Genomic DNA, 115,343 nt, shown 5'->3' with positions numbered 1-115,343 from the left:
CTCATAAAGAACCTTTTACCCCCTGGTACCGGGAGCCCTGGGCCTGGTATATCGTGGGCATTCTAATGGTCACGTTTGCCTGGGGTAGCTTCCAGGTCTACACCGCGTTCACTCATCAGGACAGCGTGGTCATTGATGACTATTACAAGAATGGTAAAACCATCAATCAGGACATGACCCGGATTGAAAATGCCCGGACCATGGCCGTTGAAGGCACACTGACCATCGATGAGCTGATCGGTGAAGTCAGAGTGAAGATGCAGGGAAACCCGGATGTATGGCCTCAACAGCTTAAACTCAGCTTTCTTTCACCGGTCTTTAAAGACAAAGACAAAGCCATCATGCTGACCCGGTCATTCGGCATGGCTTCGAATGTAGCCTCTGACGCTACGCAACCAGAACAAAACCCGATCTATGTCGGCCAGCTGGAAGAGCTGGTTGCCGGTCGTTACTACCTGCAACTGGAAACTCTGGACGAATTGATTCCGGAAGTGGGCTATGAAACAGGCTGGAAGATCACTCTGGAGGCCATCGTCTCACCGGAAACCCCAATTACCCTGAAAAACCCGGATGCCTGATGACCGATACCCGTTGCTTTCATTGCACACTGCCGGTCAGTGAACCGGTCGTTTTTTTTGCAGAAGTTGAAGGAACACAGCAGCCCATGTGCTGTCCGGGCTGTAAGGCAGTAACCGAAGCCATCGTTGCCGGTGGACTTGAAAATTATTACCAGCACCGAACCGAAAGCGCCAATCAGGTCAATGACCTGAATCAGCGACTGCAGGAAGAGCTGCAGATCTATGACCGTGAACAGGTGCAAAAGGATTTTGTCAGAGCTGCTGATCTGGCATCCAACAACCAAGAAGAGCATCAAAGCAACCACCTGACTGCCAACCTGCTGATTGATGGCATCACCTGTGCTGCCTGTGTCTGGTTACTGGAAAACCATCTGGAAGCACTGAAGGGGGTTGAGCAGGTCAATGTAAACCTCAGCACCCATGAGGCACAGATCACCTGGTCTAACAGCGAGATCCCCTTAAGCTCGATTCTGCTGGAAGTTCACAGAATCGGTTATAAGGCATTCCCATGGCGTGCTGACCAGCAGGAAGCCCTGCTGAAAAAAGAAAACCGAACCTTTATACGTCGCCTTGCTGTTGCCGGTATTGGTGCCATGCAGGTGATGATGTATGCCATCGCCCTTTATTCAGGCGCGATCAGTGAAGATATGCCGGAAATTTACCGGGACCTGATCCGAATCTTCAGTGCCGTAATCGCGACCCCTGTCGTTTTGTACTCTGCAGCCCCTTTCTTCAAGGCGGCCTGGCGGGATATAAAAATACGACATCTTGGTATGGACGTTCCGGTATCAATTGCTATTGGCGGTGCCTACCTTGCCAGCCTGTGGGCAACCTTCTCCGTTTATTTCTTCGCTGAAGGCTCCAGTGGCGAAGTCTATTACGACTCTGTCTCCATGTTCACCTTCTTCCTGCTGACTGGCCGTTACCTTGAGCTTCGCGCCCGCCATGCAACCGCCAGGGCTGCTCGCGCGCTGACCAACCTGCTGCCCCCCAGCTGCCTGAAAGAAGTGGATGGCCAGTATGAACGAGTCCCGGTTGCAGATCTGCAACCAGACGACAGAGTAAGAATTCTTCCCGGTGACGCCATTCCTGCAGACGGCATCCTGACCAGTGGCTCCACCAGCGTTAATGAAGCCATGTTGACCGGAGAATACCTGCCCATCGAAAAACAGCCCGGCGATACGCTTCTGTGCAGCAGTATCAATGTGGATCACCCTATTGAGCTTAAGGTGACCAAAGTCGGCGAAGAGACCCGGGTAGCCGGCATTATCCAGCTGCTGCAAAGGGCGCAGCAGGATAAACCCACTATCGCCAAGATTGCCGACAAGGTGGCCGGCTGGTTTGTTGCCTGTGTTTTGCTGGTCGCCATTGGCGTCTACTGGGGCTGGTCTGGCATTGCTCCCGAAGATGCGTTCTGGATTACTCTGTCGGTTCTGGTAGTGACCTGTCCCTGTGCCCTGTCCCTGGCCACTCCAGCAGCACTGACCGCTGCCACTGGCTACCTGCACCGACTTGGCCTGCTGGTGACCCGTGGCCATGTTCTGGAAGGGCTGAAAACCATCGACCATGTGATCTTTGATAAAACAGGCACCTTAACCAAAGGTGAACTCTCACTGAGCCAGGTCGTTCCTCTCGATAACTGCAACCACTCAACAGAGGCATTGCTCCAGCGGGCTGCAGCACTGGAGGCACACTCTGAGCACCCTATTGCCAAAGCCTTCCTCTTCAAAGTGGATTCGCTTGATGAGCAGGCTCATGATGTTAAGAATCATCTTGGTCAGGGGATAGAAGGAACCATTCGCAGTCACCTTTATCGCATCGGGCGGCCAGATTTTGCCTTCACCTCCGGCAAGCTCGCAACACCAGAGCAGGATGGGCAGTGGCTGCTAATGTCTGAAAGTACTGATCAGAAATCCTGGCAACCGCTATGCTGGTTCAGAGTTACCGACAGCCTGCGTCCTGAGGCTGCTAATACAATCCAACGACTCCACCAGATGGGTAAAACTATCACACTATTAAGTGGCGATGCCGAGCCTGTTGTGGCTTCGACGGCTGAATCTCTGGGTATACGGCAGTGGAAGTCCGAAAGCAGCCCGGATGACAAATTGCACTATATCCAGAAACTGCAGAGCCAAGGCCATAAGGTCTTAATGGTAGGTGATGGCATCAATGATGTTCCCGTTCTGGCCGGTGCGGATATCTCCATGGCCATGGGCAACGCCTCTGACCTGGCTCGCACCAGCGCTGACGCAGTGTTGATTTCCGGAAACCTTGAACGGTTGGCCGATGCCTTTAACCTGACTGCAAGAACCCGGAAAATTATCCGTCAAAACCTGGCATGGTCCCTTGGCTACAATCTGGCCGCACTGCCTCTAGCCGCAGCAGGAATGATTGCTCCATGGATGGCGGCTACCGGCATGGCGCTCAGCTCACTGATTGTTGTGGCCAATGCCCTGCGACTAAACCGCCCAGGCAAACTGGTCAAGGAGCTGGACCCATCAGAAGAAGCTTATGCACACCTTGCACCCAGAGGAGCTGCCTGACCATGGAAAGCCTGATTATTCTTATACCTCTGGCCCTGATCCTGATCGCTGTAGCGATCAAAGTGTTCTTCTGGGCAGTTGACAACGGCCAGTTTGACGACCTTGAAGGGCCTGCGCACAGCATTCTTTTTGACGAGCCTCAACGCCCTCAACCATCAAAGAGTGATAAAACAGGCTCTTCAATAACAAAGTAATCCATTCACCCACGCTACTTAATATCATTGCGAGACGGAATATCCGGCTGCATTTCAATAACAAGGGAAATACAAGGCAGTAATGTATGACCATCAATGAAGTGCCCACTCTACTTTCCGCGTTGACTCTAGGGATACTTGGCAGTGCTCACTGCATTGGAATGTGCGGTGGCATCACCTCTGCGCTCAGTCTTTCCCTAGAAGGAAGGTCACGCTCACAGATCTTCTGGCTGATGCTGACCTATCATCTTGGGCGGGTTACCAGTTACAGCATTGCCGGCTTCCTTCTGGCCAGCATCGGCTGGTATCTGGGAGGCATCAGTCCGGAAGTAAAGATGGGGCTGCGCTACTTTGCGGCCATAATGCTGATCGCCATGGGGCTATACCTGACCGGTTGGTGGCGTGGTTTGACTCACCTGGAAAAGATCGGGCACAAGCTCTGGCAACATATCCAGCCCAAAGCCCAAGCTTTGCTTCCTATCAATAATTTCCCCAATGCCCTGGCTGTTGGCATGCTCTGGGGATGGTTACCCTGTGGGCTGGTATATAGCACACTGGCCTGGAGCGCTACTCAAGGACAACCTGTACAGGGTGCACTGTTAATGGCCTCATTCGGTATCGGCACCATACCCTCAGTTTTTCTGCTCGGGGCTTTCTCCAGACAGCTCAGCGGCATCATTCAAGCCAGTATCACCCGCAACCTCGCCGGTTTGTTGATCATCCTTTTTGGGTTGTGGTCTATGCCGGGGGCACACCAGAAGTGGTTGATGTCCGTGCTGCACCACTGATGGGGTAAAAGAAAAGCCCCTGATTTGAGACAGGGGCCTACGATATATATTGAGGTGGATTAATACGGCGCTGTACCACGGATTGGATAATTATTTTCCGGGTTACGAATCCAGGACAGCCCATTGACCAGGGCTTCGAGATCAGGACGAATAAAGGGGTTGTTGGCAATATCGACAACCTGAACGGTACCTTTCTCATTAATGACAAACAGGCCGGGCTCAGCAAAATTATGATCCGTTTCCTGCTCAGATCTGGGCACAGAGATATACAGCCCAAGCTCTTTCATTTGCCCTTCCGTCAACCCATAAGTCAATGGAAAGGAAACGTTCAGCTTTTCCGCATGCTCCTGCAGTTGCTCCCGACTATCACCGGAAGCAGCTACAATATCAACCCCAATATCCGCCAGCTGACTTTTGTATCCCTCAAGCTGATTCAGGTATTTGGTACACAGCGGGCAATGCTTACCACGGTAGATGATGACCAGTTGCCATGAAGCACCTTCCCTGGTCTTGCCTAAGACATGTTGCTGCCCCTGTAAATCCGGCAGACTTATCGCCGGAAACGGGCTATCCGCTGCAAGCTTGTTGGTATAGAGCATGAGACTGCCTCCTGATTATGCTGCCAGACATCATTCAATCGTTTCGTTCAATTTCAACGCTATCGTTCATAAGATGGCAGCAAACATAGTTTGTATAATGGCTCATCAAAAATACAAATCAGACCCCCTTCAGAATAAGAATCCTACCCAGGCATTATTTGCTCGATTTATAGCCAAAGAGCAGGTATCATTTCCGCTCTCTTAAATTTCACGCCATTTGCGACACTACTCCAATAACAACACGGAAAGACGAACCCATAAGGCATATTGAGTTCGGTTCTTACCTATTGACATCGATCAAAGAACAGCCTTGAAAATCTTTCTACACTATCCTGACGCATCATGACGTAATACAGACTGTTTTGCCTTAAGCTTTCCGGCACCGAAAGACAGATCTGAAGGCGAAAACACCGACTGACAAGACATGAAGATTACCGTTCGAGAGCAATGATGAATAGTGCACCAGTTTGGGATAAAGACCTGATTCACCGTTACAACCACTCAGGCCCGCGTTACACCTCCTATCCCACAGCAGTGCAGTTTGATAGCAGCTTTGATATTCAGAAATATCATCAAAATGCCCAGACCAGTGCTAGCAGCATCAAGCCGCTTTCACTCTACTTCCACATCCCGTTCTGCTCGCATGTCTGTTATTACTGCGCCTGCAATAAAATTGTGACCAAACACCGCGACCGTTCCAATATTTATCTGGAATACCTGTTCCGTGAAATAGAGATGCAATCGGCGCTATACAGCCATGAACAACGGGTTGAGCAACTGCACTTTGGGGGTGGTACACCCACCTTTTTGAGCAGGGAGCAGATTACAGACCTGATGGGACACATCAGCCAGCACTTCCAGCTGACCCACAGCGATACCGCAGACTACTCCATTGAGCTGGATCCAAGGGAAGTCGACTGGCCCATGATGAGTACGCTGAGAGATCTGGGCTTTAACCGAATCAGTATGGGCGTTCAAGACCTGAACCCAATAGTGCAGAAAGCCGTCAATCGGGTACAACCTGAAAGTATGATTCAATCGGTTCTTGATGCCTCCAGGGCAATGGCGTTCCGATCCGTACACATGGACCTGATTTATGGCCTGCCCTTCCAGACAACGAACAGCTTTATGGAAACCATTGAGCGGGTGATCGATATGACCCCGGATCGGTTATCACTGTTTAATTATGCGCACTTGCCACACCGCTTTAAGCCACAGCGCAGAATTAATGATCAGGATCTGCCGGCACCTGAAATGAAGCTGGAGATTCTTCAGCAGGCCACAGAAAAACTGCTGGATCAGGGATACATCTACATCGGCATGGATCACTTTGCCCTGCCAGATGATGAACTGGCCATTGCCCAGGAAGAAGGCACTCTGCACAGAAATTTTCAGGGTTATACCACCCACAGCCACTGCGACCTGATTGGCATGGGCGTTTCCTCCATCAGCCAGGTAGGCGACACTTACATTCAGAACAGTACTGATGAAGCCCAGTACTACTCCATGATCAATGAGAAACAGCTGCCGATGGTACGCGGACTGAAGATGACGAATGACGACAAGGTTCGTCAGGCAGTGATTACCCAGCTGATCTGCCACTTCAAACTAAGGTTCAGCGATATTGAAGAACAGTTTGGCATTCAATTCAGAGATTACTTCCGTGATGAGCTGGCCAGACTTGAGCCGATGATGGCAGACGGCCTTGTCAGCCTGAGTAGCGATGACATACTGGAAGTACTGCCCAAGGGAAAACTGCTGATCCGTAACATCTGCATGCAGTTTGACCATTACCTCAATCAACCCGAGATGAAAGAAAAGCCTCTGTACTCCAAGGTCATTTGATACATAAAGGGTTCCGTAGTTGTCACAAAACTTCGGAACCCTTTTCCAGCCACACAAAGCAACCACTGAAACAATTCTGCAAGAGTTGCCCCCCCCCCCACTCGCCTACCACTTATCAGAAAAAAACCGAAACTGACTACTATTTGTCACCACTCTCACATTGATTTACTTGAAACATAAGTGCAAAATCTGCCAGGTCAGTCAAATACCATGAACGAAAATTCAATCCTGTGACACAAGACAACGTCAGATTGATTTTCCAGGGATAAAGACATACAACCACCAGGAGCAATGACCGGTACTAAGTAGCTGACCATATGGAATCGAATATTTCTGGCTACTTGGGCAGGGACTATGCGAGGCACAACGGAGGGAGCATAGCTGTAGCTATGTGACCGGAGTTGTAACGACGCAGAGTGTCGGCACAAGGAGTCAGAAATAAATGGTTTCATATGGTTAGCTACTTATTATCAGGGTCAGCCCTGAGCTGGATAGACGACACAGCAGATGAAAGCTCATCGGAACATCCGCAGATTATGACGCCCTGCTGAAGCAGCACTAAACCCCTACTTTAGGTCTGCCCAGTTGCGTATATACCTGATTTACAGTCCGGTAACACTTTCCATAAAATGGTGTCGAATTTCGCAAATACGACTTTGAGGCCTCTCAATGACGTCAAAGCCCAACGTCCGACAGCCGAGCCATGTGGCCTGCAGAGACTGCAGCCTCAGCTCATTGTGCCTGCCACTGGCACTAAGCATTAAGGATATTGATCAGCTGGATCACATCATCAAGCGTGGGCGTCCTTTGAAAAAAGGCGAACACCTGTTTCTGGAAGGCGACCCCTTCACCAGTGTCTTTGCTGTTCGCTCAGGGGCTATCAAAACCTACACGGCTACCAATGAAGGTGAGGAACAAATCACCGGATTTTACCTGCCCAGCGAAATTCTTGGCCTGAGTGGCATGGACACCGATACCTATCCGGTTTCTGCCCAGGCAATGGAAACCACCATGATCTGCGAGATTCCTTTTGAACAACTGGAAACCCTTTCGGATCAGTTTCCGGAACTTCGTCGGCATCTGATGCGTCTGATGAGCAAGCGTATCCGTGAAGATCAGCAAATGATGATGCTGCTCTCCAAGAAAAACGCAGACGAGCGTATTGCCACGTTTCTGATCAACCTGGCCAGCCGTTTCCGCCGTCGTGGTTTTTCTTCCCAGTCGTTCCGACTCTCCATGTCGAGAAACGAAATGGGGAACTACCTGGGACTGGCTGTAGAAACGGTGAGCCGTGTATTCACCCGCTTCCAGAAGAATGGTCTGATCTCAGCCGTGGGTAAGGAGATCGAAATTCGCAACTCGGTTGAGCTCTGCGCACTGGCCGGCGGAAAAACGCTGGAGCCGAACCAGATTGCCACCAGCGCCTGACTTTATTCCCTAAAGAAGCTACCCTTTGAGGTGGCTTCTTCCTTTTATCCCATTGACTGATAGCGGCATGCTCTCTCCCATGCATACAAACGAAAGCTTATCCGTTCAGGAATATCTGCAATCCCAAATCAGAACCATACCGGACTGGCCTCATGAAGGTATCCTGTTCAGGGATATCACCACGCTGTTTGAAAACCCGGAAGCATGGCGCAAGACCGTCGATGTCATGGTTAAGCGTTATGAGAACCAGACTTTTGATCGTATTGGTGCTCTGGATGCCCGCGGCTTCCTGCTTGGCTCAACACTGGCCTATATTCTGAACAAGCCACTGGTGCTGTTCCGTAAGAAAGGCAAACTGCCTGGAAAAACCATCAGCGTAGAGTATGACCTTGAGTATGGAAAAGCAGTGCTGGAAATGCATGAAGACACCATGAATGCCGGTGAAAAAATCCTGTTGATGGATGACCTTATCGCTACAGGCGGCACATTGCTGGCAGCTGATCAGCTGGTCCGAAAAGCCGGAGCCAGCACTCTGGAAGCCGCTGCCATCATTAATCTGCCCGACCTCAAGGGTGCTGACAAGCTGAACGCAGCAGGCATTCCAACCTATACCCTGTGTGATTTTGAAGGCGAATAAGGCCATCATCAGTTCAGAATTTCAGGGATGATACGATATCTCTCATAGAGCCGACGCCTATCTTCCAGAGTCGGCTCCATGATCCTGTCCGGCAGGCAGGCAGAGAAGCCCTTAGCCGGAAGATACTTCCCCAGAAAAAAGGACTTTTCATATGGGAATCTGTGCCAAGGAACTGAGGCACTATGTTGTTCGCCCAGCACTCAAGCATCTGGGCATGTGGAGTCCAACTGCTGAAAACCTGCTCCTTGGTACCGCTGCAAGAGAGTCTGGACTCGGCTTTCACCTGAAACTTGCCAATCATCAAGCCCTTGGTATCTATCAGATATCACCACGCATGCACAGAAAGATCTGGGATCTGTTTCTTGCCCCAAACCCCGATCTCTCAAGCAAGGTTCGTGGACTGGCCAGCCAGCGAGAGTTTCTTTCCCACCCCCATCATGAACTTGCCACCAACCTGGTTTACGCCACGGCCATCGCATGGCTTATCTATCATCGATCCGGCATAAAGATAGAGAAAATTGATCAGAGCGATATCACCGCTATGGGCAAGTTATGGCAAAAGCAATTCCACAGTAGAAACCCGGGAACCATCCAGAGTTTCTGCGAAAGTTATCAAAAGATGATTATTGAATCAGGCAGCTCCACCGAGGAGTCAAAATACTTTAATCAGACTGCAGCCAAACCCGCCTGATACTATTTTACAGCCAGATGGTGGTAACCCAACTAACTGGATCGCGAAGCACACAAATAAAGACTAGCCGCCCCTTAGCATGCTTCGCGATCCCTTATACACACTATAACCCTCTGGCTTCTGCGCATTTAACACAAAGGTCAGCATAAGGCATAACCTCAAGGCGCTGAACAGGTATCTCTTTGCCACATGATAAGCAAAATCCATAATCCCCTTCAGTCATCCGATCAAGAGCCCGGTTAATTTTACCGAGTTCAATTACCGCTTCATTCCCAAGCGCATCAATAACTTCATCATTCTCCCGCTCCTGAGCCTGCTCAGACCAGTCTGCACTGTTTTTACGGGAAGCATCTTTTTTTATTTTACCCAGACGCGTATTGAGCTCATCCCTGCGAGCCAGCAACCATTTCTGCAATTTATCATGATCTGTCATTTTGCTACCCCTGCACAAAAATACTGGAGAACCCTGCTTTTATTCTATAAAGAATGGTTTTGTAAAAAGGTCACTCTTTACCATAACACAACGCTGAAAAACCTTATTCCAGTTCGTAAAAAACGGAAAAAGCGTTAATGACAACCTACGGGGAACTGATTATTTTCAGAAATCCTGAATTCAAATAGTAGATCATTGATACCGTCAGCGTAATATTCTCTATCAATAAAATACATCTTTTCTGCCCAATGGTCTTTTGCCACTACAGGCTTTCCGTTAAACACTGACTTGGTTGAATGGTAACCGGCAGATATAATCAGCCGATTTACACTGACAGCTAGCACAGGCCCTATGACAACCACCAACCTGACTGGTTCTGAAAAATACAGTTTCAATAAACTCCAGAAAAAACTCAGACGTCTGACCGGAAGAGCCATCGAAGACTTCAACATGATTGAAGAAGGTGACCGGGTTATAGTTTGCCTGTCGGGCGGTAAAGACAGCTACACCATGCTGCACATCCTCATGAGCCTTCAGAAAAGCGCTCCAATCCATTTTGAGCTTATTGCTGTTAACCTGGATCAGAAACAGCCTGGTTTTCCAGAGCATATCCTGCCTGACTATCTTAACGGGCTAGGCGTACCGTATCACATCATCAACCGGGACACTTATTCCGTCGTCAAAGAAAAAGTACCTGAGGGTAAAACAACCTGCGGTCTTTGCTCACGCCTGAGAAGGGGCACCCTGTATGCTTTTGCAGAAGATATTGGTGCAACAAAGATAGCCCTTGGACACCACAAGGATGACATCGTAGAAACCATGTTCCTGAATATGTTCTATGGTTCAAGATTGTCCGCCATGCCACCGAAGCTGCGCTCTGACGACGGTCGCAACATCGTGATTCGCCCTCTGGCATATTGCCGGGAAAAAGACATAACCCGCTTCTCAGAGCAACTGGAGTTCCCAATCATCCCCTGTAACCTATGCGGCTCCCAGGAAAACCTGCAACGACAGAACATCAAGGCCATGCTGTCTGAATGGGAAAGAAAGCACCCAAGCCGTATTGAGTCCATTTTTACGGCAATGCAAAATATTGCGCCTTCACAAATGGCGGATACCGAACTGTTTGATTTCAAAAATCTGGAACTTGACCGCAGTGGCGCGAGAAAGGACTATGAGCATGCCGACAATCAAACCATTTTCTCTGGAAATATGAATATTTCCGAAGAAGAAAATGGAGTCCAAATAATCAATTTCCAGCCCTGAAAATTTAAGGAGTTATTGGGAGCAGTAAAGCTCGATAACTCCCCTTGGTGATGTGTCAGAGCTGTTGATCTGATACATTCCTAACTTTTTGAGTCATCTATGGCTGTAGTTCAAGTTGCCTGTATCCATTGTCAACAAACGATCAATGTTGTTAAGAACGGGAAAGCTGAAACGGGTCACCAGCGGTATAGATGCAAGGACTGTAATAAGAGCTTCCAACTTGAGTATCGCTATAATGGCAATCTGCCTGGTACTCATGAGCAGATCATAAAGATGACCATGAATGGCTCCGGGGTCAGAGATATCGGACGTGTCCTTGAGATCAGTCCAACGACTGTATTGGCTCATTTAAAAAACTCGACCCGCCAACAGTAACACAACTCCCCTTCGAAAATGCCCAAGTCAAGATTATTTTCGAAATGGATGAGCAGTGGTCATTTGTTGGTAGCAAGAAGCAGCAACGCTGGCTGTTTTATGCATGGGAGCCACGTTTCAAGAAGATCATTGCCCATGCGTTCGGCTCCAGAAGCACAGAGACGCTCAAAAAGCTGTTGGGGCGTCTGGCCCGCTTCAAAGTTAGTTTTTACTGCACAGATGACTGGCAGCCATACACATCCTGTTTACCAGAAGATAAACATATCATTGGAAAGCACTTTACTCAGCGGATTGAGCGGCAGAATCTGACCTTGAGAACTTGCTTGAAACGGTTATCCAGAAGGACTATTTGCTTCTCAAGATCAATAGACATTCATGATAAGGTTATCGGGGAATTTATCTCGCGAAACCACTATCAACAGTTTTGATACATCACCCTCCCCTTCCCACAACTATAGAAAAACTCTGCAATAAGACCTATAAATTAAACAACCCTGAAAAATTACTTAAAAATTCTTTTAGAAATAAATAGTTATGCTTTTTATACATAGTGATAAGCTACTGCACCATAATAAAGTCAATCAACCTATTAATTGCATCAATGGACTCTTGCTTAATCACCTTATAATCCGTATCACCTCTGTATATTGGATGAGCTAAGTCGATCAACTTAACCACTGTATTTTCTGGATTCTCGGTATCAATTAAAAAAAGTGCACTATTCGCAACAAAAGTTACGGGAGCAATTACCAAGTTTGCCCTGATTGCTCTTAGCTGGCTTAAAATCATTTCCCGATTCTTAGTACCTGCATTATTCATGACTGACTTAATATATTTCTTAGACTCATGAGTTAATAAAAATCTATTAGCCTTCGGCTTATTACCTCGAACTTTCAATCCTTCAACTCTATACCCGCGGGACTTTGAACCGTAGAAAGTATCCATTAGCTTATGACGGGCAGCTTTTCGAGTTGGAGACCTATGATCATCTTTTTTAAGCTGAGCCTTGGAAGCCGTTCTAAAGCCTATTTTGATATCCATTTCAATTTTCTGACTTACTGGTATATCAGCCCCCAGCATTTCAGGAACAATAACCCCCATTTGATCAGATTGAGTAGATCGCGCCTCTAAAGGTGCTAACTTAGCTCGATGAGATGCGCTTAAGTCATCAGGATGTTTAGCCTGGGGAATTATAGAGTCCAAATTTAACTCTTTACGTCTATGATAAACATCCACCTCATTTTTACTGGTCAATTTACCAATATATCCATCGCCAACCATTATAAAAGTATCGGCATGACCTGCAGCACCAACCACCTCCTGACCCTGACCGTCATTTAATACTCCTGAGTCCAGGGAAAAAACACTGTCACTGTCACTGCCATCAACACTCTGAGTTTCATAGCCCTCATCTGAGACCAACAGAGACAACCTTGATGATCCAATTGATGAAGAATCACTTTCTGAACCGACAGGTAACATCTCAACAGGGTTTTCTGAGTGACTTTCAGAGCTAATAGACAAAGTCTCTTCAAAAGATAGATGCTCGTTACTTATAGGCTCTAAATACCCTTCTGTGGAGACTAAATGGCTAACAGGCTCTAAATAACCGTCCAAATCGCCCTGTTCTGATACATGGTGTTGAATTCCTACTGAATGAATCAGAGCCTCCTTTTCTCTGGCAGTTTGAACAAAACGGTGATTATTTGCGGCTCCAACAGTCAATCGCTTCCTAGGATCCATATCCATTAGCCCTCTGAACAGGTCTTCTGCATCAGCTCCTAACTCTTTTCCTATTTCAGCAGCTGCTCTATCCACCAGATGAACAATAACGTTATTTCGCCAATGTAAAAGACTTTTCTCCAGCTGCTCTGGCTCTATCTCACCATCAGCATCTAAACCAATAATCTCATCGAATGCTTCTTTCATATAATCAGCACTGTGGCCAGATTGCAGCTTAAGGGCTGACACTATTTGTGGGAGTTTTTCTTCTGGAGGGTAAGAGGCCCACTGAACAAATAAGGGTATCAAGTCCTGCCCAGTAACCAGCTTTGAGATACTGCAACCAATACTCCATGGGTCTACTTTTTCAAAGTAGCGACAACCATCCATATAGTCAGGTGGCATGTAAGTTATAGGGACAGCCATTATTTCATGTTCAGCAATAGGTTGAGAAACACCAAAATCACAAATTTTTAAATTACCATCTTCATCAATAAGCAAATTATCTGGTTTGAGATCACGATGAATATATCCATGATCAGCAATAACAGATGCTCCTTCAATCAACTGGCTGATTATTTTAGGCTTTACCCCTTCCACAAGCCCATCATTTCTTTCCAGCCTAGATTTGAGGGACTCTCCTCCAAGCTCCATTACCACAAAATCCTTACCATCCTTTTGTACAGTACCAACTAGCTGTATTAGTCTTGGACTACCCGATTGACTCAGGTGAGCCATAGTATTTATCTCTCTCACCATAGAGGCATCTTTATCAGACATAAACTTCGCGGCATAAAACTGGTTGGTTGCTTTATCTCGTACTTTTATTACTTGACCACTTTTACCTTTACCCTGCTTATCATCCATTCGGAATGAATAAGCCCTGACTCTGAAATCAGATTCATCAGTAAAGTTCTCAAGCCCCTCTGAATCAGAAGTCATCAGATCAGACATCACGCTTTCTGACTCCATTTTTGACTCGACTATCGTTTCAGGGGGCTCTGTCAAAAATGGCTGATTTAATTTTCTCCTGTCCGTCAATCGTTCATCACTTGTTTTTTTTACAAAGCTTCTTGTTTTTTTACTAACATTAACTACTTGCTTGCCCGTAGTCGATCCACCTATCTTTGTTGAGCCCTCGTGTGCTTGAAAATCAGATTGTCCCCCTGAAGGAAGTAATTTCTTAAAAGACTGACCAAGTTTTTTTAGTCGCCTGAAGCTCCAGGATTTATCTTCAGCCTGCTCACTATTTACCAACTTTTCATCTGAGTTATTACCTGATTCCTGGCTTGATCGCGCAGGGTCATTAATCGATCCAGAACTTCCATTATTGACTGAGCGAACCATACTCACTCCATAAGTATGAAAATATCCAGTACTTTATTTATACACCCTAATTCAATATGAATTTAAAGCCTTAAAATCAGGGCCTGTATTCATTCAGCTTCCAATTGTAGCGGTAGCTGATTCGCCCATTGTAATTTTCTAATTGACGCTTTAAATCACCAACAGCAAATGACTTTACCTCTTTCAATACACCGTCTTCATCAATAAAATCATCCTCATACCAATCAAAAATACTGGAAAGCACAAGACGGCCACTCACAAAAGCAACACCTTTTTTCTGATTAATAAACCGCCTGGCAGCCGCTTCCAGCTGATTGTCAATCTTTCTCCCTTGATACGCATCGGGTAATAAATCAGGGCACCCTATGCTGGCGCAGTTTAATGCATAGTGAATCCGGGGGTTATTCCAGATGGGTCGGATAATCCGGTGTTCAATATCATGCAGGGAAATATTCTGTCCTGCAATTTCTATAAGCTCATCTTTCCACGGCCCCATGCGGAACCATCCTTTTCCCAGCTTGGTAATGGACTTCACCGGGTAGTAATCAAGAATCAGGTCAACAGTTAACGCGTTATACAGATTAATCCAATAGGACAGCTGTTCTCTACGATTGAGCTTTCTGGGATCTTGTTTCGACAGGCTTTCGAGATAAGCATTAAGCTCTTCTTTATCCACTTTTTTGACTCGTCCATACTCAACCATATACATTCCAGTTGATTCAGAGAGCTTTACATAGCGGTCAAGAAATTTCTGCCATGTAGAATGGTCAACAACGGCCTTATTATTCTTGTCCACTTTATCCCAATATGACCAGCGATCTGGGGAGGGTACAGCATGTACAGCAAGACTGAACACAAATAGCAAAGCCGAAACAAGGTATCTAGCCATACATGGCAACCTCTTAATTAGTGTTACTGTACAGCCATCAATTGAAATTCATTTGGGAAACGTCACCACAAACCTTATAAAAAATATCAAATAAGAGAATCGGCAATAAAGATAACTACTTCAACTCGTTCAACCCCCAGTTGTACTGATACTGGATTACTCCTGTGTACTTTTTAAGCCTTCTGGCCGTAGCCGGAGAAGCAAATTGTCGCATATGCAACACCACCCCTTCCTGATCAACAAAATCCTTTTCATACCACTCATATATGCGGGAAAGGGTTAACTTTCCGTCAATCCAGCTCACACCTTTTTCCTGTTTAATAAAGCGCCTGGCAAGGTCATCCAGCTGTTGCTCAGTATTAGCAGCCGTGAATATTGTAGGAGAAAGATCCGGGCATCCAAGGCTTGCACAATTCACAGCATAATGAATTCGGTTATCCTCCCATAAAGGCCTTAAAATTCTATGCTCGATATCATTGAGTGTCAGCTTTTGTCCTGCTACCTGGGTTATATCATTATCCCAGGGGCCAAAACGATACCAGGGACCAATCTTGGTAATGGATTTTACCGGATAGTGCTCAAGTACCAGGTCCACGGTCAGGGCGTTATAAAAGTTGATCCAATATGCCTTTTGCTCCTCCTTAGAGTAGGACCTTGGATCAAGAGAGGACATTTCAACGAGGTATTCATCGAGTTTATTACGATCCTCATGGCCAACAGCACCGTATCGAAAGTGGCTTCCATTAGGGCGAACCACCAGATATTCATCCAGAAACTCTTGCCATGCCTCATGATTTATAACAGCTGTTGACTCAGGAACACTTCTATCCCAGTACCCCCAGTATTTGCTGGCAGGTGCAGCTAATATGACCTCAGAACAGAGAAGCAAGAGTGTATACAGAATAAATGCTATTGCATTGTCCATGATGCTGACAAAGCGATAACGAAATGAAATAGAATTGGTACTCAATACGGTCACGGGAATTCCTTCTCCCTGGCAATGGGTCAATCAAATAGGGCTACTATTTTAATCGCCTCTTATCCCTGATCACCTAAATCGTACTGCAATAACTTATTGCTATTGATCATGGAAAGCAGTTCTTTAACATACTCATCACCCCGGATAGAGTAGGCCTGAAGACCATGCGCAAGATCCGCTCCGGTAACAGGCGCCTGACTCTCCCTTTTCTGCTCTCTCAGCTCTCTCAGCACCCGATATTGATGATTAGTATTCAAATTATGCATGTAAGCACTGACTGAAGCAGCCACATCCTCAAACTTCTGGACCTCATAGATTTCACCCTCTGGACGAGACCCGGGTACAATTCCGCACCCTGAGCTGAAGCACCACTGCCCAAAGAAGTTATTACCTTGTCTGGCAAATCTTGAAGTCCCCCAGGCCGTTTCATTAGCCGACTGAGCCAGGGCGAGAGAAGCAGGAATTGTATCTACACGGGTCAAGAGCTTCTGGAAAAAGGCTTCATCAAAGGTTGCCACATCACGTATACGATACTTTCTGGCCATATCCGTCAGCCATGTCCGACTGCTTTCAGAAAACACTGATTGAGAAGAGAGCGCAACAATTCTTTCACGATTTTGCAAAATCGTATCGTTTTCTTCTTGAACCATCGGTAACAGGAAACCAAAGAACGCACTTTTTTTGGCTTTCACATCAAGTATGTCGCTGAAATCGGGTATCGCCACCACCGGCTTTTCTTCTACTGATTCAACCACTTCAGGAGCCACAATTTCAGGCTCAACCGGCAATTCAGTCTCTCCCCGCCAATGGACTCCACCGGACAGCACCAGTAAAGCCAGTAAAACACCCAGCATTATTTTATCAATCTTATTGAGCATGCATTCCTCAGCAAAACAGTGTGATTAACCATAGGATAAAGGCTTATAGCCAGAAAAGGCACAAAAATCATTAAAAAATGCCCAATTTCTTTACAATTGGGAGAAAGTGTGTCAACACTTGGGGTGCGGCTTAACGCGGTTCTGCGGTGGAAAATCCCTGCAGAAAGCCAATAATAATAACAAAGGTTAACCGCCGGTCAGTATCAGTATCCACTACTTCAGTGGAAGAAGCGGCCTGATATCCTGCCGAATACACGGAGGCACTGTTATGATCCTAAGCCATTTCTGGGGTTTACTCACTGAGCCCGATAACGAATGGATCAGCATTCGAAAGAACCCGCCGGGTCTGATCCAGCTTTACCTTGGCCAGATTATCTGGCTGGCCTCTTTACCCGCCGTCTGTACTTATATAGGTACTACGATGGTTGGCTGGAGCCTTCCTGGAAGCACCAATGTGGTTCGACTCACTCCTGAGAGTGCTTTGTGGATGTCCATCCTTGCCTGGATGGCCATGGTCTGTGGAGTCGCGGTTATTAGCTGGTTTATCCACTGGATGAGCGGTAACTTCAACAGCGATCCTTCATTAACAGACTGTACCGCATTTACCTGCTATACCGCATACCCTCTCTTTTTGATTGGTATTTGTGGTCTCTATCCATCGCTGTGGCTGGCCATCATTGCCGGCACTGTCGCCGTATCCGCAACTGCCTATCTTTTGTACAGCGGCCTCCATATTTTTATGAAAATACCCAAGGAACAGGGCTTTATCTATGCCAGCTCGGTTCTCTGTATTGGATTGGTGGTTCTGGTTTCCATTATGATCACTACCGTCATATTCTGGGGCATGGGAGTTGGACCTGAGTACGTACAAGTTTATTAATCAGGGTTGTTATTGATATGGCTGTATCTGCAACAGCCATATCTCTTTCCACGCTACTAATCACGCAATTCCCCACTAAACACAAGATCTCAGCAGTTGGTTTATATAAACCCACGTCAAATCTGTCAGCCTGATATTTTCCAGAAAAGCGTAATCCGCTATGCTTTGATTCTATTTTTGTCTTACAGTGACTAGTCTTTTGATTTCAGACCTTCATCAATTACAAGAAAGGATTGTTGAGCTATACAGGCAAGCGGAAAGTTTCTTTAATAAGTCATTCCAAAAGCCCTATATTCGCTTGGATCTGAAAGGCGAAACGGCCGGGCAGGCCTGGATCGAGAAACGGCAACTCCGCTTCAACCCAGTACTTTTGAAAGAGAACCGGGAACACTTCATCAAACAGACCGTAGCTCATGAAGTAGCACACTTACTCGCTAATGATATCCATGGGCCAAGAATCCGTGCTCATGGCCGGGAATGGCAGTCCATAATGACGCATGTATTTCAACTGCCTGCCGACCGCTGCCACAGCTATGATACAAAACGAAGTAGTCGCAGAAACTGGCTCTACCAATGCCTCTGTGAAGGAAAAACCATTGCCCTTGGAACAACCCGCCATAACCGATCACAAAAAGGGACCATTTACCTCTGCACTACCTGTAAGGCCCCTTTGAAATACCTGGGCAGGGCTCAAGCTGATTCAGAAGAAGCGTAATCAGCCAGAGCTTTTAATAACGCATCCCCGTACTTTTCCAACTTATACTGACCAATTCCTGAAATTTGTGATAATTCTAACTGTGTACGGGGGCGGTATTTCACCAGTTCCATTAACGTTTTATCATTCACGATGACATACGCGGGTACATTCTGCTCTTCGGCAAGATTTCGCCGCAATTGCCTGAGTCGCTCCCAGAGCATCTGATCATGCTCTTCAACGACAACACGCCCAACCTCCCGGTACTCCTTCTCATACTTACGCGAGGGCTCATAGCGGTCACGGCGTAACTGAATAGGCTCATCACCTTTTAGCAGTGGCCGGCAACATTCATTCAATTTCAGAGCCCCATGACTATCATGATCAACACTCACATAACCTCTGGCAACCAGTTGGCGATAGACAGAGCGCCAGTTACTCTGATCCAACTCAGTTCCAATACCAAAGGTACTGAGACGATCATGGCCAAAGCGGCGGGTTTTATCAGTACTCTTACCCAGTAAGATATCCACAAGGTGAGCCACTCCAAAACTCTGTCCGCTGCGATAAATACAAGAAAGTGCCTTTTGGGCAACTTCTGTCCCATCCCATATTTCTGCAGGCTCCAAGCAAAGGTCACAGTAGCCACAGGGCTTATCTAATGGTTCATCAAAGTAATTCAGCAGTACCTGACGTCGGCACCCGGTTACTTCACAAAGTGCCAGCATGGTTTCCAGTTTCTGGCGTTCTATCTGCTGAACCTGCTGACTGGCAATGGAGCGAGCCTGAAGCTGTTTAAGAAGTACCACATCCTGTAGCCCATAAACCATCCAGGCTGTAGCCGGCAGACCATCCCGCCCAGCACGCCCAGTCTCCTGGTAATAGGCTTCAATACTTCTTGGTAAGTCAAGGTGAGCTACAAACCGGACATCCGGTTTATCTATCCCCATACCAAAGGCAATAGTCGCTACAATAATGATACCTTCTTCTGCAATGAACCGATGCTGGTTTGCCCGCCGTTCTTCTGGCGACAGCCCTGCATGGTAAGGCAACGCTTTTCGACCTGCTTGAGTCAACCACTCTGCAGTCTGTTCAACCTTCTTACGGGAAAGACAATAAACGATGCCAGAATCTTCAGGATGTTCTTTATTTAGAAAGTTCAGTAACTGCTGCTTGCCCTGTTTTTTCTGACTGATGCGGTAAAAAATATTGGGCCGGTTAAAACTGTCAGTAAAGACCCGGGCTGACTCAAGCCCCAGTCGCTCTCGGATTTCCTGACGGGTTCTTAAATCAGCCGTAGCTGTCAGGGCTATTCTGGGAACGCCCGGGAAACGGGTCTGAAGGCAGGAGAGTTGAAGGTACTCTGGACGAAAATCATGCCCCCACTGGGAGACACAGTGCGCTTCATCAATAGCAAACAACGCCACTTGAATTTGATCCAGCAGCCGCTGCATTGACTCCGTCAATAGCCTTTCAGGAGCCACATACAATAGATCAAGGTCACCAATCAGAAGCTCTCGTTCAACCTGCTGCCGATCTTCTGGCATCATGGCTGAATGCAGACAGTCGGCTCGAATTCCCAGCTCCCGAAGACTGTTTATCTGGTCATCCATTAATGCTATCAGTGGAGAAACGACAACTGACGTACCGCCTCTGATCAAAGCAGGAATCTGGTAACAGAGTGATTTGCCTCCGCCCGTAGGCATCAGCACCAGCGCATCACGACCAGCCACAATTTCACTGATCACTTCTTGCTGGAACCCCCGAAAAGACTGGTAACCAAACGTATTTTTTAAAATATCCAGAGCAGGATCAGACATCGAAAAACATATACATAAAATGGGAAATATGTCTCAGCTTTGACATTGGAACGATGAGGCACTCCAACCGAAGTTGAGAAAAGCATCCAGTATAAGGAGTCATTCTCCAGATTTCATCCAATCACAAACCTATTATGTTTTTCAGATGATTTATTTACCGGGCACAGAACTGAAAAATTGTAGAATCGCAGATTGAAGCTGCTCCAGTGTCACAGGTTTCGTTAAATACCAATCCATGCCGGCAGCCAACCCCTTCTCCTCATGATTCGTCATCGCATGAGCGCTCAGCCCAATAATGATCGGCTGCAACTCATGACCATCCTGCTCCCGAATGAACCGGGTTGCTGTTAAGCCATCCATTTCAGGCATCTCACAATCCATCAGAATTAACTGTGGAGTATGCTTTTCACAATACTCTACTATCTGTTTGCCATTTTCCAGAATATGTCCGGTAATACCCAGTTTCTCCAGATACTTACGAATCACCATCTGGTTAACCCGGTTGTCTTCTGCCACCAGAACATCAATACAGACTGAACTCAGCCATCGGTCAGCCCCCCCCCACTCTCTGGAAAAAGCACTCTCTTCACCACGGTTGCCACCTTTATCTTTGGTACCCGTGTCCATTATCTGGTTATCTTGGGCGGCTCCAATGGGAATCGAAAGTTCAAAGAATGTCCCTTTACCAACTGCGCTAGTGACATTAATCGTCCCTCCCATCATTTCAACCAACTGCTGGGTTATAGATAGACCCAGTCCCGTACCCCCATACTGGCGTGCAGTGGAATTATCCGCCTGTTGAAAAGCCGTAAATACTCGATCACGCTGCTCTTCGGTCATACCAACCCCCGTATCCTCAACAGAGAGAATAAGTGAGTCAGTATTTCCATCATTATTAAGATCAGCCTTGAGGCAAACATGCCCTTTCTCAGTAAACTTAAGGGAATTACTCAGTAAATTAATGACAATTTGTCGTATTCGAGTAGGGTCTCCATACACCGATACATCAAGGTCTAAATGACACTGCAGAGACAGTTCAATATTTTTCTCTTCCGCCTGAACCCTGAAAATATCAAGGCATTCCTGAAGCAGCTGACGTATATCAAATTCGAGAACTTCAAGACTCAGTTCACCGGCCTCAATTTTTGAATAATCAAGGATATCATTGATGATGTGGATCAACCCTCTGGCCGATGAGTGGATGGTCTCAATGTAGTTTTGCTGTCTGGACGACATATCTTCTAATAACAAAAGCTCAGCCATACCAATAACACCGTTAATTGGCGTACGTATCTCGTGACTCATATTGGCAAGAAAAGCACTCTTATAATCACTGGCCTTCTCTGCTTCTTTACAGGCATCATTCAATGCCTGACGGGTACGTTCAAGGTTATCAATAGTTTCATAAAGCTCATCTTGAGCGGCATTAAAACTACGAGTGACCTGATTGTACTGAAAAGCAACCTGACCAATTTCTGTATGAGGTTCAATACGTACCCGGCCGGAAAAGTCACCACTGAGCTGTTGATGCTTCATATCCTGTAATAAATCATACAGTTCAGTTCTGGCACCATGCTCAGTAAAGTTCAATCCTGCTTTTTCACCGTCCTGACTGACTCTCAGCGGTATAAATCGATTAATAATAGATAGCAGAGTCCAGCCAACCACTCCTCCCCAGGCAACAATTGCAAGCACACCTTCAAATTGCACAAGTAACCACTGGATTCGACTTAATGAGGAAGGAATCGCATCAGTGTTTGCAAACAGTGCAACGGCCACTGTTCCCCAAATACCGCCAATAAGGTGTACCGGAATTCCCCGGACAGGATCATCAACTTTCAACCAGTCAAAAAAGCGCTTGGCTATAAAAAACAGAAGGCCTCCACACAGTCCCACAACAACGGATGCGGTTGCCGAAAAAATATTACAACCGGCCGTTACGCTGACTAGACCTGCAATAATGCCGTTAGCAAGCATTAAAATATCCAGCTTATCACTCTTAGCTAGCTCAAGAGCCAGTACACCAAAACCACCTGCGGCTCCAGCAATGGCGGTATTCATTAACACTTGAGGAAGTTGATGAAAATCAGTCAGAACAACGCTACCGCCATTAAACCCAAACCAGCCAAGCCATAGAAATAGATATCCCAGTATCGCCATCACCATACTATGGCCAGTAAAACCATCGGTCAGAGCCTTCTCAAAACCAGTTCTGGGTCCAATAATCTTTACAGACACCAATGCAATGACACCACCGGTTACGTGCACTACAGAGGAACCGGCAAAGTCATAAAATCCTGCTTTTTCCAACCACCCCTCTGAGGATTGGCTGTAAATTCCACCCCAGACCCAATGACCAACAACGGGGTAAATGGCCAGCGTCATGACCATCACAATGACTAAATATCCCTTAAGAGAACAGCGCTCAGCTATAGACCCTGAGACAATGGTAGCTGCAGTGGCTGCAAACATAGCTTGAAATAAGAAGAACAAAGGCCTGAAAAGATCATCTTTACTGGTAGAAAAAGGAGCAATCTGACCAAATAAACCAGAGCTGGACTCACCAAACATGATGGAGTAACCAAAGAACCAGAAAAGCAGCATCACCGTCAACAAGTCCAGCAGGTTCTTTGCCGCTACATTGATGCTGTTTTTAGACCTGACAACACCACTCTCCAGGCACAGGAAGCCAATCTGCATCAGCATGAGCAGCCCTAATGATACAAACAGGATCAGATAGCGAACTGTCTCCACAGACATTTAAGCGTCCTTGCATTAACTTTCTGACAGGCAGTGGAATACCCTTGGATTACCTATCTATAGGATTTTAGCTGACGGATCCCCCAGCCCTTCCCAAGAGGTAGAATTCAGCGATTTAATTTATAGGAGTGTTAAGTTTTTGTCTGATAGACTCGTTTGACCAGTTCTTAAATGGATAAAAGCCTGTTTCCTGTCAAAATCCAAATTTTACTGGTAGAAAAGCTGCCAGGGAGACACATATTTACTGTATCGTATGAAGCTTGAAAGCAAGAAAGGTGTTTAGCAGTGTCAGGTGCTGGCATAGTTGGTTCATGGTGGTTAGGCGCCTAGCTGCTTATACCATTTGCTCCTTCGCCAGACAAAAAAGTACAAGTTACTGTTGTTATGACTCCTTCATTAAGCAGCTCACGGATTACGACTGAACATCATCATGAAAATATAATTAACTCAAAGTGGGTATGCTGATGATAGGATTAAGTGCTTTCAACGCCCTATTATAGGGTCGTGCCAGAAGGAAAGCCCGGCGTTACTGAGCTTTTATACCTTTCAAAGCCGGAGTAGAATCCCCTTTCACATTTTCAGGATCCCCTCTATGTCCAATACCCGTGCTTCTGTGGAAGCGCTGCTGCAGCCTTTTACTGAACAGAATGAAGGAACCCTTGACTATCATGGCCTCCATGGCTTCCTGACTGCCCTGACGATCTGCCCTGTAGAGCTCACAGAACAGGACCGGAACGAGAGTATTTTTGATGGTGAAGTAGAACTTCCAAAAGCCACCGCTAACGAGCTGAATGAGCTTATTGCCAAAATGCAAACAGCCATCGACCGGGGGTTTAACGACGAAGATGAAGGCTTTTCCCTCTCCTGTGAGTCTGAAGATCTGGAGGATCATGACGATGAGGCCCTGGCCAACTGGTGCACTGGCTTTATGGTGGCCCACTTCCTGAATGAAGACGCCTGGTTCGGAGCAAATGAACAGGAAGTCTGTGAGCTCCTTCTGCCGATCATGCTGGCCTCAGGCCTGTTTGATGACGAGCAGGAGTTCAAAGATATTCGCAAGGACAGCAAGCTCACAGAGGATATGTGCAGCCAGATTCCTGAAGTTTTGATGGAGCTTTATCTGATCTTCAACGCACCTGAAGAGAAAAAGCCCCACCAACCCGGAAAACGACGTTCATAGTCGATTCTGGTGGGCAACCAGAGATGCTTCTGGTTGCCTATGGTTCACTTCAAACTGGATAGTCGGTTTTACCCAGACTTCTACACGCCGATCCCGAATCTGTCGGAGTCTACTGACCTCTAACTCCATGGCCACCTCAGGGACATACCCTTCTATCATAATGCTTTTTCTAGGAACACCAGCACGAATCAGCTGCCGTTTAACCACATCAGCCCTAAGTCTGGCAAGCGTTTGGGAGAATGCAGAGTTATCATTGGTTTCACCAAAACCTATCAGCTTAATAGTTACTGAATGATTTTTGAGATAATCTGCCAGCCGTTGAATATCTTTCCTTGCTTTGTTATCCAACCGAGCCTTTCCCTGTTCAAAGCGGAAGTTCACCGACAGGCGATCAAACGATTTGACCTTCTGCAGATACTCATCCGGCATTGTGCTTTGGTCAGAGTCTCTGGGAACAATTTTTTGCGCAACATACCCCACTTCGCTGACCACAGACTGCCCAGAGCTGCTGACAACAAAATCAAGAAAAGAACGAGCCATACTTTTTCCGGAACTTCCCGGCATATACATGTATAAGCGACGACTCAGGATATAGTCTTCTGTCGAAACATTCATGACGGTTGGAGCCAGACTTTTACCTGCCGTATCTTCGACCAAAAGAGCTTTGGCATCGCCAATCGTATTCAGGCTGACAAAGCCAACCGCTCCAGGTTGACTCTTTACCTGCGCAGAAAGGATTTCATTGGACTCAAAGCGTTCTACACCACCAGCCAGACGAAACTGTTTCGCAAATACAAGGCTATTAAAGGTATCCCATGTCCCTGAGTGATCATCTCGGGCAAAAGGAATGACGTCAAGATCCGGACCGCCCAACTGCTGCCAGTTGGTAATTTCTCCCGCAAACAGCCGAGCAACCTGACTGACTCCGAGGGAGTTAATGGGATTATCGGGGTGAACAATAATGGCAAGCCCATCGATACCAATGACATACTCTGACTGTTCACTGTGCAGATTGCCCCGCTCTCGAAGCAACGCTTTCTCATCGGGTTTGGCACGCCTTGAAGCCGCAGCAATATCCGCCTTATTCTGATGAAGACCTTTAAATCCAGTGGAAGAACCGTGGGCAGCCACGTAGATACTGACCGCTCTACCTTGATCTGGAAGAAAGCCGATCACCCTGCTCTCATTCGCATGATAACCAGGAAGCGTTGCGATACCTTCAGCCCCGAGACTATCAAGAAACTGGGCAGCCAGTGCAGGAGCCAACTCTGCTCCTACGGTATTAGAACCGTGAATGGTAAACAGGTACTCTTCTGCGGCACTTTTTGTACACCAGAGAACCGGATAAAGAATCAAAGCCGCAAGAACAGGCTTTAAAAACAGTTTTTTTATCATTATCACCCCCAACTGTTAGGGGAAAGACTAAATTATTGTTGTGACAGAAAAGTTACAAAACGCGATTGTGCTGAAATGCCTCTCCGTCAAACAGAGAAAGAAATCCGGCTTTCATCATTTGTAACTATTCAGCACCCTTCATATAAATCTGGAATTTTCTGATTTTTCGACCATCATCTTATACTCAATTTTTCTAACAAATCTCCAGTATGGAACCAGACTTCCCAGCTACTCCGTTTACCGAAGCTCTCCTTAAAGAGAATGAAGAGCTTCGGACCGAGAATGCGCTTTTACGGGAACGTTGCAGCGAACTGGAAGAAAGGGTTAATAAAAACAGTCAAAACAGTAGTAAGCCACCATCGTCAGATGGTTATCAAAAGCCCAGTAAAAAAGGGAGTGATAAAGGTGATACATCTTCCAAAGAAGCCCCCTGCTCCTCACAGGAAACACCGAACCCCAAAAGCCTTAGACCATCTTCAGGCAATAAACCAGGTGGCCAGAAAGGTCATCAAGGCTCTTGTTTGAGACGTGTCGCCTTACCCGATTATGTCAGGCATCTGAAGGTTGAAAAATGTTGCTGTTGCCAGTCTTCGCTTATCGATATTAAACCCACCAAATACATTGAGCGACAGGTTTTTGATCCAGGTAGACCCGGAGAATTTGAAGTTACCGCGTACTGGGCAGACGTTAAAGTATGTCCTTGTGGTAAACGGAACACCGCTGAGTTTCCCCAAGGAGTGAAAGCCGCTGCTCAATACGGAGAAGTGACTCAGGCAATGGCTGTTCATTTAAACCAGTATCACTTCATCCCATATCACCGGGTGTCTGAGTATTTCAATACTATTTATTGCATGAGTGTCAGCGCAGGCTCTGTTGCCAATTTTGTTGCCTATACCCATGAGAACCTGGCCTCTACTGAGCAGAGTATCCGCGATGCTTTACAAGAAAGTCCGGTTGCAGGAGCGGATGAAACTGGCATGCGGGTTGACGGTTCACTGTGGTGGTTACACATTATGCGAGATGACCAATGGACGCTTTACTACCTCTCAGAAAGGCGAGGTTGTGAAGCAATGGATGCAATGGGCATCCTGCTGACTTTTGCAGGCATTCTGGTTCACGATCATTGGAAGTCCTACTTTGCCTATGCGGCAGTGCATGTGCTTTGTAATGCCCATCATCTGAGAGAGCTTCAGGGAGTTGTCGATAGGGATGCGAATAAGCTGGCTCTGCGGCTGATGAAATTGCTTACGCTCTCCTGGCACTTCTGCAAGAAATACAAAGCAGCCGGTCTGACTCAAATGCCTGGTGCAATACAGCTTCGCATTGAGACGATATACGACCAAATCCTTCAAAGGGCTCTCACGAAGGAAACCGCTTATATGGAAAAACAACGACAGGTGCTTGGACGTAAGAAGGTCAGGAATACCAAGGCCTACAACCTGTTCAAAAGGCTTATTGAGTTTAAGGTTGAAACGTTGCGCTTCATGTCGGACTTTTCAATTCCCTTCGATAACAATGGCAGTGAACGTGATGCCAGGATGGCCAAACTTAAGCAGAAGATCTCAGGCTGCTTCAGAAGCGAAGACGGAGGTACCATGTTTACCCGAATCCGAAGCTATTTATCATCTGCTAAAAAGCAGGGGTTGAACATATTTCAGGCGCTTCTTAAAGCGGTTCGAAATTACAACAATACGCCTTTGCTGGGTGCTGAATAGTTACCATCATTTTATGATTTTAAAAGCAGATATGGTCTGATCGAGTGTTGGATTTCAAAATTAAAACACCAGAATCCAAAAGACTTGTGGAAAATTTACAGCCGTAATGCAACCTATTTACAGGCTTCAGGATAAAGTTTGAAGGGTATGGTCATTTGCCATATCAACTAACGGCAAAATCATTGATACTCTGTAAAAATACAACTATGGAGGCATAGAAAAATTAACTCAGGACAAAATATCAACAACCTCTTCTAATTCAGAGATTGTCTGCGCTATCTCAGTACGATAATCAAACGTCTGCCGCTTGACAGCATTACGCTTTAGCTGCGTCCGCGCGCCATCAATCGTAAAACGCTGGTCGTACAAAAGGCTGCGAATCTGTCGGACAAGATGTACGTCTTCATGTCGGTAATAGCGCCTGTTACCTCGACGAACGGGTGACAGTTGGGGAAATTCCTGCTCCCAATAGCGCAGCACATGAGACTTTACAAAACAGAGCTCACTGACTTCGCCAATGGTAAAGTAGCGTTTGCCAGGGATCGCTGGCAGATCACTCGTCCTGAGTTCCATGTCCTGCATAGGTTTCCACTCTCGCCTTGAGTTTCTGACCGGGTTTGAAGGTCACCACACGACGTGGGGTGATCGGGATTTCCTCTCCCGTTTTAGGGTTCCGGCCAGGTCTTTGACTTTTATCGCGCAAATCAAAGTTACCAAAACCGGACAGTTTCACCGATTGATTTTTTTCGAGAGACTGGCGAATTTCCTCAAAAAACAGCTCGACCATCTCTTTGGCTTCGCGTTTGTTAAGACCAAGCTCTTCATTCAGTCGCTCGGCCATGTCGGCTTTCGTCAGGGCTCCCATGAACCAATCCCCTTTTTTGTTTTTCCCATGGTAATAGCTGTATCGGGTTTCCTGAAAGAAAGATAACAGGCTATTACCATGATCTTATTATTCACTCTAAGGCCATTGACTGGCGTTTACTGACGCAGGCTGGCGTTGAATTCCTGTTTCAATCGAGTAACAACACGATCAACCAGCTCGTTAACCTCGTCATCCTTTAGAGTGCGGGAAGGATGCTGTAAGGTCAAGCCCATCGCAAGACTCTTGCAGCCTTCTTCAATACCCTGACCGGCATAAACATCAAAAGTATTGACCCGGCGCAGCAGTTCACCGGCTTCACTTTCAATGGCACGCTCAATATCACCTGCGGCAATGGAGGTGTTCACCACCAGTGCCAGATCACGGCGAACTTCAGGGTACTTCGACAGAGCAGCAAAACGGGTAACCTTACCTTCAGTCACCGCTTTCAGGCTGAGCTCAACCAGGTAAGCCGCAGCAGGCATATCCATGGTCTTTGCCAGAGATGGATGCAGTGCACCCATATGACCAATCACATTACCATCACGAACAATCTCGGCACACTGGCCTGGATGCATAGCAGCATGCTCACCCTTGCGGAAAACAAATTCATTACCAGCTTGACCCAGTTCAAAGACCGCTTCGAAATCGCCTTTCAGATCAAAAAAGTCAACCGCCTCGGCCTTACCCTGCCAGCTCTCCGGATGACGACTGCCAGTAATCAGTGCAGCCAGCATTGGCTCCTGCTTAAGCTCATCACCCTCTTTCACAAAGGTCAGGCCGGTTTCAAACAGACGAACACGGCTCTGCTGACGATTCAGGTTGTAGCCGGCAGTTTTAACCAGACCTGGCAGCAACGTTGTACGCATGACGGACAGGTCGCTGGCGATCGGGTTGGACAGAGCAACTGGCTCATGCTGGGGGTCAAACAGCTTGTGAAGCTCCGGAGCAATAAAGCTGAAGCATACCGCTTCCTGATAACCACGGGCCGTCAGTGCACGACGAATGTCTGACTCCTGAACCTGGGATTCGTCCACCTGCTTCATCTTTAACAAAGCCGTTGGTGTGCTTTCAGGCAGGTTGTTATAGCCATAAATTCGGCCAAGCTCTTCCACCAGGTCTTCTTCGATGGAAATATCAAAGCGCCAGCTGGGAACAGACACCTTCCAGCGACCATCACCATCAACGGCCAGACCCAGCCCCAGACGAGAGAGCAGAGCTTCAATATGGCTGTTTTCAATGGCCATACCCAGCAGTGAAGTCACTTTTTCAGAACGCAGTGTCACTTCACGCAGCGCAGGTAGATGCGCTTCGCTGGCCACTTCCGCGACCGGACCTGGCTCACCGCCACAAATGTCAACAATCAGGGCAGTTGCGCGCTCAACGGCCTTTTTCTGTAACTGGAAATCCACTCCACGCTCAAAGCGGTGAGAAGAGTCCGTATGCAATCCGTAAGAACGAGCCTTACCAGCAATGGTAATAGGATCGAAGAACGCGCTTTCCAGGAAGATGTTACGAGTCTTCTCGCTGACTCCGGAACCTTCTCCTCCCATAACACCCGCAATCGCCAGAGCCTTCTGCTCATCAGCAATCACGAGAGTGTTGTCGTTCAGCGTCACTTCTTGACCATCCAGTAGGGTCAGCTTCTCTTCAGCCTTAGCCATACGGACATGAATGCTGCCGGAGAGTGTATCCAGATCAAAGCCGTGCATAGGCTGACCCAGTTCCAGCATGACGTAGTTGGTCACATCCACGACAGGGTCAATGGAACGAATACCGGAACGACGCAGACGTTCGGTCAGCCACAATGGCGCAGAACGGGAAACGTCTACGTTGCGAATAACCCGTCCAACATAGCGAGGACAGCCCTGAGGAGCGTCGATGTTAACCATGAAGGTATCATCAATGGCAGGCGCCACTTCAGCGACCTGTTCCTCAGTCACATCCGCCAGAAAGTTTGCGCTGACTTCACGAGCCAGACCGGCAATGCTCAGACAGTCGCCACGGTTAGGCGTCAGATCCACATCAATAATTTTGTCGTCCAGAGACAGGTATTCGCGGATATCCTGACCAACGGTCGCATCCAGAGGCAGTTCCATCAAACCATCGGAAGACTCGGCCATACCAAGCTCTTCTTCGGCACATAGCATGCCGAATGACTCAACACCGCGCAGTTTTGCCTTTTTGATTTTGAAGTTGCCGGGTAATACGGCTCCAACAGTGGCAAAGGGAACTTTGATACCAACACGGGCATTCGGGGCACCACACACCACTTGGAAAGACTCACTGCCAGTACTGACCTGAGTCACACGCAGCTTGTCGGCGTCCGGATGCTGCTCACAGGCAACAATTTCACCAATGATGACCCCGGTAAACTCACCGGCAACCGCTTCAACATCATCAACTTCCAGCCCGGCCATGGTGATTTTGTCCACCAGTTCCTGGGTATCAACCTCAATATTGACCCACTGCCGCAACCACTTTTCACTGAATTTCATGTTATTTACTCAATCCTGCTTAAACCGTTCTTAAACGTTTGAAAATGACTTCTCTCCAGCTCTCAACGGAACTGATCCAGGAAGCGCAAATCGTTCTCAAAGAACTGGCGCAGGTCATTGACGCCATAACGCAGCATGGCAAAACGCTCAACCCCCATACCAAAGGCAAAACCGGTGTACTTCTCAGGATCAATACCGGAGTAGCGGAATACTTCAGGGTGCACCATGCCGCAACCAAGTACTTCCAGCCATTTGATTGAGCCATCCTCATTACGGCCCCACTCAATATCCACCTCGGCAGAAGGCTCTGTGAACGGGAAGTAGGATGGGCGGAAACGAACCTGCAGGTCATCCCGCTCAAAAAAGACTCTCAGGAAGTCAATCAGAACGCTCTTCAGATCCGCAAAGCTCACTTTCTCGGCAACGTACAGACCTTCCACCTGATGGAACATCGGGCTGTGAGTCTGATCAGAATCGCAGCGATAAACCTTACCCGGGCAGACAATGGCAATGGGCGGGTTTTCATTATTTTTGACGAAACGCTCCATGGTACGGACCTGAACCGGTGAAGTATGGGTTCTCAGTACGGTGGTATCGTCGAAATAGAAGGTGTCGTGCATGGCACGGGCCGGATGGTGACCAGGAATATTCAGGGCTTCGAAGTTGTGGTAGTCATCTTCGATTTCAGGTCCCTGCTCCACGGTAAAACCGATACGTCCGAAATAGTCGGTAATCCGTTCCATGGTGCGGGTGATCGGGTGAATGGTGCCAAGTTCCTGGCCACGTCCGGTCAGGGATACATCAATGGCCTCACTGGCCAGCTTGGCATCCAGGGTCTGCTGATCCAGCAACGCTTTCTTTTGGTTGATCGCGTCCTGAACCTGCTGCTTACCCTTGTTTATCAGCCCACCCGCTTTTGGTCGCTCTTCAGGGGAGAGCTGGCCAAGGGCCTTGAGCAAAGAGGTCAGCTCGCCTTTCTTACCAAGGAACTGGACGCGGATCTCGTCCAGACCTGAGGCGTCAGCAACGGCTTCAACGGCACTGAGTGCGCTGGCCACCAGCTTATCAAGCGTGTTATCCAGATTCTCCATGGGGTTTCCAAAACAGATGAGCTACAGAAAAGAAACGCTCAATTCTAACGGCTGAACCCTGCCTTGGATAGGGCTGTATCCGCCAATAATTAATAAGATGACAACTATTTGTTTTTTACACTTCAAACCTGCCCCAGATCATTTGTCAAACACCGCCCTGTTTCTTTAGAATCTTGCCAACTTAAAAAGGACTGGCGCCAAATTATACCAATCGTGCTTTTTAACTACCGTACTGAGCATGGTGATATGGACGTCAGAACAAGGCGGAATGACGAGTAATAGCAGGACTATTGCGAGGAGTTCCAACGCAAGGCTGGCATCCATTTCACCAGCGCAATAGCGTAGTTAGAAAGTTCGATTGGTATTAACCATGCAGATCAATGTAAATAATCAGCCGATGGTAGTGGAGCCCCCTCTCAGTATTGATGCACTGTTAAAGCAACTGAACCACCTTGAAAAAGGGGTAGCCCTTGCGGTCAACAGGAAAATCATCAGCCGATCCCAGTGGGGATCCTATCTGCTGAATGACGGGGACAACATTACGCTGATAAAAGCAACGGCAGGCGGCTAAACCTCTACTGTTGATTGGACCAGACATTAACCGAAGCTCTTTATAGAACGTAAGGCTGGCATGCTGAAAATTGCGGATAAAACCTTTTCTTCACGACTGTTTACCGGAACGGGAAAGTTCAGTAACAGCCAATTAATGACAGATGCCATCATTGCCTCTGGCAGTGAGCTGGTCACCATGGCGCTCAAGCGGGTTGACCTGAATGAGCAGCAGGATAACATCCTCGCTCCTCTTTTGGACCGGCAGCTGAAGCACGACCTGAACCTGTTGCCAAACACCTCGGGGGCCCGCAATGCGGATGAAGCGATATACGCAGCCCAACTTGCCAGAGAGGCGCTCGGCACCCATTTCGTCAAAATCGAAATTCATCCAGACCCCAAGTATCTTCTGCCAGACCCGATTGAAACTCTGAAAGCCTGTGAAACATTAAGCGCCATGGGTTTTGCCGTCATGCCTTATGTTCATGCAGACCCCGTTCTCTGCAAACGCCTTGAAGAAGTGGGTGTTGCTGCCGTCATGCCCCTTGGCTCACCCATTGGCAGTAACCTGGGCCTGAAGACCAAAGAGTTTATCCAGATTATTATTGAGCAAAGCTCGGTACCGGTGGTAATTGATGCGGGTATTGGCAGCCCTTCTGACGCAGCACTTGCCATGGAGATGGGGGCTGATGCCGTTCTGGTCAATTCCGCCATCGCCGTTGCCCGTGATCCGGTTGAGATGGCTATTGCCTTTAAAGGCGCAGTCATTGCCGGTCGCAGGGCTTACAAGGCTGGTCTTGGCGGACGCTCTCTGCAGGCTCAGGCCAGCAGCCCTTTAACGGCCTTTCTGGACGACTTTTAGGAATGACATTTCTTGACCGTTTTAATCAGATCCATTGGGATGAGCTGAAAATGTCCATCCACAGCAAAACTGCTGTGGATGTAGAAAATGCCCTGCAGAGTGCCAGACTGAACCATGAGCAGTTTCTGGCGCTGATATCCCCTGCTGCAGAGCCTTACCTGGAAGCCATGGCGCAGAAGAGCATGCATCTGACCCGGCAACGGTTTGGTAATACTCTGCAGCTCTATATTCCACTCTACCTCTCCAATAAGTGCACCAATATCTGCACGTATTGCGGTTTCAGCCTGGGTAATAAAATCCGCAGAAAAACCCTGAAAATGGAAGAGCTCGATCAGGAAGTCGCTGCCATCAAAAAGATGGGCTTTGATCACATCTTGCTGGTTACCGGAGAAGCCCCGGGAACGGTGGGTGTCAGCTACATCAAATCGGTGGTTGAACGCCTGCGGCCACACTTCTCCCACATCAGTATTGAGGTTCAACCTCTGGATCAGGAAGATTATGAATCCCTGATGGAAGTAGGCCTGGATGCGGTTCTGGTTTACCAGGAAACTTATCACCGGTCAGCCTACGAGAAATACCATCTCCGTGGCAGCAAAATGGATTTCAATTACCGCCTCGAAACTGCTGACAGACTGGGGCGGGCGGGCATCGACAAGATTGGTGTTGGCGCCTTGATTGGCCTGGAAGACTGGCGGACCGACTCTGCCATGGTGGCGGCTCATCTGGATTACCTGGAGAAGACCTACTGGCGAACTCGCTACTCAATTTCCTTCCCTCGTCTGCGCCCCTGTGAAGGTGAGTTTCAGCCGGTGTCCGTTATCTCTGACCGACAGCTGGTTCAGCTGATTTGTGCTTACCGTCTGTTCAAACCTGAAGCGGAGCTCTCCTTATCCACACGCGAATCGGAAAAGTTTCGGGATAATGTCCTCCCCCTTGGCATCACTACCATGAGTGCCTACTCAAGCACACATCCTGGTGGATATGCGGATGACAATATTCTGGGCAATGAAGATCTGGAGCAGTTCGCAATCGACGACAACCGTCGCCCGGAAGCAGTCGCGGAGGCTATTCGGGCCAAAGGGCTTGAGCCGGTCTGGAAAGACTGGTCGCACTGCTTTAGTCATTAACCTTCCAGCCAGCTTCTGATACTCAGCCACGGGTTATACAACAACAGCGGAGTATCAGAAGATACTAAAGGCCCTAAGCTTTTTGTTGTGTTTTGTGTGAATCATAATGGCAAAAAGTGCAGCGATACTCACCAGAGCAATACACAGCACGCCACCTGACCAGCCATAATAACCACTCAACCATTGAGCCACCATCGGGGAGGGGCTGGAAAACAGGCTCAGTCCAATAGCCCAGGGCAAGGCAATGCCTGTACAGCGAATCTGGGCAGGGAACAGATCAAAAAGGAGTTTGAACATGGGAGCCTCAAATGTTGCCACCCCCAAAGCAAACAGAACCATGGTCAACATGCTGATATGAGTGACACCCCGTTGTGCCATATAAAAATTCAGGTAAGCTCCCAGTAACGTGACAAACAGGCCCAGCAACATAATAGGTTTGGCACCCACTCTAAAGGCCAGAACCGCCATTACAGGCAACGCAATAAACTCAACCCCCATATCTACTGAGGCAATAACGTTTGCCTGGCTCTGAGAAAAAAAGCCATTACTGACAACGTAACTGCACCAGAACATATTCCCGGTATAAAGAGAAACCCCGGCAAATGCCCCCACCAGAGCAACGGCCAGACAGCTGCCTTTATACCGTAAAGCCAATTCTTTGAGCACACGATAAGGAGTAAGTTCTCTAGCAGCGGTCGGTTGAAATGCCGGAGACTCTTGAATGCGACAACGAATCCACAGTGCCAGCAGACTCGTGATACAACTCAGCAGAAAGGGTACTCGCCAGGCCCAGTCCGGCATACCGGGCAGGCTGACCAGTGCCGTTATCAGCGCCCCCAGAGCCACGCCCAGATTAGCCCCCCAGTTAGCCCAGGAACCGGCAAGGTATGGATTACCCTTACCCTGTTCAATCATAAAGATTGCAGCATTGGTAAACTCTCCGGCGATAGCTCCTCCCTGGAGTATTCTGCAGACCAATAGTAACAGTGGTGCCATCAAACCAATACTGTTCCAGGTTGGCAGAACCCCAATACCAGTGGTGGCCAACGCCATGATCAGGACAGACAACGTCAGTGCCAGCCGTCTGCCATAGCGATCACCGATATACCCAAAAATAAATCCACCTATTGGCCGGGTAAGGTACGCGATGGCAAACAGGCCAAAAACCGAGATCAATGCAGTGGAGGGATCCTGCTCAGGAAAAAATAGCTCTGCCAGTCTTGGCGCCAGATAGAGGTAGGCAGAAAACTCCAGCCACTCGGCAACAGCGCCAGAGCAGATAATAATGATCGTACGGTGTTGCAGGAAAAAACGCATACCAGTAACCAGACGGTTAGCTCAAAAACAAGCAGAAAAGTCTAGCTGGTTATTTTTTCCTCACCAAAATACCGCAACCGATCAACGGGACCGCTTCTCTTGACCGGATCCAGCTGCAAGTCGCCCATCAATAAAGCACCAGGACTGGCCACCCAAAAAACACATCTCATTGATTTTAATAAAATATTCAGAATTCTCGGGGTAGTTTAGTGCAAAAGATCAGATCCCGGTTTCCAGAAACCCTATTTATTAACACTGGAAAACATGACAAACCGTTAAGATGCATCCAATATGCATCTTATAAGATTCATAATAAATACGCGATGTGCGACTTTGTCTGAAACTATCTCAAATTACTAGCCCGGATATTTCATAAACTGCCCCGAATCTCGGGCAGGACTTTGTCGCCCTAAGGGATTTTGTGAGGGAGTGCCGTACCGGGGAGTACGGTCGACCGAGCAAAACTCCCTTAGGGCGGCAAAGGACAAGCGAGAACGGGAGCACGTTTATGAAATATCCGGGCTAGCATGATGGTAAGTCCAAGTTGTATCTTCAAAATCACGCAATTATTTGCTTTCCGTTTTTTAATCTTCGGAAATAAGGTTCTCAAACTGTATTGCAGGACGACCAGCAATTATATTCAGATAAGAACCAATATTATGTGCCAGTAACTTCCGAGCGATACGTGATGTCATATGCCATCTATCTCGACAATGGCACTTTTCTATTTCAAAGCGCTCTGTCAATTGACCTATCACTGTTTCTATTCTCCGTCGTACCCGTAATACCAGCTTTACAAACGACTTCGGACGTTCATCTTGCATGTTTTTTCTCAGTGGCGTCTGAAGATCAATACCTAATTCCTGACAATCAGCTTTAAACTCAGGCCTTATATAGCCCTTATCGCCAAGCAAGAGGCCAGAAATGGTCTCGAGCATGTCATAGGCTGCATCACGCTCATCTACGTTCGCTGCGGTCAGAGTAAAACCCACAGGAATCCCTCGTGCTTCAACCAGCAAATGCCCCTGAAAGCCATAGAACTTCTTGTCCTTGGAAGCGCAGTAACCATAACCAGCCTCAGCTTTAAAGATACGGCTCTGTGGTGCACGGGTTCTGACGACAACATCAATCGGAAAACCATCGATTAAATGGATATCTGCATTATCTGCATGCATCATCTGGACTATACGAATTTGCAGTCGTTGTTTCACATGCCATAAGTTGGCGGCCTGTTTGACAAATGCCGAGCGTGAAGGAATGTCAGGAAACAGGTGTCGCCAGTGTCGGGTAAAATACTTCCAAATCTCAGTGTCCTTATGATGCCCAAGCCATTCACCGACAACTTCCATGGTGATCGCTTCACTATCAGTGAGCTTTGGTGGAAACCCTCGAAGTCGCAGTGGTACAGGAAAAAGCTCTTTTACCAAATCGTCGATCAAGCAGTAGACTGTAGTGATAAACTCTTCAACGGGCATGACTGAAACCTTCTTTGCTTTCTACTGCTTTTAATAGCAGAAAGCAGGATCAGTCATGTCTCCTTATGCAAACCTAAAAGTCGCACATGGCGTAATAAATATATGTTTATGTTGATGAGGTGTTCAATATGAAAAACACTTTAAAGCACATTGAACAAGGTGAGACAGCAAATAGAACCCAACAGTTTTTTAACCTCGGAAACGTGCTCCTCGCATTATCATCGGGTGCAATATTACTCGCCATTCTATTGGCCTACTTTCTTCATCATCAACTTCATCTAACCATCACCGAGCAGGTGATCGCCCACCTCGTTATTATTGTTGCACCCGGCGTAATAAAAGTGGGTTACGTAATGAGACTCGCAGCAGAGCATGCATTCACTTTCAATAGCTAAAGGATGAATGCCTCAGCCTTAGTAAACCTACTTCGTCTAATAGAGGACACCTTCTCTTCTTCCATTGAAAAGCCAGATGCATCGCTTATTCTTTACGACCAAACCAGTCATCAATGTAATTACAATACAGGCATCAAAAAAGCGGTAAAAACTGCTATGATCTCCGTCCACTTGGTCAGTTATCCGACTATGAGCAACGCAACAGACAATGATGACATCTCTGCTTTTCTGAAAGAGATGGAAGGGGTAAACCCATTAAGAAAGAAGGCAACGGCTGATATTCAGAAAGTTCAGCAGGTTACGCCTGGTCAGGAGATTCGCAAGGCCGCTGCAGAAGACACCTTTACCGATCCTAATTTTCTCTCCCTGCTCAACCCGAAGATGGTCAAGCCTCATGACTTTCTGGTCTGGAAGCGGGATGGCGTGCAGGAAGGCGTCTTCAAAAAACTTCGCCTGAGTAAATATGACATTGAGGCACGACTCGATCTTTACCACAAGACCGCCCGGGAGGCACGGGATCACGTTTTCCAGTTTATCAATGATTGCCGTGAACACGAGCTGCGGACCGTATTAATCGCTCACGGACGTGGTGAGAAAAGCAACCCTCCCGCCATGCTGAAAAGTTATCTCTATACTTGGCTGCCCCAGATGGAGGCGGTACTGGCTTTTCACAGCGCATTGAAAGTTCATGGAGGCTCTGGAGCACTTTATGTGATGATCAGAAAAAGTGAGCGGGAAAAGCTGGAAAACCGCGAGCGGCATTCGAGAAGGAGTCCTATATAAATGACACATTTAAGAATGAAGAAATTCTGATTGAATTTCTTCATTCTTAAGGGGAAATATATATCCACAAGAACACAGATACGACTGAATTAAACCAGCCAAAATAGATCCATGAGTATTCAAAAGTATTTAATATTCAATCAATTAAGCACAAGTCTATAATTAATCAAATAAAAAAATATATGGGTATATATATGAATGGAACTGATTCTGGTGCAAGTTCAATACTAGGAAATCTTGAAATACAATATTCAGACTGGCTCAGGGTAAGCTCACAACAAAATAAGGGACAACAGCAATTATTAGGTCCTACAGCCTGTGAACCAAAATGTCATGTAAAACTGCTCCAGGATATAATCAGTTATGCAGAGGCCAACCTAACAAGCGAGAAAAGATTGCATGACCGATCAATATCATTAACACTGACTGAGAAAAAGCCTCCGCGTTTAGAAGAAGTGGAAGCTCAATTGGCTGAAACTCAAGATAAATCACAGCAAGCTTTAAACCATCTAAATACTCTGATCAACTTAGTATCCGGCTTACTGGGTGAAGACACCTCTGAAGATATTGCTGAATCTTTAAAGCAAATATCTGAAGCCGAAAAAAAGCAGGTAATGGCAGAAATAGTCCCTCAGTCTCACCTTGCTACACGAGAACTCATTTCGGGTCTTTCCAACTATTTTGATTTTGACCATTTGGATTTGCCCTTACACCTCCAAGCTGAAAGTGATCAAGAAAAACTCCTTGAGTTGAAAGAAGAAATACGCCAGGTCATTAACACCATGACGTCTGGCCTCAGTGATATTGATCATGCAAAACGAGGCATTCTATATATAAGAGACATTAATAGTAACTCTTCCACCCCTCCCTCTGATAACAATATTTTTTCAGATGAAATCCTTGCTGCTCATTTAATGGGGATGATAGACGATAGTGATCTTCAGGCAATCAGACAATTTTCTTTTTTAACCCGTAACATTAAAAGCTTAGTGGCAGCCCATCATCTTGATTTTACTGATGAGCAAATAGAATCATTCAAAGCAGGCCTATGCTATGGTCTTTCCCAGCATTATCTATATGCAGCAATGTTATCGAGACAAGGGCGGCCAGAGGAATTAGTCAACTTTACCAAAAGGCTATGCATTTTAAGCATGGATGAAAGTCAAAAAACTTTGATCCTAGGAAAGGAATACACTTCTCTACCAGAAGCTATATCAGATGCAGCAGACATATTTAAAAAATATGAAAGACATTGTCGGCAAACTCAAAAGCCTTCAGACTTTTATGGAGAGTTCAGAACTTTATACCCAGAAGCTTTTATGCTGATGGAAATCAGGCCATGGGTGGAATCTCTATTCTTTAGCCACTTACCCGGTCAATCAACCTTATTGCAGAAATACTTTACATCTAGAGATATAAGAAAAACCTCTCCCTGGTTAACTCCTGATCTTTTTCCAAAAGAGGAAGTTTTCGGAACTCTTGATCATTCTGATCAAAGTCAGAAAGCAGAAACTGACATACAAGATATGACTTCACCTATAGTTACTGGCCAGCATTGGGCTTTTCAAGTTGACCACAGCGAAATGATGAGGCTGATTGAAAAACTTCCCAACGGGGACTACTTTTTGATTAATAAAATTCATGCAACAGCCATATCAATTCATGATGGTATAGTTACATTTTTTGATCAGAATCTAAAGGGCTATTATATAAGAGTATCCACTGACGATAGAGAATCGCTATCTGCATTTTGTACTAGGATATTAAAGTCAATCAGAACAGGGGGAGAAGAACACTCTGCCTTCTCAATTGCTTATGTTGGTATATCGACTGATGGAGGCAGAGAGGCTGCAGAGAGAGCCAATCAAGATTTAAAATCCCAAGAATCCAAGCTTAATAGTAGATTTGATGATTATGGCCCTGTAGACTTATTCAAACTGTCCTGTGCCTACGGAAATACGGAAAAAACACTTCAATTACTGTCAGACACTAACAATCATCACCAGTTAATTCCTTTATTCACAAATGACTCTGAAGAAAATGAATTAGGTAATCCTCTAACTGCAGCATTGGTTTATGAGAATATGGATACGGCTATAGCCATTGCAAAGTTTTTCAATGATCTTCGGATTTCCGGGCACCCACTCTTAGAAAAGAGTGACACAAGTCGATTTGAGGCACACGCAATCCTGATGGCCCAAATGACTTCAAACAAGCAATTAGCTCTTCCATTTATTGACCTTTTTCCGGTCGAATCAATGGTCAATGCTTATGAAATGGGGGTAAGAGCATTAAATGAAAAAAAAGCATTTCAAGATATTGAAATACGTGAAAGATATATCACACTCTTAGAAGATCTAAAACGACACATTGTAGTAAAAACTGTAGGATCAAACGAACCATAAAGTAACTTATTTTTATTTATATGCCATTCATAAAATATGAATGGCATATAAAGTTGTCTCTCGATATTAGACAACACAGTATTATCTATACTAAGTTTTTTATTTCAAAAAAATTAAAAACATTACAGTTGGCATACACACTATTAAATCACTACGACTTATATGATTGCTCTTTCTGAGGATCACCCTTCAATACCGACTGACAGATATTGACCGGCATATTGGTCGATACCATCTTGCCTTTCACATAACAAACCGATGAGGGAATCCCGCCAGTTGCTGAAGCAGCACCAGCCATCAAAGAAAGGGTAACGCCTAGTGCAAAGGAAGATAGTTTTTTCATAGGACTGTCCATAGTGTTAAGAATAATTGCAGACAGACCAATACTCCCTGTGCGATAACTGCACATCGGAACTGCCTGCATTTGATGATGCCTGCTGAATACAGGCTCGTCCAGCATCAGGTGCCGTATACCTTCTGGGCAGGCACAGCTTCAGCCACCAGCTCGGCAACTGCACTGCCAACTTCTGATGGTTCCCAGCGTGCTCCCTTGTCTTTCTCCGGGCCACGACGCCAGCCATCAGCAATCGAGATCTTGCCACCTTCCACTTCAAAAAGCTTTCCGGTTACATTGGCACTCTGTTCTGAGCCCAGCCAGACTACCAGAGGAGCCACATTTTCCGGAGCAAAGAAGTCGAAGCCATCTTCAGGCTTCTTCATCACATCAGCAAAAACGTCCTCAGTCATGCCGGTGCGTGCAGCTGGAGCCAGACCATTTGAAGTAATGCCGTAACGAGCCAGCTCAGCCGCCTGAACCAGCGTCAGGGAGGCAATACCACCTTTTGCCGCAGCGTAGTTTGACTGGCCAATGGAACCCTGAAGACCAGTACCGGAGCTGGTGTTAATGATACGGGCACTGACGGCTTTACCGCCTTTAGACTGCTCACGCCAGTATTTAACCGCATGACTGGCAATACAGAAGTGCCCCTTCAGATGAACCGCCATCACGGCATCCCAGTCGGATTCTGACAGACTGGCAAACATGCGGTCACGACAAATTCCGGCATTATTCACAACCACATGCAGATCACCAAACGCATCGATGGCCTGCTTCACAATCAGGGCTGACTCTTCATAGTCGGTAATGTCATTGGTATTAACCACCGCGTCGCCACCAGCTTCTTTAATGGTCTCAACGACATCCGATGCCGCTTTCTCATTAATATCATTAACAATAACCTTGGCGCCTTCGGCGGCAAAACCCAGTGCATAGGCCCTGCCCAGTCCACCACCGGCACCGGTCACAATCACAACACGGTTTTCACAAATGGCCATCATTTAATCCCCTGTTATTATTCTTTTTACAGTCTTTCAATAATCGTGACATTGGCCTGACCACCGCCTTCACACATGGTTTGCAGCCCGAAGCGACCACCCGTACGTTCCAACTCATGCAACAATGTGGTCATCAGCTTGGTACCCGTCGCGCCAAGAGGGTGTCCAAGGGCAATTGCACCACCATTGACGTTTGTTTTCTGATGGTCATAGCCTGTCTCTTTCAACCACGCCATGGCAACAGAGGCAAAGGCTTCATTGATTTCCACCAGATCAATCTGGTCCAGCGTCATGCCCGCCTTTTTCAATGCATACTCAGTTGCAGGAATTGGGGCGGTCAGCATCCAGATCGGATCAGCTGCACGAACACTCATATGATGAATTCGAGCTCGAGGTGTCAGATTATATTTCTTCAGGGCTGCTTCTGAGACAATCAGAACGGCAGAAGAACCATCACAGGTCTGACTCGACACACCGGCAGTGACTTTTTCACAACCAAACAGGTAATCCAGTTCAGCCATCTTTTCCAGAGTGGACTGTCGAGGCGTTTCATCAACAGACACACCTTCCATCGGTACAATCTCTCGACTGAAGCGCTGCTCTTCAATCGCCTGAAGTGCACGTCGATGGGACTCCAGAGAGTAACGCTCCAGATCTTCCCGTGAAAAACCCCAATGGTCAGCAATCATCTGGGCAGACTTGAACTGCGTGGGCGGCTCAGCGCCATAGCGTTCAACCCAGCCTTTTGAGCCAGAGAAAGGGTCGGTGAACCCCAGAGGTTCCGCCGCCATCATCGCTGAGGAGATAGGAATCTGAGTCATGGTTTGCACACCACCAGCAATCACCACATCCTGCGTGCCACTCATAACCGCTTGAGCGGCAAAATGAACCGCCTGTTGAGAAGAACCACACTGACGGTCAATGGTTGTGCCGGGAACCTCTTCAGAAAGACCCGCAGCCAGCCAGGCTGTCCGGGCTATATCACCCGCCAGTGGGCCAATGGTGTCTACGCAACCAAAAATAACATCGTCGTATTCATTATCAGGAATACCGTTACGCTCGACGATGGCCTTTAACACATGAGCGCCAAGATCAGCTCCGTGCACATGAGCTAAACCACCTTTACGCCGCCCCGTTGGAGAGCGGACAGCATCAACAATATACGCTTCTGGCATTATTCTTATCCCCTCAGAGCCTATGCGAAAGTACTTCCAGCACCCAGCTGAGCTTCGTCAGCCAATATAAACTGCTTAATACGCTGCTTATGGAAACCCTGTGTTCCGTAAGAAGAAGCCAGAGACCAGGCACGCTTCATAAAGATCTGCAGATCGACTTCCCAGGTATACCCCATGGCACCATGAGACTGGATACCATTTTTCGCCCCGAGCATGGCTGCATCGGTGGTCACCAGACGGGCATGAGAGACGTCTTTAGCGCGGCTTTTTAAGCCATGAGCAACCGAGTAAGCTGCTTTATAGAGGGGTGACTTGGCAAACTCAATCTGCACTGCCACGTTGGACATCAGGTGCTTGACGGCCTGGAATGAACCAATGGGCTTGCCAAACTGTTTGCGCTCAAAGGTGTAATCAACCGACAGATCCACCATTTTTCTGGCCAGACCCAATTGCTGTGCAGCAACCGCCAGTGCGCCACGATCCAAGGCATCCTGCCATAACTGCTTTCCGGCAGTGTCATCAGCAATCCCAGCTCCTGAAATAAGAGTTTCAGTGGATGGTGTCCACTCAACAGTGAACAGCTTACGACTGGGGTCAACGGACGGATTTTCTGCCAGCTGAACCTGTCCCTGAGACAGCGCATGCACCTCATCGCCATTGGCAAGAAGCAGAAGGTCCGCTACATGAGCATCGGGAACCAGAGGATTATCAGGATGGCCAACAGCGACACGAGCCTCGCCAGTAGCAATTCGGCTCAACCAGGTCTCTTTAAACTCAGCCTGTTCATCGCCCAGGCTGCTTATTAGTGGAACTGCAACCATCACCGTTTCAACAAGGGCTTCTGGCAAAGCGGTATAACCGCACTCTTCAGCCAGCAGTACAAAGTCCAGTTCATTCATGCCAAGGCCACCAAAAGCCTCAGGCACGGTCATCGCGGTCAGGCCGAGTTCAGCCAGCTGCCCCCAAAGCTCGCTGGAACGGCCAGTTTCGCTTTCCCAGAGCTCACGAATTCTTTCCGGTGTGACTTCATTGGTCAAAAATGACTTCACACTGTCGTGGAACATCAGTTGATCTTCAGTAAAAGTAAAATTCATTGCTGCACCCTCACGCTCTGGGCATGCCCAGCATACGCTCGGCAATGATATTACGTTGAATTTCGTTGGTACCGGCATAGATCGGACCGGCCTGTGAAAACAGGAAACCATCCAGCCATTTACCCACCTCGCCTGCGGCTGGGGCATGAGGCCAGAGTTCGGCTCGTGCCCCCAGAATACTCATGGCGGTTTCGTGCATTTTCTGATCCAGTTCTGACCAGAAAATCTTATTGGTTGATGACTCAGGGCCAATCTTTCCACCCTGTACCAACCGGGATGCGGTCATGTAGGTATTCAGGGTATAAGCTTCAGCGTCCATCCAGGCTTTCATCACCGCATCCCCAACAGCAGGGTCAATATCTGCAACCTCACGGTTAGCCTTGTAAAGCTCAACCAGTCGACGGGCTGTCTCCTGGAAACGGGCAGGAGAACGAAGCATAAGACCACGCTCAAAACCGGCAGTGGACATGGCGACATGCCAACCCATGCCTTCACCGCCCAGAACGTTTTCCACCGGAACTTTAACGTTGTCAAAGAAGATTTCAGCAAACCCTGGCAAGCCATCCAGCTGTGGAATTGGGCGTACAGTGACGCCTTCTGCGTCCAGAGGCACAAGAATAAAAGTCAGCCCTTTGTGACGACTGGATTCAGGATCGGTACGAAAAATACCGAAGGTCCAGTCTGCCCATACAGCCCGGGTCGACCAGGTTTTCTGGCCATTAATGACATAATGGTCGCCTACCCGCTCGGCCTTTGAGCGAATAGCCGCCATATCTGAGCCTGCACCGGGCTCAGACCAGCCCTGGGCCCAAACCTCTTCACCAGTAGCCATCTTTGGCAGGAAGCGAGCCTTCTGCTCTTCGGTACCAAACTCCATCAACGTAGGGCCAAGAAGGAAGATACCGTTTTGATTAACCCTCGCCGGTGCGCCAGAACGGTAATACTCCTCTTCAAAAATCAGCCACTCAATCAGGTCACAGCCACGGCCCCCGAGAGCTTCTGGCCAGGTCACCATGCCCCAGCGCCCATCATTCAGCTGGGCTTCCCACTCGCGGTGCTGACGAAAGCCTTCTTCCGTATCAAAGGATTGCAGAGGCTGCGCAGGTACATTTTGAGCCAGCCAGTTGCGCACTTCCTCACGGAAGGCGTTTTGACTGTCGGTATAACTAAGATCCATATTACGCCTCCGTGGCTTCCTTAGCGTTTGCGTCTTTTGACGAGAACGATGCATCTCGTTTTTCAACAAATGAGTCTCTGGCCTCCTGAGAGTCCGGAGAGGTATAAGCCTCCAGAGTAAAACCCTGTTCCCAGCGATATTTCGCTTCAAGGCTGCCATCTTCAATGCCGGTCAGCGCTTCTTTTGCCAGCTTGATCATTTTTGGACTTTTGGCCGCAATCTTGGTCGCTATTTCACGAGCGGTATCCAACAGCTGATCTTTTGGGACAACCCGCTCCACAGCACCAAGTCGATAAGCTTCCTGGGCATCAATCATGTCACCGGTAAAATACATGTAACGCACTTTCTGAACCGGGAACATTCTCTGCAAATGGGCACCACCACCCATGGCTCCACGGTCGACTTCCGGCACACCAAAGCGTGCACACTCTGAAGCAACAATGATGTCAGCCGCGCCGGAGATACCGATACCACCACCAAGAACAAAGCCATGTACCGCCACAATGACCGGTTTGGGATTCAAATGGATCGCTTCAAAGGTGTCATAGTTACCCTTGTTCACTTTAACGATCAGGCTTCCATCTTCTGCCAGCTCTTTAATATCAACACCGGCACAGAAGCCTCGACCTTTGGCACCGATGATAATCGCACGCACTTCGTCGTTTTTGCCCAGCGCTTCTATCTCAGTGGCAATATCAGCCCAGCCCTGACTGGTAAATGCATTGACAGGCGGGTGATCAAAAATGAGTTCTGCAACCCCCTGCTCGATGGATACATTAAATGGTTTGCTCATTATTCTTATCTCAATGTAGGCCGGTTCCTGACGGGAGCCGACGATATAGACTGCAATCACTTGTCGGCTCCAGATTAAGAGCCGACCTACGCTGAAGCACTTTACGCTGGCTCAACAGCCTTAACTTTTTCCAGACTGTTCAGCCTGGCCATTTGCTGCCGGGCTTCCTGCATGATTTCCTGAATCAGCTCTTCACAGCTCAGCAGACTGTCAATAGCTCCAGCTACCTGTCCGGCCGGCAATACGCCTTCACTCGGCCGCCCATCCACCATGGCTTTCTGAATCACCATTGGCGCATTGGCCGCCATAATGGTCTGCGCTGCGGTCATCTGGCCTTCCCCTCTCATTTGCAGAGCCGTTTTCAACAGGCTGACCACGGACATGCCCGTGTATTTTCTGAACGCCAGACCATTTTTGATCGCCAGAATCAATTTTTTCAGAGCTCCAGCCTTTTCCAGCTCAGCCAGGAATTCATTGGTGATCATTCGCTGAGGCATACCATCAATGGACTTACTGACAATAATGCTGCCCGGATTGCTGGTTTTTACATAACAATCGAGTGTGGCTGCTGGCACGGGACTGTCTTTGGTCATCAGAAAGCGGGTTCCCATGGCAATGCCTTCTGCCCCGTAGGCAAGGGCTGAGATCAGGCCTTTTCCATCCTTAAAGCCACCCGCCGCAACAACCGGTACGTCCAGCGCATCAACCACCTGGGGTAACAGGATGGAGGTCGGTACCGATCCTGTGTGACCACCACCTTCACCACCCTGAACCGTGACCGCATCAGCGCCCATCTCTACCGCTTTGATGGCATGCTTGAGTGCCCCAACGGTCGGAATACAGACGACACCTGCATCCTTTAGCTGAGCCACCATTTTCTTACCGGGCGAACGGCTGTAGCTGACAGCTCTGACGCCATGACGCACCACCATGTCGACAATCTCAGCCGCATTGGCCTGATACATATGAAAGTTCACACCAAAAGGCTTGTCCGTCAGCTTTCGGGTTTCCAGAATGGCGGCCTCCATCTCTTCTGGAGGAATCGTGGCGCCGGCCAGAAAACCAAAACCACCGGCATTACAGGTTGCAGCCACCAGTTTTGGGTCTGCGACCCATCCCATGGCAGTCTGTATAACCGGATACTGGCAGCCCAGTAATTTCGTCAGACGGGTCTCCATTATGCCTCCGCCTTCTTTTTATCTTTTGACGTTTCCCGCTGGGATGCCGCCATGGATTTGCCGTCAAACCCTGCCAGACGATCACCGGAAACCAGGTCATTGTGGGAGTGAGCGAAGTGATGAAGACCGAATACCATGTCCATGGTCGTACGCTTGCCCATCAGGTCTTCCGCATTGTTCACAGCCTGCTTGGTGAGCTGAAGTCCCAGACGAGGCATTTTGGCAATACGGCCGGCAATCGCGAGAGTTTCCTCTTTCAGCGCTTCCCGACTGACTACCCTGTTAAGCATTCCCATCTGATAAGCCCGCTCTGCAGGCATCCGCTCTCCAAGAAAGAGGAACTCTTTGGCAATTCTCGGATTCAGTTCATGTACATGAGCAAAATACTCAACGCCGGGAATGCCCATTCGAACAACAGGGTCTGCATAAAAAGAGTCATCAGAGGCAACAATCAGGTCACAGACCCAGGCCAGCATCAGGCCACCTGCAATGCAGGCTCCCTGAACCATGGCAATGGTTGGCTTGGGAATCTCCCGCCAGCGACGGCACATTCCCAGATACACTTCGTGCTCACGGGCATAGAGAAATTCACCACCGGGCTTATTGGTGTGGTCATACCAGAGGCTGGCACGATCAAATGTCTTATCCACGTCCCGACCGGGAGTACCTATATCATGACCGGCAGAAAAGTGCTTGCCAGCACCGGCCAGAACAATCACCTTAACGTCGTCATCATCACTGGCGCGCTTAAAAGCCGCATCCAGCGCATAGGTCATCTTTGAGTTCTGGGCATTGTTATATTCAGGACGGTTCATGGTGACAATGGCTACACCATCACGAACTTCGTACAGAACGACATCCTGGCTGCTGGTTTCTTCGGAATTGATATCTGTCATCGCCTGGCTTCCTCTTATACTTCTTATTCTTTCCCACTACCGTTTAATACCCCGCCCAATGAAGAGCGAAGTACGCTTTACTGACGACGATCTCCGGGTGGATTGTCCTTGAGCTGTCTGGCCCTGAGGTTGTGTGGGTCAAGCTGCCTGATAACGTCAAGCTGCGCCTGGGTAGGCGCTGCAGTCACCGGAATGTCTCCATCAACAATGACTTCAAAGCCGGTATTTTCCAGAACCTGTTCTACTGAGACACCAGGATGGGTACTAACCAGACGAAGCTGATGATCCGGACCATTCCAGTCCATCACACAGAGATCGGTAATCACCAGTCGTATATCAATGTCATCCAGTGAGTAGCCTTTAGGCAGCCTTTGTGGGTTGTAACCAATGGACGCCACTACGTCACATTCACCGTCTACAAAGACACGCTTATTGTGACTGGGCACAAAGAAACTGTTGGCGTGACTGATGGAGTTACCGGGAAAGCCACGAACGCCCAGCATCTGTACTTTTGGTTGCTCATAGGTGCCACCCAGTGCAGAAATGTTGGCCTGACCATAGCGGTCAATCTGGGTAGGGCCTACCATTGCATGGCGCTTGCTGCTCCAGACATTATCAAAAATTCGGGAGAACCCCATCCAGGTTTCATTCTTCTGGACGAAACCCTCTTCACGATTCCCAACCGGATTTGGTTCAGAAAGCAACCAGGCCTCTGAGTCAGTCATCATCAGATCAGGATTAAAGGTTTTCATGGCCAGACTGGCAGCCAGACGGGGAATCAAACCAATGCCTGTTGCCAGTACTTCTCCATCATTCCGGAAGGCTTCTGCCCCTGCACAGATCATCAATTCAGCAAGAGAATAATCTGCAGCAGCCGGGCTTTCTTTTAAAAGATCTGCATTGACCGGATTAGTCATAATGTACACTCCACCTTAATCAATAAACCGGCAACGGCAGTTGCTTGATCGCTTCCAGACCACCGACTTTGGTCTGGTACTCTTCTTCACTGCTGTTTTGAATAAACTTCTCAAAATAGGTCTCGAAACCGCCATCTTTTGCTGAAGCGTTGTATTCCTTGAAGTGGGGAACATCAAAACCATACAGTGGTGCACACGACGTTGGATGAGCGCCACCCGGCTGCAGGCATACACCACTGGTCATGGAGCGTTCCCAGAATACGTAGCGAGACTCTTCCGGATTATTGAAGTAATCCGCATCCACCAGCTCATCACAGGTTACAAAGGTCTTCTGTGCTGCCCGCGCAAACCAGTCATCCATGTAATGATCGGAGCCCTTGATCTGACATACGCCACGCTCATCAGCACGGTCGGCGTGCAGGAGAGAGACATCCAGCTTCAAGGCAGGCATGGCAACCCACTCTTTTTCATCATAAGGACTGTCAATCACCTTGATTTCTGGATTGACACGAACGACATCGGTACCCAGTCCGATACGGGTAGGAATGTAGGGGCATCCCCAGGCAGCAGCCCTCAGGCCCAGCAGCATCATCCCTTCATCGATCTCCATGACGTCAATCTCACCCTTTTGGCGAGCCTGGCGGAAGTAGGGCTCGAGTGGGATAAAATCAAGAGAAACGAACGCAAAGACAACCTTCTTCACTTTACCCGCAGCACAGAGCATACCCACGTCTGCACCGCCATAGGCGACGACTGTCAAATCTTTTAGGTCTGAACGGAGAATCTCGCGAATCAGTGCCATTGGCTTACGTCGTGGGCCCCAGCCCCCGATTCCGATGGTCATACCGTCCTGCAGTTCAGCAACAATGTCTGCAGCGGTCATGCGTTTGTCCATGAAGTACACCTTTTGTCGTATTTATTCTGGCAATCTGGTTTCAGGAATTATTTAAAGCCCACGCTGAAGTCATGCCCCCAGTGACTGACAACAGTGCTTTCAAAGGCTGTGTGCTTGTCCCAGTCCATAACACGGCCACCACAGCCATATTCCATGTCGAAGCCGGAAGGCGTCTTCATGTAGAAAGAGGTCATTTCATCATTGGTATGACGACCGAGCGTGGCTGTTAGCTTCACGCCGTTTGCAACCATGCGGTCCAATGCCCGACCCACTTCATCCATATCACAGACTTCCAGCATCATATGTACACAGCCAGAGGGGACTGGAGCTTCAAAAATCGCCAGAGAATGATGACGCCCATTATTACAGTGCATAAAGTGCAGGCGTTTTTCCGGCTCATTTGGGTCATCGGTAAAGCGAACGGTCATTAGGTCAGAGAGACCAAAACCGAGAACATCAGTGTAAAAAGAACGACATTTGTCAAAAGCAGGTGTAGGCAATACGGTATGTCCAAGACCCAGCCCCTCAGAAACAAACTCTTTTACACCCACAGGAGAAATAAAGCGGGCAAAGTCCTGCTGAGGCCCCCAGAAAATTTCATGACGATTACCATCAGGATCAGAAAATTTAATCAGCTCCTGCACCTTACGGGCTTTGGCTTCTTCCGAAGTGCCGTGAATCACCTGAACGTCGGCTTTTTCCAGATCACTAATGGCTTTCAGGAAAGCGTCAGGGCCTGAAACTTCCCAGCCACTGACGCCATAACGATCCTGATCAGACTTTTCCACAAGAATTCGATAGTTACGGTCATCCATTTTCAGATACAGCGTATTGTCATCAGAATCCTCAGTCAGCATCATTCCCAATACCTGGGTTCCATACTGGCGCCACTGATCCAGATCAGTTGACTCTGCGGTGACATAGCCAAGTCCGCGAATATCCATAACACCTGTTCCTCTGTATCTTCTTATTATGAGAGTGCCAAGTTGAACACTGCGTTAAACAATGGGGCACTTTCGACTCAAGGCGTTTACACGAAGGCTTAAAGTGCTGTCAGCAAATCCGGTTCATCGCTTTTTCAGCAGCAGAGATTTACCGACAGCATGGCCTTACTGTCATTGCCACTGATTAAAGCCATTGAGGGAAGAGGAATCATCGTCCAATGGGACTAACATAAAGAAGGGTAAACTATTAAAAACTGACCACTTTCACGCAGTATTAGCACCAGTTTTTATATTTTCGAGGACAGTTCAGCGCATTTAAAAAATTAAGAGCCTGAAAAACAGGCTCTCAAAGAATACAATACCAACACCCACAAATCAGGGCTTTTCTCCACGCATCAGACGCGTATTAATATCGCTGATAACGTCTGGTAAGTCCGCAATGGTATCCACTACATAGTGAGCACCTGCTGTCACCAGCTTATCGGTAGCCAAGGCCCTCTTTTCGGCCTTATAGCCACTGGAAGCGCTCAAATACTCTTCAAGCGTCATTCCAGCCTCATTGCCCGACAATGCCAGCCCCACCGTCCACATGCCGGCATTCAGCCCTTCACTGATACCTGGAGCGGAATCATCCACTTTGACACAGTGGTTAACGGCGTGAACACCCAGTTCAATCACATTCTGAAGCGCCATCCAGGGACCGGGCCGGGCACCAGCCTGTAAATCATCACTGACAATCACAGCATCCGGAGAGTAGCCTTTCTCTGCAGCAGCAGGCATCAGAATATCCATCACCTCTCTTGGGTAACCTGAGCAGGAACCAATTTTAATCCCTTCTCTACGCAGCAGCGCAATCGTTTCCAGTGCCCCGGGAACAGGGTCTGAGAATTCGGCCACTTTCGCTTTCTGCAGCGGCATGAAAGTTCTGTATATATCATCCACATCAGCATCTGACATTGACCGCCCAAAACGGCACTGCCATCGCTTGCTGACCTCTGGCAGCGCACCCAGAGTTTTTATGTGATCCCACTTTCCAAGACCCATGGGAACACGAGCTTCTGCCAGTGAAACATCAAAATCATAAGCCTGTTTGAACGCTTCAACAAAAATGGACGTGGGCGCCCAGGAGCCAAAATCCACGACAGTGCCCGCCCAATCCAGAATCACCGCTTCGACGCTTTTTTTTACATCCATGATCTATACCTCAATGTCCGAAATTGCCTGTTCAATAATATTCAGTGCTCGTACCAGGTCCTGACGCTCAATCGTCAATGGTGGACTCAACTGCAGTACATTGCCCTGAGAAACCTTAAAACTGAGCCCACCTTCAAGGCATCGATAGAGCACCTTTTCAGCTTCTGCGGTGGCTCTGGTCTTTTTCTCAGTACAAGTCACCAGTTCAATACCCCATAAAAGGCCAATACCTCTGACATCTCCGATAATGGGATACCTGGCTTTCATCGCCCCCAAACGATCTCGCAGGAAAGCGTCATCCGCCTTCACTTTCTGAAGCAGGTTTTCCTGCTCGATCACCTCTATGGTGGCCAGGGCAGCCGCACAGCCAACGGGGCTTTTTTCATGGGTGTAATGCCCGAGGGAAATAGACGGTGCGATATTAAAGCGATCTCTGGTTATCATCGCTGCCATAGGCACAATACCGCCACCAAGCCCCTTGCCAATACACAGAATATCCGGAGTGATGCCGTAGTGCTGAAAGGTGAACCACTCACCGCTTCTGCCCATTCCATTGGGTATTTCATCAATGATCAGTAATACATTGTGACGGTCACAAATCTCCCTGATCCGCTGCCAATACGCCTGACTGGGAACCTGCACATCGGTATTGCGGACCGTTTCGGCAATAAAGGCGCCGATTCCGCCTTCTTTCTCAATAACGTATTCCAGATAGTCAGCATAATGGACATCAGAACCATCCTCCCCTGGCCACACCCCCCGATAACTGACCGGAGGTGGAATACGTTCTACACCCGGCGTTAACGGCCCCATACCCGTTCGAAAGCAAGCCTCCCCCCCCACACCAATGGCATCCAGCGACGCGCCATGAAAAGAGTCCCAGAGGGAAACCACTTTATGGTTGCCGGTCACCAGCCTGGCCATTTTCAATGCCATCCCGATAACCGATGTTCCGCCCGGAGCAAACAGAACACGATTCAAATCGTCCGGACAAAGGCTTGCCAGTTTTCGGGCACACTCAATAGCGGCCGGGTTAGTAAAGCGTCTTGGTGAAAAAGGCAGCGTATCCAGTTGATCCCGGACACGTTTCACCACGACTGGGTGTCCGTAACCCAACTGGTGAACATTATTGCCATGGAAATCCATATAACGCATGCCACGGACATCCTCTATATAAATCCCTTCTGCCCGGGTCAGCACATCCAGACAGGGGGTCGACATGGACTGATCGAGAAAGTAACGGGCATCTTCATCCAGTAACTTCTGGGTTTCCTGATGGTCAAGCGTTGCCTGCCAGCGGGCGCGTTCTTCAGTGCTATTGATATCACCTTCACTGTTCAGTGATTCAACCATAACCATCACTGCTCCCAGTACATGCTGCTGGCAATGGCCTGAACCAGTGCAGCAATATCCTGGGGATACACTTCACCGATATTGCCAATCCGGAAACAATCAGCATCCGATACTTTGCCTGGATAGATCACAAAGCCCTGCTGTTTGAGCAACTGATAGAAACGGTCAAATTGATATTAAGGATGCTGTGGCGATCGAAAAGAGGTAATAAAAGGGGAATGCATTTCATGGGGTAACAGGCACTCAAAGCCCAGTTCTTCCATCCCCTGAACCAGCAGTTTCTGATTATTCTGGTATCGCTGATAACGGGCAGCAACCCCACCTTCCTGATGCAACTCTTCCAGCGCCTGGTAGAAGGCTCTGACCGTATGAGTCGGTGAAGTAAAACGCCACTTGCCGTGATGGTCTTCCATGCAGCGCCACTGAGCATAAAGGTCAAGGGACAGAGAGCGAGCCTGATGGGCGCATTTCGCCAGTAAATGCTCACGGGCGATCACCAGACCAAAACCGGGAACACCCTGAATGCACTTGTTCGCTGAACTGATCAGTTAGTCGATACCCAACATCCCCATAGGTGGAAGGAACTTGTGCAAAGTAATAATCCTCGTAGCCTTCAACAGGCTTCAGCGATACAGCAGACGCTTTGCCGACCAGTTGCTTTGCATCCTTGATATTCAAAGGCACCCGGGAGATAAACCGCTGTTTTTGATCATCAAGTAACTGAAGGGTTTCAGCAACGTACAGGGCGGCATCAGCGACCAGGTAGCGGCTATTCAAAGCAGCCCTGAAACACGACAGATGGTTTTTGATAATCTCCTGAAAGCAGGTTTTATCGTTCACATTACCGCTGGCAGGCGCCATGAACACAGGAATACCGGCCTCATTCTCGGTCATTAACTGCAAGACCACCTGCTTCAGGTCAGGCCGGTGTTCGCGGCTGTAACCGCGGCAGATATGGATGCACTTCAAGTCATCAGGGTCGTTATTACTGTTGTAGCCACCATCCACATGAAAGCTGGTGCCGTCCAGATTTAATGCCTTGCAGGGCAGCTTCAGATGATTAACGACCTTAACAGCAAGGTGCAGATACAAGTCACTGATGCCAGCGTCGTAAAGGCTGTCGAGGGCTCGCCCCAGTACCTTGTCGTTCAAATGTTCAGCCTGGATGCCTTCGCCAATGAGCCGATCGATCGGCTTGTCCTCATAAAAATCAGGAAACATATACAGAGTCTGTCCTGTAAAGCCCAGACCATTGATGATCATTTCGACAACAGCCTGTCCAATCGTGACATTACGTACATCGGAGTCATTGGTTATGCGCGCATCAATATATTCGGCTATCTTTACGCGATGTGCGACTTTGTCTGAAACTATCTCAAATTACTAGCCCGGATATTTCATAAACTGCCCCGAATCTCGGGCAGGACTTTGTCGCCCTAAGGGATTTTGTGAGGGAGTGCCGTACCGGGGAGTACGGTCGACCGAGCAAAACTCCCTTAGGGCGGCAAAGGACAAGCGAGAACGGGAGCACGTTTATGAAATATCCGGGCTAGCATGATGGTAAGTCCAAGTTGTATCTTCAAAATCACGCAATTATTTGCTTTCCGTTTTTTAATCTTCGGAAATAAGGTTCTCAAACTGTATTGCAGGACGACCAGCAATTATATTCAGATAAGAACCAATATTATGTGCCAGTAACTTCCGAGCGATACGTGATGTCATATGCCATCTATCTCGACAATGGCACTTTTCTATTTCAAAGCGCTCTGTCAATTGACCTATCACTGTTTCTATTCTCCGTCGTACCCGTAATACCAGCTTTACAAACGACTTCGGACGTTCATCTTGCATGTTTTTTCTCAGTGGCGTCTGAAGATCAATACCTAATTCCTGACAATCAGCTTTAAACTCAGGCCTTATATAGCCCTTATCGCCAAGCAAGAGGCCAGAAATGGTCTCGAGCATGTCATAGGCTGCATCACGCTCATCTACGTTCGCTGCGGTCAGAGTAAAACCCACAGGAATCCCTCGTGCTTCAACCAGCAAATGCCCCTGAAAGCCATAGAACTTCTTGTCCTTGGAAGCGCAGTAACCATAACCAGCCTCAGCTTTAAAGATACGGCTCTGTGGTGCACGGGTTCTGACGACAACATCAATCGGAAAACCATCGATTAAATGGATATCTGCATTATCTGCATGCATCATCTGGACTATACGAATTTGCAGTCGTTGTTTCACATGCCATAAGTTGGCGGCCTGTTTGACAAATGCCGAGCGTGAAGGAATGTCAGGAAACAGGTGTCGCCAGTGTCGGGTAAAATACTTCCAAATCTCAGTGTCCTTATGATGCCCAAGCCATTCACCGACAACTTCCATGGTGATCGCTTCACTATCAGTGAGCTTTGGTGGAAACCCTCGAAGTCGCAGTGGTACAGGAAAAAGCTCTTTTACCAAATCGTCGATCAAGCAGTAGACTGTAGTGATAAACTCTTCAACGGGCATGACTGAAACCTTCTTTGCTTTCTACTGCTTTTAATAGCAGAAAGCAGGATCAGTCATGTCTCCTTATGCAAACCTAAAAGTCGCACATGGCGTTATCTTTAGTTCCCGGCACATCGCAGCAACTAAGCCAAGGTGGTTAAGGCTTTTGAACTGGTATTGAAAAGGTGGCAAAACAATATCCCTGAATATCTGATCAGCCCTTTGACAACAGGTTTCAGGAAAATATCAATTGGTGTGGTGAAAGACAGATAAACGCAGATCTTTTTCTTTTACAAGCGCCTTGTTTTTCCCTGCAGAAATACAGAGCGCTCTATTTTCGCCAGCAATTTTGCCAGTGCAAACTTTTTGCACGGGTAAAATGAGGGAGTGAATTTACATTGAGGTCTCCTCCGTCTTTCCAGCTTGCTGCAATAGCCCTGCATCATTGGGTTCCGAATCTGCTGTATTGTTGCCATTGGGCTGTCGCCTGTTGAGCAGCTTATTGAGCCATAAGCCAGACAATACCAACGCACATAAGCCATTGAAACCATAGCTGATGATATGGCCATAATATGTGCAACCAGCTTCTTTTGCTGTGGGTTCTCTTGGTTCAGTGCCGTTAGCCGGAGTACCCCTGTTGTAAATCGTTGTGACAGGGCTTTCGGGGGTTGTTGAGTCGCTTGGAGTAATATTCTCTGTTGCTTGTGGGGAACCACCCGGAGTGCTACCCAATGAGCTCACTTTACCCTCTCCCTCTGTGTATAGGGTGGTTGGTTTCTGATGGGTGGCTCCAACAGATTTTAAATCTTTTGTTGAGGTGCTGCCGGGTAACTCCGTTTGCAATACCGTTGACCGGTAAGACGTTATCAGTCCGTTATGGTCGGCTAAAGAGGTTGGAGCCCTGGTTGTTGGTTGGGTCAAGGACCCCGAAGAGATACTCATTGGCTTCTCAGAAGAAGAGCTATTGGGTGTGAGAGCTGTCGTACCTGGGGAATAGGTCAAAGTGCTATTTTTATGAACAGGCTTAGGTGTCGATTTCAACTCACTCCCTTGAGCCAGTGGGCGACAGGTATTTTTCACTGGTACAGGGCTAAGTGTTTCCACCATGCCGGAGTCGTCAGGGCTGGTATTGATTACCGGGTCACGAAAGAGAACTTCAACCGGTTCATCACTGGATCGGTATAGGCCGAATTTAGCATATAAGCCACTCCCGCCTCGCTCCGGGGCATCATTTCTACCCAAGTATGTTCTGGAGTGTGCAACCATATTACCGTTTATCCAGACCTTTATTGACCCTTCTGTCGGTATTTCAGCGGAAAAGTCACTTGTTTCCACGTCGATCCAGACTTTCATCCAATCCATATCTGTGGAGATGGGGTGGGAAAAAATGTAGCTGATATCCCGTTCATTATTACAGCACTCTGCCTCATTCATTGTGGTCGTTTCCTCAGAGAACTTCAGGTTGCATCGAGGGAATTTTTCACTGAACATGGCATAGTCTGCCCTGGCGGTCATAACCAGAAAATATTTTCCATGGTCCTTCTCGATGGCAAGGGTTAATGGAGGGTATCCGCCCTGCTCGAAACGCATGCCATTATTCTTCATTAAGGTGTATGTTTTGGCCGATGTGTCGGGAGGCAAACGGTAGGTCGTGTCAGGGTCACCAGGGCTTTTGTAGAGCCATCGGTCGGGAAGGCCATGCAGCTGAAAAATAATGGCTGGCCCAAGCTCCTTGAACTGAAGGTCCATTGTTATTCTGGCTTTGCCCCCGTTTTTAATAACGCCGGAACAGTTGTTAAGTATAGCTTTGGAAGCACGGATAAACTTTGCCTCTTTTTTGGAAACATGTTTCAGGGAAGAGGGGGGAAAGCAATTAGACAATTCAGCCCTGCCTTTACACTTGTTAGTACCTGGCTTTGATGGGGGGCACGGGCTTCCATCTTTATTGGTTGCCCTTTTTAATGAATTATCGTGGTAGTCACGAAGCTGGAATCTATACAATCTTCTGTTTTTTTTTCCTACCTTTTCCTGAACAGGATAAAAACCTTTATCATCAGTTTTTCCAACCCTGACAAATTCACCATTTTGTGTTGTTTTTAAAGGGCCTTTCATATCCCTGATAGGCACTGGATTAGAAGGGACTGGACTCCATTGCGAACGGCCTTCAGGAAGTGTGGTATTAACAGGGTTACGAAGTGGTGATGCATCACATACGGCAACGCCTCTGGCAAAAAGTGCAAGGCCAGTGAGAATAACTCCTGGAGACTTGCAAATATAATAGGCAGGATTGGGGATTGCATCGACAAAATCACCGGCCTTATTACACAGCCAGCCATACCAAGTCGATTTATTCCGTGCCATGTCAGCTGCTGGTACAGGGTTGAATAAAACCCTGTTTGCCCCCTGTTCAATTGACGGTATGTTGTCCATAATATGTCTACAGCCTCAAATTAATATCACTCAATATTGTTGTCATCTCTCGAACCAACTGAAGATCTTCATATGCTCCTAGGATTTGTCCCGAAATAATTTCGACGTTCCATCCTGATGCAGCCCTCTATATAGGCAATGCGGGAATCAAATGTCGAAATTATTTCGGGACAATAACCTATATTGAGTTCAGCTTATGATAATTAGTTCCCTTCCGGTGAATTTTCCCTGAACAACCCAAAATCTGGTTGAAACCTATCAACCTAGCCCGGATATTTCATAAACAGCCCTAAAGAATGCTATCAGGATCATTCATAATTGCTTTAACCTCAGGAATATTGATGACCAGATCATCACTATTGGTTTTGGCCTTCAAAACCAGAGCCTTTCACGGGAAACGGTTCAAACGACAGTAGCCAAATGGCTTGAGACCATTGGACTGTCGGATGCGGGGGATAAATTTCCCTGTCAGCTTTCCGGTGGACAGCAGCAAAGGGTGGCCCTGGCCCGTGCTCTGGCGTTATCTCCCGGATTACTGCTGCTGGATGAACCACTGTCAGCTCTGGACGCCAGGGTTCGAGTCAAGTTGAGAGAAACCATTCGTTCACTGCAGAAGCGACTGGGAATCACCACCATTATGGTCACTCACGACCAGGAAGAAGCCATGGCGATGGCCGACCGAATTGTGGTGATGAATCACGGCCATATTGAACAGGTTGGTACACCCAAAGAGATCTATCAAAACCCAGCCTCTCGCTTTGTCGCAGAGTTCGTCGGCGCCATGAACTTTATGGAAGCAGAAGTAAACCCTCAGAATCAGACCATGCTGGCAAATCAACCACTGGCACTTGCCCCACAGCGTTCCCGCTGTGGAAAAGTTTTACTGGGTATCCGCCCGGAGGATCTGACATTCGGTGAGGGAATTACCGAGTTACCAGTGCAGGTTGAAACAATGGAGTTTCAAGGGACTTTCGTCAGGGCAAGCTGCAACCCACTGGGCTGGACATCAACCTTCACCATAAAAGTGGATGTTCCGGTTCATCAACTGGCCAACCTCAGCCTGCACCCTGGCTGCGAATCCCGACTGGTCATCCAGGAACAGCATATTCATGTTTTTCCCGCAGAGTAAGGAATGCTGATCATGGATCTTTCTACCACCGCCAATAGACCGCTATACAGAGAAACCAGCCAGAGGCGTCCTGTTTTCAACACTGGCAAGCTGGTTTCCGCGCTCTGCATTACCGGAGTATTTCTCTATCTGCTGATAACACTTCTGCTACCACTGATGGCCATGCTGGCCCGAAGTGTTCAGGATAGCCAGGGCCGTTTTGTCGGCATCAGCAACTTTGCAGAATACCTGGGCAGTCATGCCCTGACCCAGTCCATTTCCAATACCCTGATGATCGGCTTTGTGGTTACAGGTATTGTGGTCACTCTGGCGTTTCTATTCGCCTATGGCCTGACCCGAACCTGTATGCCCTGCAAAACAGTCTTCAAGGTTCTGGGTATGCTACCCATTCTGGCACCATCGCTGCTACCGGCGATCAGCATGATCTACCTTTTCGGCAATCAGGGCGTTGTCAGAGACTTACTGATGGGACATTCGGTTTACGGCATCATCGGTATTGTTATTGGCCTGGTATTCTGGACCTTTCCCCATGCACTATTGATACTGAACACTGCATTATCCACCTCCGACGCCAGACTCTATGAATCCGCCAGAGTCATGAAATCTTAAGCACTGCGGACTTTTCTGACGGTCACATTACCGGCAGCCAAGTTTGGCCTGATCAGCACTACTGCGGTTGTCTTTACCCTGGTAGTCACGGACTTTGGTGTGCCAAAGGTGATTGGCGGCCAATACAATGTTCTGGCCACGGACATCTATAAGCAGGTGGTAGGGCAGCAGAACTTTGCCATGGGTGCCGTTATCAGCGTGCTGCTGTTACTGCCGGCGATCATCGCTTTTCTGGTCGACCGCAGGGTTCAAAAGAGGCAGAAAGAACTCTTTGGCTCCCGTTCTGTCGCTTATCAGCCTGACCCCCACCCAGTTCGCGACCGAGTATTTCTGGTGATCTGCAGCCTGATGATCATGGCCATACTGTCGATTATTGCCATGGCGGTATATGGCTCTCTGGTGACATTCTGGCCCTGGAATCTCGAGCTTTCCCTGCAGAGCTATCGATTTGAAAATTTCAGTGCCCAGGGTTGGGTACCATTTTTCAATTCAATAAAACTCGCCACAGACACAGCAATAGTGGGGACGCTGGTCATTTTTATCACGGCCTACTGCGTGGAAAAAGTCAAAATGGCAGCCTCCATCAAATGGCTGATTCAGGTCATGACCATGCTGCCAGTGGCGATCCCCGGAATGGTATTGGGTCTGGGATATATCTTTTTCTTCAATCAGCCAGGCAACCCGCTGGGAATGTTCTATGGAACCATGGCATTACTGGTTCTGAATACCGTTGCTCATTACTTCACCGTGGGCCATCTCACGGCGCTATCAGCCCTGAAAAAGCTGCCTAATGAAATTGAAGCGGTAGCAGCATCGCTAAAGATTCCGCGTAACTATTCAGCACCCTTCATATAAATCTGGAATTTTCTGATTTTTCGACCATCATCTTATACTCAATTTTTCTAACAAATCTCCAGTATGGAACCAGACTTCCCAGCTACTCCGTTTACCGAAGCTCTCCTTAAAGAGAATGAAGAGCTTCGGACCGAGAATGCGCTTTTACGGGAACGTTGCAGCGAACTGGAAGAAAGGGTTAATAAAAACAGTCAAAACAGTAGTAAGCCACCATCGTCAGATGGTTATCAAAAGCCCAGTAAAAAAGGGAGTGATAAAGGTGATACATCTTCCAAAGAAGCCCCCTGCTCCTCACAGGAAACACCGAACCCCAAAAGCCTTAGACCATCTTCAGGCAATAAACCAGGTGGCCAGAAAGGTCATCAAGGCTCTTGTTTGAGACGTGTCGCCTTACCCGATTATGTCAGGCATCTGAAGGTTGAAAAATGTTGCTGTTGCCAGTCTTCGCTTATCGATATTAAACCCACCAAATACATTGAGCGACAGGTTTTTGATCCAGGTAGACCCGGAGAATTTGAAGTTACCGCGTACTGGGCAGACGTTAAAGTATGTCCTTGTGGTAAACGGAACACCGCTGAGTTTCCCCAAGGAGTGAAAGCCGCTGCTCAATACGGAGAAGTGACTCAGGCAATGGCTGTTCATTTAAACCAGTATCACTTCATCCCATATCACCGGGTGTCTGAGTATTTCAATGCTATTTATTGCATGAGTGTCAGCGCAGGCTCTGTTGCCAATTTTGTTGCCTATACCCATGAGAACCTGGCCTCTACTGAGCAGAGTATCCGCGATGCTTTACAAGAAAGTCCGGTTGCAGGAGCGGATGAAACTGGCATGCGGGTTGACGGTTCACTGTGGTGGTTACACATTATGCGAGATGACCAATGGACGCTTTACTACCTCTCAGAAAGGCGAGGTTGTGAAGCAATGGATGCAATGGGCATCCTGCTGACTTTTGCAGGCATTCTGGTTCACGATCATTGGAAGTCCTACTTTGCCTATGCGGCAGTGCATGTGCTTTGTAATGCCCATCATCTGAGAGAGCTTCAGGGAGTTGTCGATAGGGATGCGAATAAGCTGGCTCTGCGGCTGATGAAATTGCTTACGCTCTCCTGGCACTTCTGCAAGAAATACAAAGCAGCCGGTCTGACTCAAATGCCTGGTGCAATACAGCTTCGCATTGAGACGATATACGACCAAATCCTTCAAAGGGCTCTCACGAAGGAAACCGCTTATATGGAAAAACAACGACAGGTGCTTGGACGTAAGAAGGTCAGGAATACCAAGGCCTACAACCTGTTCAAAAGGCTTATTGAGTTTAAGGTTGAAACGTTGCGCTTCATGTCGGACTTTTCAATTCCCTTCGATAACAATGGCAGTGAACGTGATGCCAGGATGGCCAAACTTAAGCAGAAGATCTCAGGCTGCTTCAGAAGCGAAGACGGAGGTACCATGTTTACCCGAATCCGAAGCTATTTATCATCTGCTAAAAAGCAGGGGTTGAACATATTTCAGGCGCTTCTTAAAGCGGTTCGAAATTACAACAATACGCCTTTGCTGGGTGCTGAATAGTTACGATTCCGCAATACAGAACCTTTTTCAAAGTTTCACTGCCGGTATGCCTGCCTGCGTTGCTGGATATTGGTATCTATCTTTTTGTTAATGCCATGACCACCACATCCGCTGTCGTGTTCCTGTATTCATCGGACATCATGCCGGCATCCGTGGCGGTGATGAATATGGAAGATGCTGGCCAGAATGGCCCAGCGGCAGCCATGGCCGTTCTGATCATGCTGACAGCCGCAACCGTTAAAGTGGTTCACCTGCAGGTTGGTAAAAAACTATTGAATAACACTCAGCGCTGGAGACGCTGAGTGAGGTACACAAGCCCCCACTGCCAGCAGAAAAAACAAAGTCCACGCCAGACCCGCGTCAAACTATCCAAACACTACTGTTCATAAATGCTCAAATTTGCAAGGAACTGGAAAGCTATCAATTATTACCTCTGAAAAACACCGTACTAACCCCTAACACCATCAAAACATTTACTATAAGTCCTTGTGCAACAAGGCAGAGAGCAAGTTGAGCTAACCTAAGTACCAATAATCAGAGATATAACCCTCAGCCTTAAATCAATCCGTGATAGATGCGAAAACTGATCAAAATTGATACAGATCATGCCTTTTATCTTTTTTTGATAACTTTTGTTCAGTTAGGTAGTACCACTTATTGCTGATAATTATGGACAGGCACAGACTAAACCCAGCCAGCCTGCTTTTACCAAGCTAAAAAGGCTTATCCCACGCAGGCTGAAGATTTTCCTCCAGTGCGCAAGTAAGGCACAGATAATGACAGATCTTACCCAATACCGAATTGAACACGACCTGCTGGGTGAAGCTCCAGTTCCGGAAAATGTTTACTATGGCATCCAGACCCAGCGTGCCGTAGAAAACTTCCAGATCAGTGGTGTTCAGCTGAACCACTATGCCAACCTGCCACGTGCCCTGGCCATGGTAAAGAAAGCCTGCGCACTGGCGAACCGTGATCTGGGCATGCTGGACGAGCAGAAAGCTGAAGCGATTGCTGATGCCTGTGATGAGATCATCGATGGCCGCCTGCACGACCAGTTTGTTGTTGACATGATTCAGGGTGGTGCTGGTACCTCCACCAACATGAATGCCAACGAAGTCATCTGTAACCGTGCCCTTGAGCTGATGGGACACCGTCGTGGTGAGTACCAGTTCCTGCACCCGAACACTCACGTCAACATGGCACAGTCTACTAACGACGTATACCCAACCGCTATGCGTCTGGCCATGGTGCTCAAGCACAAGACACTGCTGGTTGCCATCAAGACCCTGAAAAATGCTCTGGACGTAAAAGCCAATGAGTTCAAGGACATTCTGAAGATGGGTCGTACCCAGCTGCAGGATGCTGTTCCTATGACTCTGGGACAGGAATTCCGTGCATTCAGCACCACCATCGGTGAAGACGTTCAACGTATCAGCGAAATGGCTGCTCTGCTGCGTGAAGTTAACCTTGGTGGTACGGCAATCGGTACCGGCATCACGGCTGACAGCCGCTATGCACCTTTGGCCGTGAAATACCTGTCTGAAATTTCTGGTCAGGAAATGATTCTTGCCGGCGATCTGGTCGAAGCCACTTCAGACATGGGTGCTTTCGTTATTTTCTCCAGTGCCCTGAAGCGCCTGGCTGTTAAGCTGTCCAAGATCAGCAATGACCTGCGCTTGCTTTCCAGTGGTCCGCTGTGTGGCTTCAATGAGATTAACCTGCCAGAAATGCAGCCTGGCTCTTCTATCATGCCTGGCAAGGTAAACCCGGTTATTCCTGAAGCCATGAACCAGATCGCTTTCCACGTAATTGGTAACGATCTTGTCGTAACTCTGGCTTCTGAAGCCGCTCAGCTCCAGCTGAACTACGCTGAGCCGGTTCTGGTTTACAAAATTCTTGAGTCTATCCAGCAACTGGCCAGCGGTATGAACATGCTGACCGAGAAGTGCATCAAGGGCATTACTGCAAACCGTGATGTTTGCCAGAGCTATGTAGACAACAGTGTTGGTCTGGTAACCGCACTGAACCCATACCTGGGCTACGAAAACTCCAGCCGTATCGCGAAAACGGCTCTGAAGAGTGGTCGTCGTGTAGTTGATCTGGTACTTGAAGAAGGTCTTCTGACTGAAGAACAGTTGAAGGAAATTCTCAAGCCAGAAAACATGATTGCTCCTTTGAACCTGAGCCAGTCAGCACACTGAATTATATAATCGTGCGTTGATCTCAGACGGAAGGCCTGTAGAAATACAGGCCTTTTTCTTTAAACCAACACTCACAAACAACTCCAGATACGCACAAAAACATAACAATGACCGTATTATCCCTGATAACAATACAGGAAATATCATCTAATATAATGTGCTTCACTCAGGCTTATGTTTATTTGCGTTACATAACCTGTAAACTTACGCAGTCAGCGGGAATGCTGGAACAAAATCAGAAGAAATCGATGCCTGTGGGAAGTACTACTCTGCATAAACTGCGAAAATAACCATGCTTTTCCAGTGAAAGCCGGAGTTGATTTTTTTGTTTGCCTGATAAAGCAACAGCATCATACTCTGCTAAACTCTTTGCTAAAATACAGAGCGAATTCCACGGCCTTTAAGCAATCTTTTTCAACCTGTGTGACTTCCGGACAACCTTCCGGATAACGCAGTTGATGCTCAAAGAGCGTTAATAATGGCTTTCCCGCATCACCTCTTTCCAGCCTGATGGCGAAAACACCAAATTATACGGCAAATTTCTCACAGTGGAGTCATTATGCAGCAACAGGACATGAAGCAAGAACCAACCGTATTTATCATCGATGATGACGAGGCGGTGCGTGACTCGCTGAAAATGTTGATGAAGTCGGTAGGTCAGACTGTAGAAGCCTTTTCTTCACCTGCTGAGTTCCTTGAAGTTTACGATGAAAACCGGCCTGGCTGTATTGTACTGGATATCCGTATGCCCGGCATGAGCGGACTTGAGCTACAAAGCAAGCTCAATGAAATGCACTGTATTCTGCCAATCATCTTTATCACAGGTCATGGTGACGTGCCTATGGCCGTTCAGGCCATCAAAGATGGTGCCATGAACTTTATTCAGAAGCCGTTCCGCGATCAGGAACTTCTGGATCTGATCAACGATGCTCTGAAGCTCGATACTCAACAGAGAAAAGAACTGCTGGAGCACAAGGAAATTCTGCGTCGGCTTTCCACGCTTACCGACCGAGAGCGTGAAGTACTGCACCATGTGGTGGAAGGTAAAGCCAACAAGGTCATCGCTGCAGACATCAACCTCAGCCAGCGTACTGTTGAAATCCATCGCTCCCGTGTTATGGAAAAAATGGGAACCAAGTCCCTTGCCCATCTGGTTCGCCAGGTCATGCAGGTAAAAGATCATCTGGACGGCGAATTTAACTTCAAAATCTAAGCTGCTCCTGCTTGCTCCGTACACTTCGTTTTACAAAGTTGCGGAGCCACTTCTACTGAAGCCAAACCAGCTCATAATATTTTGGTTATTTAAACATCACCTGAGAATCATAACCTGTTCCGATCCCCCGGCTAATGGAAGGGGATGCTATTCGCTTACTTTTTAAAATGGAATTACCCCATAACCATTACGGAATTGACCAAATAACGTCCCATTATAATTTCCGTTTAATTCTAAAAAAAATGATCTAAACGAATAACACAATACTTGAACGAACGGACAGCCAGATCCTTAGGTACTCGCCGAATAACGTCAAGTACATCCCTCCATTCAGGATTAAGCCAGCTAAACCTAAACTGAACTCGTACCATTGGACAATGGCAAGAAGAGACGATGAAATACTTTCTAAACCGTTTCGGTTCAATTTGATCAGGATGTATTTCGTATTTAAAAGGTTGCTTCTTGAGCTGCTGTTAATGACGGAATAACGTGTATGCTTCTTTGCATGTATGTTATTTCCGCAAGATATCGATAAGCAGTAGCTTTTTGCTTACAGCTGTTTCATTGCAACAATACAGGTTTCTTTTTACCGCAAGGCTGCCTTTATGAATCTCGCAACCCACTGCTCAGTCTACTTATTGGAACAGGATTCCGGCACTACCGAGACTATTCGCAGCCTGTGCCATGAAAAATCCATGGAGCTTATCTGCTTCAGTTCACACTTTGAACTGTTGAATGCACTGAAAGCAGATCAGCCATCCTGTATCATTGCCGCAAATGACCAGCCTCATGGTCAGGCGTTAAACCTGATGCAGGACCTGGCCAGTGGCAACCACCAGGTTCCAGTCATCATCCTAGGCCATCACAATGATGTATCCAGTGCTGTTGCAGCAATTAAAGCGGGTGCTGTTGATTACATTGAAAAGCCAACCATTTACGGTCGACTGGCAGAACAGCTGAACCTGGTAGTAAAGCATTCATTCCAATAAGCGTAAGCACATAAAGTCATATGTGCTTACTTGCTAATTTATCTGGATGACCGCAGTTTCAAAAAAATATTCATTCACCTGTAGCCAACTGAATAGTCGATCAATAAAAATACTAACTGGACAGGACACTCTCGCGCCGCCGAACATAATCAGACAATTGTGCCAACAGACGCTGCTTTCCCGGATCCCCCTCCGCCAATGCCTGAGCCTCTCCCAATTCATTCCAGAAATGATCAAACGTTAATAACTGCCTATTTTCCGGATTTAATTGTCCTGACAGTCGATCGCGGCAATATTGCTTCCAAAGCCCCTGATCTTCTCCATCCATGGTTTCAAAATAGTGCCGACCACGATATCGAAATAACATTTCCTCCAGTCGTTTATCTGAAAACGAGAGGCCAAGTTGAGCCAACTGTGAAGGATTGGATGTAACAATACGGCTCATTTCATGTTTGTCTGCGGGTGAAAAGAAACCACCGGAATAAATCATCTGATCTGGATCTGTATGCTTCATAGCCGGAGACTCTGAAAATACCTCCTTAAGTTTTGCAGCCAGCCTGTTATCAGCCATCAACTGATTTCGGTGCACTTCACACTTGGCAAGGTCTATTTCAAGGCGATCCTGATCGTCTGCCCTCAAAACACCAAGTGGCGCAACCGCTGGGCATTTATTAATATGAATGGTCTTCAACGGGATGCGTTCTTCACCATCGCCCAATTGATCAGCTGGCGTGAACAGCCTTCGCCGGATATCTTCCACCGATAAATTCAGTAAGGGTGCCGGATCCACCGACAGATCATAGACGATAATACCGTTGCGGTTTACCGGATGATCAATCAGAGGCATCACAACGGCCAGATTATGTCGCTGTACTCCAAACATACCAGACACATGCACGACCATTTGCTGATTGACCAGGTTTAACAGTCCGGCAACTTCTCGCTTACCACGATGAGAGAGATAGAACTGGAATACTTTGGGCTGCCTCTGCCGAATCAACCTTGCCAGCGCAATCGTCGCCCGCACATCCGACAGAGCATCATGAGCTGATCCATGGTCTATGCCGTTGGCAGCCGTAATCTCTTCCAGTCTGAAGCTTTTGAAACCATCCTCCCGTAGCGGCCATTCAATGCCTTCAGGCCTCAGAGCAGCGGTCAATCTGACCAGGTCGATTAAATCCCAGCGGCTGTTACCATTCTGCCACTCCCTTGCATAGGGGTCATAAAAGTTACGGTAAAGGATATTCCGGGTGACTTCATCATCAAAGCGGATGGTGTTATAACCCAGAGCACAAGTGCCAGGCACCATTAACTCAGTATGAATGCTGCGAATAAACTCTGGTTCCACTACCCCCTGCTCATTGACCTTTTGCGGTGTCAAACCGGTTACCAGACAAGCCATCGGGTTAGGCAGGTGATCCTCCGGCAACTTGCAGAAAATATTCAGAGGCTCACCCACCTCATTCAATTCTTTATCTGTTCGGATACCTGCAAACTGAGCTGGCCAGTCAAGCGCAGGATCAGTGCCGAAAGTCTCATAGTCGTGAAAATAAAAAGAGTTCATTTAATAGCCTTCAATGGTGTTCATTGCTATCTACTCAGTCCTGAGACATTACAGTATCGCTGGCTCAGTCTAAAGAAGCCAGCCAGCCCCATAAAATACAGATGCCGCTCCTCAATCAATAAAAATACTCTCGGTCAGCAATATCGCGGCCGATATCAAGTTTGAGAAAAGGAGGGAAAACAATGAAAGAAGGAGATAAACGCCACGGTACATTTACTCCGGTTTTCAAAGGTAATTACCCGCTATGCCTGCAGGCGATAGCAGGGCAGAGAATCGAGTGGCAATACATGGGAGAAAGCACCATGCCTCCACTTGGGACCGGACTGTTTATGGCCATGACCGACAACCAAGTTCTGAAGGACCAGAAGTACTGGGTCTATGAAGATGCTATTGAGTTTGAGAGCAATCATTAGAGGGGGCTTTTAGTCCTCTTTTGTTTACCAGAGCTTATGTATTAACCGTACGCTCTTGAGAAAGAAAACCTCAGACATCCTCATCCTGCCACTGAATAATAATTTGCCCCCGGCTCACATCGTGCAAATGATGGGCAAGACTCTCACTTCCAGTTTCTGGTATTGAGATCATCATCTTAACCGACTGACCATAGTCGCACTGCTCAAGCGTCGCGTGAAACTGTTCAAGGTGATGACGAACCATTTGTTCATGAGCGTAGTCACAGGCAAGAACACCGTTTCTTAATGCGACCCGCTGCTCAAGAGGCAATATTTCACAGGCCTGCTGAACAGAAGCACTGTAAGCCCTGACCAGACCTCCGGCACCCAGTTTCACTCCGCCAAAATAACGCACCACCACAGCCACAACATCACCAATACGCTTGTGCTGCAGGACATTAAGCATTGGCCGGCCTGCCGTACCGGAAGGCTCTCCATCGTCATCAAAACCAACCACCGCACCACCATCCGGTGCACCTGCAACAAAGGCTGAGCAGTGATGAGTAGCATCCGGGTATTCGATACGTTTTGCTTCAACAAACGACAGCGCTTCCTGGCGGGAATGAGCTGGAGAAATGCAGGCAATAAAACGGCTTTTCTTGACTTCGGTTTCAACCGTTATAACTTGTGCAGGAACAACGTAATCAGCAGACATGACGACCTGGGACAGCAATCGATCGGTAACACAAAATTTTACCTGAAAACGTCAGTCCGTGACTTCGCCAAAGGTAAAATAACTTTTCAGTGTTTCAACCAAGTCAATAATATCATGACCCGCATTCACAATGCTGTAGCCGGAATCAAAATACTCCGGGCCAACATCCGGCTTGCACCAATGGCACCGTGCATCAAAGTCCAGATACCGCTCTCCCATTTCATCATCAGGAAGAATAATTCGCATATTGTAAACCGCGCCAATCAACACAGGGACAGAACTGATCAGCATTAAGCCATTACAACTGATGTTCCCTATACTCCCCATAACCCTCATAGTGTTGCGATTATAAATTTTAAGATAATCCTGCAACTGATGACGCTTAATCGAGCGGCGTTCCTTACCGCTGGGTGTTAATGACATATAATACGCCTTGTTTACAAACCAATAGATAACTAGCCAGCATTTATTGATTGCTGCGAACACAGATCAACAATAAAAACCTTCAATTTTTTCAGCCGAGTGTTAAAGCAAAAATGTTTGTTCCAGCCTTACTGTTCTTCCCATTTAAGATCCTTCCTTCTATCTATTTTTTCTTGAGCGTTAACAGCGCCATGCACTAAGCGCTCTCTAAATTCTACATTTGAATCCAATAACACCTTTCGAATTTGATTGAGACAATCTTGTAGTTGAAGATTCTCAGCATCACTTACTACATCTCTGGCTTTTTGTTTTGCCTTTTCGGCCTTTCTTAAATCATCAAGCATATTCAGCTGCGACTTTGCATCACCTGTTGGTTCAGGTGATACAGCACTCCAATCCCACCCGCTTGGTTTTCCCCGATCATCATAACCTCTGCGATGGTCAAACGTAACCAGCTTAAACTGCGTGGGAAACTCTGCATCATTAGGGCCATAAAGAGCCTTTCTGCCGGAAACATCTAAGTTAAGTAATTTAGGCATTCCCTTTCCAAGAATTTTGGTCAAATGATAAAAATTGTTTGCATTTCTTTCATCTTTCTTAAACTGTAAATTTGTTATTTTTCGTGCCAGATCATGATAAAAATTTTCTATTATCCCTCCTGGAGCTTTACAAAAATCAGCCAGCTTATCCAAATTCCCTTTTTCTATTGCTTCAAAGTCTTTATTAAAGTTTTCTTTCACTTTAACTAATTGTATCCAGACACCAGGATTGGATACCAATAGCTTGGAAACACCATTACTGTCTGGAGTATTTGTTCCAACAAGGTCTTCACCGTTATTACAAGCAGCACTGAGATTATCAAACACCTTGTCTGCCTTTTTTTTCATTTTCTGGCAATGGGCCATAAGCTCTGATGGAATTGAATTTACTTCTTTTCTGAAGCCTGATTTGACGCCCTCTTTCTTAAGCCTATCGATGCATGCCTCAATGTGCTTGTACACATGGTCACTTTGAGCAACCTCTTTCAGCCCTGTAGTTTCAGAAAACCGATCAGAACTCTCCCTTTCTATGGTCTGAAGCTCTTTATGAACAGCATCTCTCAACTCTCTGGTCAAGGTCTTCACGAACACATCATGATGGTAATCTGGCTCCGGTACCACAACAGGTTTGATTACACCGCTGCGGGGGCGTGAAGGTTGAGTAGTCCTCTTTGTAGCCTTCTCAGGCGAAAGAACAGAATCAAGCTCAACCACTTCCAGAACCGATTTAGCACCATCACCACACCAGGTATGGGCTTTGGATAAAATTTCATCAGTTTCACTTCGCAAAACGCCCTTTTCCAGATACTCTTCACACTGAATGCCGAAAGGAGACTTTTCTCGAAGGGCCATTACACCAGCGACCATATCCAGAAATGCATTTTGTCCAACCCACTGAGCTTTCTTGAACGCTTTCAACTCATCCCTGACTGATGCAAAACCCTCACATTCCCCTGAATCAATAAACGACTGTAAATCATTTTCCAGGTTGGCATCATAAGGTTGTTCTCTATTGGGAGAAGAAACATGAAGCAACTTATTAATGACTCGTCGCTGCTGAGGTTGCAAGCCATCTTCAGACTGCCCAAGCTTCTTGATAAGCGAGCTTCTGGCATCTCTGACAGCTACCAGAGCTTTACTATATGCTTCTACAAGTTGTTCTTGCTTGCGACCTTCCGAATGAGGAAGCCGATCTGTCACCAGTTTCGATGTATCAGTTGCTACAAACCAGTCCTGCGTCCAGAAGTTATCAGAGCTTCGTGAGAAACGACCAAACTCCTGTGAAAATAATTTAAGGTTTCTATTCGGATCCTCACAAAAGCCCAAATGAATACCAATACTTCCCTTACCAGCTTTAACTCTTTTTTGAGGGCAGTCAGTGCCAACCCCATCCTCTGAAAACAGCAGAACATCATAGAACTGAGGGTCTTTACGAATCAAAAGCTCCATTTCAGGTGAGATCCGGGCACCACATTGCTGATACTGTTCCTGTAACGGATCGAACATACAGAGCTCTTTACGATCGTTATAGTACAAAAGCCGGTGTTTACCCTGTGCCTCAGGACCTCTGGCATTGTAGAGGTTCCAGTAAGTCTTCTGGACACTTTCAAATCGGTCTTCTTCAGTTTTAGCCTTGTCATTACCATCAAATAGAATGACCTGTTTATCCTTTCCGGACTGCGCCATCGCTGTTTTGATAATGTCAACTCGATCTGAGTCTGCTGATGTCCCGTTGCACGCGATCGGCGTTGTTTTGGTCAGCCAGTTGAAGAACCTGGCATTAGTGGTCATGGGGTCCGAGGTGTATTTCCCTTCGGCTTCTTCGAGTGTTTCTGATTTTGTCAGGGAGGCCATGGTAAATGCGCTCCCCACCGTTGCAGAAAGGCAGATTTTATTGTTGCTACCCGTCAAAAATGCAGCCTGCAATACAGCTAATTCATGGCTGCCCACTTTACCATCTGCACCCATTGGCGTTAGTGCCCGATTCATTTCGCGGGTTGGCCAGTCAAACTCTTCAGGCCTGCCAGGCATTACGGTACGATCATACTCATCAAAAATATTCAGACCGCTGTACTGCAGCAAGTCCAGTATTTTTTCCAGTACTGCCACTTCGTCCGACGATGTCATGCTTGCCTTTAACTTGTCTTTCAGAACCATTAATAGCTGAACGTCTTTCGTTGAAACCCCCAGAGGTTCATTCTGCTCAACCATATTAAGAATCTCGCCGAGATTCTTAACGGACCACCACATCTTATCGTCTGATGCCAATGCGGGATCTACATAGTCCTTGAAGAGATCCAACCTGCGGTATTTAACTCCCTGATCCGCAAAATAATGAAAAAGCAAGTGATCCAGTTCAGCCTGATTACTTTCCGGAGCAATAATACGAGCAGGATATCCTTTCCTGTATGCTTGATCGACAGCCAGGGGAATAACGGTTTTACTTTTTCCGTAGCCTGTTCCCAGCTGGAATATTAGGTTTTGACGGTTCTCTCCCATATTTTCAACAACGTCAAATACCTTGCCAGCCATTTCGGGTTGATTGCCACGCAGCATCAATCCCCCCTGCTCAAATGCCAACATCACCCGATTACGCTCGTTCAATCCATTGCTGTAATAATGGGCAATTCGCTGATTAGCCTCTTTTTGTTCTACAGCCAACAAAGCCGTATCCAGATTCAACTCCTGACAGGCCGCTATGTATTGATCCTCCGACATAGTCAGAAACTCATAGTTATCGCTCTTTATACCCATCATTTTGCTTTTCAGCGCATCCAGCCGATGTCCCATGCCAACTGAGAAGTCCCGCTCATTTTTAATCAGCATCAGCTGCACCAAATCATCACAAAAGCGTTTATGATCGCCCCCTACCGGTAATTTTCCCTTCTTGAACTCACTGACTGCAAAATCAACCAGCTCATCATCTCGGAAAGTGTTAAAATCAGCTGCTTTGTTTTTTCTTAATCTTGTTCCAAGGTCAGCGGTTAAATAATCCACCCCCTGGTTCAAACGCAACTGGCGATCACGGTTCACCTTCAATACTTTTTCAACATTCAAAACAACCTGTTGGATCGAGCCTGGTGCCCCCTCTTTTGCCGAAGGTTTAATTTCACACCCCTCAAATATAGAGAGTTGCTGGAATGCTCCCTGTTTGAATTTTTTCAGATTATTCCGACCACTCTCAACAAGTGCCTGGCTTTTTGGTAGAGCAGGAAATAATTCATAATATTTTTCACCAACTCGATCAAAACAGGCATCAACAGACAATTTTTCATAAAGCGGCTGATCAGATTCAAGACTGGCATTGCCAAGAGAGGTGCCTATGGCCTTACGGTCGCGTTTATTGGCCTGAATTTTATGATATTGACTCTCCTCGACCTTGTTTGCTTCCAGGAAATCACTTCTGTCCTCAGTAGTAATGAGACGAGCCAACTCATTTTGGTTGGAAATATCCTGACGTGCTTTATCATAGAGTGCAGCCAGCTCCTTATTTCCTACTCCCCATTTCGTGCCAACCCACTCTATTCCTGCACTGAGCTTGAGTGCTTTTTGAGTAGCTTCCACACTAACGTCACGGCTTCTATTTTGTTGAGATGTTGATACTGGACGTTCTGTTGCTGCCTGAAGTAAAAAGGTTGCATCAATCATTTCCTCTGCACTAGCAGAGTTGATCGACTTCGGTTTTAACTGACCATTTCCAGCAGGCTCATACAAGAAATATTGACTTTCATTGGCCGTTTTCTGAAGTACCAGAACCCCCACCTGACCATCGTCTGCTTTGACCGGCAGCCATCTATTTTCAAATGGAATCGCGATATCCGGAAACTGATAAAGCAGCCTTGGATGCACTGTATAATGCTTATTTCCAAGAACTCCATGCCACTCATTGGCACTGTTCTTTTCAAAAACAACACCTGCGGGCTGTCCTCCATCAATGGCAATGCTTTCTGCACCTGCATCGGCTCGACGCCAGCTTGCATCCGGAACACCATGAAAGAATGCATTTAGTGGACTATCTCCAACAACGGTCATTCTTTCGAAAGAGCCATCCACCCGACGTGTAGACTCCCCTAATGCGGTAAGATCAAAAATACCTTCTGGGTTCTGAAAAGCGGTCATCAGTCTTGAGATGTTGGGAGTTGTTTTTTGTGCGCTGACATCAGGACGCCCCAGTCTTTTCAATATATCATTGCAAAGCGTTGTGAGTTTCGCTGAACGAGCGATTTCATTTCTGCCTTGCAATGTCCCCTGGTGCTGATGAGCAGATTCTCTAACCAATCTGGAGTTGTGCTTTTCAAGATCATCCAGACAGACCCTCAGTAAGGTTCTCATATCCGGCATAGGATGAAGGTTGAACCGATCCCTAATATCCAACAGCCCTGTCTTTAATACTAAATCCAGATTTTTAGAAACAGCGCTTATTTCAACCCCTTCATGCTTTTTCTTTGCACTGTTAATCAAGGCGAGCAACATAGGTCTTATTTCAGGATGTTCAAGCATATCCACAGCCTGATCGCGGGCTGTTTTTTCAATACCCTTCAGGAGGTCTGAATTAGTTTGACGTCGTGAATTAAATACCTCATCCAGATTTTTCATACTTTGAGCAAGTGCTGCAGATGCAAACTGTATCGCTCTTTTGCTGAGTTTCCCATTATGAATGCCAGAATGAATTCTATCTGGGTGAAGCTGCCTAAGACACTGGGAGTAGTTTATGAAACGCTCTTGTAACTGTAATTTGTTGAGGCTCTTATCTTCAAGCTCCTCTTTGCATCTATTAACGAACAGCTCAGATGCAATCCTGATAGTCCGAGCAGAAACATAACTTGCTACGTCCTGATTATTTGTATTTGATTCAAACACAGAGACAATATAAGGCAGAACGTCACTCAGGTATTGCTCAGGAGTATCACAGGTTTCATCAAACTTAGGAACATCCGTCAACCACTTCTGAACGGCGTCTCCTTCAATCATCTTTTTATATTTGTCAATCTGCAGGAGGTGATCGTCAAGGCTCTTGTTTATTTTTTGGACTTGAGCTCTTAATTTATTTTCACCTGCTGTTTTATCTCCATACCTACGAGTATATTTTCCAACTTCAGTATCGATATCTGCTTTCAACAACTCAATTTGTTCTTTAACTCTTTCCCCCGTGACTATTTTACTTGGCTCAACCTCATTGTTAATATCCGGTATAGTGTTCTCTTTTTCTATTTCATCCCTTAACTTATCAAATTCACTGCATCTATAATTGATTTTTTCCGTCACTTGAGCCAGAGCTCTTTTGTTTGCATTTACATTTCGATCATTAGCCTTGGGTGAGTCAACCCCCGATAAATTGACCATATCGGCTAATTTATCGGGATCCAAGTCTACAAGCTTAGCTTCAGCAATTGTTTGTAATTCTTTTCGTGTTGCCTGAAGCTGATCTTGCAGCCCCTTCACGTCCTCCGCGGATAATTCACTCCGACCTGCCAGCTTGTCCTGCAGGCTCTGCACCTCTTCCGCTGACAGCTCACTCCTGCCAGCCAGCTGCTTTTCAAGTGCCGCGATCGTGGCCGCCTGCTGGTCCGCTGCGTCCCTGTCACTTGCCAGCTGCTCCTGCTGACGCTTCAGGTTGTCCTGCAGACTCTGCGCCTCTTCCGCTGACAGCTCACTCCTGCCAGCCAGCTGCTTTTCAAGTGCCGCGATCGTGGCCGCCTGCTGGTCCGCTGCGTCCCTGTCACTTGCCAGCTGCTCCTGCTGACGCTTCAGGTTGTCCTGCAGACTCTGCACCTCTTCCGCTGACAGCTCACTCCTGCCAGCCAGCTGCTTTTCAAGTGCCGCGATCGTGGCCGCCTGCTGGTCCACTGCGTCCCTGTCACTTGCCAGCTGCTCCTGCTGACGCTTCAGGTTGTCCTGCAGACTCTGCGCCTCTTCCGCTGACAGCTCACTCCTGCCAGCCAGCTGCTTTTCAAGTGCCGCGATCGTGGCCGCCTGCTGGTCTGCTGCGTCCCTGTCACTTGCCAGCTGCTCCTGCTGACGCTTCAGGTTGTCCTGCAGACTCTGCACCTCTTCCGCTGACAGCTCACTCCTGCCAGCCAGCTGCTTTTCAAGTGCCGCGATCGTGGCCGCCTGCTGGTCCGCTGCGTCCCTGTCACTTGCCAGCTGCTCCTGCTGACGCTTCAGGTTGTCCTGCAGACTCTGCACCTCTTCCGCTGACAGCTCACTCCTGCCAGCCAGCTGCTTTTCAAGTGCCGCGATCGTGGCCGCCTGCTGGTCCGCTGCGTCCCTGTCACTTGCCAGCTGCTCCTGCTGACGCTTCAGGTTGTCCTGCAGACTCTGCACCTCTTCCGCTGACAGCTCACTCCTGCCAGCCAGCTGCTTTTCAAGTGCCGCGATCGTGGCCGCCTGCTGGTCCGCTGCGTCCCTGTCACTTGCCAGCTGCTCCTGCTGACGCTTCAGGTTGTCCTGCAGACTCTGCGCCTCTTCCGCTGACAGCTCACTCCTGCCAGCCAGCTGCTTTTCAAGTGCCGCGATCGTGGCCGCCTGCTGGTCCGCTGCGTCCCTGTCACTTGCCAGCTGCTCCTGCTGACGCTTCAGGTTGTCCTGCAGACTCTGAACCTCTTCCGCTGACAGCTCACTCCTGCCAGCCAGCTGCTTTTCAAGTGCCGCGATCGTGGCCGCCTGCTGGTCCGCTGCGTCCCTGTCACTTGCCAGCTGCTCCTGCTGACGCTTCAGGTTGTCCTGCAGACTCTGCACCTCTTCCGCTGACAGCTCACTCCTGCCAGCCAGCTGCTTTTCAAGTGCCACGATCGTGGCCGCCTGCTGGTCCGCTGCGTCCCTGTCACTTGCCAGCTGCTCCTGCTGACGCTTCAGGTTGTCCTGCAGACTCTGCACCTCTTCCGCTGACAGCTCACTCCTGCCAGCCAGCTGCTTTTCAAGTGCCGCGATCGTGGCCGCCTGCTGGTCCGCTGCGTCCCTGTCACTTGCCAGCTGCTCCTGCTGACGCTTCAGGTTGTCCTGCAGACTCTGCGCCTCTTCCGCTGACAGCTCACTCCTGCCAGCCAGCTGCTTTTCAAGTGCCGCGATCGTGGCCGCCTGCTGGTCCGCTGCGTCCCTGTCACTTGCCAGCTGCTCCTGCTGACGCTTCAGGTTGTCCTGCAGACTCTGAACCTCTTCCGCTGACAGCTCACTCCTGCCAGCCAGCTGCTTTTCAAGTGCCGCGATCGTGGCCGCCTGCTGGTCCGCTGCGTCCCTGTCACTTGCCAGCTGCTCCTGCTGACGCTTCAGGTTGTCCTGCAGACTCTGCACCTCTTCCGCTGACAGCTCACTCCTGCCAGCCAGCTGCTTTTCAAGTGCCACGATCGTGGCCGCCTGCTGGTCCACTGCGTCCCTGTCACTTGCCAGCTGCTCCTGCTGACGCTTCAGGTTGTCCTGCAGACTCTGCACCTCTTCCGCTGACAGCTCACTCCTGCCAGCCAGCTGCTCTTTAAGCGCCATCAACTCCTGCTGGTTAAGATCCCTCTGAGCCTCAACGCTTTCCAGCTGCTTTTTCCGGGTCAGTTCAGCATCTCTGTAGTCTTCTTCAATTCGTGCCATTTCGGCATTTTTTTCCGACACCTGGCTCTCAAGTCGTTTAATCCTCTCCTGCGCTGCATCCAATTCACCCGCGGACAATTCCAGCACGGCATCCAATTCACCCTCTGAAAATGCCAGCCGATCCTGCAGCGCCTTCACGTCCTCCGCGGATAACTCACTCCTGCCAGCCAGCTGCTTTTCAAGTGCCGCGATCGTGGCTGCCTGCTGGTCCGCTGCGTCCCTGTCACTTGCCAGCTGCTCCTGCTGACGCTTCAGGTTGTCCTGCAGACTCTGCACCTCTTCCGCTGACAGCTCACTCCTGCCAGCCAGCTGCTTTTCAAGTGCCGCGATCGTGGCCGCCTGCTGGTCCACTGCGTCCCTGTCACTTGCCAGCTGCTCCTGCTGACGCTTCAGGTTGTCCTGCAGACTCTGCACCTCTTCCGCTGACAGCTCACTCCTGCCAGCCAGCTGCTTTTCAAGTGCCGCGATCGTGGCCGCCTGCTGGTCCGCTGCGTCCCTGTCACTTGCCAGCTGCTCCTGCTGACGCTTCAGGTTGTCCTGCAGACTCTGCGCCTCTTCCGCTGACAGCTCACTCCTGCCAGCCAGCTGCTTTTCAAGTGCCGCGATCGTGGCCGCCTGCTGGTCCGCTGCGTCCCTGTCACTTGCCAGCTGCTCCTGCTGACGCTTCAGGTTGTCCTGCAGACTCTGCGCCTCTTCCGCTGACAGCTCACTCCTGCCAGCCAGCTGCTTTTCAAGTGCCGCGATCGTGGCCGCCTGCTGGTCCGCTGCGTCCCTGTCACTTGCCAGCTGCTCCTGCTGACGCTTCAGGTTGTCCTGCAGACTCTGAACCTCTTCCGCTGACAGCTCACTCCTGCCAGCCAGCTGCTTTTCAAGTGCCGCGATCGTGGCCGCCTGCTGGTCCGCTGCGTCCCTGTCACTTGCCAGCTGCTCCTGCTGACGCTTCAGGTTGTCCTGCAGACTCTGAACCTCTTCCGCTGACAGCTCACTCCTGCCAGCCAGCTGCTTTTCAAGTGCCGCGATCGTGGCCGCCTGCTGGTCCGCTGCGTCCCTGTCACTTGCCAGCTGCTCCTGCTGACGCTTCAGGTTGTCCTGCAGACTCTGCACCTCTTCCGCTGACAGCTCACTCCTGCCAGCCAGCTGCTTTTCAAGTGCCACGATCGTGGCCGCCTGCTGGTCCACTGCGTCCCTGTCACTTGCCAGCTGCTCCTGCTGACGCTTCAGGTTGTCCTGCAGACTCTGCACCTCTTCCGCTGACAGCTCACTCCTGCCAGCCAGCTGCTCTTTAAGCGCCATCAACTCCTGCTGGTTAAGATCCCTCTGAGCCTCAACGCTTTCCAGCTGCTTTTTCCGGGTCAGTTCAGCATCTCTGTAGTCTTCTTCAATTCGTGCCATTTCGGCATTTTTTTCCGACACCTGGCTCTCAAGTCGTTTAATCCTCTCCTGCGCTGCATCCAATTCACCCGCGGACAATTCCAGCACGGCATCCAATTCACCCTCTGAAAATGCCAGCCGATCCTGCAGCGCCTTCACGTCCTCCGCGGATAACTCACTCCTGCCAGCCAGCCGCTTTTCAAGTGCCACGATCGTGGCTGCCTGCTGGTCCGCTGCGTCCCTGTCACTTGCCAGCTGCTCCTGCTGACGCTTCAGGTTGTCCTGCAGACTCTGCACCTCTTCCGCTGACAGCTCACTCCTGCCAGCCAGCTGCTTTTCAAGTGCCGCGATCGTGGCCGCCTGCTGGTCCGCTGCGTCCCTGTCACTTGCCAGCTGCTCCTGCTGACGCTTCAGGTTGTCCTGCAGACTCGGCACCTCTTCCGCTGACAGCTCACTCCTGCCAGCCAGCTGCTTTTCAAGTGCCGCGATCGTGGCCGCCTGCTGGTCCGCTGCGTCCCTGTCACTTGCCAGCTGCTCCTGCTGACGCTTCAGGTTGTCCTGCAGACTCTGCGCCTCTTCCGCTGACAGCTCACTCCTGCCAGCCAGCTGCTTTTCAAGTGTACTAATCTGCTGCTTGTCGATATCCCTCTGGGCCTCAGCGCTTTCTATATGCTGATTTTGTTGTAATGACAGTTGTTCAAGTCGCTTAATACTCTCTAAGGCAACCTCTAACTGTCTCTGCAACTGATCATTCAAAGTCTTCGATTTATTCAACTCAATTCGATGCTGCTCACCCGACTGTCTTTCTGCCTCTAGTTCTGATTGCAATCTCTGTTTAATCTCCTGGTCATTATCGACCTGCTCTTGAAGATCAATCACTTGCTGTGTTAGTTGAGTGTCGGAGTGAGGTAGTGGGGTCGGAGTATGATCGGAAGGTGAAAAACTACGATATTGGCTCCAGCTACTGGGAGTAGATGGTGGAATGTCAAGCCTGGGACGGTAACCACTATCTATTGGTTTTATAATGTCCTCCCCTACCACCATCAGCAGGCTCTTGAGCAGTCGAGTTAGTGGGGCACCACGTTCATAAAGATCACGGGCCTTCTCAGCTGCACTCCTCTTAGATTTATCCGCATTAAACTGAGCAAAGTCTTTATGCTTTTCATCAACACCTACATTCAATAGTATTTGGAAATATTCAACCAGATCATCAGATCCATTGACTTGGGCACCTCTGGCTTTTAGTTGCGCAGTGATTTCATCAAGTTTTTCCTTATTACTTTCTAAATGCTTCTCGTCTTTAAGCTCTCTGGATAGATCCTCCTTGGTTATTCTCCCATCATTGATCCTATCCAGAACGTCAAGCGCTGCTTCAAATACCTTGGTTTGAGGCCATGTATTAACAAGGTTTTTAGAATTGGCAAGCTGCACATCTCGCCCAAGAATGGACCCTTTCGGGATTAAACCGGTTCCTCGCCCCGCGTCTCTTGGCATATAAGTCCGGGGATTATCAGGTATTCGATGATCAAAATGCTGTTTCAGACCTGAATCAAAGTTAGTACCAGCGGGCCTTCCGTTGCGATCTATATCCATAATTAATTCATGCAGTTATGTTAAAAAACTGAAAATATAAATCCTATGCATTATCACATTTAAACAAGGCCTTACTATTAAAACTACATTGATAATGATCTTGGATAGATTTATTACTTTCAGGCTAGCAGAATTAAAGAAAGCCAATTAAGAACGAGAAAATTAACAGCTTATTTTAAAAAAAATCATCATTCAGGAAAGAAACCCAACCAAAATAATAATGAGTTCAAGACTCAAATCGTATCAGGCCATTTTTTTGACAAAGGACATAAAACCAGAATCAAATAATAAAATGTGAAACAATCACCAACCAGTCAATAATCAGTGTTAAATAGCGGCTGACTTAATAGCTGAATCATATACTGGTTCATATCACCATTCACTTGAGCCAACTGCTCAAAACCAATAGCCTCCTCACCTGGGTCAATGCGTTCTTCAGGCTCAGGCCAGGTCACGGAGCAATGTCCAACGCTGATAAAGTCATCAGAAATCAACTGACTCCCCTTATCCAGCAGAATCCAATCGAGAGTTTGCTCCATCATAAATGGCTGTATCTGATGGTAGCTTGCATCGGCTGGCTGTTTGGTGATCATGGGGGAGTTTGGAGAATAACTTAGCTTTAAAACAGCATCGGACTTTAATAACTCCAGATTCGGAAGTATTAAGAAATCCAGAGGCTCCTGCTTAGCTAACCAGTTATTAAGGCGTTTCAGGTCATAATTGGAATCGTCCCCCAGCAAACCACCGAGAGAGTAGAGAGGCTTCATAGCGCAGTGAGAGAGCTCACGTCTCAAACCTTCTGGACCAGAATGCTCAATACTGCTTACCCAACGATGATAGAGCTGTAAACTGTCATAGGGAGACCCCAATGACCACTGTGGCTGAAGCGCCTTATACAGCGGCATACTGGCTAACGGATCCAGAAAGACCTGTCCCTGGTGATTAAAAGACATCAACGGGAACAGAAGCCCCCGAGACTGATCGGATAGCCGCTTCAGTAGCTCCGGCTGGAACTCACATTTCCCGACCAGTGTTTTGCTTTCTTCTGGTAAACCAAGTGACTTTGCTGGTAAACCAGAATGGTACCAGCGATCCTCGAAACGAATCGGCAACTCTCTCTCAGAATGGCCTTCAGTCTCTTCGAAAATATTCAGCCAGCTACAACCCTGTAACCATAGGCAGGACAGAAATATAATCCACAAGCCGCCATAATAGTTATTCTTCACTGGCCACTCCCTGTTCTCTGACGCTCTGTACTACTGAATTGTCAGTCCCTTATCTTTGGGGTTTCCAAGATCCCGCATCGTGTTTTCCAGTTGCTGCAGTCTTAAAGAGACCTGACTCTGGAAAGAGCTCAGCTTCTTACTCAGTTCTTCCTGAGTTTGAGCAGATGCCTGAATTTGCTGCTCAACGGTCTGCTGGGCGGACAACGTGTTCTTTAAAGCATCTATCTCAGCTTTCAGAGATTCCACATGGGCAGTCATGTCCGAATTGGACACCAGCTGCTCAGTCGTCACTGCCTTAATCATCTGATCCAGCTCATTCAGCTTTGAGACCGCCTGTTCAGAAGATTTTTTAGCGGCATCGGACTGTTTTACAGCAAGGTCTACTTGCTTAGCCCCCTCCTCAATCTTTTCTTTATTCTCACTAATCCACTGGCGGTTTCTTTTGTTGGAAACATCCCAGAGCTTGCGGATTTCAGAGTTTACTACTTTAAGTTCGGAGCGGAAGATGGAGTCACTTTGATTGATGGTTTCACCAGTTTGGGATACCTGACCAGTAACCAACCCTAGCTGTTCACGAGTCTCCTGAAGCTCCTGCCGGGTATCCGCCAGGGTTTTCTGCAACTCGGTAACCTGCCAGTAACCACCAGCGGCAACACCGGCCAAAAGCACAAACAGAACCCCGGAAACCAGATAGTTTTTACCACTGGCTTTACTGGTAGACGCTGGCTTGCTGGTACTTTGGGAAACATTACCGGCAGTGCGGTGCCTTGAAGGACGCTGCTCAGCGGTAATTGAAAAGTCCTGGTTTGACTGACGAATCTTTTTATCCTCTTGCATAGTCACTGCTTTCAATCAAAAACGCCGTTTCAGGTGTGATTCTTTAGACTCGGAGAAACGGTGTTCCCAGCTCCTGGCTGTTCAGAAAAATAAATGAGGAACTATTGTAGAAGAAAGAAATCCAGCTCCCAACCTTTTATTCAACGTAAAGGCCAACTTTGGACTTGAAATTTCTGCTGTAAACCTCAAGATACAACCCACATGGATTCGTAGTAGCCACAGTGCTACTATCGCTTTGCGAAAAATCAGGTCTCTGAACGAAACCACAACTATTCCAATCACATCTGGAGAACACAAATGGCTTTTCAACTGCCAGAACTGCCTTACGAGCGCGATGCCCTGGAACCACATATCTCCAAGGAAACTCTGGATTACCATTACGGCAAACATCACAACACTTACGTTGTTAAACTGAACGGTCTGGTTGAAGGCACTGAGCTGGAAAACAAGAGCCTGGAAGAGATCATCAAGACTTCTGAAGGCGGCATCTTCAACAATGCTGCACAGGTATGGAACCACACCTTCTACTGGAACTGCCTGAGTCCAAATGGCGGCGGCAAGCCTTCCGGTGAACTGGCTGCGGCTATCGACAAAGCCTTCGGCTCTTTTGATGAGTTCGTTGCCAAGTTCTCTGACATGGCCGTTAACAACTTCGGCTCTTCCTGGACCTGGCTGGTGAAAAACACCGACGGATCCCTGGAAATCGTAAACACCAGCAACGCTGGTACTCCAATCACTGGCGATCAGAAGCCTCTGCTGACCTGCGACCTGTGGGAACACGCTTACTACATTGACTACCGCAATGTACGTCCAGACTACCTGAAAGGTTTCTGGGCTCTGGTGAACTGGGAATTTGTTGCGGCTAACCTTGCTGGTTAATCAACAACCAGCCTCCTGTTAGTTAGCCAGTCATCCAGGCTAATAGAAAATACCGCCTCACAGTTTTCTGTTCAGGCGGTATTTTTTTCTAAAGCCTTATACCAATCAAACGTTCTAACTCACTATTACACTGACGGTTTGGGCGTTAATCCCAACCTATCAGTCCCCGTTTTGTCTTAAGCTCAAACTTTCATGCACACAGCAAGAGTTAATAAAACAAGTTTGGTGTTAAAACTGACTACGCATCTGAGATTTAAAGGTTTCATAATCCACGGGATCACCCGAAAGCTCAGTCACCATCTTTACAATAAATAGAATAAAGTGTTTGTTCATCCAGAGTCTGATCACCATATAGCCGGTTCACAATACTCAGGAATGCGCTGACTCCATTGTCTTCTGCCCTTTGTTCTAAAGGCTCATCCTCGCTTAATAGTTCATACTCAACCTCCACAGGCTGCGAGTTTTCATCATCAACTTCTGTCTCAGAGGTTTCTGCTTCATACTCAATAACCACTTCTGGAGCATTTTGTTGATCAGGTGAAGAGGCTTGATCATTCAGCAATCCTACCAGAGACTGAAAATCCATTGTTTTCAGTTCATCCGCTGTTGGGGAGTATGGGTCTGATGTCTGGGCATCAAATCGATGTTCTTGCATAGCGCCTTGATCAGATTCAGAGTTAAATACATCTCCAAAGCTCGATGATCCACTCCCTTCACTGCCCTCAGAGGACTGAGAAAAGCTGTCCAGTCTCTGATTTGCTACAATCACCTCATCATTACTGATTCTGGATAGTTCATCAGCAAGCTGATCATAGTTCATTGGCCCCCAGTCACCGACTGAAGAGCGTACATAGAGATAGCCTTCTTTACCCGTGTGAACTTTACCATTGACGATCCTTATACCTTCATCAAGGTAGAAGTCCTGCAAGGTGTAGCCATCGATGGTATATCCATCCACTTTCTGGCCATCAGTGGAGTAATCCGGGAAACGCTCACGGATATTTTTGCCATCAATATAAAGCTCATCAACAATGGTTGAGAACATTAAGTCTCCATTGTCGTTAAAATTACGAAGCCCCTGGCCAAATACATTAACGCTATCAGCTTCCTGTACAAAAACGTGATTCCGACTTTTGTTGACCATCTCTATCTGCTCAACATCGGTATCAATATCCTGCACCCCCAGAACACCAATCCCCTGATTGGCTATCATGGATAAGCTGGACGAGCTGATATTAGCGGTCTCTCCAAAAAGCAAGCCGATCTTGAAGTCTCCAAAGTACTCTGCACCATTTCTGATAACTGTTGTGTGCAGGCTATCAACAACACGTGACGAGTCAGGGTCAATTTTTGCGTCGTAATTAATACGGTCTGCACCTATCTCCAGGTTATCTCGTATCTGCCCGCTGTCTGCGATAACCGTGGTGTGAGCCTCTCCACTTAACCGGGAAAGGTCAACATCAACCTTTGCATGATAAAGAATATTGCCCGCCCCTTTTGTAGAGGCCATAGTGCCATCGGTCATGTAAATAGAGCCATTCAGTGCCCAGACGGCAATATTACCCCCGGTTCCCACGGCAATATCTGCACCCGCCTCCTGCAGGACAGCATCTTCTGCAAGAATGTGAATATTCCCCTGATCACTGACAACATCAGTGTCTTCCTTAATCCGAACATCCTGCCCAGAGCCATACGCATCAAGATGAACACTTCCACTGCCATGAGCGTATATGCCTACGCCATCATCCGGAACATTGCCATCATAGACGGTAATGGTTCCATCAATCGTCTTCAGGCTGATTGAACCATTGTCACTGGTCCTCAGGTCACTGATGGCGTTATCCGTTACCGTTTCGGTAGAACCATCACTCTTGACCCGCTGGATGCTGATATCGTCAAGTGTCGATACTGTGATATCGCTGTCTTCATCAATATGCAGGCCACCACTGCCAGCTCGACCGGCATACACATCGACGGAGGTGTCGATGGCATTGCCAGCCCCCATTCCCACCGACGCATCAACTCTCAACTCTCTGGCAACAATATCTTTGTGGCTATCACCGGAGTCAACAATACTCCCTGCCTCGGTCATCAAGCTAACGTTTCCTGTACCAACATGAACCGCTGCCAGCGCTATGGAGTCACCAGCCAGCAAACGTACACTACCCGTTTCACCAGTTGTGATAATGGCACTGTCCTGCTGCAGGATACTTGCACCTTCAGACCATAAATCAATAGTGCCACCAGCCGTCGTACTGATTGTGCTATTCGCCAGTTGGTGAATATTCTGCAATGACTGGATAGAGATCGATGAGTCACTGGCCGTGGTCACATTGGCATCAAAAACAATATTCCCCTGATCCGCTTTGATCCGGATATGCCCCACATTATCAACTCTCATATCTCCGGTAACGTTAATACCCCCCGGATTTGCTGTGCACCAGAATATCGCCATCATTGGCAATACTTAAACCACTCTTATGAATATTCAGGCTATCTTCTTCCTGAATATTAATGGTTCCGGAAGCCACATGGCCAAACACATTGGCTATTTGAGTATCAATGTCATCATTATTCACACCAAATGCATCATTGGCCGTGAACTCAAGATTTTCCGCAACAATATCCAGATCGGAGTCTCCGGCATCATAAATACCACCAGAGATAGCCTCCATGGTCACCGTTGCCTCACCTGTTCGAATGCTGGCAACGTCTATGTGCTGACCGGCACGAACTTTGATGTTTGAATCAACAGTTTCAATAAAGCTCGTATCCTGCTGTCGAACACTGCCGGTAACCGCTTCAATGCGAACCTGTTTACCATTGGCAGAGTCTGACACAATAATTCCAGCACCCGCTTCCTGCAGAACATTGAGTTCCGCCAGCAGAGTGACATCTCCACGTTCACTGATAACGTCAGTGTTCTCGGTAATGGTGATATTACCTTTGCTGGCTATCAGACTGATGTCTCCCGAACCATTAGCAACAATGCCTGCATTGTCTTCATGCTCTGAACCATTGAATACAAGAATATCGCCATCTTGTGAGGTCAGACTGATATCACCATTGTCTGATGTGGCCAGATCACTGATTCCAGCGTCAGTAACAGTCACTAAAGAACCGTCTGCCTGTACTCGTTGAACGGTAATATCCGTCAGTGTATCAATATGAATGGTATTCGCTTCATTGAGATGGATACCTCCACTTCCCGCTCTTGCGGCAAGAACATCCACACTGATATCAAGCGCATCATCTCTGGCTCCTGCCCCAACACCGGCAGACATACGCAGCTGATCAGCCAGAACATCGATATTCTGATCACCAGAATCCGTGATAGCCCCAGCTACACTGATAAGGCTGACATCACCCATCGCCACATGTAGACCAGCTACTTTAATGGCGCCCTGTGCCTGTAATCTTATAGAACCTGTATTTCCAGTGGTTATTAAGGCGCCATCGTGCTGCTCTACCCCAACCAGCTCAGCAATGGCATCAACCGATCCCCCCTCTCCGGTGCTGATCGTCGTGTAAGCATGTTGCGTGATGTTATTACGTGCCTGAAGAGTGATGGCATTTGCACCAGCAGTCTGAATATCCGCATACGTTTCGATACTGCCGTTGTCGGCTTTCAGCCTGATATTTCCGGTATCCTTAATGGAAATCCTGCCATTGGCCGTCAGATTTCCATTAAGGTTGTTCATTAAAATATTTCCGCTGGTCAGAACACTCAAACCCTCTGCCATGACTTCGAGGGAATCGTTCTCCTGAATATTGATGGCACCGGCACCAGTGCTGCCATTGATGCGTTCAATGTCGGTATCAATATCATTTTCATTGGTTCCAAAGCCTTCAGCAGCCTTGAACACAAGGGTTTCTGACTGAATATCAACATCCGTATCACCAGCATCATAAATACCACCAGTTTCAGCATTCAGCGTGATCTCACCGGTGCCGGCCTGTAAATGAGCGATATCAATCCACTGGTTAGCAACAACGGTGATCACCCCATTGGTGGCGATCACTCTGCTGCCATTGCGTTGCTCAAAACTGCCCTGTGCGGAACGCAGTTGAATCTGTCGGCCAGAAGTACTGGTTGTCAAAGTGCCAGCAGTCTGAACAATACTGCCGACAGCGGCAATATCAATCATGCCATTACTGGAGGTTAGATTACCGGACAGTGTAACTACACCATCAGTACTGGTCTGATCAATAGCAATATCACCATCTGTAGCAGTCAGGTTAGCATTAAATACCGCATCAACCTTGCTGCTGATAGCCCAGCTCAGGGCAGAGAAGTTGCTGGAAAAATGAACACTATTACTGAAGATTTCAACCCGGGCTTCCGGTAAAGCGTATGTCCCGCCCGAGTTTCTGAGCGTCAGCGTTTCACTTCCAGATGCCAGGCGGTAAGAAACCGTGCCCTTAAAAGCCCCCCCCTCTTTGACCAGACTGTAATCCATATTACCCAGTACAAACTGTGAAATGTTCTGGTCATAGGTAATAGTTCTCCCATTCAATGAGAACTGGTTGCCAGAGAAGTTCGCTGTGCCACCGGCGGACTCCACATAATAGAAAGCATTATCCCCACCATTTTCGGTAAGGGTCATGTCGAACGCCGACACAATGACGTAAGTGTCATTGCCAGAACCAAAATCAATACGATCAATCTGTGGTGTATCACCAGACTCCAGTGTTAGATTGCCACCCTCACTGTTCATCAGTAGTTTGGAGTTCTGATAGTCATATTCCAGATTAATATCAGAAGTCAACTGACTCATATCCAGACGGGAAAGGGTACCATTACCACTCAGAATATCGTTACCAAAGCCCTCAGCCAGGATGAGCTGTAAGCTGCCACCCACTATTGCCGTGTGGATGCGGTCATCCCCGGTTCCCGGTGTCAGGGTGTGGCTGCCGGTACCGGTAAGGGAAATCACATCATTCCCAATGCCCAGGTCGATGGTTGTTCTTCCGGAGCTATCAATGGTGACATTGTCGTTGCCAGCTCCTGAGTTAATGACAGCCGTACCATTACCATAAATACTGATACTGTCATTACCTGAAGTGCCAGTAATTATCGCCAGGCCACTGCCAGAGTATTTTACCGACTCAGTATTGGTAATATTAATTTTACCTTTTACCGAGCTATCGACGATGACTTTATCAAGGCCATTTCCAGCATCCAGATTGATGGTGTAATCACCACTGCCGACGTCCAGTTTGGTAATTTTTCCCTGAACATCAACAATCAGTTTGCTGCCATCCTGACGAATACGGACCGTTTCATTCACATCCTCTTTATCATAACTTCTGAGAGAGGATTTATTCCCTACATGGACGGTGACCGTTGAGCCGGATATTGCCGCAACATTGGGCGGAGGTGCATCAGGGAGTGGCAATTTGAAACCGATGGGAATGGAGATATCCACTTTACCAAAGATATTCGCACCAATAGACAGCTCTCCATCACTGGGGTCAAGTGACAGATCCAGTCCACCTGAAATGGTTCCACTCTTACTGAATGAAGGGATAATAGTGATGGTTTTGCCAAAGATCTTAGCTGTAACAGCCTTACTGCTAATGGAAGCTGATACCGACATATCTGCATCAATATCAAACTCACCATTACTATGCTGTACCTTAAGTACTGCTTTAGCACTGGCACCTATTGAGAAAATACCAAGGCTTTGATTAAAGCCTCCACCCACCTCAAAGGAGAATTTAAGGTCGCCATTAGACCTGATATGGTCAACTTTTACTGCACTGTTGATTAAATCAAGGTCAACATTAGCTGTCAGGTCTTCCAGTGCAAAAATGCCATTCTCAAAACTGAGACTGACAGAGCCACCAGGGCTAAGGGTAAAGAGTGACCAGAATTGAATATTTGGATTAGCTATGGCCAGCTCAATCGATGGCACTGACTTAAACCCGTCCATTTCCAGAGAAAGGTTAAAATCACCACCGATGGTAATCAGGTTGAGAATTTTTGCCTGCCCATCCAGGCTCAGGTTTGTATTGATTCCACGATCATTCAGGGCAATATCACCTGACGCTTTCAGAGTACCCAAACCTAACAGGCCAATATTGCCATCAACAGCAACATTCAAACCGGAGCTTGTACCAGCACTGATCAATACCCCGCCATCAATAGAGAAGGTGTCGACTAAAGTCAGTGAGCCTTCTGTTGAACGAAGCTGAAAACCAGAAATACCTCCAATCGTTACGGTGCTGTACCCTAACAATGGCTGAAAGTCTTCAGCCACCTCAAAAGTGATCTCCCTATCGGTCGTATTTGCAGTAAATTCAAACCCACCATCAAAAGCGATAACACCCGGTATTTCAAAGCCACCTTGTGTACTGAGCTTCATTGCCAGAAAACTGTTTTCAGGATTTTCGCTATCAACCTGACTGACCATCAAACCCTTGGAGTAAAACTCAAGCTCTCCAGCACCGTATGAAACCTTTAACTTGCCATCAAAAAATATGTTCTGGGTGGTACCCACCAAAGCACTTTCAAAAGTTCCTTCCAAATACACTTGAGAAAAAGCATCAAACCTGAAGGTTCCCTGACCTCGAACAACCAATAAGTGATCACTAAAGTTCAAAAGCACTGCAGAGTTCACTACATCGTTGTCAGTGGTAGGGAGAATCAGGCCAAATTTGTCCAGTTTCCCATTACCGTTAAGGTCAATGCCTCGAGCCAGCTCTCCAGTATAACTATTGGCAAAATCGATAGCCGGTGGATCAAGTAACTCACTGGGGTTGCTGAAATCACGATTTAATTTTGTATTGATATTAATTTCAGCCCCTGTAGGAGTGAAATTAACACCCGGTATATCGAGCTCAAAGGCATCAGAAATCTCGGCAGTTAACGCAAAGTAAAAATCAGACGTATTGGCACGCATTAACGCAAGGCCAACCTCAGCCTCTGCACCGAGATCAACATTCAGCTCACCCAGATTGATCGATGCATTCAGGTTTTTACCCACCAGAGTAATGCCATCCACCTCATCAAGGGTCGTGTTATCAGTGAGAGTGACTGTCTGGGCACTCAAGCGCTCAATAGCAATCCCTCCGGAGATTTCCACAACTGCCGAACCGTCAAAAGGGTTTTTAATTTTGACCGTTGCCTGCTCTATTGCCAGGCGAAATGCCTGGCCCGCAAACGCTAGAGCAATAGTTTCAGTAGGACCAATGGCAACGTCATATTGTTTTTCATCAAAGCTGGAAGAGAAATCAATGGCAGGGGCTGCCACTGCATTAAGGATTGCCTGAGTAGTAGGATCTACGCCAGGAAACTGAGTAAAGTTAGCTTCAAAAACAATATTACTGCCTGATAGGTTAAACGCGAGACTATCAGAAGTGACACTCTGAGCATTCACTTTAAGCGCCACAAATTTTGGAACGTACTGCTGACTTCCCGGAACCAGGCCAGCCAATGTTGGGGTACCGAGAAATAATGCACCGGTCACACCTTCAAGCGTTGCTCCAGCAACACCAAGATCAACCTCAACAGTGGCATCACTGATACCAACCGTTAATACATCAATATCACCGCCAAGTTGAAAGTCTCCAGATACCCCGAGCGCCTTCCTGACTTCATCAATATTACTGCTGACATCAACCGATACTGCTTTGACTTTATTAAAGGCAAACGCACCATTGACTGTTACAAGCCCGGCCAGATTGATACTGCCATGCGCAGCAATCAACTGCTGATTGCTGTCAAAATTCAAATAAATTTTATCGTTGATATCTGAGCTGGTTTGAACAGCGTACCCCAAGGGGTCATCAAAACCACTCCCTGCGAAGTTGATATAGGGGGTAACTGTCGTTCCACCAAAAAGCTTACCTGAATTGAAAGCAACTCTGACATCACTCAGCTCTGCGATATCCCCTAACCCAACAAATTGACCACTGTCAGCCAAGACAGAGAGAGCTTGAAAGCTGGCATTGAGACCACTACCGAAAAGCCCTGTTGGTTTGAATGAAGCATAGGCAAAGTCAACATCACTTAAGAGAATACCAATAGCTCTGTCATTAATATTGCTGCCGCTATCAAAGCCGATACCACCAATACCGGCAAATACTGTGATATTCTGTCCACCAATCTGCAGGCTCTCGACTTCAACGTTATAGCTGTCATCGACTACACCATTGGGCACCTTAACATTGACGGTATGGGTAGGACCTTTTTGAAAAGAAAAATCACCACTGGCCGTTACAAACCCACCAACATTGAGTTCAGCCTGATTTAACGATGCCGCTATACGCTCATTTCCATCATAATCAATATAAATGGATTGGGAGCCTGCCTTAACTTCATAGCCAGCCGGGTCAATTTTTCCATCACCATCCGCATCATTGTCTGCATTTTCTGCCAGGAAGCTGCTGCCAAAATCAATAACTGCAGTCCCTAACCCTCCGGGCCATGACTTACCGGTGTTTATTTTGATCCGAATATCGGTTGCACTGACCGTTAACTGATCAATTCCAACCGCTTCCACACTGGTAGCAGTAGCAGAAATTGCCTGAAAGTTCAGCAGTTCACTTAATGCAGGGTTTGTGGGAGTAAAATCTACATACGCGAAGTCAACTCCTGAAAGAGCAAGACCTGTGGCACCACTGGTCAGATTTCCTTCACTATCAAACCCTCCACTAACTCCTACGAAAGCTTTCAAGCCGGAACCGGCAATAGACAGTCCAGCCACCTCAAGGTCGTTAATGGTTGAGGGGCTTTCCAACCCCTCTATAAAGGCTGCGGCAGCACTGTCAGCACCAATCAAACCGATCAATTCACTAACATCGGAAGGCAGGCCTGTAGCAACATTGACATTCGCAGCCAATCCTTTTTCAAGGGTTAAATCTCCATAAACATGAACAAAATCCAGGAGACTCATCTGTGCATCAAATAGCGTTGCACTCATCTGCTGAGCGCCGGCAAAATCCAAGATGATGGGGTCAGCACCGCCTGCAATAGGAACCGATAAACCGCCATCAAAACTGGTCGCAAAATCCAGCGCTACCCCGCTGGCTGGCAACCAGCTGCCAGCGCCATTGATGGAAATAGTCGTATGACCTGCAGAGAGTGAGAACAGTTCACTGAAACCAACCACTTCAATACTGCCAATATCCGCCTTCAGTGCATAAAAGCTGGGCAAAGTACTCAGCAAAACGTCGTTCGGAATATCTTTCAGAGTTGCAAGGTCAGGAAGGTCAATGGATAAATCAAAAAAGTCAGCAGGTAGATTGAAGTAGGCCATGCCAAGGTTGACATCCTGAAGAACGATCCCCTTGGCCTGAGAGTTAACTTCACCCTCATCATCAAAGTCACCATCATAATTCAGGTCAACTTTGTCAGGCCCGCCAAGACCAATAAACCCACTGGCATTGGTCATGCTGAGCGTCAGGTAAGTCCGATCCAGTCCATTAAGCTCTGCCGGTAAGTCAAGGCTGATAGGAAACCCGGTAGCAACGGTCATGTCGTTAGCTACGCCATAATCCACATGCAGGTTGCCCTGAAAGTAGATAAATTCTGAGAACTGAATGCGAGCCTGCCCCTCAAGAGGGTCCGTATTGTTAAAATAATGGCTGTTAAGCTTTTCACCAAAGGCATCAGCGTCATTCTGGCTGGCAAAATCGATCGCCAAACCGTTACCCAACTCACGGTATACCAGTTCCAGGCCATTTTCACTCTGAACGATCTGGAAGTAACCACTGCCACCTTCCAGACCAAACAAACCATCAGCACTTTCAAACTGACCTTCAACACTGCCGAAGCTCATGATTTGAAAGCTGTCTCCATCCTTCAGAGAAAAGCCGTCAATAACCTTAATCGTAAGCTTTCCACCCAGCTGCGCCAGATTGTCCACTTTCACTTGATCGAATTGGTCGCTCTCTTTACCACCAATCTCAATAACCAGTTCAGACCTCGCGTTATAAGTAACACTATCCAACTCAACAATACCCGGTGAATTCCCAGGCCCCATAACACCATTATTGATCAAATGCCCCTGGAAACTGCCATTGCCAGAAAGCTCCTGATCTTGATCAATCACAAGCACATCCTGATCAGTTGCTATCAACTCTCCATCAACCGACAGGTTATTGTTACTTAAAGCAAGAGTATTGAGAGGCTGGGCTTCCAGTCCTTGAAATGGGTCCTCCTTCTTACGCTCGTCCGGGGTAGCAATTGTAGACTGCTCAGCCACCTGAAAAATGGTGGTTTCAGTCGTTTGCTCAGAGCTATCAGCAAAAGAAATCAACAACGGATCTGCCGATAGCAGGATGCGTTCTTCTAATGCTTCCAGTTGATGTTGCTCACTTCCCTGCGCTTTATTTTTTTTATGCATAATGTTTTTGAAGCCTATCAATCGACAATTTGGGTACTGTCGGCTATGACTGCTGCCAATTATTCAGTTTTGGTTTCAGGAAACTTCAAGATATCCACTGACACCCAGTTTGATTTCACCATCTGAGTTATCAAAATGAATAATCACTTCAATGAGATTGCTGGCTGAGTCGGTTACCGGAGAGACAAAAGCAACCGTTCCCTGACGAAGTACATGCTTATCGCCAGCTTTAATAAAGAGTTCAACACTCTGGTTCACAGAAAGCTTTCGTCCCAAGCTCTCATCAACATTGGCAATAAACCGCCCTCTATTAGAGTTTACGACCCTCAACAAGGGTTTATTGGCCTGAGTGCTTTCCCCTTTATCAAGCCAAACTTTGGTGACGACACCTTCAAAAGGGGCAATGATCTGCCCCTTATTTAGCCTCGCTCTGGCAAGCTGATACTCCAGCTTTTCCTTACGCTCATTCACTTCGAGCTGATTGGTTTTAGCTACCTGTAGAAGGTACTGGAGCTTTTTTCCTTCCAGATCTTCCCCACTGATTGCGCCAGTCTCTTCATGAAGGCTTTTGGCATTCTGGTAGAGCAGTTGATAGATCTCCATCTGTTGTCTGGATGCTTCCAACTCACTTTTGTCTTGCCACAGGAGAAAGGTGCGTTCAACCTCCAGACGCTCTGGTTGTGTGTCCAGAGTCAGTAGCAAATCACCTGAAGAAACCTGCTGACCTTCTGATATCGGAATATCCGCGATACGTCCGGCCATCGAAACACTGAGCAACACGTCCTGCTCAGGCTCCGTAATACCGGTAATGGTAAATGCCTCATTAGAAGAAAGTGAAAATTCATCATCCTGAACCAGTGAGGCTACAAACTCATCCGACTCAACCATGGACACTATCGAAATGGCACTGCTATCCAAACCATTTTCTGCAAAAGAGAGTGAGCCAAATGTACTCAATGTAACAGCACCAACCAGAAGGAGGCTTTTTTTCATAAAGGCAGCCCCTCAGGGTTGGGAGGAGATACTTGATCGGCTATATCAAAATAGCTGAACAGGCTTCCTTCCGCTTTCTTAAGCATGAATTTTGATTTTTGATACGCTGCTACAGCAGAGAGCAACTCTGACAGAGTTATTTCATACCGCCTCTCACTGTCAATCACATCATCAATTGAAGCCTGCCCTTTGTCATAACTGCTCTGATGGATTAAAAAAAGCTCTTTATTAATTTTCCGAACCTTATCCAGCTGCTGAACGATGCTGTATTTATTTTCAATATCAGCGATCAGTGTTTTTAACTGATTCGCCAGCTTTATCTCGGTTTCCTTGATGGCATAAATCGCCTGCTGCGTTCTTACATTGGCAACCCCGACCTGGCTTCTGCCGATGTTGTTGGCCAGCGGTATTACAAATTCAACACCAACGCTGAATCCGGGGTAGTCTCCCGACAGAGTATCGTTAATGGCATCATGAGCTCTCATATCGAGACCATTCTGGTGATAACTTGCCAATACATCCAACTGAATAAGTGACTGGTTCTCGGCATAGACCAGTTTTATTTTTTCCTGCTCTGCCGTTTTAACCGCAGATAAATAATAAGGGTTTAACTGATAGGCGGTATTTACGCTTGAAACGGAATCCAGCGCAGGCATTGATAAGCTTGCGATCAACGTTTCAAAATCGGCACTTTCCGCTTTAATCACATAATCAGACTCAACAGACGGGTGCTCTCTCTGAATGATTGAAACAATAGTGCTCTATTTTCACAGCTACTATGGGAACACCACTCATAATAGTTAACTGTCATGCCCGCTTCTGTTATTTCCAGCTCTACCAAAAGCATCGTTTTGCAAATTGAAGTTTCTATAGATTCAGGCAACATGCTGAATCTTGAAGATAGTTTACAGCGTGCACTCAATGAAGCCGGGCAGCTTGGAACAAAAGAGTTATTGGGGCTATTTGAATCACCCAATAAAGAACCTATCGTCGTTAATCAGCAGAAGTGGAACTACAAAGGAAAGGTTCTTAAGCACTATGAAACCTTATACGGTCGTATACCTTTGGAGCGCTCCGTATATCAGGGTGTCAGAGGTGGCAGTACTCTGGCAGCACTTGATCTTCGTGCCGGTATTATTGGTTCAGCTACCCCCAAATTTGCCAAGTCTATCGCCTGGAAATACAGCCAGATGCCAGCGCCTGCGGTAAAAGAAGATTTTGAGACCAACCATCAAAGGACGCTTTCAAATTCTTATATCAAGCATTTATCGGACAGAGTAGGTGCATTAATTGAAGACCAGCAAGACACTCACTACCACCTTCCTCCACTAAAAGAGCCTGTTGAAACAATAGCCATTGGTCTGGATGGAACCTGCATGCTGCTTTGTGAAGAAGGCTGGAGGGAAGCCATGTGTGGGACATTGAGCCTATATTCTGCAGATGGAGACAGGCTCCACACGATATATACAGCCAGTTCGCCAGAGTATGGTAAACAAAGCTTTATGAGCAAGCTCGACGAGGAGATTGCAGATCTAAAACGACTCTACCCAAATGCCACATACATCGGGGTAGCTGACGGGGCTAGAGAAAACTGGAGTTATTTGAAACAACATACCTCTGGGCAGATACTCGATTTTTATCATGCATCTGAATATTTAGCTGGAGCAGCGGAAGCACTGTTTCCAACCAGTAAGGCGAAGCGACACCAGTGGCTTGAAGACAGGCTACATAGTTTGAAAAACAAGCGTGGAGCAGCCAAAAAAATCCTTCAGGAAATTGAATCAGCCGAGCTCCCGAAAAAGACAATCGCACTGACAGAGAAGCGCTACAAAGCTGTGAGCTATTTTACAAACAATCACCAGTTAATGAATTATCATCAGGCGCTTAAACGCCATTGGCCAATAGGTTCAGGAGTTACTGAAGCGGCTTGTAAGACTCTGGTAAAGCAACGATTATGTGGTTCTGGAATGAGGTGGAAAGCAACAGGAGCGGAAGTGCTTTTGACAACAAGAGCACTGATCCAGAGTAAGGGGCGCTGGGAACAACTTTGGTCTGAGTTCATGACTGGAAAGGTTGAAGCTAACCTATGAGTCAGTTATCAAATTGAGAGAGCACCCTCGCTTGAAGGCTATCGATTTTCTGCGGTTGTTTTACAAAATGATAATGGTCGTTTATTTCAGGAAGATATCCAGCGCTCTGAGGTGCGCTTGAAGGGGCAGGAATACAGCAACATCTCTCTTCAATCTCTGGACATTTTTCCATTCCACAGTGAGCAGCTTCCATCGGCCGCTCTTGGGTGGCAGGGAGGTGGAAAACTGGCCACAAGAATGGACGACCAGAGTGGAGTTCGCTCAGAAGAACCCTTTCTTCAGGTGTATGCAGAGCTACCGGAAGAGTCTAATGCACTTTACTATCACGGTGTTTCAGGAGTGTTAAGAATTGGATTACCTCCGGAGCCATTGGCAAGACAGTTGTATCGTCAAATCAATCAGCTACTGCAGAAGCGTTATAAAATATGATGCTTCCATCATTTAGCATTCATCACTTCAAAGGCCATGAACGTCAGAAGGTATTCAATGGGCTTGATAAGCATATTGATTTGCTGGCAGGAAAAATTAAACGTAGGAGCACCCTGTTGAGCGCTTTCAGTCAGCAGGCATCAGAAATACAATCGTTGATAGATCAGTATTCATTACTGGATACAGAAGAGATATCTCACTCATTAGTGGCTTTGAGTCCTCATTTCATTAAGCCAAATCCACCCAGATCAGTAGTTAATAGGGCTATCGCTCTTCTTGGTGCTGCCTCGTTGAAAATACTGGCTTTACGACCACATACCGAGCAAATCATTGCGATTCTCGGACTTCAGAATGGCTATATTCTGGAGATGGATACCGGTGAAGGCAAAACACTGGTTTCGGGCTTAGCCAGTATATTGCTGGCGTGGCGTAAGCGCCCTTGTCATGTATTAACCGTTAATGACTATCTTGCCACCAGAGATAAAGCGTTCTTATCACCTCTGACTGATTTCCTCGGAATCAGTTGTGGCATTGTCATTTCAGAGGACTCAGCTGAACAGCGCCGACAGCAATACGCTTGTGAGATCGTCTACACCACTAGCCAGGAACTGCTGGCAGACTTTCTTAGAGACAGAATTCTTCTGCGCAGGGGTGATTCACACGCGTATCATATCCTGGGACAAATATCGGGCTATCAACCGGCTCTTGTAACCCGGGGAATCAGCAGCGTCATTGTGGATGAAGTCGACAGCATTCTAATTGATCAGGCGGTTTCTCCACTGATCATTGCCGCACCGGGAGAAAATAAGTTTCTGGAAACACTGATATCAGAAGCTAATGACATCGTCAGGCATTTAGAGAAGCATACCCATTACAGCGTGTTTACAAAACAGAAGTACATCCAACTCAACCACAGTGGCATTGATAAAATTCTCAATGTGACGGCCGAGATGGCTGGTTTGTGGCAAAACAGTCGTAAAGCTATCGAGCTGGTTGAGCAGGCGATCAAGGCAAAAGAATTATATATACGCGATAAAGACTACATCGTTGAAGATGACAAAGTTATTATCGTCGATGAATTTACCGGCCGAAAAATGCCTGACCGATCATGGAGCCTGGGCTTACACCAGGCGGTAGAAGCAAAAGAGTCGGTTACGATTACCCCACCGAATGAAACCCAGGAAAGAATGAGCTATCAGAAATTTTTCCGTTTATTTGATCACACCTGTGGTGTTAGCGGTACGGTAAATGAAGTGGCTAATGAACTCTGGCATATATACCGACTCCCCGTTCTGAAAATTCCCAGACATAAGGCGTGTCAGCGAACGGTTCACACGGAAAAAGTGTTCAAAACAAAAGCCGAGAAGTGGCGCTTCTTAGTAGAACTGATTGAACAAACGCTGAATAAGCAACAGCCCCTACTGATTGGAACCCGAACGATTGATGACAGTGAGCAAATAGCCCACTTACTGGAGGCAAAAGGGCTACCTTATCAATTGCTCAACGCACGATACAGTGAGGAGGAAGCTGACATTATCAGTAAAGCTGGCTCGTGCGGTCGTATCACTATCGCAACCAATATGGCCGGCCGGGGCACTGACATTAAACTGGATACCGTAAGTTTTCATAATGGAGGGCTATTTGTCATTCTAACGGAGTTTCATGATAGCCCCCGCATCGATCGCCAGCTGGCAGGCCGCTGTGCCCGACAGGGCGACCCTGGATGTTATCTGGCGATCAGCAGTTTTGAAGACGAGCTCATCCAACAGGCTATTCCAACCTATATTAGGCGGATACTTTACAGCTGTTTAAATTCCAGTATCGGACAAAAAGCTGCCCTGATGCTGTTTGCCCGGGCACAGAGAAAAGCAGAGAAGCAGGCTTATCGTCAAAGGCAGTCTGTATTGAGCCATGATCTCCAAATGAAAAGCTCGTTAAGCTTTAATGCAGAGTATTAAGCTCAGTAGACATAAGTTTTCCCGCTTCTCTACAATCCGATTACGAGTACTATCTATACATCATTTTGTTGCCTGACTTACTGAATGAGTTCAAAAGAAAACTGATCAGCACTGCCACTGCAATCAAATTTGGCGACGTGTTCTTCACTGGTTAATGTGACAGGTGTGCCCTTCTGAGCATCCCACTCCAGTCCACACTCATGGCTATCAATGGTGCTGTAGATAAAGTCACTGCTGATCGTCATCGCATCGCCAGCCTGGCTGCAATCGAACTTGGCAACATGCTCGTTGCCATCGACCGTCATTGGTGTCCCCGCCTTTGCATTCCATTGAAGGCCACAGGAAGAACCATAAATATTGGCATACACGAAATTGCCTTTCACCAGCAGAGTGTCACTGTTCCCACCACAATCGAATTTGGCAATATGCTCACTGCGTTCCAGCGCTACTGGTGTGCCGGCATCGGCATCCCATTCAAACCCGCAACGAGCACTGCCGATGGTTGCATACATCCGTTGATGCGGCTCGATCGGTCCCAGAAGAGGAAAGCCATCAAGGTACCCCAGTAGATCACTGCCAATACCCAGATATTGCAAAATGGTGGGTACTATGAAGGTTTGTGCCGGTGTGTTGTACAGCCCATCAAAGTCCTGATTAGGAATTGAAGCAAATTGTTGGTATGCCTGACTCAACTCTTTATTAGAGGCGATAAACACCGTCTTCTCACTGCGTGTCTGGCTCCCATGACCATTACCGGTTATCGCATTCCTGCCATGGTCTGTGGTGACCAGCACCAGCCACTCTTCATTCAACACCTTTTCCCGCTGCTCAACTTCATCCAGTAACATACCCAGTCGTCTATCGCTGTCTATGATGGACTGATCGTACTCTACGCCCCAGCCATGAGAGTGACCGGCACCATCCGGTTCATCCAGGTGTATAAAAATAAAGTCCGGACTGCTATTCCTTAACACATCCAGTGTCAGATTCAGGCTTTTATCATCACCACCGCCTTCAGAGCGCGCGGCCAGCAAAGGCATATCATAGGGAAAATAGAGCGTATTAATGGTGCCCCAGGTTGAAAATGAATAGAGTTCTGCATCGTTATTGGCGTTATGAATCAAGCGAAAGATACTTGGCCAGTCTCGGTTTGCGGGCCCTGTATCGTTACTCTTAATCCCGTGCTTATTGACCCAGACACCCGTTAATATGGTACTCCATCCTGGCCCACTGCTGGTGTTCTGCTGGTTGAAGCGACCTTTAATACCACCAGCATAAGCTTTGGTGATGGTTAAACGGTCAAAGTTTGGGGTGGGCAGCCTGTGAATATGTTCAAACTGCACCCCATCAATACCTACCAGCAGCACTTTTTTATTATCTGCAAAAGTCTTTGATATGGCCGTTAGCCCAATCAGAAAGATCAGGCATCCCTGATTCAGTATTTTTTTTATCATTGCCTTATTCATTCGTGTTGTGAATAAGGTATTTATTTAATCTTCAATTTATGACGCTGGCGTTAATGTTTGATGACGTATTTATTGATCAATAATAGAATCAAGTTATCGTTTTTTTAAACACTAGGCTTTTCTTTATGCTGACTCATTTAAATATTTGTTCACTCGATTCTCGTTATACAAGAACAAAACAGCACAAGCCAGAAAGGAAAAGCTGCACCCAATCCAGGCGGTCAGGGAGACGCCAAACTCGGTTGGAGTGCCGTTACTGCTTCCGATAATCAGCAGAGACGGGAAAACCAGACTGGTCACTGAGCCAGCCAGCTTTACATTCAGGCTCTGTAAACCAAAGAAAGTCCCCTCTTTATGCTCACCTGTACGTCGAGTATCTGACAGAGTGATGTCGGTCATCATCGCAGCCGGAATAATACTGGTAATGGCAATAGGAATCGCCCCCAGGAAAACAATCAAGCCAGCCAGCACCATGGGATGGGCAACATCATTGGCCAGCGGAATCATGGAAAAAACCGAGCCTTCCAGAATGAGGGCAACGATATAAATGTTCTTTTTCGCATAGAACTTAGTCATTCTGACGACCAGAGGGTAGAGGGCAAAACTCATGGCAAACATACCGACCATCAAAGCGGTTGCCCACTGCTCAGAAAGCCCCAGCAGCATCGTTACGTAATAAACGGCTCCCGTTTCCAGAAAATAGGTTGCCATCAACGTCAGACAGTTAACCAGCACAAATACGGTAAAATCCCGGTTTTTCAACGCCTCCCCCATGGATTTGATGGCCCCTTCACTCGCCACCTGGCCACTGCAGTGCTTTTTCTCATCAATCACGAGAATAGGAACCAGCATGCAGAGGGCACCCATCAGGGCAAAGCTGACCACAATGATGCGCAGGGCATCCATTGGCGATACCCCCTGCCCCTCAAGCACTCCCTTGAAGAACCACAACGTTTGCCCCACACAGAAAGCCGCTCCCCAGGCTGCAGCACTCATGGTTGCAAGAAACACACGATCATCCGCCGTTTTACCCAGCTCCGGAATCAATGCACCATAAGGCATCACATAAAGTGTCATAAAGAAGTAAAACAACAGAACACTGGCCGCAACCCACAGAATATTCCATGTGGTCGCTGTTTCATCTGGTGGAAAAAAAGTAGTAATAGAGGTTAAAGCAAAGGGTACCAGTCCAACCATCATAAACAGCCGACGTCGCCCAAACCGACTTCTGGACCGGTCGCTCAGATTGGCAATAAACGGGCTGGATACCGCATCAAATACACGACTTAAAGCGGTTATGATGCCGAGAGCGGTAAGGCCCAGAAACAAAGGAATCCGTGGCAGTAATTCCGGGATTTCAGCCTTACCTTCAACAACAGGAGGAAAGTAAAAATAGCTAAGGACAATACCCATGGAGAACGCGGTTAACGTTGCACCAAAATGCCCCAGAGAAAACAGCACCAGTCGCCACCTTGGCAACCGTTGGGAATGAGTTAATTCACTGACACTGGAAACATCCATCATTCAACCTTACTTCCTGCTACTTACCTTTCCCAGGCGCCTAGGGCCTGTTGACGTTTTGTTGCGAGTTCAGCGGATCAGGGCGTGCCTATGGCGAGGCATTGCAGGAAGACTGGTTGCCTTTCAAAATGCCACAACGAAATCATAAGCGCGCCCTGACCCGCCCGAAGGGTGACCCAGAAAGCGCCATCTGCTTTTTCAGGCTTGCTTGATGTAGAATAACTACACGCTGCGCAAGCCTTTTGCGCATATGACGCTTTTCTGGGTCACTGAGCACGCAACGAAACGTCAACAGGCCCTAAGAATAATCAAGATTTCCTTTAAGCCCTTCACCATCGTCCTGTCTATCAGGAACATCATTCAAAAACTGGTTAACCCGGTCTTCGTCGTAAAACTTCAGCGCCAGGGCCGCCAGCAGGCAGAGCCCACCACCGACTATGACTGTGATAGAAGCTCCCGTCGCATAAGGTGTGCCACTGGCACTGCCAATAATCAACAGTGAAGGGAAGACAAGACTGGTCAATGAGATGGCCAGTTTAATATTGAAATTCATGGCACCGAAAAAGACACCCTCCTTATGACTGCCCGTGCGATTGCCATCCGAACGGGCAATATCAGCAAGGATAACCGTCGGCAGAATGCTGTTAATGGCGGTAGGAATTGCCAGCAGCAAAATAAGAATCCAACCTGTCAGAGCCGCATCGGGCAAAACAGTACACAGAGGAATCAGTGCCATTAGCAGGCCATGCAATACCAGTGCAAAAATTTGCATAGTACGTTTCTGGAAACGACGGGTTAACTTCACGACAAATGGGTAACAGGCAAAGCTGCAGACAAACATGACAATCATGACCAATGACGCTGTGGATTCACTCATCCCCATCAAAATGGTCACGTAGTAGATAGCACCGGTTTCCAGAAAGAATGTGGCCATGCACGTTAGCAGATTGGAGAGCGTAAACATGCGAAAATCCACATTGGAAAAAGCGGACTTCATGGCACTGAATACATGTTCCGAGCACTGATTACCATCGCAGTATTTCTTCTCATCAATAACCAGCACCGGGACAGCCATGGCCAGTGCACCCACAATAGAGAAAAAGATGGCACACATTCTGATAGCGGTCATGGCATCAAACCCCATGGACTCCAGCTCACCCTTCAAGGCCCAGATTGACTGACTGAAAGCAAAGGCCAGTGCCCAGGCAATGGAGTTACAGGTTGCAATAAAAACCCGGTCATCGGAGGTTTTCCCAAGCTCAGGAGTGAGAGCGCCATAGGGAATGCAGTACATGGTCATAAACAGGTAAGCCAGCAGAGCACAGACTGAGACCCAGATAACGTTCAAGGTACTGGAGGCATAATCGGGTGGCCAGAAGACCAGAGCCGTTGTCAGTGCAAAAGGCAGTAATGCGGAAGCCATAAATACACGACGGCGACCAAACTTATGAGTCGAGCGGTCACTCATATTGGCAATAAGTGGGTCGGTTATGGCATCAAAACAGCGGGAAAGGGCAAGAATAATACCAAGGACTGTTAGCCCCATCAGTACCGGTGCCCGTGTGATCAGTTCAGGTATGGGAGTAGTACCCTCCACCTCTGGTGGAAAGTAAAAGTAAGTAATCACTGAACCAAAACTGGCCGCAGCCAGCATCCAGCCAAAATTCCCGAATGAAAAAAGCACCAGTCGCCATCTCGGAACCCGGTTATTGATATCCATTACACTCCCCCAACCTACCGGTACAACCGGACTCTCTTTTATTATTATTCTTCACATCTGTTTACTGAGGTGTTATCAGGCTTTCTGGAACCATGGCAATGGTGATTTTTTCCGAGTAAGACATGACTCCGTTCTCAAACAGAACAGCCACATCACCATTGGAGAGTGTACCAAGGTCGGAGTAACCGGCAGCGCCAGGATAGACAGTAACACTGTTCTTCCAGCTGTTACCCTGATCCTCACTGTATCGAACGGTCATATTAACCCGTGCCCGGGTATTGGCCGGATTGGCAAAGAGTAAACCTTTTTCGCCATATCCCTCAACGGAAGCCTGGCAAACCGGCGTGAGCAAAGACAGATCCTTTTCTGCCTCCAGCCAGTTTATCCCACCGTCAGAAGACGTACTCACCCAACGTCCATTAGGGGCAGGTGCCCGACCCAGGGCTGCATGCTGACGGGTATTCATATAAATACGACCATCGGCCAGTTCAGCAATGGCCGTTTCATCACCGGTATTGAGTGGCTCACTGGTCTGCCAGGTATTGCCATGATCATCACTGAACAGAACCACAGCCTGGTTGGCACGGCCTTCAACCTTCTGGTTCAGATAGCCCGGAATAATCAGACGCCCTTTCGCTGGATTCTGCTGTTTCTGGATACCATGCCCAGGCCCGAAAATCAGCCCCTTAAAGGGCAGCACTTCACGATCACTCCAGGTCAGGCCACCATCACGGCTGGTGATCATCACTGGCCAATGCTGCCTGGCTTCGTTACTGATATTGTGGGCAAGATGAACAATGCCGGTCTCCTGGTCAAAGGCCGGTGTGGGGTTGCCGCATTTACCCCGCTTATTATTGTCCTCATAGGTGCAGACGACATTCAGCTGGCTCCAGCTCTTACCCCAGTCCTTACTGACTTTGGTCACCAGATCAATAACACCGGTATCCAGAGCGGCATCGCGGCGGGCTTCAGCCACCCCAATCAAGAGGTCAGACTTCAGTTGTTCGCCATTACCCAGCTGACTGCCTGCTGGAACCACCAGCAATCCGGGAATCCGGTAGATGGCGTAACCATCAACACCGCCCACAAAGAGATCCTGAACATCACTCAACTCATCATTATATTGCGGGTTATTGACCCAGTTCAGAGACCCCATCAATGGCCAGCCCAAAATGGCAATTAGTCCTACGGTTGCCGTGTTTTTCAATATTGCCTGATCATTTCGGTGGCGAGGCAACGCAGAAAACAGCATGGCGATGGCTAAAAAGCCCCAGGCAACACCCAGTGCCGCAATCACTTCATCAAAAATACTGACCGGCTGGTAATAGTCGAAAACAGTACTGTCGAGAAACACGATAACCAGAAGAGCGGCGGTTGCCAGAAAAGACAGAGAATAAAAAAAAGGTTTTACCCGTCTACTCTCTGGGTCTGATCGTTTAGCCCACAACCGGGTGACCAGACGAACCGATGCAATGGTGTAGATAAGGCCATAAATCACAGCTATGGCAGTAATCAGCCCAAATGCTGTCAGCCCCGGGGCATTAAACTTCAGGAACAGAAAGAGAAAAGTCAGCAGCCCCAGGCTGCTGACACTGATAAAAACAGCGGTGATTCTGGAAAGAAACACAGTCAGGTTACTCCATTTTATTCTTATTATTTTCAGGGCCTGTTGATGTCTTTGTACGTAATCTGTACGTCAGAGTAAAAACATACAGGCCGAGATCTCAGGCAATGGATTCCGTCATTTCACCCTGAGAAGGCGTCTCATCCTGTTCATCATCCAGATGACGGTTAACCCGTTGCTCATCATAAAACCTCAACGCCAGTACAGCGACAAAACAGAGGCCCGCACCCACCAGCGCAGTGAGCGAAACCCCAAAAGTGCTGGGAGCCCCATCGCTGCTGCCAATAATCAGCAACGAGGGAAAAATCAGGCTGGTCACTGATGTGGCCACCTTGATGTTGAAATTCATGGCACCAAAGAACACCCCCTCCTTATGACTACCGGTGCGGTTGCCATCAGACTTGGCAATGTCCGCCATAATGGCGGTTGGCAGAATACTGTTAATGGCGGTCGGTATGGCCAGTAACAGAATAATCACCCACCCCGTCAACGCGGCATCCGGCAGGACAGTACACAGGGGAATCAGTGCAAACAGAAGACCATGCAGTGCCATGGCAAACATCTGCATATTTCTTTTGGCAATCCGACGGGTCAGTTTCACGATAAAGGGGTAGCAGGCAAAACTGCAGCCAAACATCACAATCATAATCAGTGAAGCTGTTGCCTCACTCATTCCCATTAGCATGGTGACATAATAGATAGCCCCGGTTTCCAGAAAAAACGTCGCCATAAAAGTCGCGACATTAGCCAGTGAGAACATGCGAAAATCAGGATTAGTAAATGCTGACTTCATGGCACCAAGTACAGGCTCTGAGCAGGTGTTTCCATCACAGTACTTGCTTTCATCAATGGCCAGAATCGGCACCAGCATGGCCAGGCCACCCAAGACCGCAAACAATCCTGCACAGACCCGGATTGCCATCATGGCATCCATACCTGAGGATTCCAGCGTATCTTTAATCACCCACACCAGCTGACCACAGGCAAAAGCCAGAGCCCAGGCAACCGAGTTAACCGTAGCAATAAATACCCGATCCTCAGACGTTTTACCCAGCTCGGGAATCAACGCGGTATAAGGCATGACATACATGGTCATAAACAAGTAAGCGAGAATGCCAAAAACAACCACCCAGACGGCATTCAAGATCGTAGGGGACGTATCAGGAGGGGTGAACACCAGAACAGAACAGATGGCAAAGGGGATCAGGGAAATTGCCATAAATATACGACGGCGACCGAATTTATGTACTAAACGGTCACTCATATTGGCGATCAGGGGGTCGGTGATCGCATCAAACAGCCGGGATACCGCCAGTATCAGGCCAAGCACTGTCAGCCCCATAAAAACGGGCGCGCGGTTGATTAACTCCGGTATCGGCTCGACGCCCTCTACAGTGGGTGGAAAATAAAAGTAATTAATGACTGACATAAAACAGAAGGCAGTCAGCATCCACCCAAAGTTGCCAAAGGAGAATAATACCAGCCGCCAGCGCGGCACCCTGCCTACTGCTTTCATATTTTCTCCCCCATCACTCCATAATGTGAATTTTTATCATGTTTTTATCATATACCAGAGAAATCTCGTGAAACAACCATGATTCTCTGAAACCGCATACCGTTGCCTTCCTCTCCTTTTGAAACAATACAGGATTGGCCAGTTAAATAAACACTGAACCAATGAAGGCTTTCATATTATCCCGGATGCTGTTTAAATGAGCACAAACAATAAAAATGAAAAAAATTCAGTTTTTAACAATACAAAGACTGATCGATTGCTGATGGAGCCCTACCATGAAGCTTGTTACCACATTGATTACCAGTTTTACATTCGCCCTCCTCTCCTTTACTGCCCATGCAAACCAGCTCAGCGCTGGCTACGAGCTGGAGAGTCAGTGGATTCAGGCACTTCAGGAAAGTGATACGGATAAGAGAGTCGCTGAACTTGAACGGGTACTGGAAGAAGCAACTCAGGCACTGATCGCAACACCAGACGACGTAGAGCTGTTAATTGTTAAAGCCAATAGCAACCTTGAAATTGCCAATGCCCTCAACAGTGTAAAATCATTGGGTTATTTAAAAGAGGGCAAAAAGGATCTGGAAAAAGCCATCGAGCTCTCGCCAATGGCACTTGATGGCATGGCAGAAGCGAGCCTGGCATCCGCACTCTACTGGGCACCTGGCTGGCCACTTTCTTATGGTGATAAAAAAGAAGCTATCGAGTTGTTTGATGAAGCGCTCACCAGAAACCCTGACAGCCTGGAGCTATTGACTCAATACGGATACATCATGAGCCTTAATGGTGAAGGTGACCTCGGTAAGGCCAGGTCTCTGTTTGAATCAGCATTGCAACAGATCGAAGCAACAGAACAACAGGGAAGAACAGTATTCGCGCAAATCCGGAAAAAGGACATTCTTTCGGCTCTCGAGAGCATAGAAAACCAATAACGGAGACACCTGATGTCCGGCAAGTGGTCTGCCGAGAAGGCACAGCAGTGGTATTCAGCGCTGCCCTGGCTGCGGGGGTTCAACTACCTTCCCAGAACAGCCGTCAACTGGACCGAACTCTGGCAGGGACTCTCTTTTGACCCTGCCACCATTGACCAGGAGCTTGGCTGGTCAACAGCCATCGGTTACAACACACTCAGAACCAACCTGCCTTTTATTGTCTGGAAGCATGACCGGGATGGGTTGATCCAGCGTATCGACCAATTCCTGAACATTGCCGAAAAACATGGCATATACGTCATGCTTTGCCTGATGGATGACTGTGGATTCTCCGGTGATGAACCTTACCTTGGTCCACAGAAACCACCGATTCCGGGTATCCATAACAGTCAGGCTGCTGCCAGCCCCGGCCGAAAAGTGGTTAAAGACAAACGTCAGTGGAAAGAAGTTGAAGCCTACATTCGGGATATTATTTCCACATTCCGGAACGATAACCGGGTTCTACTTTGGGACCTGTACAATGAGCCTGCGAATTCTGCAGTGTTCGGACGATTTAACTGGAAGCTGATAGACCCCAGACTGACATCCCATGCAACGGAATTATTAGAACAGGCCTTTGTCTGGGCACGGCAGGAATCGCCAACGCAGCCACTGACGGCAGGCGCCTACGAAGTGGGCACCACGGTCAATGTTAAACTGCCACTGGTAGGCAATATCAGTCTAGATTACCTGCTGACAGGACAAAAAGATCCTTTTTACCACCGTCGATTTGACCGACTGGCCCTGGAGCTCTCTGACATTATCAGTTTCCACGCTTATGTTTCCGCTGACAAAATGCAGAGCATCATTCACTACCTTGACGAGAAATATCAGCGCCCACTGCTCTGCACTGAATGGCTGGCCCGCCATGTTGGCAGTCGTCTCGAAGAACAGCTTCCAATCTTTAAATCACACCGTGTCGCCTGTTACCAGTGGGGATTGGTGAATGGTCGTACACAGACACACCTGCCCTGGACAGATATCCGGGTATCTGGTAAAGAAAAAGATCTATGGTTTCATGATCTGCTTAAACCGGATGGCACGGCTTATGATGAAAAGGAAGTTGAGCTGATTCGGTCATTGACCCATGAAAAAGTCACTGAGACTGCCTAAGTAGAAGGTTTATAAAGCCTGACCCACAGTCAGGCACGTTCTAAAGTCATAAGACCGGCAGGCACTTCAAGGGCACCTCTCTGCCGAATCTGTTGCTGCAGCCAATAGCCTGAATTTTTAATGGTTCTCTTACCCGACTCATAGTCAACATGAACCAGGCCAAAGCGGGTACTGAAGCCTTTCGCCCACTCAAAGTTATCCAGCAATGACCAGGCAAAATAACCACGGACATCAGTACCTTCCTGCCTGGCTTTCAGCACTTCATGGATATGGGACCGCAAGTAACTGATACGAGGCTGGTCGTTAACAATGCCATGATCAACCTTGTCAAAATAGGCCGCCCCATTCTCGGTAATATAAACGGGAGGATTGCCATACTCCGCTCGCATCAATGTCAGCAGTTCATTAAAACCTTCAGGGTAAATTTCCCAATCCATAGCCGTATATCGATAGGGGTCTGGCTCTGGCCTTCTGGCAACAAACGTGCCTCTTAACCCTGGAACAAGCCGGTTACCTCTGACAAATTCACGGCTGTAATAGTTGAGTCCGGTAAAGTCGGTGGGTGTCTGGATAATATCAAAATCGCCTGGGTTTACCGGTGGCCGAAACCATCGAAAGCGCTGCCATAAAACCTCTGGATAATGCCCCTTGAAGATTGGGTCAAATGCAATACCGTTCATAAAGGCATTGGCCGTCTTTGCTGCCTCCAGGTCAATAGCCCGGCTACCTTTGGTATGCATAGGGGTATAACTGAGGGTAAGACCTGCCTTTGCTGTAGAGTCTTCGCTGCGTATGGCCTGCATGGCCATACCATGTCCAACAAGAATATGGTGCATAGCTCGCCAGAAAGTCCAGGGATTGCGCTTACCGGGAGCATGATGGCCAAACAGATGACCAAACGTAGCGTGCTCCCATGGCTCATTGACCGTAATCCAGTGTTTTACACGGTCACCAAAATGATTAACAACGGTTTTTGTGTAGTCGGCAAAATGGTAACAGGTCTCCCGCCCGGCAAAACCACCGTACTGCTGGTACAGCGCTTCTGGTGTATCCCAGTGAAACAGCGTAGTGAATGGGGTAATGCCTGCCTCAAGCAGTGAATCGATCAACCGGTCGTAAAAGGCCAGCCCTTTCGGATTTATCCTGCCCTTTCCTTCCGGAAAGATTCGTGACCATGAGATGGAAAAACGATAAGCATCCAGCGAAAGCTGATCCATGATGCCAACATCTTCCTGATAACGATGGTAATGATCACAGGCGGTATCGGCATTATGGCCGTGATCAATGTTACCAGGCTGGTGACAAAACGTATCCCAGATACTGGGACCCCGCCCATCTTCTCTGACAGCACCTTCAATCTGATAGGCCGCGGTTGCTGCGCCGATCAGAAAGTCCCTGGGAATATTGAGATGATCCATTGGTAAACCGCACGGTCAGAGAATAAAAATATGAATAAAATTCATCATCTGACCATGGCAGTTTAATGTCAACCAAAACCTGAAAAAAATTCAGCTTTATTGATAGGCAGGCAAATAGCCTCCATGGGCTTCAATCAAATCATCACAAAGGTTGGTAATCTGATCCATTGTCAACTCCGCTGCGGTGTGTGGATCCAGCATGGCGGCATGATAAATATAATCACGCCGACGTGTGAGTGCCGCTTCAATGGCCAGGTCCTGAACATTAATATTGGTTCTGCTCAATGCTGCCAGCTGGGGAGGCAAGGCACCAGCAACGGTCGGGGTAATGCCGTTCTGGTCAGCAAGGCAGGTGACTTCTACTACCGCATTTTCAGGCAAATTAGTAATCAGCCCTCTATTCAGGACATTTCCCCCGAAAGTATATGGGCTCCCCGTTTCCATCGCTTCCAGCATATAGGATGCGTATTCTTCAGAGCGGGTATGCGGCAGCGCCTCACCTTTCCTCCAGGCACTCAACAGCCCTTGAACCTCATTGGCAGTATTTTCATCCAGCAATGTCATCAACTGGGCTTCCATCTCTTCCGTCAGCATGCCCCCCAATGCCGCCTCAATCCCTGTCCACAGGTGCTCATATTCCTCACAGCGTCGTGGATACTCATCCAGCGGGATATTAAAGCGATCAATCAACTCTGGGGCCGTCGATTTAATGAAATAAGGAAGGTATTCTGCATTATGCTCACTGGACTCTGTGACGTAATAACCAAAACGCTTCATCATTTCATAGCGAACCATGTCATTATGCTTTCCGGCTTTGCTGCGAGCCTCCGCCAGGCGCTTGATCTCTGGATAGAGATCCTCCCCGTTATGTGACACTTCCAGTAGCCACGCCATATGGTTGATACCGGCGATTTTCCACTTTACCCCGCTTAACGGAATATCCAAGGGTTTCAGCAGCTCAGGAACGCAGCACTGGACACTGTGACACAGGCCCACCGTTTTAACATCCGTTGCCCGAAGCATGGCACCGGTAACCATTGCCATGGGGTTGGTATAATTAAGCAACCATGCGTCAGGACAAAGTTCCTCTATATCCCTGGCAATATCCAGCATCACGGGTATGGTTCGTAAGCCACGGAATATGCCGCCTATACCCAGCGTATCCCCAATGGTCTGCCTGAGGCCGTATCGGGATGGAATTTCAAAATCAATGACGGTTGATGGCTTGTAACCACCGACCTGAATGGCATTAAAAACATAATCAGCACCTTTAAGGGCTTCCCGGCGATCCAGGTGAGTCGTAATGGTTGCTTTCGAGCCAAAGGTACGGCTGATCGCCGTCATAATCTGAGCTGTCTGCTCAAGGCGCTTGGGATCTATATCATGCAGTGCGAAATGGCTATCTTCCAGGGAAGGGCTCGCCATACAGTCGCCCAGAAGATTTTTGGCAAAAACCGTGCTGCCAGCACCAATCATAGTAATTTTTGGCATGGAGTCCCTCCACCGAATTAAACGACATTTTTTAATTATTATCTGTGTCTGGTAATAAGTAGCTGAGGATATGGAATCATATATTTCTGGCTACTTGGACAGGTACTATGCAAGGCACAACGGAGGGAGCATAGCCGTAGCTATGTGACCGGCGTTGTAACGAAGCAGAGTGGCTGAACAAGGAGTCAGGATATATGATTCCATATGCTCAGCTACTTACTATAAGCGGTTAGTGGATCACTCAGAATGGTGGAATGTCGGAAGATGTTGGCAAAAAGTCAGAATAATTACAGATCCAGCCCTCCTGAAACCCATCACTATTTTGAGAAAGCCCCCTTTCCCTCTCAGGATATTATTCTCTACCACTGCGGCGAGCATGAGCGCTCACTCAACCGCAATGAAACCTGCCAACAAGAGCACTTTTTGATTCATATTGTGTATCAGGGTGAGGGGCGATTCTGGCCCAACACTTCAGTGGACAGTGAACCTGTACTGATCAAAGCCGGGGATATTTTTCTGATCCCTCCTGGCACCAAAGCAATCTATCAGGGTGATAACAGTAACCCCTGGTCATACTGCTGGTTGGGAATACAGGGGCAGATGGCTGAAGCAGCCCTGGAACTTGCTGGCTTTAACAGCCAGCAGCAAACCCTCCATTACCCAATGACGATCATTCACTCAATAATAGAGGCAATACAGTCACTGATTCTCAGTTCTGAAGAGCATTCTGTTAACCCCCTGGAAAAATTAAGCCAGGTATATCGAATTTTGGGGTTGATGTGTCAGGCAACAAAACAGGTCCAGGAAAATCCAGCTGGAGGCCGCAGCAAATCGTATCTGGATCAAGCCCATGCTTTTATCAGTAATCACTATTACCGGAAGATTTCACTGGATGATATTTCGGGAGAGATCGGTATTACACGAAAACATCTGAGCAGCCTGTTTCGTGAGAAATACGGGCAGTCACTGAAAAACTACCTGACCACATTCCGCATGCGAAGGGCCTGTGAACTGCTAAGGCAGCAGCCACCTTTACCGGTGGATACCGTGGCTTCATTGGTTGGCTACGAGGATGTTCATGGGTTTTCCAAAATGTTCAGAAAGTACATGACCGTTTCTCCCAGTCAGTACCGGGAGAAAAGTAAATGTATTGAGTCCATCTGTAGTGGGATATTGAAGTGAAGAATTATTTCCAGGTAAGCAAAAGGCCCATGCTGCGCAGCAGGTGCTTAAACGACTCATGAAGCTTTTTGCCCTCTTCATCACCAGCCATAATGCACAGACGGACCGCATTTCCTGCCAGGTGAGTCATCAGCAGCGCGTAGCTTTCCAGTTCGGGAAGTTTGTCTTTATGAACAAAAGGCGATAAGGCATCCATGATGATTTTTGCCGACTCTCGACTGACCTGAAGTTCGCTGTTCTCAACGATCTTATCCGACGCCAACCCATACCAGATATCGGTAATCACCGGCTCTGATTTATACCATTCATAGTACTCATCCAGCATATCCTGCAGCGCCTGAAAGCCCTCTTCCAGACTTTGAATACCTTCCAACCGTTGAATGATCAGATCATTGGTCGTGCTGATGTAACGTTCATCCAATGCCTGAATAATCGCCCGTTTATTGGGAAAATACTGATAGATCGAGCTTGGTGTTACGCCGGCACGCTCAGCCAGTTCATGAATCTTAAGGCCGCTGGTCCCTTTTTCACTGACAATATCACGTGTTGCGTTAAGAATCGCATCTACCCTGGAGCGACTACGCTCCTGACTGGGATTTCTTCTTTTCTGCCGACTTTTTGCAGGGGCAATGGTTTCACTCATAAACGTTTCAGCCTGAATAAATAACCAAGCCCTTTATGACCAAGGGCTTCAGGGCAGTCAAACTATCCAGCTTAATAGAGCTGCAACAGCTCATATCCTGACTGACCGAATAATCAAATCAGAAAAGAATATATCACAGATCCACCTTCTATTTTTACTCCAGACAGACTGCCTGTTCAGACTTTTCATGTCGCATTGAGGCCTGGCTCTGTTTAGAGACCTGTATACGCTGTTCAACCACACCAAAGCGCTCATTTCGAATGCGGACAATGGCTTCTCCGGAAACCCCGGTTGTCCTGACCCAGAAAGCAATAC

At 47.7% G+C, this 115,343-nt stretch carries 89 protein-coding genes and 1 pseudogene (2 of these 90 running past the window's edge); 37 read left to right on the top strand and 53 right to left on the bottom strand.

Annotated features, from left to right (window positions below):
- From ACOCLE_RS02555 to ACOCLE_RS02540, 4 genes are all read left to right on the top strand, one after another.
- Positions 1-578: the 3' portion of a FixH family protein gene (locus ACOCLE_RS02555; RefSeq protein ID WP_419535387.1), read on the top strand. 49 nt of this gene lie to the left of the window's left edge; the window shows 578 of its 627 coding nt (coding positions 50-627); its start codon lies beyond the left edge, outside the window; it ends in the stop codon at positions 576-578.
- Positions 578-3,121: a heavy metal translocating P-type ATPase gene (locus ACOCLE_RS02550; RefSeq protein WP_419535386.1), complete on the top strand. Its 2,544-nt coding sequence runs from the start codon at positions 578-580 to the stop codon at positions 3,119-3,121. The genes ACOCLE_RS02555 and ACOCLE_RS02550 overlap by 1 nt, the downstream gene beginning before the upstream one ends.
- 2 nt (positions 3,122-3,123) lie before the next feature.
- Positions 3,124-3,315: a cbb3-type cytochrome oxidase assembly protein CcoS gene (gene ccoS, locus ACOCLE_RS02545; RefSeq protein ID WP_066014582.1), complete on the top strand. Its 192-nt coding sequence runs from the start codon at positions 3,124-3,126 to the stop codon at positions 3,313-3,315.
- 86 nt (positions 3,316-3,401) lie between these two features.
- Positions 3,402-4,103 carry a sulfite exporter TauE/SafE family protein gene (locus tag ACOCLE_RS02540; RefSeq protein ID WP_419535385.1) on the top strand — a complete coding sequence of 234 codons (702 nt, stop codon included), beginning with the start codon at positions 3,402-3,404 and terminating at the stop codon, positions 4,101-4,103.
- Positions 4,104-4,162: 59 nt separating this feature from the next.
- On the opposite strand, the gene ACOCLE_RS02535 is transcribed toward ACOCLE_RS02540, so the two are convergent.
- Positions 4,163-4,702 carry a redoxin domain-containing protein gene (locus tag ACOCLE_RS02535; protein ID WP_419535384.1) on the bottom strand — a complete coding sequence of 180 codons (540 nt, stop codon included), beginning with the start codon at positions 4,700-4,702 and terminating at the stop codon, positions 4,163-4,165.
- 447 nt (positions 4,703-5,149) lie between these two features.
- On the opposite strand from ACOCLE_RS02535, the gene hemN reads away from it, so the two are divergent.
- The 4 genes from hemN to ACOCLE_RS02515 all read left to right on the top strand — a co-directional run bounded on the left by hemN (position 5,150) and on the right by ACOCLE_RS02515 (position 9,303).
- On the top strand, positions 5,150-6,547 hold the full coding sequence (gene hemN, locus ACOCLE_RS02530) for an oxygen-independent coproporphyrinogen III oxidase (protein WP_419535383.1): 1,398 nt from the start codon (positions 5,150-5,152) through the stop codon (positions 6,545-6,547).
- 705 nt (positions 6,548-7,252) lie between these two features.
- On the top strand, positions 7,253-7,975 hold the full coding sequence (gene fnr / locus ACOCLE_RS02525; protein ID WP_419535382.1) for a fumarate/nitrate reduction transcriptional regulator Fnr: 723 nt from the start codon (positions 7,253-7,255) through the stop codon (positions 7,973-7,975).
- Positions 7,976-8,054: 79 nt separating this feature from the next.
- On the top strand, positions 8,055-8,612 hold the full coding sequence (locus ACOCLE_RS02520) for an adenine phosphoribosyltransferase (RefSeq protein WP_419535381.1): 558 nt from the start codon (positions 8,055-8,057) through the stop codon (positions 8,610-8,612).
- A 151-nt stretch (positions 8,613-8,763) separates the two neighbouring features.
- Entirely contained in the window at positions 8,764-9,303 is a 540-nt protein-coding gene (locus ACOCLE_RS02515; RefSeq protein WP_419535380.1) for a hypothetical protein, read from the top strand.
- A gap of 103 nt (positions 9,304-9,406) precedes the next feature.
- Here the strand turns inward: ACOCLE_RS02515 and ACOCLE_RS02510 are convergent, their stop codons facing one another.
- The gene (locus ACOCLE_RS02510; RefSeq protein ID WP_066014572.1) at positions 9,407-9,736 is read right to left on the bottom strand and encodes a TraR/DksA family transcriptional regulator; all 330 of its coding nucleotides are present in this window, start codon (positions 9,734-9,736) and stop codon (positions 9,407-9,409) included.
- 134 nt (positions 9,737-9,870) lie between these two features.
- A complete protein-coding gene (locus ACOCLE_RS02505) occupies positions 9,871-10,173 on the bottom strand; it encodes a hypothetical protein (protein WP_419537285.1) in 303 nt (100 codons plus the stop codon).
- Between ACOCLE_RS02505 and ttcA the strand changes: the two genes are divergently transcribed.
- Both ttcA and ACOCLE_RS02495 read left to right on the top strand, forming a co-directional pair.
- The gene (gene ttcA / locus ACOCLE_RS02500; protein ID WP_419535379.1) at positions 10,088-11,002 is read left to right on the top strand and encodes a tRNA 2-thiocytidine(32) synthetase TtcA; all 915 of its coding nucleotides are present in this window, start codon (positions 10,088-10,090) and stop codon (positions 11,000-11,002) included. The two genes, ACOCLE_RS02505 and ttcA, sit on opposite strands and share 86 nt — an antisense overlap.
- 99 nt (positions 11,003-11,101) lie before the next feature.
- Positions 11,102-11,805, top strand: a protein-coding gene (locus tag ACOCLE_RS02495; protein ID WP_419534371.1) for an IS1 family transposase whose coding sequence is annotated in 2 segments (ribosomal slippage) — positions 11,102-11,345 and positions 11,345-11,805 — 705 coding nt in all. Because the reading frame shifts where the segments join, the coding sequence is not laid out codon by codon here.
- Between the two features lie 130 nt (positions 11,806-11,935).
- Here ACOCLE_RS02495 and ACOCLE_RS02490 read toward each other — a convergent pair.
- The 4 genes from ACOCLE_RS02490 to ACOCLE_RS02475 all read right to left on the bottom strand — a co-directional run bounded on the left by ACOCLE_RS02490 (position 11,936) and on the right by ACOCLE_RS02475 (position 17,192).
- Positions 11,936-14,446 (bottom strand): inositol polyphosphate kinase family protein, encoded by a 2,511-nt coding sequence (locus ACOCLE_RS02490; protein WP_419535378.1) that lies wholly within the window; start codon positions 14,444-14,446, stop codon positions 11,936-11,938.
- 76 nt (positions 14,447-14,522) lie between these two features.
- Complete coding sequence (locus ACOCLE_RS02485) at positions 14,523-15,335, bottom strand: DUF547 domain-containing protein (RefSeq protein ID WP_419535377.1); 813 nt, start codon at positions 15,333-15,335, stop codon at positions 14,523-14,525.
- Positions 15,336-15,450: 115 nt separating this feature from the next.
- The gene (locus tag ACOCLE_RS02480; RefSeq protein ID WP_419535376.1) at positions 15,451-16,314 is read right to left on the bottom strand and encodes a DUF547 domain-containing protein; all 864 of its coding nucleotides are present in this window, start codon (positions 16,312-16,314) and stop codon (positions 15,451-15,453) included.
- A gap of 59 nt (positions 16,315-16,373) precedes the next feature.
- Complete coding sequence (locus tag ACOCLE_RS02475; protein WP_419535375.1) at positions 16,374-17,192, bottom strand: glucosaminidase domain-containing protein; 819 nt, start codon at positions 17,190-17,192, stop codon at positions 16,374-16,376.
- Between the two features lie 268 nt (positions 17,193-17,460).
- On the opposite strand from ACOCLE_RS02475, the gene ACOCLE_RS02470 reads away from it, so the two are divergent.
- Together ACOCLE_RS02470 and ACOCLE_RS02465 are read left to right on the top strand one after the other, a co-directional pair.
- Positions 17,461-18,072 (top strand): Yip1 family protein, encoded by a 612-nt coding sequence (locus ACOCLE_RS02470; RefSeq protein ID WP_419535374.1) that lies wholly within the window; start codon positions 17,461-17,463, stop codon positions 18,070-18,072.
- A gap of 187 nt (positions 18,073-18,259) precedes the next feature.
- A complete protein-coding gene (locus ACOCLE_RS02465; protein WP_419535373.1) occupies positions 18,260-18,787 on the top strand; it encodes a SprT family zinc-dependent metalloprotease in 528 nt (175 codons plus the stop codon).
- Here ACOCLE_RS02465 and recQ read toward each other — a convergent pair.
- Both recQ and amt read right to left on the bottom strand, forming a co-directional pair.
- Complete coding sequence (recQ, locus tag ACOCLE_RS02460; RefSeq protein WP_419535372.1) at positions 18,763-20,586, bottom strand: DNA helicase RecQ; 1,824 nt, start codon at positions 20,584-20,586, stop codon at positions 18,763-18,765. The genes ACOCLE_RS02465 and recQ overlap by 25 nt on opposite strands.
- A gap of 150 nt (positions 20,587-20,736) precedes the next feature.
- Entirely contained in the window at positions 20,737-23,286 is a 2,550-nt protein-coding gene (amt, locus tag ACOCLE_RS02455) for an ammonium transporter (RefSeq protein ID WP_419537281.1), read from the bottom strand.
- 652 nt (positions 23,287-23,938) lie between these two features.
- Between amt and ACOCLE_RS02450 the strand changes: the two genes are divergently transcribed.
- Complete coding sequence (locus tag ACOCLE_RS02450; protein ID WP_419535371.1) at positions 23,939-24,526, top strand: YecA family protein; 588 nt, start codon at positions 23,939-23,941, stop codon at positions 24,524-24,526.
- Here ACOCLE_RS02450 and ACOCLE_RS02445 read toward each other — a convergent pair.
- Entirely contained in the window at positions 24,521-25,921 is a 1,401-nt protein-coding gene (locus ACOCLE_RS02445; RefSeq protein WP_419535370.1) for a substrate-binding domain-containing protein, read from the bottom strand. The two genes, ACOCLE_RS02450 and ACOCLE_RS02445, sit on opposite strands and share 6 nt — an antisense overlap.
- 209 nt (positions 25,922-26,130) lie before the next feature.
- Here ACOCLE_RS02445 and tnpC (ACOCLE_RS02440) point away from each other — a divergent pair, with 209 nt between their 5' ends.
- Positions 26,131-27,636, top strand: coding sequence for an IS66 family transposase (gene tnpC, locus ACOCLE_RS02440; RefSeq protein ID WP_419532963.1), 1,506 nt, complete (start codon positions 26,131-26,133; stop codon positions 27,634-27,636).
- A 228-nt stretch (positions 27,637-27,864) separates the two neighbouring features.
- On the opposite strand, the gene ACOCLE_RS02435 is transcribed toward tnpC (ACOCLE_RS02440), so the two are convergent.
- The 4 genes from ACOCLE_RS02435 to pheS form a co-directional block, all read right to left on the bottom strand.
- Positions 27,865-28,209 (bottom strand): MerR family transcriptional regulator, encoded by a 345-nt coding sequence (locus ACOCLE_RS02435; protein ID WP_419537280.1) that lies wholly within the window; start codon positions 28,207-28,209, stop codon positions 27,865-27,867.
- Positions 28,190-28,501 carry an integration host factor subunit alpha gene (gene ihfA, locus ACOCLE_RS02430; RefSeq protein ID WP_066017088.1) on the bottom strand — a complete coding sequence of 104 codons (312 nt, stop codon included), beginning with the start codon at positions 28,499-28,501 and terminating at the stop codon, positions 28,190-28,192. Before ihfA ends, ACOCLE_RS02435 begins: the two co-directional genes overlap by 20 nt.
- 116 nt (positions 28,502-28,617) lie before the next feature.
- The gene (gene pheT / locus ACOCLE_RS02425; protein WP_419535369.1) at positions 28,618-30,996 is read right to left on the bottom strand and encodes a phenylalanine--tRNA ligase subunit beta; all 2,379 of its coding nucleotides are present in this window, start codon (positions 30,994-30,996) and stop codon (positions 28,618-28,620) included.
- Between the two features lie 62 nt (positions 30,997-31,058).
- Positions 31,059-32,087 carry a phenylalanine--tRNA ligase subunit alpha gene (gene pheS, locus ACOCLE_RS02420; protein ID WP_419535368.1) on the bottom strand — a complete coding sequence of 343 codons (1,029 nt, stop codon included), beginning with the start codon at positions 32,085-32,087 and terminating at the stop codon, positions 31,059-31,061.
- A 358-nt stretch (positions 32,088-32,445) separates the two neighbouring features.
- Between pheS and thiS the strand changes: the two genes are divergently transcribed.
- The 3 genes from thiS to thiH are packed head-to-tail and all read left to right on the top strand — an operon-like array spanning position 32,446 to position 34,625.
- Positions 32,446-32,658: a sulfur carrier protein ThiS gene (gene thiS, locus ACOCLE_RS02415; RefSeq protein ID WP_419535367.1), complete on the top strand. Its 213-nt coding sequence runs from the start codon at positions 32,446-32,448 to the stop codon at positions 32,656-32,658.
- Positions 32,659-32,718: 60 nt separating this feature from the next.
- A complete protein-coding gene (locus tag ACOCLE_RS02410) occupies positions 32,719-33,498 on the top strand; it encodes a thiazole synthase (protein ID WP_419535366.1) in 780 nt (259 codons plus the stop codon).
- 2 nt (positions 33,499-33,500) lie between these two features.
- Positions 33,501-34,625 (top strand): 2-iminoacetate synthase ThiH, encoded by a 1,125-nt coding sequence (thiH, locus tag ACOCLE_RS02405; RefSeq protein ID WP_419535365.1) that lies wholly within the window; start codon positions 33,501-33,503, stop codon positions 34,623-34,625.
- A gap of 54 nt (positions 34,626-34,679) precedes the next feature.
- Here the strand turns inward: thiH and ACOCLE_RS02400 are convergent, their stop codons facing one another.
- Entirely contained in the window at positions 34,680-35,942 is a 1,263-nt protein-coding gene (locus ACOCLE_RS02400; RefSeq protein ID WP_419535364.1) for an MFS transporter, read from the bottom strand.
- A gap of 584 nt (positions 35,943-36,526) precedes the next feature.
- Positions 36,527-37,417 carry an IS982 family transposase gene (locus ACOCLE_RS02395; RefSeq protein WP_419533099.1) on the bottom strand — a complete coding sequence of 297 codons (891 nt, stop codon included), beginning with the start codon at positions 37,415-37,417 and terminating at the stop codon, positions 36,527-36,529.
- Positions 37,418-37,545: 128 nt separating this feature from the next.
- On the opposite strand from ACOCLE_RS02395, the gene ACOCLE_RS02390 reads away from it, so the two are divergent.
- The 3 genes from ACOCLE_RS02390 to ACOCLE_RS02380 all read left to right on the top strand — a co-directional run bounded on the left by ACOCLE_RS02390 (position 37,546) and on the right by ACOCLE_RS02380 (position 41,000).
- Positions 37,546-37,812, top strand: coding sequence for a hypothetical protein (locus ACOCLE_RS02390; protein WP_419535363.1), 267 nt, complete (start codon positions 37,546-37,548; stop codon positions 37,810-37,812).
- A 3-nt stretch (positions 37,813-37,815) separates the two neighbouring features.
- On the top strand, positions 37,816-38,595 hold the full coding sequence (gene smrA / locus ACOCLE_RS02385; protein ID WP_419535362.1) for a DNA endonuclease SmrA: 780 nt from the start codon (positions 37,816-37,818) through the stop codon (positions 38,593-38,595).
- 194 nt (positions 38,596-38,789) lie between these two features.
- Entirely contained in the window at positions 38,790-41,000 is a 2,211-nt protein-coding gene (locus ACOCLE_RS02380) for a hypothetical protein (protein WP_419535361.1), read from the top strand.
- Positions 41,001-41,151: 151 nt separating this feature from the next.
- Here the strand turns inward: ACOCLE_RS02380 and ACOCLE_RS02375 are convergent, their stop codons facing one another.
- The 18 genes from ACOCLE_RS02375 to ACOCLE_RS02290 form a co-directional block, all read right to left on the bottom strand.
- Positions 41,152-41,460: a hypothetical protein gene (locus ACOCLE_RS02375; RefSeq protein ID WP_419535360.1), complete on the bottom strand. Its 309-nt coding sequence runs from the start codon at positions 41,458-41,460 to the stop codon at positions 41,152-41,154.
- Positions 41,460-42,338, bottom strand: coding sequence for an SDR family oxidoreductase (locus ACOCLE_RS02370; RefSeq protein WP_419535359.1), 879 nt, complete (start codon positions 42,336-42,338; stop codon positions 41,460-41,462). Before ACOCLE_RS02370 ends, ACOCLE_RS02375 begins: the two co-directional genes overlap by 1 nt.
- A 23-nt stretch (positions 42,339-42,361) precedes the next feature.
- Positions 42,362-43,510 (bottom strand): acetyl-CoA C-acetyltransferase, encoded by a 1,149-nt coding sequence (locus ACOCLE_RS02365; protein WP_419535358.1) that lies wholly within the window; start codon positions 43,508-43,510, stop codon positions 42,362-42,364.
- A gap of 20 nt (positions 43,511-43,530) precedes the next feature.
- Positions 43,531-44,604: an acyl-CoA dehydrogenase family protein gene (locus tag ACOCLE_RS02360; RefSeq protein WP_419535357.1), complete on the bottom strand. Its 1,074-nt coding sequence runs from the start codon at positions 44,602-44,604 to the stop codon at positions 43,531-43,533.
- A 10-nt stretch (positions 44,605-44,614) separates the two neighbouring features.
- Positions 44,615-45,781 (bottom strand): acyl-CoA dehydrogenase, encoded by a 1,167-nt coding sequence (locus ACOCLE_RS02355; RefSeq protein ID WP_419535356.1) that lies wholly within the window; start codon positions 45,779-45,781, stop codon positions 44,615-44,617.
- A gap of 1 nt (position 45,782) precedes the next feature.
- Complete coding sequence (locus ACOCLE_RS02350) at positions 45,783-46,634, bottom strand: enoyl-CoA hydratase family protein (protein ID WP_419535355.1); 852 nt, start codon at positions 46,632-46,634, stop codon at positions 45,783-45,785.
- A 41-nt stretch (positions 46,635-46,675) separates the two neighbouring features.
- Entirely contained in the window at positions 46,676-47,752 is a 1,077-nt protein-coding gene (locus tag ACOCLE_RS02345; protein ID WP_419535354.1) for an NAD(P)H-dependent flavin oxidoreductase, read from the bottom strand.
- Complete coding sequence (locus ACOCLE_RS02340) at positions 47,752-48,648, bottom strand: enoyl-CoA hydratase (RefSeq protein ID WP_419535353.1); 897 nt, start codon at positions 48,646-48,648, stop codon at positions 47,752-47,754. Before ACOCLE_RS02340 ends, ACOCLE_RS02345 begins: the two co-directional genes overlap by 1 nt.
- Positions 48,649-48,725: 77 nt before the next feature.
- A complete protein-coding gene (locus tag ACOCLE_RS02335; protein WP_419535352.1) occupies positions 48,726-49,565 on the bottom strand; it encodes a CoA-transferase subunit beta in 840 nt (279 codons plus the stop codon).
- Positions 49,566-49,584: 19 nt separating this feature from the next.
- Complete coding sequence (locus ACOCLE_RS02330; protein ID WP_419535351.1) at positions 49,585-50,460, bottom strand: CoA transferase subunit A; 876 nt, start codon at positions 50,458-50,460, stop codon at positions 49,585-49,587.
- Positions 50,461-50,507: 47 nt separating this feature from the next.
- Positions 50,508-51,404, bottom strand: a complete 897-nt coding sequence (locus ACOCLE_RS02325; protein WP_419535350.1) for a VOC family protein — start codon at positions 51,402-51,404, stop codon at positions 50,508-50,510.
- Between the two features lie 375 nt (positions 51,405-51,779).
- Entirely contained in the window at positions 51,780-52,598 is an 819-nt protein-coding gene (phnX, locus tag ACOCLE_RS02320; RefSeq protein WP_419535349.1) for a phosphonoacetaldehyde hydrolase, read from the bottom strand.
- Positions 52,599-52,601: 3 nt separating this feature from the next.
- Complete coding sequence (locus tag ACOCLE_RS02315; RefSeq protein ID WP_419535348.1) at positions 52,602-53,951, bottom strand: aspartate aminotransferase family protein; 1,350 nt, start codon at positions 53,949-53,951, stop codon at positions 52,602-52,604.
- A 5-nt stretch (positions 53,952-53,956) separates the two neighbouring features.
- Positions 53,957-54,082 (bottom strand): hypothetical protein, encoded by a 126-nt coding sequence (locus ACOCLE_RS02310; RefSeq protein ID WP_419535347.1) that lies wholly within the window; start codon positions 54,080-54,082, stop codon positions 53,957-53,959.
- Positions 54,083-54,127: 45 nt separating this feature from the next.
- Entirely contained in the window at positions 54,128-54,364 is a 237-nt protein-coding gene (locus tag ACOCLE_RS02305) for a hypothetical protein (RefSeq protein WP_419535346.1), read from the bottom strand.
- Between the two features lie 70 nt (positions 54,365-54,434).
- Complete coding sequence (locus ACOCLE_RS02300) at positions 54,435-55,268, bottom strand: IS1634 family transposase (RefSeq protein WP_419537279.1); 834 nt, start codon at positions 55,266-55,268, stop codon at positions 54,435-54,437.
- A 294-nt stretch (positions 55,269-55,562) separates the two neighbouring features.
- Positions 55,563-56,453 carry an IS982 family transposase gene (locus ACOCLE_RS02295; RefSeq protein ID WP_419533099.1) on the bottom strand — a complete coding sequence of 297 codons (891 nt, stop codon included), beginning with the start codon at positions 56,451-56,453 and terminating at the stop codon, positions 55,563-55,565.
- A 372-nt stretch (positions 56,454-56,825) separates the two neighbouring features.
- A complete protein-coding gene (locus tag ACOCLE_RS02290; protein WP_419535345.1) occupies positions 56,826-58,862 on the bottom strand; it encodes a heparin lyase I family protein in 2,037 nt (678 codons plus the stop codon).
- Positions 58,863-59,163: 301 nt separating this feature from the next.
- Between ACOCLE_RS02290 and ACOCLE_RS02285 the strand changes: the two are divergent.
- From ACOCLE_RS02285 to ACOCLE_RS02245, 9 genes and pseudogenes are all read left to right on the top strand, one after another.
- Positions 59,164-59,358 (top strand): annotated as a pseudogene (locus tag ACOCLE_RS02285) (hypothetical protein); the annotation flags it as partial.
- Positions 59,359-59,991 carry a TOBE domain-containing protein gene (locus tag ACOCLE_RS02280; protein ID WP_419535344.1) on the top strand — a complete coding sequence of 211 codons (633 nt, stop codon included), beginning with the start codon at positions 59,359-59,361 and terminating at the stop codon, positions 59,989-59,991.
- Positions 59,992-60,003: 12 nt separating this feature from the next.
- Positions 60,004-60,600 carry a hypothetical protein gene (locus ACOCLE_RS02275; protein WP_419535343.1) on the top strand — a complete coding sequence of 199 codons (597 nt, stop codon included), beginning with the start codon at positions 60,004-60,006 and terminating at the stop codon, positions 60,598-60,600.
- A 180-nt stretch (positions 60,601-60,780) separates the two neighbouring features.
- Positions 60,781-61,455, top strand: a complete 675-nt coding sequence (locus ACOCLE_RS02270; RefSeq protein ID WP_419535342.1) for a hypothetical protein — start codon at positions 60,781-60,783, stop codon at positions 61,453-61,455.
- Between the two features lie 63 nt (positions 61,456-61,518).
- A complete protein-coding gene (gene tnpC / locus ACOCLE_RS02265) occupies positions 61,519-63,024 on the top strand; it encodes an IS66 family transposase (protein ID WP_419533942.1) in 1,506 nt (501 codons plus the stop codon).
- Positions 63,025-63,083: 59 nt separating this feature from the next.
- Complete coding sequence (locus tag ACOCLE_RS02260; protein WP_419535341.1) at positions 63,084-63,326, top strand: hypothetical protein; 243 nt, start codon at positions 63,084-63,086, stop codon at positions 63,324-63,326.
- Positions 63,327-63,800: 474 nt separating this feature from the next.
- The gene (gene aspA / locus ACOCLE_RS02255) at positions 63,801-65,225 is read left to right on the top strand and encodes an aspartate ammonia-lyase (protein ID WP_419535340.1); all 1,425 of its coding nucleotides are present in this window, start codon (positions 63,801-63,803) and stop codon (positions 65,223-65,225) included.
- Positions 65,226-65,784: 559 nt separating this feature from the next.
- Positions 65,785-66,438, top strand: coding sequence for a response regulator transcription factor (locus ACOCLE_RS02250; protein WP_419535339.1), 654 nt, complete (start codon positions 65,785-65,787; stop codon positions 66,436-66,438).
- A gap of 605 nt (positions 66,439-67,043) precedes the next feature.
- Positions 67,044-67,427: a response regulator gene (locus tag ACOCLE_RS02245; RefSeq protein ID WP_066014847.1), complete on the top strand. Its 384-nt coding sequence runs from the start codon at positions 67,044-67,046 to the stop codon at positions 67,425-67,427.
- 112 nt (positions 67,428-67,539) lie between these two features.
- On the opposite strand, the gene sbcB is transcribed toward ACOCLE_RS02245, so the two are convergent.
- Complete coding sequence (gene sbcB / locus ACOCLE_RS02240; protein WP_419535338.1) at positions 67,540-68,991, bottom strand: exodeoxyribonuclease I; 1,452 nt, start codon at positions 68,989-68,991, stop codon at positions 67,540-67,542.
- Positions 68,992-69,173: 182 nt separating this feature from the next.
- On the opposite strand from sbcB, the gene ACOCLE_RS02235 reads away from it, so the two are divergent.
- Complete coding sequence (locus tag ACOCLE_RS02235; RefSeq protein ID WP_419535337.1) at positions 69,174-69,404, top strand: hypothetical protein; 231 nt, start codon at positions 69,174-69,176, stop codon at positions 69,402-69,404.
- A 70-nt stretch (positions 69,405-69,474) separates the two neighbouring features.
- On the opposite strand, the gene ACOCLE_RS02230 is transcribed toward ACOCLE_RS02235, so the two are convergent.
- The 5 genes from ACOCLE_RS02230 to ACOCLE_RS02210 all read right to left on the bottom strand — a co-directional run bounded on the left by ACOCLE_RS02230 (position 69,475) and on the right by ACOCLE_RS02210 (position 83,665).
- On the bottom strand, positions 69,475-70,098 hold the full coding sequence (locus ACOCLE_RS02230) for a YigZ family protein (protein WP_419535336.1): 624 nt from the start codon (positions 70,096-70,098) through the stop codon (positions 69,475-69,477).
- A 51-nt stretch (positions 70,099-70,149) separates the two neighbouring features.
- Positions 70,150-70,521 carry a PilZ domain-containing protein gene (locus ACOCLE_RS02225; RefSeq protein WP_419535335.1) on the bottom strand — a complete coding sequence of 124 codons (372 nt, stop codon included), beginning with the start codon at positions 70,519-70,521 and terminating at the stop codon, positions 70,150-70,152.
- Between the two features lie 128 nt (positions 70,522-70,649).
- Positions 70,650-81,503 carry a hypothetical protein gene (locus ACOCLE_RS02220; protein WP_419535334.1) on the bottom strand — a complete coding sequence of 3,618 codons (10,854 nt, stop codon included), beginning with the start codon at positions 81,501-81,503 and terminating at the stop codon, positions 70,650-70,652.
- Positions 81,504-81,916: 413 nt separating this feature from the next.
- A complete protein-coding gene (locus tag ACOCLE_RS02215; RefSeq protein ID WP_419535333.1) occupies positions 81,917-82,828 on the bottom strand; it encodes a hypothetical protein in 912 nt (303 codons plus the stop codon).
- A gap of 30 nt (positions 82,829-82,858) precedes the next feature.
- The gene (locus ACOCLE_RS02210; protein ID WP_419535332.1) at positions 82,859-83,665 is read right to left on the bottom strand and encodes a hypothetical protein; all 807 of its coding nucleotides are present in this window, start codon (positions 83,663-83,665) and stop codon (positions 82,859-82,861) included.
- A gap of 297 nt (positions 83,666-83,962) precedes the next feature.
- Here ACOCLE_RS02210 and sodB point away from each other — a divergent pair, with 297 nt between their 5' ends.
- Positions 83,963-84,544 carry a superoxide dismutase [Fe] gene (sodB, locus tag ACOCLE_RS02205; protein WP_066017285.1) on the top strand — a complete coding sequence of 194 codons (582 nt, stop codon included), beginning with the start codon at positions 83,963-83,965 and terminating at the stop codon, positions 84,542-84,544.
- Between the two features lie 289 nt (positions 84,545-84,833).
- Here sodB and ACOCLE_RS02200 read toward each other — a convergent pair whose 3' ends face one another.
- From ACOCLE_RS02200 to ACOCLE_RS02185, 4 genes are all read right to left on the bottom strand, one after another.
- A complete protein-coding gene (locus ACOCLE_RS02200) occupies positions 84,834-86,945 on the bottom strand; it encodes a hypothetical protein (protein ID WP_419535331.1) in 2,112 nt (703 codons plus the stop codon).
- A 13-nt stretch (positions 86,946-86,958) separates the two neighbouring features.
- Entirely contained in the window at positions 86,959-94,896 is a 7,938-nt protein-coding gene (locus ACOCLE_RS02195; RefSeq protein ID WP_419535330.1) for an LEPR-XLL domain-containing protein, read from the bottom strand.
- A 75-nt stretch (positions 94,897-94,971) separates the two neighbouring features.
- On the bottom strand, positions 94,972-95,889 hold the full coding sequence (locus ACOCLE_RS02190; protein ID WP_419535329.1) for an efflux RND transporter periplasmic adaptor subunit: 918 nt from the start codon (positions 95,887-95,889) through the stop codon (positions 94,972-94,974).
- Complete coding sequence (locus ACOCLE_RS02185; RefSeq protein ID WP_419535328.1) at positions 95,886-96,596, bottom strand: TolC family protein; 711 nt, start codon at positions 96,594-96,596, stop codon at positions 95,886-95,888. Before ACOCLE_RS02185 ends, ACOCLE_RS02190 begins: the two co-directional genes overlap by 4 nt.
- Before the next feature lie 102 nt (positions 96,597-96,698).
- On the opposite strand from ACOCLE_RS02185, the gene ACOCLE_RS02180 reads away from it, so the two are divergent.
- From ACOCLE_RS02180 to ACOCLE_RS02170, 3 genes are all read left to right on the top strand, one after another.
- Positions 96,699-97,979 (top strand): ISKra4 family transposase, encoded by a 1,281-nt coding sequence (locus ACOCLE_RS02180; protein WP_419532972.1) that lies wholly within the window; start codon positions 96,699-96,701, stop codon positions 97,977-97,979.
- Between the two features lie 111 nt (positions 97,980-98,090).
- Positions 98,091-98,408 (top strand): hypothetical protein, encoded by a 318-nt coding sequence (locus tag ACOCLE_RS02175; protein WP_419535327.1) that lies wholly within the window; start codon positions 98,091-98,093, stop codon positions 98,406-98,408.
- Positions 98,409-98,488: 80 nt separating this feature from the next.
- Positions 98,489-100,366: a helicase-related protein gene (locus ACOCLE_RS02170; RefSeq protein ID WP_419535326.1), complete on the top strand. Its 1,878-nt coding sequence runs from the start codon at positions 98,489-98,491 to the stop codon at positions 100,364-100,366.
- A gap of 77 nt (positions 100,367-100,443) precedes the next feature.
- On the opposite strand, the gene ACOCLE_RS02165 is transcribed toward ACOCLE_RS02170, so the two are convergent.
- The 5 genes from ACOCLE_RS02165 to ACOCLE_RS02145 form a co-directional block, all read right to left on the bottom strand.
- The gene (locus ACOCLE_RS02165; RefSeq protein WP_419535325.1) at positions 100,444-101,820 is read right to left on the bottom strand and encodes an alkaline phosphatase family protein; all 1,377 of its coding nucleotides are present in this window, start codon (positions 101,818-101,820) and stop codon (positions 100,444-100,446) included.
- 135 nt (positions 101,821-101,955) lie between these two features.
- Positions 101,956-103,293: an MFS transporter gene (locus tag ACOCLE_RS02160; RefSeq protein WP_419535324.1), complete on the bottom strand. Its 1,338-nt coding sequence runs from the start codon at positions 103,291-103,293 to the stop codon at positions 101,956-101,958.
- Between the two features lie 358 nt (positions 103,294-103,651).
- A complete protein-coding gene (locus ACOCLE_RS02155) occupies positions 103,652-105,073 on the bottom strand; it encodes an MFS transporter (RefSeq protein WP_419535323.1) in 1,422 nt (473 codons plus the stop codon).
- Between the two features lie 61 nt (positions 105,074-105,134).
- Positions 105,135-106,700 carry an exo-alpha-sialidase gene (locus tag ACOCLE_RS02150; protein WP_419535322.1) on the bottom strand — a complete coding sequence of 522 codons (1,566 nt, stop codon included), beginning with the start codon at positions 106,698-106,700 and terminating at the stop codon, positions 105,135-105,137.
- Positions 106,701-106,797: 97 nt separating this feature from the next.
- Positions 106,798-108,213 carry an MFS transporter gene (locus ACOCLE_RS02145; protein WP_419535321.1) on the bottom strand — a complete coding sequence of 472 codons (1,416 nt, stop codon included), beginning with the start codon at positions 108,211-108,213 and terminating at the stop codon, positions 106,798-106,800.
- A 275-nt stretch (positions 108,214-108,488) separates the two neighbouring features.
- Here ACOCLE_RS02145 and ACOCLE_RS02140 point away from each other — a divergent pair, with 275 nt between their 5' ends.
- Together ACOCLE_RS02140 and ACOCLE_RS02135 are read left to right on the top strand one after the other, a co-directional pair.
- Positions 108,489-109,142, top strand: coding sequence for a tetratricopeptide repeat protein (locus ACOCLE_RS02140; RefSeq protein ID WP_419535320.1), 654 nt, complete (start codon positions 108,489-108,491; stop codon positions 109,140-109,142).
- 12 nt (positions 109,143-109,154) lie between these two features.
- Positions 109,155-110,294, top strand: coding sequence for a cellulase family glycosylhydrolase (locus ACOCLE_RS02135; protein WP_419535319.1), 1,140 nt, complete (start codon positions 109,155-109,157; stop codon positions 110,292-110,294).
- A gap of 29 nt (positions 110,295-110,323) precedes the next feature.
- Here ACOCLE_RS02135 and ACOCLE_RS02130 read toward each other — a convergent pair whose 3' ends face one another.
- Positions 110,324-111,712: a GH1 family beta-glucosidase gene (locus tag ACOCLE_RS02130; RefSeq protein WP_419535318.1), complete on the bottom strand. Its 1,389-nt coding sequence runs from the start codon at positions 111,710-111,712 to the stop codon at positions 110,324-110,326.
- Between the two features lie 96 nt (positions 111,713-111,808).
- On the bottom strand, positions 111,809-113,203 hold the full coding sequence (locus ACOCLE_RS02125; protein WP_419535317.1) for an alpha-glucosidase/alpha-galactosidase: 1,395 nt from the start codon (positions 113,201-113,203) through the stop codon (positions 111,809-111,811).
- Between the two features lie 264 nt (positions 113,204-113,467).
- Here ACOCLE_RS02125 and ACOCLE_RS02120 point away from each other — a divergent pair, with 264 nt between their 5' ends.
- On the top strand, positions 113,468-114,385 hold the full coding sequence (locus ACOCLE_RS02120) for an AraC family transcriptional regulator (protein ID WP_419535316.1): 918 nt from the start codon (positions 113,468-113,470) through the stop codon (positions 114,383-114,385).
- A gap of 4 nt (positions 114,386-114,389) precedes the next feature.
- Here ACOCLE_RS02120 and ACOCLE_RS02115 read toward each other — a convergent pair whose 3' ends face one another.
- Positions 114,390-115,028 carry a TetR/AcrR family transcriptional regulator gene (locus ACOCLE_RS02115; RefSeq protein ID WP_020581261.1) on the bottom strand — a complete coding sequence of 213 codons (639 nt, stop codon included), beginning with the start codon at positions 115,026-115,028 and terminating at the stop codon, positions 114,390-114,392.
- Positions 115,029-115,182: 154 nt separating this feature from the next.
- Positions 115,183-115,343, bottom strand: partial view of a glycoside hydrolase family 2 protein gene (locus tag ACOCLE_RS02110; RefSeq protein WP_419535315.1) — the 3' portion only. Its footprint extends 2,305 nt past the window's final position; 161 of the gene's 2,466 nt are visible here — the last part of the coding sequence; the start codon falls outside the window, past its right edge — the gene reads right to left on this strand; its stop codon occupies positions 115,183-115,185.

This window comes from Endozoicomonas sp., assembly GCF_965196975.1.
In the GTDB taxonomy this organism is placed as follows: Bacteria; Pseudomonadota; Gammaproteobacteria; order Pseudomonadales; family Endozoicomonadaceae; genus Endozoicomonas.
The sequence above is the reverse complement of the archived record's forward strand: the minus strand, read 5'-3'. Positions and strand labels throughout refer to the sequence as shown.

Excerpts from the sequence above, each read along its gene's own strand:
- ACOCLE_RS02550 (WP_419535386.1), top strand. The coding sequence starts at position 578 with ATGACCGATACCCGTTGCTTTCATTGCACACTGCCGGTCAGTGAACCG.
- ccoS (WP_066014582.1), top strand. The coding sequence starts at position 3,124 with ATGGAAAGCCTGATTATTCTTATACCTCTGGCCCTGATCCTGATCGCT.
- ACOCLE_RS02540 (WP_419535385.1), top strand. The coding sequence starts at position 3,402 with ATGACCATCAATGAAGTGCCCACTCTACTTTCCGCGTTGACTCTAGGG.
- ACOCLE_RS02535 (WP_419535384.1), bottom strand. The coding sequence starts at position 4,702 with ATGCTCTATACCAACAAGCTTGCAGCGGATAGCCCGTTTCCGGCGATA.
- hemN (WP_419535383.1), top strand. The coding sequence starts at position 5,150 with ATGATGAATAGTGCACCAGTTTGGGATAAAGACCTGATTCACCGTTAC.
- ACOCLE_RS02520 (WP_419535381.1), top strand. The coding sequence starts at position 8,055 with ATGCATACAAACGAAAGCTTATCCGTTCAGGAATATCTGCAATCCCAA.
- ACOCLE_RS02515 (WP_419535380.1), top strand. The coding sequence starts at position 8,764 with ATGGGAATCTGTGCCAAGGAACTGAGGCACTATGTTGTTCGCCCAGCA.
- ACOCLE_RS02510 (WP_066014572.1), bottom strand. The coding sequence starts at position 9,736 with ATGACAGATCATGATAAATTGCAGAAATGGTTGCTGGCTCGCAGGGAT.
- ttcA (WP_419535379.1), top strand. The coding sequence starts at position 10,088 with ATGACAACCACCAACCTGACTGGTTCTGAAAAATACAGTTTCAATAAA.
- ACOCLE_RS02505 (WP_419537285.1), bottom strand. The coding sequence starts at position 10,173 with ATGGCTCTTCCGGTCAGACGTCTGAGTTTTTTCTGGAGTTTATTGAAA.
- ACOCLE_RS02490 (WP_419535378.1), bottom strand. The coding sequence starts at position 14,446 with ATGGTTCGCTCAGTCAATAATGGAAGTTCTGGATCGATTAATGACCCT.
- ACOCLE_RS02485 (WP_419535377.1), bottom strand. The coding sequence starts at position 15,335 with ATGGCTAGATACCTTGTTTCGGCTTTGCTATTTGTGTTCAGTCTTGCT.
- ACOCLE_RS02475 (WP_419535375.1), bottom strand. The coding sequence starts at position 17,192 with ATGCTCAATAAGATTGATAAAATAATGCTGGGTGTTTTACTGGCTTTA.
- ACOCLE_RS02470 (WP_419535374.1), top strand. The coding sequence starts at position 17,461 with ATGATCCTAAGCCATTTCTGGGGTTTACTCACTGAGCCCGATAACGAA.
- recQ (WP_419535372.1), bottom strand. The coding sequence starts at position 20,586 with ATGTCTGATCCTGCTCTGGATATTTTAAAAAATACGTTTGGTTACCAG.
- amt (WP_419537281.1), bottom strand. The coding sequence starts at position 23,286 with ATGCAGATTGGCTTCCTGTGCCTGGAGAGTGGTGTTGTCAGGTCTAAA.
- ACOCLE_RS02450 (WP_419535371.1), top strand. The coding sequence starts at position 23,939 with ATGTCCAATACCCGTGCTTCTGTGGAAGCGCTGCTGCAGCCTTTTACT.
- ACOCLE_RS02445 (WP_419535370.1), bottom strand. The coding sequence starts at position 25,921 with ATGATAAAAAAACTGTTTTTAAAGCCTGTTCTTGCGGCTTTGATTCTT.
- tnpC (WP_419532963.1), top strand. The coding sequence starts at position 26,131 with ATGGAACCAGACTTCCCAGCTACTCCGTTTACCGAAGCTCTCCTTAAA.
- ACOCLE_RS02435 (WP_419537280.1), bottom strand. The coding sequence starts at position 28,209 with ATGGAACTCAGGACGAGTGATCTGCCAGCGATCCCTGGCAAACGCTAC.
- ihfA (WP_066017088.1), bottom strand. The coding sequence starts at position 28,501 with ATGGGAGCCCTGACGAAAGCCGACATGGCCGAGCGACTGAATGAAGAG.
- pheT (WP_419535369.1), bottom strand. The coding sequence starts at position 30,996 with ATGAAATTCAGTGAAAAGTGGTTGCGGCAGTGGGTCAATATTGAGGTT.
- pheS (WP_419535368.1), bottom strand. The coding sequence starts at position 32,087 with ATGGAGAATCTGGATAACACGCTTGATAAGCTGGTGGCCAGCGCACTC.
- ACOCLE_RS02410 (WP_419535366.1), top strand. The coding sequence starts at position 32,719 with ATGCTGAAAATTGCGGATAAAACCTTTTCTTCACGACTGTTTACCGGA.
- thiH (WP_419535365.1), top strand. The coding sequence starts at position 33,501 with ATGACATTTCTTGACCGTTTTAATCAGATCCATTGGGATGAGCTGAAA.
- ACOCLE_RS02400 (WP_419535364.1), bottom strand. The coding sequence starts at position 35,942 with ATGCGTTTTTTCCTGCAACACCGTACGATCATTATTATCTGCTCTGGC.
- ACOCLE_RS02395 (WP_419533099.1), bottom strand. The coding sequence starts at position 37,417 with ATGCCCGTTGAAGAGTTTATCACTACAGTCTACTGCTTGATCGACGAT.
- ACOCLE_RS02390 (WP_419535363.1), top strand. The coding sequence starts at position 37,546 with ATGAAAAACACTTTAAAGCACATTGAACAAGGTGAGACAGCAAATAGA.
- smrA (WP_419535362.1), top strand. The coding sequence starts at position 37,816 with ATGAATGCCTCAGCCTTAGTAAACCTACTTCGTCTAATAGAGGACACC.
- ACOCLE_RS02380 (WP_419535361.1), top strand. The coding sequence starts at position 38,790 with ATGAATGGAACTGATTCTGGTGCAAGTTCAATACTAGGAAATCTTGAA.
- ACOCLE_RS02375 (WP_419535360.1), bottom strand. The coding sequence starts at position 41,460 with ATGCTGGACGAGCCTGTATTCAGCAGGCATCATCAAATGCAGGCAGTT.
- ACOCLE_RS02370 (WP_419535359.1), bottom strand. The coding sequence starts at position 42,338 with ATGATGGCCATTTGTGAAAACCGTGTTGTGATTGTGACCGGTGCCGGT.
- ACOCLE_RS02365 (WP_419535358.1), bottom strand. The coding sequence starts at position 43,510 with ATGCCAGAAGCGTATATTGTTGATGCTGTCCGCTCTCCAACGGGGCGG.
- ACOCLE_RS02360 (WP_419535357.1), bottom strand. The coding sequence starts at position 44,604 with ATGAATTTTACTTTTACTGAAGATCAACTGATGTTCCACGACAGTGTG.
- ACOCLE_RS02355 (WP_419535356.1), bottom strand. The coding sequence starts at position 45,781 with ATGGATCTTAGTTATACCGACAGTCAAAACGCCTTCCGTGAGGAAGTG.
- ACOCLE_RS02345 (WP_419535354.1), bottom strand. The coding sequence starts at position 47,752 with ATGGAGACCCGTCTGACGAAATTACTGGGCTGCCAGTATCCGGTTATA.
- ACOCLE_RS02340 (WP_419535353.1), bottom strand. The coding sequence starts at position 48,648 with ATGACAGATATCAATTCCGAAGAAACCAGCAGCCAGGATGTCGTTCTG.
- ACOCLE_RS02335 (WP_419535352.1), bottom strand. The coding sequence starts at position 49,565 with ATGACTAATCCGGTCAATGCAGATCTTTTAAAAGAAAGCCCGGCTGCT.
- ACOCLE_RS02330 (WP_419535351.1), bottom strand. The coding sequence starts at position 50,460 with ATGGACAAACGCATGACCGCTGCAGACATTGTTGCTGAACTGCAGGAC.
- ACOCLE_RS02325 (WP_419535350.1), bottom strand. The coding sequence starts at position 51,404 with ATGGATATTCGCGGACTTGGCTATGTCACCGCAGAGTCAACTGATCTG.
- phnX (WP_419535349.1), bottom strand. The coding sequence starts at position 52,598 with ATGGATGTAAAAAAAAGCGTCGAAGCGGTGATTCTGGATTGGGCGGGC.
- ACOCLE_RS02315 (WP_419535348.1), bottom strand. The coding sequence starts at position 53,951 with ATGGTTGAATCACTGAACAGTGAAGGTGATATCAATAGCACTGAAGAA.
- ACOCLE_RS02305 (WP_419535346.1), bottom strand. The coding sequence starts at position 54,364 with ATGGAAGACCATCACGGCAAGTGGCGTTTTACTTCACCGACTCATACG.
- ACOCLE_RS02295 (WP_419533099.1), bottom strand. The coding sequence starts at position 56,453 with ATGCCCGTTGAAGAGTTTATCACTACAGTCTACTGCTTGATCGACGAT.
- ACOCLE_RS02290 (WP_419535345.1), bottom strand. The coding sequence starts at position 58,862 with ATGGACAACATACCGTCAATTGAACAGGGGGCAAACAGGGTTTTATTC.
- ACOCLE_RS02275 (WP_419535343.1), top strand. The coding sequence starts at position 60,004 with ATGGATCTTTCTACCACCGCCAATAGACCGCTATACAGAGAAACCAGC.
- ACOCLE_RS02270 (WP_419535342.1), top strand. The coding sequence starts at position 60,781 with ATGGGTGCCGTTATCAGCGTGCTGCTGTTACTGCCGGCGATCATCGCT.
- tnpC (WP_419533942.1), top strand. The coding sequence starts at position 61,519 with ATGGAACCAGACTTCCCAGCTACTCCGTTTACCGAAGCTCTCCTTAAA.
- aspA (WP_419535340.1), top strand. The coding sequence starts at position 63,801 with ATGACAGATCTTACCCAATACCGAATTGAACACGACCTGCTGGGTGAA.
- ACOCLE_RS02250 (WP_419535339.1), top strand. The coding sequence starts at position 65,785 with ATGCAGCAACAGGACATGAAGCAAGAACCAACCGTATTTATCATCGAT.
- ACOCLE_RS02245 (WP_066014847.1), top strand. The coding sequence starts at position 67,044 with ATGAATCTCGCAACCCACTGCTCAGTCTACTTATTGGAACAGGATTCC.
- sbcB (WP_419535338.1), bottom strand. The coding sequence starts at position 68,991 with ATGAACTCTTTTTATTTTCACGACTATGAGACTTTCGGCACTGATCCT.
- ACOCLE_RS02235 (WP_419535337.1), top strand. The coding sequence starts at position 69,174 with ATGAAAGAAGGAGATAAACGCCACGGTACATTTACTCCGGTTTTCAAA.
- ACOCLE_RS02230 (WP_419535336.1), bottom strand. The coding sequence starts at position 70,098 with ATGTCTGCTGATTACGTTGTTCCTGCACAAGTTATAACGGTTGAAACC.
- ACOCLE_RS02225 (WP_419535335.1), bottom strand. The coding sequence starts at position 70,521 with ATGTCATTAACACCCAGCGGTAAGGAACGCCGCTCGATTAAGCGTCAT.
- ACOCLE_RS02220 (WP_419535334.1), bottom strand. The coding sequence starts at position 81,503 with ATGCCAAGAGACGCGGGGCGAGGAACCGGTTTAATCCCGAAAGGGTCC.
- ACOCLE_RS02210 (WP_419535332.1), bottom strand. The coding sequence starts at position 83,665 with ATGCAAGAGGATAAAAAGATTCGTCAGTCAAACCAGGACTTTTCAATT.
- sodB (WP_066017285.1), top strand. The coding sequence starts at position 83,963 with ATGGCTTTTCAACTGCCAGAACTGCCTTACGAGCGCGATGCCCTGGAA.
- ACOCLE_RS02200 (WP_419535331.1), bottom strand. The coding sequence starts at position 86,945 with ATGAGAGTTGATAATGTGGGGCATATCCGGATCAAAGCGGATCAGGGG.
- ACOCLE_RS02195 (WP_419535330.1), bottom strand. The coding sequence starts at position 94,896 with ATGCATAAAAAAAATAAAGCGCAGGGAAGTGAGCAACATCAACTGGAA.
- ACOCLE_RS02190 (WP_419535329.1), bottom strand. The coding sequence starts at position 95,889 with ATGAAAAAAAGCCTCCTTCTGGTTGGTGCTGTTACATTGAGTACATTT.
- ACOCLE_RS02180 (WP_419532972.1), top strand. The coding sequence starts at position 96,699 with ATGCCCGCTTCTGTTATTTCCAGCTCTACCAAAAGCATCGTTTTGCAA.
- ACOCLE_RS02165 (WP_419535325.1), bottom strand. The coding sequence starts at position 101,820 with ATGATAAAAAAAATACTGAATCAGGGATGCCTGATCTTTCTGATTGGG.
- ACOCLE_RS02155 (WP_419535323.1), bottom strand. The coding sequence starts at position 105,073 with ATGGATATCAATAACCGGGTTCCGAGATGGCGACTGGTGCTTTTTTCA.
- ACOCLE_RS02145 (WP_419535321.1), bottom strand. The coding sequence starts at position 108,213 with ATGAAAGCAGTAGGCAGGGTGCCGCGCTGGCGGCTGGTATTATTCTCC.
- ACOCLE_RS02140 (WP_419535320.1), top strand. The coding sequence starts at position 108,489 with ATGAAGCTTGTTACCACATTGATTACCAGTTTTACATTCGCCCTCCTC.
- ACOCLE_RS02135 (WP_419535319.1), top strand. The coding sequence starts at position 109,155 with ATGTCCGGCAAGTGGTCTGCCGAGAAGGCACAGCAGTGGTATTCAGCG.
- ACOCLE_RS02130 (WP_419535318.1), bottom strand. The coding sequence starts at position 111,712 with ATGGATCATCTCAATATTCCCAGGGACTTTCTGATCGGCGCAGCAACC.
- ACOCLE_RS02125 (WP_419535317.1), bottom strand. The coding sequence starts at position 113,203 with ATGCCAAAAATTACTATGATTGGTGCTGGCAGCACGGTTTTTGCCAAA.
- ACOCLE_RS02120 (WP_419535316.1), top strand. The coding sequence starts at position 113,468 with ATGTTGGCAAAAAGTCAGAATAATTACAGATCCAGCCCTCCTGAAACC.
- ACOCLE_RS02115 (WP_020581261.1), bottom strand. The coding sequence starts at position 115,028 with ATGAGTGAAACCATTGCCCCTGCAAAAAGTCGGCAGAAAAGAAGAAAT.